Origin of the sequence: Campylobacter concisus (assembly GCF_902460675.1) — a bacterium.
GTDB classification, from domain to species: domain Bacteria; phylum Campylobacterota; class Campylobacteria; order Campylobacterales; family Campylobacteraceae; genus Campylobacter_A; species Campylobacter_A concisus_AJ.
In genome coordinates, this window is the sequence record NZ_CABPUQ010000001.1 from 93,492 (window position 1) to 208,834 (window position 115,343).

Annotated in this window: 114 protein-coding genes and 1 pseudogene (1 of these 115 only partly in view); 31 read left to right on the forward strand and 84 right to left on the reverse strand. The window is 39.0% G+C overall.

Going from position 1 to position 115,343, the window contains the following annotated elements:
- The first annotated feature begins 151 nt into the window (after positions 1-151).
- Both F3G88_RS10390 and F3G88_RS10395 read left to right on the forward strand, forming a co-directional pair.
- Entirely contained in the window at positions 152-316 is a 165-nt protein-coding gene (locus F3G88_RS10390) for a hypothetical protein (RefSeq protein ID WP_223228694.1), read from the forward strand.
- The gene (locus F3G88_RS10395; protein ID WP_223228695.1) at positions 280-501 is read left to right on the forward strand and encodes a hypothetical protein; all 222 of its coding nucleotides are present in this window, start codon (positions 280-282) and stop codon (positions 499-501) included. The genes F3G88_RS10390 and F3G88_RS10395 overlap by 37 nt, the downstream gene beginning before the upstream one ends.
- Before the next feature lie 192 nt (positions 502-693).
- Here the strand turns inward: F3G88_RS10395 and F3G88_RS00480 are convergent, their stop codons facing one another.
- The 23 genes from F3G88_RS00480 to F3G88_RS00590 all read right to left on the reverse strand — a co-directional run bounded on the left by F3G88_RS00480 (position 694) and on the right by F3G88_RS00590 (position 23,262).
- Positions 694-2,922, reverse strand: a complete 2,229-nt coding sequence (locus F3G88_RS00480; protein ID WP_149715099.1) for an MMPL family transporter — start codon at positions 2,920-2,922, stop codon at positions 694-696.
- Positions 2,919-3,437 (reverse strand): LolA family protein, encoded by a 519-nt coding sequence (locus F3G88_RS00485; RefSeq protein ID WP_149715100.1) that lies wholly within the window; start codon positions 3,435-3,437, stop codon positions 2,919-2,921. Before F3G88_RS00485 ends, F3G88_RS00480 begins: the two co-directional genes overlap by 4 nt.
- The gene (locus tag F3G88_RS00490; RefSeq protein ID WP_035142697.1) at positions 3,434-3,862 is read right to left on the reverse strand and encodes an acyl-CoA thioesterase; all 429 of its coding nucleotides are present in this window, start codon (positions 3,860-3,862) and stop codon (positions 3,434-3,436) included. The genes F3G88_RS00485 and F3G88_RS00490 overlap by 4 nt, the downstream gene beginning before the upstream one ends.
- Positions 3,859-5,469 (reverse strand): glycosyltransferase family 2 protein, encoded by a 1,611-nt coding sequence (locus tag F3G88_RS00495; RefSeq protein WP_149715101.1) that lies wholly within the window; start codon positions 5,467-5,469, stop codon positions 3,859-3,861. Before F3G88_RS00495 ends, F3G88_RS00490 begins: the two co-directional genes overlap by 4 nt.
- Positions 5,466-7,022 carry an AMP-binding protein gene (locus F3G88_RS00500; RefSeq protein ID WP_149715102.1) on the reverse strand — a complete coding sequence of 519 codons (1,557 nt, stop codon included), beginning with the start codon at positions 7,020-7,022 and terminating at the stop codon, positions 5,466-5,468. Before F3G88_RS00500 ends, F3G88_RS00495 begins: the two co-directional genes overlap by 4 nt.
- Complete coding sequence (locus F3G88_RS00505) at positions 7,012-7,557, reverse strand: COG4648 family protein (protein ID WP_149715103.1); 546 nt, start codon at positions 7,555-7,557, stop codon at positions 7,012-7,014. The genes F3G88_RS00500 and F3G88_RS00505 overlap by 11 nt, the downstream gene beginning before the upstream one ends.
- Positions 7,547-7,792 carry an acyl carrier protein gene (locus F3G88_RS00510; RefSeq protein ID WP_103573561.1) on the reverse strand — a complete coding sequence of 82 codons (246 nt, stop codon included), beginning with the start codon at positions 7,790-7,792 and terminating at the stop codon, positions 7,547-7,549. The genes F3G88_RS00505 and F3G88_RS00510 overlap by 11 nt, the downstream gene beginning before the upstream one ends.
- A 2-nt stretch (positions 7,793-7,794) precedes the next feature.
- Positions 7,795-8,052: a phosphopantetheine-binding protein gene (locus tag F3G88_RS00515; RefSeq protein WP_012140381.1), complete on the reverse strand. Its 258-nt coding sequence runs from the start codon at positions 8,050-8,052 to the stop codon at positions 7,795-7,797.
- A complete protein-coding gene (locus F3G88_RS00520) occupies positions 8,036-8,836 on the reverse strand; it encodes a lysophospholipid acyltransferase family protein (RefSeq protein WP_223228696.1) in 801 nt (266 codons plus the stop codon). The genes F3G88_RS00515 and F3G88_RS00520 overlap by 17 nt, the downstream gene beginning before the upstream one ends.
- On the reverse strand, positions 8,772-9,440 hold the full coding sequence (locus tag F3G88_RS00525; RefSeq protein ID WP_103569090.1) for a beta-ketoacyl synthase chain length factor: 669 nt from the start codon (positions 9,438-9,440) through the stop codon (positions 8,772-8,774). The genes F3G88_RS00520 and F3G88_RS00525 overlap by 65 nt, the downstream gene beginning before the upstream one ends.
- Positions 9,440-9,856, reverse strand: coding sequence for a hypothetical protein (locus tag F3G88_RS00530; RefSeq protein WP_021085308.1), 417 nt, complete (start codon positions 9,854-9,856; stop codon positions 9,440-9,442). Before F3G88_RS00530 ends, F3G88_RS00525 begins: the two co-directional genes overlap by 1 nt.
- Positions 9,857-9,868: 12 nt before the next feature.
- Positions 9,869-11,122, reverse strand: a complete 1,254-nt coding sequence (locus F3G88_RS00535) for a beta-ketoacyl-ACP synthase (protein WP_103573588.1) — start codon at positions 11,120-11,122, stop codon at positions 9,869-9,871.
- The gene (gene fabG / locus F3G88_RS00540) at positions 11,122-11,841 is read right to left on the reverse strand and encodes a 3-oxoacyl-ACP reductase FabG (protein ID WP_149715104.1); all 720 of its coding nucleotides are present in this window, start codon (positions 11,839-11,841) and stop codon (positions 11,122-11,124) included. The genes F3G88_RS00535 and fabG overlap by 1 nt, the downstream gene beginning before the upstream one ends.
- Positions 11,834-12,274, reverse strand: coding sequence for a hotdog family protein (locus F3G88_RS00545; protein WP_223228697.1), 441 nt, complete (start codon positions 12,272-12,274; stop codon positions 11,834-11,836). The genes fabG and F3G88_RS00545 overlap by 8 nt, the downstream gene beginning before the upstream one ends.
- Entirely contained in the window at positions 12,274-13,440 is a 1,167-nt protein-coding gene (locus F3G88_RS00550; protein WP_149715106.1) for a beta-ketoacyl synthase N-terminal-like domain-containing protein, read from the reverse strand. The genes F3G88_RS00545 and F3G88_RS00550 overlap by 1 nt, the downstream gene beginning before the upstream one ends.
- Positions 13,427-13,804 (reverse strand): hypothetical protein, encoded by a 378-nt coding sequence (locus F3G88_RS00555; protein WP_223228698.1) that lies wholly within the window; start codon positions 13,802-13,804, stop codon positions 13,427-13,429. The genes F3G88_RS00550 and F3G88_RS00555 overlap by 14 nt, the downstream gene beginning before the upstream one ends.
- A gap of 25 nt (positions 13,805-13,829) precedes the next feature.
- Complete coding sequence (locus F3G88_RS00560) at positions 13,830-14,351, reverse strand: 4'-phosphopantetheinyl transferase family protein (RefSeq protein ID WP_148787736.1); 522 nt, start codon at positions 14,349-14,351, stop codon at positions 13,830-13,832.
- On the reverse strand, positions 14,332-15,015 hold the full coding sequence (locus tag F3G88_RS00565) for an ABC transporter substrate-binding protein (RefSeq protein WP_148787735.1): 684 nt from the start codon (positions 15,013-15,015) through the stop codon (positions 14,332-14,334). The genes F3G88_RS00560 and F3G88_RS00565 overlap by 20 nt, the downstream gene beginning before the upstream one ends.
- A gap of 596 nt (positions 15,016-15,611) precedes the next feature.
- Complete coding sequence (locus F3G88_RS00570; protein WP_103571849.1) at positions 15,612-16,466, reverse strand: TPM domain-containing protein; 855 nt, start codon at positions 16,464-16,466, stop codon at positions 15,612-15,614.
- Positions 16,466-17,059 (reverse strand): LemA family protein, encoded by a 594-nt coding sequence (locus F3G88_RS00575; protein ID WP_149715107.1) that lies wholly within the window; start codon positions 17,057-17,059, stop codon positions 16,466-16,468. The genes F3G88_RS00570 and F3G88_RS00575 overlap by 1 nt, the downstream gene beginning before the upstream one ends.
- A 110-nt stretch (positions 17,060-17,169) precedes the next feature.
- The gene (locus F3G88_RS00580) at positions 17,170-22,191 is read right to left on the reverse strand and encodes a retention module-containing protein (RefSeq protein ID WP_149715108.1); all 5,022 of its coding nucleotides are present in this window, start codon (positions 22,189-22,191) and stop codon (positions 17,170-17,172) included.
- A gap of 294 nt (positions 22,192-22,485) precedes the next feature.
- A complete protein-coding gene (locus F3G88_RS00585) occupies positions 22,486-22,893 on the reverse strand; it encodes a hypothetical protein (protein ID WP_149715109.1) in 408 nt (135 codons plus the stop codon).
- Complete coding sequence (locus F3G88_RS00590) at positions 22,894-23,262, reverse strand: L-arabinose ABC transporter (protein WP_223228699.1); 369 nt, start codon at positions 23,260-23,262, stop codon at positions 22,894-22,896. It lies immediately after the preceding gene.
- An 84-nt stretch (positions 23,263-23,346) separates the two neighbouring features.
- On the opposite strand from F3G88_RS00590, the gene F3G88_RS00595 reads away from it, so the two are divergent.
- Entirely contained in the window at positions 23,347-23,868 is a 522-nt protein-coding gene (locus F3G88_RS00595; RefSeq protein WP_087582932.1) for an ATP/GTP-binding protein, read from the forward strand.
- A gap of 17 nt (positions 23,869-23,885) precedes the next feature.
- On the opposite strand, the gene F3G88_RS00600 is transcribed toward F3G88_RS00595, so the two are convergent.
- Positions 23,886-24,626, reverse strand: a complete 741-nt coding sequence (locus F3G88_RS00600) for an EI24 domain-containing protein (RefSeq protein WP_149715110.1) — start codon at positions 24,624-24,626, stop codon at positions 23,886-23,888.
- The gene (dut, locus tag F3G88_RS00605; RefSeq protein WP_021087434.1) at positions 24,623-25,318 is read right to left on the reverse strand and encodes a dUTPase; all 696 of its coding nucleotides are present in this window, start codon (positions 25,316-25,318) and stop codon (positions 24,623-24,625) included. The genes F3G88_RS00600 and dut overlap by 4 nt, the downstream gene beginning before the upstream one ends.
- A 129-nt stretch (positions 25,319-25,447) precedes the next feature.
- On the opposite strand from dut, the gene F3G88_RS00610 reads away from it, so the two are divergent.
- Entirely contained in the window at positions 25,448-25,636 is a 189-nt protein-coding gene (locus F3G88_RS00610) for a hypothetical protein (RefSeq protein WP_002940779.1), read from the forward strand.
- Here the strand turns inward: F3G88_RS00610 and F3G88_RS00615 are convergent.
- Positions 25,633-28,002, reverse strand: a complete 2,370-nt coding sequence (locus F3G88_RS00615; RefSeq protein WP_103574724.1) for a putative bifunctional diguanylate cyclase/phosphodiesterase — start codon at positions 28,000-28,002, stop codon at positions 25,633-25,635. The genes F3G88_RS00610 and F3G88_RS00615 overlap by 4 nt on opposite strands.
- A gap of 64 nt (positions 28,003-28,066) precedes the next feature.
- Between F3G88_RS00615 and F3G88_RS00620 the strand changes: the two genes are divergently transcribed.
- Entirely contained in the window at positions 28,067-28,606 is a 540-nt protein-coding gene (locus F3G88_RS00620) for a hypothetical protein (protein WP_103574723.1), read from the forward strand.
- A gap of 18 nt (positions 28,607-28,624) precedes the next feature.
- On the opposite strand, the gene F3G88_RS00625 is transcribed toward F3G88_RS00620, so the two are convergent.
- Both F3G88_RS00625 and ciaB read right to left on the reverse strand, forming a co-directional pair.
- Positions 28,625-30,985 (reverse strand): putative bifunctional diguanylate cyclase/phosphodiesterase, encoded by a 2,361-nt coding sequence (locus tag F3G88_RS00625; protein WP_149715111.1) that lies wholly within the window; start codon positions 30,983-30,985, stop codon positions 28,625-28,627.
- The gene (ciaB, locus tag F3G88_RS00630; RefSeq protein ID WP_149715112.1) at positions 30,978-32,822 is read right to left on the reverse strand and encodes an invasion protein CiaB; all 1,845 of its coding nucleotides are present in this window, start codon (positions 32,820-32,822) and stop codon (positions 30,978-30,980) included. The genes F3G88_RS00625 and ciaB overlap by 8 nt, the downstream gene beginning before the upstream one ends.
- Positions 32,823-32,911: 89 nt before the next feature.
- On the opposite strand from ciaB, the gene F3G88_RS00635 reads away from it, so the two are divergent.
- Together F3G88_RS00635 and F3G88_RS00640 are read left to right on the forward strand one after the other, a co-directional pair.
- Positions 32,912-33,325, forward strand: coding sequence for an acyl-CoA thioesterase (locus tag F3G88_RS00635; RefSeq protein ID WP_103570655.1), 414 nt, complete (start codon positions 32,912-32,914; stop codon positions 33,323-33,325).
- 150 nt (positions 33,326-33,475) lie between these two features.
- A complete protein-coding gene (locus F3G88_RS00640; RefSeq protein ID WP_103557879.1) occupies positions 33,476-34,114 on the forward strand; it encodes a Crp/Fnr family transcriptional regulator in 639 nt (212 codons plus the stop codon).
- Positions 34,115-34,116: 2 nt separating this feature from the next.
- Here F3G88_RS00640 and F3G88_RS00645 read toward each other — a convergent pair whose 3' ends face one another.
- The 8 genes from F3G88_RS00645 to F3G88_RS00680 form a co-directional block, all read right to left on the reverse strand.
- Entirely contained in the window at positions 34,117-35,223 is a 1,107-nt protein-coding gene (locus F3G88_RS00645; RefSeq protein WP_103573591.1) for an NnrS family protein, read from the reverse strand.
- A complete protein-coding gene (locus F3G88_RS00650) occupies positions 35,216-35,905 on the reverse strand; it encodes an ABC transporter ATP-binding protein (RefSeq protein ID WP_103573580.1) in 690 nt (229 codons plus the stop codon). Before F3G88_RS00650 ends, F3G88_RS00645 begins: the two co-directional genes overlap by 8 nt.
- Positions 35,905-36,702: an ABC transporter permease gene (locus F3G88_RS00655; RefSeq protein WP_103573581.1), complete on the reverse strand. Its 798-nt coding sequence runs from the start codon at positions 36,700-36,702 to the stop codon at positions 35,905-35,907. Before F3G88_RS00655 ends, F3G88_RS00650 begins: the two co-directional genes overlap by 1 nt.
- Positions 36,699-37,664, reverse strand: a complete 966-nt coding sequence (locus tag F3G88_RS00660) for an ABC transporter substrate-binding protein (protein ID WP_103573582.1) — start codon at positions 37,662-37,664, stop codon at positions 36,699-36,701. The genes F3G88_RS00655 and F3G88_RS00660 overlap by 4 nt, the downstream gene beginning before the upstream one ends.
- 11 nt (positions 37,665-37,675) lie before the next feature.
- Positions 37,676-39,529 (reverse strand): TonB-dependent receptor domain-containing protein, encoded by a 1,854-nt coding sequence (locus F3G88_RS00665; protein WP_103573583.1) that lies wholly within the window; start codon positions 39,527-39,529, stop codon positions 37,676-37,678.
- Between the two features lie 263 nt (positions 39,530-39,792).
- On the reverse strand, positions 39,793-40,260 hold the full coding sequence (locus tag F3G88_RS00670; protein ID WP_103573584.1) for a molybdate transport repressor: 468 nt from the start codon (positions 40,258-40,260) through the stop codon (positions 39,793-39,795).
- A gap of 10 nt (positions 40,261-40,270) precedes the next feature.
- Positions 40,271-40,705: a molybdopterin synthase catalytic subunit gene (locus F3G88_RS00675; protein WP_103573585.1), complete on the reverse strand. Its 435-nt coding sequence runs from the start codon at positions 40,703-40,705 to the stop codon at positions 40,271-40,273.
- A 1-nt stretch (position 40,706) separates the two neighbouring features.
- Positions 40,707-40,928 (reverse strand): MoaD/ThiS family protein, encoded by a 222-nt coding sequence (locus F3G88_RS00680; RefSeq protein ID WP_103573586.1) that lies wholly within the window; start codon positions 40,926-40,928, stop codon positions 40,707-40,709.
- Between the two features lie 84 nt (positions 40,929-41,012).
- Between F3G88_RS00680 and nspC the strand changes: the two genes are divergently transcribed.
- Positions 41,013-42,152, forward strand: a complete 1,140-nt coding sequence (nspC, locus tag F3G88_RS00685) for a carboxynorspermidine decarboxylase (protein ID WP_103573587.1) — start codon at positions 41,013-41,015, stop codon at positions 42,150-42,152.
- 323 nt (positions 42,153-42,475) lie between these two features.
- Here nspC and F3G88_RS00690 read toward each other — a convergent pair whose 3' ends face one another.
- Positions 42,476-43,072: a DJ-1/PfpI family protein gene (locus F3G88_RS00690; RefSeq protein ID WP_103573592.1), complete on the reverse strand. Its 597-nt coding sequence runs from the start codon at positions 43,070-43,072 to the stop codon at positions 42,476-42,478.
- Between the two features lie 400 nt (positions 43,073-43,472).
- Here F3G88_RS00690 and F3G88_RS00695 point away from each other — a divergent pair, with 400 nt between their 5' ends.
- The 10 genes from F3G88_RS00695 (at position 43,473) to F3G88_RS00740 (ending at position 54,781) form a co-directional block, all read left to right on the forward strand.
- Positions 43,473-44,420, forward strand: coding sequence for a formate dehydrogenase subunit gamma (locus F3G88_RS00695; RefSeq protein ID WP_103573795.1), 948 nt, complete (start codon positions 43,473-43,475; stop codon positions 44,418-44,420).
- A 146-nt stretch (positions 44,421-44,566) separates the two neighbouring features.
- Positions 44,567-45,169 carry a sulfurtransferase-like selenium metabolism protein YedF gene (gene yedF / locus F3G88_RS00700; RefSeq protein ID WP_103570650.1) on the forward strand — a complete coding sequence of 201 codons (603 nt, stop codon included), beginning with the start codon at positions 44,567-44,569 and terminating at the stop codon, positions 45,167-45,169.
- The gene (selD, locus tag F3G88_RS00705; RefSeq protein ID WP_149715113.1) at positions 45,166-46,188 is read left to right on the forward strand and encodes a selenide, water dikinase SelD; all 1,023 of its coding nucleotides are present in this window, start codon (positions 45,166-45,168) and stop codon (positions 46,186-46,188) included. Before yedF ends, selD begins: the two co-directional genes overlap by 4 nt.
- Before the next feature lie 110 nt (positions 46,189-46,298).
- Positions 46,299-46,928, forward strand: coding sequence for an NAD(P)H-dependent oxidoreductase (locus tag F3G88_RS00710; protein WP_149715114.1), 630 nt, complete (start codon positions 46,299-46,301; stop codon positions 46,926-46,928).
- A gap of 119 nt (positions 46,929-47,047) precedes the next feature.
- A complete protein-coding gene (locus F3G88_RS00715; protein WP_223228701.1) occupies positions 47,048-51,100 on the forward strand; it encodes a diguanylate cyclase domain-containing protein in 4,053 nt (1,350 codons plus the stop codon).
- Positions 51,093-51,953, forward strand: a complete 861-nt coding sequence (locus tag F3G88_RS00720; RefSeq protein ID WP_103573799.1) for an ATP phosphoribosyltransferase regulatory subunit — start codon at positions 51,093-51,095, stop codon at positions 51,951-51,953. The genes F3G88_RS00715 and F3G88_RS00720 overlap by 8 nt, the downstream gene beginning before the upstream one ends.
- A gap of 2 nt (positions 51,954-51,955) precedes the next feature.
- Positions 51,956-53,206, forward strand: a complete 1,251-nt coding sequence (locus tag F3G88_RS00725; protein WP_103573800.1) for an adenylosuccinate synthase — start codon at positions 51,956-51,958, stop codon at positions 53,204-53,206.
- Positions 53,203-53,625 (forward strand): flagellar export protein FliJ, encoded by a 423-nt coding sequence (locus F3G88_RS00730; protein WP_103573801.1) that lies wholly within the window; start codon positions 53,203-53,205, stop codon positions 53,623-53,625. Before F3G88_RS00725 ends, F3G88_RS00730 begins: the two co-directional genes overlap by 4 nt.
- The gene (locus tag F3G88_RS00735; RefSeq protein WP_103573802.1) at positions 53,625-54,188 is read left to right on the forward strand and encodes a MotE family protein; all 564 of its coding nucleotides are present in this window, start codon (positions 53,625-53,627) and stop codon (positions 54,186-54,188) included. The genes F3G88_RS00730 and F3G88_RS00735 overlap by 1 nt, the downstream gene beginning before the upstream one ends.
- Positions 54,189-54,280: 92 nt before the next feature.
- On the forward strand, positions 54,281-54,781 hold the full coding sequence (locus tag F3G88_RS00740) for an NAD(P)/FAD-dependent oxidoreductase (protein ID WP_149715116.1): 501 nt from the start codon (positions 54,281-54,283) through the stop codon (positions 54,779-54,781).
- Between the two features lie 50 nt (positions 54,782-54,831).
- Here F3G88_RS00740 and F3G88_RS00745 read toward each other — a convergent pair.
- The 7 genes and pseudogenes from F3G88_RS00745 to F3G88_RS00775 all read right to left on the reverse strand — a co-directional run.
- Positions 54,832-55,119 (reverse strand): annotated as a pseudogene (locus tag F3G88_RS00745) (hypothetical protein); the annotation flags it as partial.
- A 293-nt stretch (positions 55,120-55,412) separates the two neighbouring features.
- Positions 55,413-56,051, reverse strand: a complete 639-nt coding sequence (locus tag F3G88_RS00750) for an HAD family hydrolase (protein WP_103573803.1) — start codon at positions 56,049-56,051, stop codon at positions 55,413-55,415.
- A 72-nt stretch (positions 56,052-56,123) separates the two neighbouring features.
- Positions 56,124-57,137 carry an OmpA family protein gene (locus tag F3G88_RS00755; protein WP_103573804.1) on the reverse strand — a complete coding sequence of 338 codons (1,014 nt, stop codon included), beginning with the start codon at positions 57,135-57,137 and terminating at the stop codon, positions 56,124-56,126.
- 154 nt (positions 57,138-57,291) lie between these two features.
- Positions 57,292-57,681, reverse strand: coding sequence for a 30S ribosomal protein S9 (gene rpsI / locus F3G88_RS00760; RefSeq protein ID WP_002939337.1), 390 nt, complete (start codon positions 57,679-57,681; stop codon positions 57,292-57,294).
- Between the two features lie 2 nt (positions 57,682-57,683).
- Positions 57,684-58,112 carry a 50S ribosomal protein L13 gene (rplM, locus tag F3G88_RS00765; RefSeq protein WP_002939292.1) on the reverse strand — a complete coding sequence of 143 codons (429 nt, stop codon included), beginning with the start codon at positions 58,110-58,112 and terminating at the stop codon, positions 57,684-57,686.
- Between the two features lie 80 nt (positions 58,113-58,192).
- A complete protein-coding gene (locus tag F3G88_RS00770) occupies positions 58,193-61,012 on the reverse strand; it encodes a RecB-like helicase (protein WP_149715117.1) in 2,820 nt (939 codons plus the stop codon).
- The gene (locus tag F3G88_RS00775; RefSeq protein ID WP_149715118.1) at positions 61,009-63,354 is read right to left on the reverse strand and encodes a PD-(D/E)XK nuclease family protein; all 2,346 of its coding nucleotides are present in this window, start codon (positions 63,352-63,354) and stop codon (positions 61,009-61,011) included. Before F3G88_RS00775 ends, F3G88_RS00770 begins: the two co-directional genes overlap by 4 nt.
- A 150-nt stretch (positions 63,355-63,504) precedes the next feature.
- Here F3G88_RS00775 and F3G88_RS10400 point away from each other — a divergent pair, with 150 nt between their 5' ends.
- From F3G88_RS10400 to F3G88_RS10590, 3 genes are all read left to right on the forward strand, one after another.
- Positions 63,505-63,675: a hypothetical protein gene (locus F3G88_RS10400; protein ID WP_223228702.1), complete on the forward strand. Its 171-nt coding sequence runs from the start codon at positions 63,505-63,507 to the stop codon at positions 63,673-63,675.
- A gap of 78 nt (positions 63,676-63,753) precedes the next feature.
- Entirely contained in the window at positions 63,754-64,935 is a 1,182-nt protein-coding gene (gene nhaA / locus F3G88_RS00785) for a Na+/H+ antiporter NhaA (RefSeq protein ID WP_149715119.1), read from the forward strand.
- Between the two features lie 36 nt (positions 64,936-64,971).
- Positions 64,972-65,100 (forward strand): hypothetical protein, encoded by a 129-nt coding sequence (locus tag F3G88_RS10590; RefSeq protein ID WP_262367006.1) that lies wholly within the window; start codon positions 64,972-64,974, stop codon positions 65,098-65,100.
- Between the two features lie 81 nt (positions 65,101-65,181).
- On the opposite strand, the gene F3G88_RS00790 is transcribed toward F3G88_RS10590, so the two are convergent.
- The 24 genes from F3G88_RS00790 to F3G88_RS00905 all read right to left on the reverse strand — a co-directional run bounded on the left by F3G88_RS00790 (position 65,182) and on the right by F3G88_RS00905 (position 84,858).
- On the reverse strand, positions 65,182-65,652 hold the full coding sequence (locus F3G88_RS00790; protein ID WP_149715120.1) for a FixH family protein: 471 nt from the start codon (positions 65,650-65,652) through the stop codon (positions 65,182-65,184).
- Complete coding sequence (locus tag F3G88_RS00795) at positions 65,645-66,214, reverse strand: hypothetical protein (RefSeq protein WP_149715121.1); 570 nt, start codon at positions 66,212-66,214, stop codon at positions 65,645-65,647. Before F3G88_RS00795 ends, F3G88_RS00790 begins: the two co-directional genes overlap by 8 nt.
- 106 nt (positions 66,215-66,320) lie before the next feature.
- Positions 66,321-66,533 (reverse strand): DUF4006 family protein, encoded by a 213-nt coding sequence (locus tag F3G88_RS00800; protein WP_103643487.1) that lies wholly within the window; start codon positions 66,531-66,533, stop codon positions 66,321-66,323.
- On the reverse strand, positions 66,533-67,396 hold the full coding sequence (locus tag F3G88_RS00805) for a cbb3-type cytochrome c oxidase N-terminal domain-containing protein (protein WP_149715122.1): 864 nt from the start codon (positions 67,394-67,396) through the stop codon (positions 66,533-66,535). Before F3G88_RS00805 ends, F3G88_RS00800 begins: the two co-directional genes overlap by 1 nt.
- On the reverse strand, positions 67,384-67,596 hold the full coding sequence (locus F3G88_RS00810) for a cytochrome c oxidase, cbb3-type, CcoQ subunit (RefSeq protein WP_002939259.1): 213 nt from the start codon (positions 67,594-67,596) through the stop codon (positions 67,384-67,386). The genes F3G88_RS00805 and F3G88_RS00810 overlap by 13 nt, the downstream gene beginning before the upstream one ends.
- Positions 67,597-67,605: 9 nt before the next feature.
- On the reverse strand, positions 67,606-68,271 hold the full coding sequence (ccoO, locus tag F3G88_RS00815; protein WP_002939297.1) for a cytochrome-c oxidase, cbb3-type subunit II: 666 nt from the start codon (positions 68,269-68,271) through the stop codon (positions 67,606-67,608).
- Positions 68,271-69,761, reverse strand: a complete 1,491-nt coding sequence (gene ccoN, locus F3G88_RS00820) for a cytochrome-c oxidase, cbb3-type subunit I (protein ID WP_148788066.1) — start codon at positions 69,759-69,761, stop codon at positions 68,271-68,273. Before ccoN ends, ccoO begins: the two co-directional genes overlap by 1 nt.
- Positions 69,762-69,853: 92 nt before the next feature.
- A complete protein-coding gene (locus tag F3G88_RS00825) occupies positions 69,854-70,537 on the reverse strand; it encodes a response regulator transcription factor (protein ID WP_012001191.1) in 684 nt (227 codons plus the stop codon).
- Positions 70,530-71,270 (reverse strand): sensor histidine kinase, encoded by a 741-nt coding sequence (locus F3G88_RS00830; RefSeq protein WP_149715123.1) that lies wholly within the window; start codon positions 71,268-71,270, stop codon positions 70,530-70,532. Before F3G88_RS00830 ends, F3G88_RS00825 begins: the two co-directional genes overlap by 8 nt.
- The gene (locus F3G88_RS00835; protein ID WP_149715124.1) at positions 71,263-71,928 is read right to left on the reverse strand and encodes a sulfite exporter TauE/SafE family protein; all 666 of its coding nucleotides are present in this window, start codon (positions 71,926-71,928) and stop codon (positions 71,263-71,265) included. Before F3G88_RS00835 ends, F3G88_RS00830 begins: the two co-directional genes overlap by 8 nt.
- Positions 71,928-73,046: a glutamine-hydrolyzing carbamoyl-phosphate synthase small subunit gene (gene carA, locus F3G88_RS00840; protein WP_103573814.1), complete on the reverse strand. Its 1,119-nt coding sequence runs from the start codon at positions 73,044-73,046 to the stop codon at positions 71,928-71,930. The genes F3G88_RS00835 and carA overlap by 1 nt, the downstream gene beginning before the upstream one ends.
- Positions 73,046-73,597: a DUF507 family protein gene (locus tag F3G88_RS00845; RefSeq protein WP_012001188.1), complete on the reverse strand. Its 552-nt coding sequence runs from the start codon at positions 73,595-73,597 to the stop codon at positions 73,046-73,048. The genes carA and F3G88_RS00845 overlap by 1 nt, the downstream gene beginning before the upstream one ends.
- Before the next feature lie 49 nt (positions 73,598-73,646).
- Positions 73,647-74,087 carry a hypothetical protein gene (locus F3G88_RS00850; RefSeq protein WP_012001187.1) on the reverse strand — a complete coding sequence of 147 codons (441 nt, stop codon included), beginning with the start codon at positions 74,085-74,087 and terminating at the stop codon, positions 73,647-73,649.
- A gap of 249 nt (positions 74,088-74,336) precedes the next feature.
- Positions 74,337-75,197 carry a formate/nitrite transporter family protein gene (locus F3G88_RS00855; RefSeq protein ID WP_103567768.1) on the reverse strand — a complete coding sequence of 287 codons (861 nt, stop codon included), beginning with the start codon at positions 75,195-75,197 and terminating at the stop codon, positions 74,337-74,339.
- Between the two features lie 185 nt (positions 75,198-75,382).
- On the reverse strand, positions 75,383-75,829 hold the full coding sequence (locus F3G88_RS00860; protein ID WP_021087517.1) for a hydrogenase 3 maturation endopeptidase HyCI: 447 nt from the start codon (positions 75,827-75,829) through the stop codon (positions 75,383-75,385).
- Complete coding sequence (locus F3G88_RS00865) at positions 75,829-76,173, reverse strand: formate hydrogenlyase maturation HycH family protein (RefSeq protein ID WP_002939326.1); 345 nt, start codon at positions 76,171-76,173, stop codon at positions 75,829-75,831. The genes F3G88_RS00860 and F3G88_RS00865 overlap by 1 nt, the downstream gene beginning before the upstream one ends.
- On the reverse strand, positions 76,170-76,994 hold the full coding sequence (locus F3G88_RS00870) for an NADH-quinone oxidoreductase subunit B family protein (RefSeq protein WP_021087529.1): 825 nt from the start codon (positions 76,992-76,994) through the stop codon (positions 76,170-76,172). The genes F3G88_RS00865 and F3G88_RS00870 overlap by 4 nt, the downstream gene beginning before the upstream one ends.
- Positions 76,991-77,530, reverse strand: a complete 540-nt coding sequence (locus F3G88_RS00875; protein WP_103646020.1) for a formate hydrogenlyase complex iron-sulfur subunit — start codon at positions 77,528-77,530, stop codon at positions 76,991-76,993. The genes F3G88_RS00870 and F3G88_RS00875 overlap by 4 nt, the downstream gene beginning before the upstream one ends.
- Positions 77,527-79,263, reverse strand: a complete 1,737-nt coding sequence (locus tag F3G88_RS00880) for a hydrogenase large subunit (protein WP_009294856.1) — start codon at positions 79,261-79,263, stop codon at positions 77,527-77,529. Before F3G88_RS00880 ends, F3G88_RS00875 begins: the two co-directional genes overlap by 4 nt.
- The gene (locus tag F3G88_RS00885) at positions 79,260-80,741 is read right to left on the reverse strand and encodes a hydrogenase 4 subunit F (RefSeq protein WP_103574023.1); all 1,482 of its coding nucleotides are present in this window, start codon (positions 80,739-80,741) and stop codon (positions 79,260-79,262) included. Before F3G88_RS00885 ends, F3G88_RS00880 begins: the two co-directional genes overlap by 4 nt.
- Before the next feature lie 2 nt (positions 80,742-80,743).
- Positions 80,744-81,388 (reverse strand): hydrogenase 4 membrane subunit, encoded by a 645-nt coding sequence (hyfE, locus tag F3G88_RS00890; RefSeq protein ID WP_012001181.1) that lies wholly within the window; start codon positions 81,386-81,388, stop codon positions 80,744-80,746.
- 1 nt (position 81,389) lies between these two features.
- Entirely contained in the window at positions 81,390-82,310 is a 921-nt protein-coding gene (locus tag F3G88_RS00895) for a respiratory chain complex I subunit 1 family protein (protein WP_002939300.1), read from the reverse strand.
- A gap of 9 nt (positions 82,311-82,319) precedes the next feature.
- Positions 82,320-84,287, reverse strand: a complete 1,968-nt coding sequence (locus tag F3G88_RS00900; RefSeq protein WP_002939304.1) for a proton-conducting transporter transmembrane domain-containing protein — start codon at positions 84,285-84,287, stop codon at positions 82,320-82,322.
- A 1-nt stretch (position 84,288) separates the two neighbouring features.
- Positions 84,289-84,858, reverse strand: a complete 570-nt coding sequence (locus F3G88_RS00905) for a 4Fe-4S dicluster domain-containing protein (protein WP_009294859.1) — start codon at positions 84,856-84,858, stop codon at positions 84,289-84,291.
- 417 nt (positions 84,859-85,275) lie between these two features.
- Between F3G88_RS00905 and F3G88_RS00910 the strand changes: the two genes are divergently transcribed.
- Positions 85,276-86,361, forward strand: a complete 1,086-nt coding sequence (locus tag F3G88_RS00910; protein WP_149715125.1) for an MBL fold metallo-hydrolase — start codon at positions 85,276-85,278, stop codon at positions 86,359-86,361.
- A gap of 44 nt (positions 86,362-86,405) precedes the next feature.
- On the forward strand, positions 86,406-86,693 hold the full coding sequence (locus F3G88_RS00915) for a hypothetical protein (RefSeq protein ID WP_087581727.1): 288 nt from the start codon (positions 86,406-86,408) through the stop codon (positions 86,691-86,693).
- Between the two features lie 630 nt (positions 86,694-87,323).
- Here F3G88_RS00915 and crcB read toward each other — a convergent pair.
- The 6 genes from crcB to mnmG form a co-directional block, all read right to left on the reverse strand.
- Positions 87,324-87,677, reverse strand: a complete 354-nt coding sequence (gene crcB / locus F3G88_RS00920; protein ID WP_103574026.1) for a fluoride efflux transporter CrcB — start codon at positions 87,675-87,677, stop codon at positions 87,324-87,326.
- Positions 87,677-88,516, reverse strand: coding sequence for a biotin synthase (locus tag F3G88_RS00925; protein WP_103574027.1), 840 nt, complete (start codon positions 88,514-88,516; stop codon positions 87,677-87,679). The genes crcB and F3G88_RS00925 overlap by 1 nt, the downstream gene beginning before the upstream one ends.
- 348 nt (positions 88,517-88,864) lie before the next feature.
- Positions 88,865-89,905: a c-type cytochrome gene (locus F3G88_RS00930; protein ID WP_103574028.1), complete on the reverse strand. Its 1,041-nt coding sequence runs from the start codon at positions 89,903-89,905 to the stop codon at positions 88,865-88,867.
- Between the two features lie 2 nt (positions 89,906-89,907).
- Positions 89,908-91,152 carry a cytochrome b gene (locus F3G88_RS00935; protein ID WP_103650272.1) on the reverse strand — a complete coding sequence of 415 codons (1,245 nt, stop codon included), beginning with the start codon at positions 91,150-91,152 and terminating at the stop codon, positions 89,908-89,910.
- Positions 91,153-91,162: 10 nt separating this feature from the next.
- Positions 91,163-91,666 carry a ubiquinol-cytochrome c reductase iron-sulfur subunit gene (gene petA / locus F3G88_RS00940; RefSeq protein ID WP_103567972.1) on the reverse strand — a complete coding sequence of 168 codons (504 nt, stop codon included), beginning with the start codon at positions 91,664-91,666 and terminating at the stop codon, positions 91,163-91,165.
- Positions 91,667-92,028: 362 nt separating this feature from the next.
- A complete protein-coding gene (mnmG, locus tag F3G88_RS00945; protein WP_149715126.1) occupies positions 92,029-93,891 on the reverse strand; it encodes a tRNA uridine-5-carboxymethylaminomethyl(34) synthesis enzyme MnmG in 1,863 nt (620 codons plus the stop codon).
- A 171-nt stretch (positions 93,892-94,062) separates the two neighbouring features.
- Here mnmG and F3G88_RS00950 point away from each other — a divergent pair, with 171 nt between their 5' ends.
- The 6 genes from F3G88_RS00950 (at position 94,063) to F3G88_RS00975 (ending at position 101,385) form a co-directional block, all read left to right on the forward strand.
- Positions 94,063-97,515: an acyl-[ACP]--phospholipid O-acyltransferase gene (locus F3G88_RS00950; protein WP_149715127.1), complete on the forward strand. Its 3,453-nt coding sequence runs from the start codon at positions 94,063-94,065 to the stop codon at positions 97,513-97,515.
- 137 nt (positions 97,516-97,652) lie between these two features.
- Positions 97,653-98,432 carry an amino acid ABC transporter substrate-binding protein gene (locus tag F3G88_RS00955; RefSeq protein ID WP_103607754.1) on the forward strand — a complete coding sequence of 260 codons (780 nt, stop codon included), beginning with the start codon at positions 97,653-97,655 and terminating at the stop codon, positions 98,430-98,432.
- 9 nt (positions 98,433-98,441) lie between these two features.
- Positions 98,442-99,194: an amino acid ABC transporter substrate-binding protein gene (locus F3G88_RS00960; RefSeq protein WP_149715128.1), complete on the forward strand. Its 753-nt coding sequence runs from the start codon at positions 98,442-98,444 to the stop codon at positions 99,192-99,194.
- Positions 99,195-99,203: 9 nt separating this feature from the next.
- The gene (locus F3G88_RS00965; protein ID WP_149715129.1) at positions 99,204-99,956 is read left to right on the forward strand and encodes an amino acid ABC transporter substrate-binding protein; all 753 of its coding nucleotides are present in this window, start codon (positions 99,204-99,206) and stop codon (positions 99,954-99,956) included.
- Positions 99,957-99,979: 23 nt separating this feature from the next.
- On the forward strand, positions 99,980-100,648 hold the full coding sequence (locus F3G88_RS00970) for an amino acid ABC transporter permease (protein ID WP_103566155.1): 669 nt from the start codon (positions 99,980-99,982) through the stop codon (positions 100,646-100,648).
- On the forward strand, positions 100,648-101,385 hold the full coding sequence (locus F3G88_RS00975; protein ID WP_149715130.1) for an amino acid ABC transporter ATP-binding protein: 738 nt from the start codon (positions 100,648-100,650) through the stop codon (positions 101,383-101,385). Before F3G88_RS00970 ends, F3G88_RS00975 begins: the two co-directional genes overlap by 1 nt.
- Positions 101,386-101,413: 28 nt before the next feature.
- On the opposite strand, the gene fldA is transcribed toward F3G88_RS00975, so the two are convergent.
- From fldA to F3G88_RS00995, 4 genes are all read right to left on the reverse strand, one after another.
- Entirely contained in the window at positions 101,414-101,905 is a 492-nt protein-coding gene (gene fldA / locus F3G88_RS00980; RefSeq protein ID WP_103602289.1) for a flavodoxin FldA, read from the reverse strand.
- 11 nt (positions 101,906-101,916) lie between these two features.
- Positions 101,917-102,630: a hypothetical protein gene (locus tag F3G88_RS00985; RefSeq protein ID WP_021084525.1), complete on the reverse strand. Its 714-nt coding sequence runs from the start codon at positions 102,628-102,630 to the stop codon at positions 101,917-101,919.
- 3 nt (positions 102,631-102,633) lie between these two features.
- Positions 102,634-102,945 (reverse strand): DUF2325 domain-containing protein, encoded by a 312-nt coding sequence (locus F3G88_RS00990; RefSeq protein ID WP_002939277.1) that lies wholly within the window; start codon positions 102,943-102,945, stop codon positions 102,634-102,636.
- Between the two features lie 136 nt (positions 102,946-103,081).
- Positions 103,082-104,248 carry a sugar transporter gene (locus F3G88_RS00995; protein ID WP_149715131.1) on the reverse strand — a complete coding sequence of 389 codons (1,167 nt, stop codon included), beginning with the start codon at positions 104,246-104,248 and terminating at the stop codon, positions 103,082-103,084.
- 156 nt (positions 104,249-104,404) lie between these two features.
- Between F3G88_RS00995 and nifJ the strand changes: the two genes are divergently transcribed.
- Both nifJ and F3G88_RS01005 read left to right on the forward strand, forming a co-directional pair.
- Positions 104,405-107,983 (forward strand): pyruvate:ferredoxin (flavodoxin) oxidoreductase, encoded by a 3,579-nt coding sequence (gene nifJ, locus F3G88_RS01000; protein WP_149715132.1) that lies wholly within the window; start codon positions 104,405-104,407, stop codon positions 107,981-107,983.
- A 65-nt stretch (positions 107,984-108,048) separates the two neighbouring features.
- Positions 108,049-108,555 (forward strand): DNA-deoxyinosine glycosylase, encoded by a 507-nt coding sequence (locus F3G88_RS01005; RefSeq protein ID WP_103573846.1) that lies wholly within the window; start codon positions 108,049-108,051, stop codon positions 108,553-108,555.
- 63 nt (positions 108,556-108,618) lie between these two features.
- On the opposite strand, the gene F3G88_RS01010 is transcribed toward F3G88_RS01005, so the two are convergent.
- The 6 genes from F3G88_RS01010 to F3G88_RS01030 all read right to left on the reverse strand — a co-directional run.
- Positions 108,619-111,411 (reverse strand): hypothetical protein, encoded by a 2,793-nt coding sequence (locus F3G88_RS01010; protein WP_149715133.1) that lies wholly within the window; start codon positions 111,409-111,411, stop codon positions 108,619-108,621.
- Positions 111,411-112,622: a lysozyme inhibitor LprI family protein gene (locus tag F3G88_RS01015; protein WP_149715134.1), complete on the reverse strand. Its 1,212-nt coding sequence runs from the start codon at positions 112,620-112,622 to the stop codon at positions 111,411-111,413. Before F3G88_RS01015 ends, F3G88_RS01010 begins: the two co-directional genes overlap by 1 nt.
- On the reverse strand, positions 112,622-113,842 hold the full coding sequence (locus tag F3G88_RS01020; protein ID WP_149715135.1) for a lysozyme inhibitor LprI family protein: 1,221 nt from the start codon (positions 113,840-113,842) through the stop codon (positions 112,622-112,624). The genes F3G88_RS01015 and F3G88_RS01020 overlap by 1 nt, the downstream gene beginning before the upstream one ends.
- A gap of 236 nt (positions 113,843-114,078) precedes the next feature.
- Positions 114,079-114,201 carry a hypothetical protein gene (locus F3G88_RS10595; RefSeq protein ID WP_257784944.1) on the reverse strand — a complete coding sequence of 41 codons (123 nt, stop codon included), beginning with the start codon at positions 114,199-114,201 and terminating at the stop codon, positions 114,079-114,081.
- Positions 114,192-114,950: a hypothetical protein gene (locus tag F3G88_RS01025; protein WP_149715136.1), complete on the reverse strand. Its 759-nt coding sequence runs from the start codon at positions 114,948-114,950 to the stop codon at positions 114,192-114,194. Before F3G88_RS01025 ends, F3G88_RS10595 begins: the two co-directional genes overlap by 10 nt.
- Positions 114,951-115,024: 74 nt before the next feature.
- Positions 115,025-115,343: the end of a hypothetical protein gene (locus F3G88_RS01030; protein ID WP_149715137.1), read on the reverse strand. It continues 446 nt past the right edge of the window; only the last 319 of its 765 coding nucleotides appear in the window; the start codon falls outside the window, past its right edge; its stop codon occupies positions 115,025-115,027.

Sequence of the window (115,343 nt, forward strand, 5' to 3'; positions counted from 1 at the left end):
TTTTATCTTTCTAAAAATAGCACTAAATTTAACGGCGAAATTCATAACAAAGTATCAAGAATAAAAAGCCAAATTTAGGAGGCTAAAGATGTTTAAAAAGATATTGTTACTCGTCATTTCTTCGTTATTTGCATTTGACACTTAGTCACAGGTGGGTGAGATAAAAGCAAACAACTCGCCCTTTAGCTACGCTAGCATTGGTGCAGAGCCAAATTTTGGTAGATACGACAGCAAGCAAGTCGCCACAAAAGATAGGCAGAACTTGATAAATACGCCAAAATGGGCGGCTACGTCATCTATGTGGATGGGCTCATAGACCTTAGCAAAGGCAAGATCCCACAAAATGGCAATAGCGATGGGCTGGATAAATTTATAAGTGAGATTAGCGGTGGCGAGTTTAGCTCTTATGCCAAATTTATGCAGGCTTACGGTGCTTCATGTCGTGCAAATTTAGTAAGCTATAAATGCAACAAAGGCATAATTTTTGAAAGCGGCAAATAGACCTTTCTAAAAAAGGCAACACTTGTGAAAAGCTAACTAAGCCGACATTTGAGCCACCATATAAATTTGAACTCATTCAAGCCTCAAACGTCCAAAATGATGTATATAAAAACGCAGGCACAGGCAAACTAGCCGTTATAAAATACAACCAAAGCCCCGAGCTAGCTAAACGCTTGGGGCATAAAAACAAAGCTAAATTTTTATATTTTTACAAGATAAGACGCTAGCGCATAGCCCATATATCAGCACGCAAAGGCTAACACTTAGCCCAAAAACGCTAAGAGCGGCGGTCTGGCTAAATGAGAGTGTGAAAAACGAGATAAAACTCGTGATAAATGCGCAAAATATCCCATAAATTCGCTCTTTTGCGCTAAGGCTCTCATTTAGCGCAAATATCATATAATCAATCCCAACAGCACTTGCAAGTATGAGCCCAAAGACGCCAAAGATGCTTAAATTTACGCCGAAAATGGCAAAGATAAAGAGCGTAAGAAGCACGCCAAAGATGATGACGCCCATCACAAGCGCTGAGATAAGCGCACTAAAGTAAAACCACAGCAGCAAAAACGCGACCACAAGCGCTGCTATTTTTAGCTTTAGTGCAAGCTCTTTTGCCTGAGTTAGGCTCTCATTTAGCGAGCTAGCGAAATTTAGACTAAAAGCGTTGTGGCGCTCTAGTAGCTCATCACTTGCCGCCCCTTTTACAAAGCCACTCGCGTAAGCCACACTTGCATTTTCATCAAGCATAAATTTCTTAAAATCCTTCATAGATTTTAGAGCCAAAATTTCATTCGCGCTAAGCTCTTTTTCGCTCAAAACCTTTAAAATTTCACTTCGCACTTCATCTTTACTAAAGCCAAATTTCTCATAAATCGCGTAAATTTGCTCATCATCAAGCGCCTTTTTAAAGGCCTCTTTTAGCTCATTCTGCTCGCTTTTACTTAAAAACATATCGCTTAGCGAGCTCTCATCTTTTATCAAATTTCTCTTTTTTAGCTCATCTAAAAGGCTCTTTTCACCTCCCAAAATGTCACCTCTTGATCTTGTCACGATCATCGTGTTTTGGTTGTTGCCAGTTAGGCTTAAGATATAAGAAGAGTCCGCTAGCAGGCTCTTTGGCATATTTGAGTAGTCTTTTACGTTTTCGCTTTTTGATAAATTTTTAAGATCAAAACCAAGAAAAATAGCTAGCAAAATAAGTGAGATAGCTAGAAATTTAAGCCCCAAATGCCTTGCAGCCACGTCTGAGAGCTTACAAAATTTAGTTAAAAACGCATCAAAAACCTTTGATCTATAAAATTTCACCCCTTCAAAGACTAAAGGCATGAAAAAGTAGCTAGCTAAAAAGGCAGCAACTAGCGCAAATGCCGAAAATAGCGCCACTTCTTTAAGCAGCCTAAGATCAGAAAAAGTAAAAGCAAGATAGCCACTAAGCGTGATAAGTAGGCCTAGTAAGAAAATTTTTAGCATATTTTTTATGCTGCTAGCCCTGATCGCTTCGCCCTCGTTTTTGCTAAGCCAGTGCAAGACGTAGTCAAACATAAGGCCAATGAGGCTAGTGCTTATTAAAATAGTAAGGATATTTAGCTCATTTAGGCAGAGCAAAGTGCCTGCAAATGCCACACTAAAGCCAAATGCAGCGATAAATATCACATAAAAAATTCGTAAATTTCTAAAAGCAAGCATCAAAAATATAGCGGTTAGGCTAAGCGAAACCACGCTCATATAAAGGCTCTCGCTCTCGTTTTTTTGCTTTGAAAATGCCTGATAAAGCGCACTTGAGTGTACAAAAAGCTCGTTTTGCCCAACTTTTAGCGCATTTAGCTCGTTATAAAAATTTATTAGCCCCTCGCTCGAAGCTCCCTTTTTTAGCTCGCCTTTTAGCAAGAAAAAGCTCTTTTTGCCGTCCTTTACCTCAAGCATGAGATCTGCTAAATTTAAGCTCACATTGCCATTTTTTGCGCTAAAACCGCTACTTAGCGAGAAAAAATCATCATTTATATTTAAAAGTCTAAAGCTAAAGCTGTTAAAAATTTCCTCTGCGCGCTTTTTGAAAAAGGCGTTTTTGTCACTCTTTAAAAGCTCCAAATCACCCCTACTTAAAAGAGCGATCTTTGAGCGATTGATGTCACTTTTTATATCATTTAAATTTAAGTCGATGTTCGCCTCAAAGCTCTTAAAAAGCGAGCTTTTAAGCGCCAAGCTTTGCACGTTTTTGGCTAGCTCTTTAGAATTTACCAGTACCAAAAAATTTGACGCCATCTCATCTTGCACCTCTTTTAGCACCTTTGCCTCTTTGGCGTCTTTGAAATTTATCAGTGAAAAGATATCAGTTTGGACGTTTTTTAGGCTCGCAAGCGAATATCCAAGCGAGGCTAAAAAAACAAAGATAAAAGCCAAAATCGTGGCTAGTTTTTTCATTTTATACTAAACTCATTTAGTGTTTTATCGCCGCTTATCTCATCAAGCTCGATCTTTTTTACCGCCTCATCGCCACTTATCTTTATGGATTTAAAAATTTGTTTAAAGAGTAAATTTTTAGGGCTTAGCTCTATGCTCCACTCTTTTAGGCTGCCGCTTGTTTTTATATCAAATTCTTTCCTAAGCTCGCTCTCATCGAGGCTGATGATAGCAAGAAAGAGCTTCTCGTCAAAATTTGCGCTCGTCTTTTCAAGCTTGCCATTTTCGTTTTTAAAAATGCCATCTTTATTTATAAAAACCTTTGAAACTACAGGCTCAAGCGTATCCCAGTAAAGTCCGCCCTTTTCGAGCTTAAACTCACCCGTGCTTTTTATGCTTTTGTTAAAGCCAGCCAGGCTCTTGGTCTGCGTGAAATTTCCGCTTACGCCATCTGTTTTTACTATATTTTTAAGCTCGCCTAGCTCATAACCAAAGCAAGATATAAAAATGGCTAAAAAAAGAGCTATTTTTCTCATCTTTTCTCCTTTTCATTGTAGGCTTTAAGCGCCTTTTTTAGGGCTTCTGGCATCTCAAAGCAAGTTTGCAAACTCTTCATCTCGATGACGGCTTGCGCGGTATTTGCCTCGCTTAGTTTTTCGCCCTTTTCATTTTCTATAAGGTAGTGAAATTTCAAAAACGTTTCGCACTCGCTAAGTGTTGTCGTGACCTTTATGACGTCGTTAAAAAAGGCTGGGCGCACGTACTTTACGTCAAGCTTTACGATAGGAAAGGCGTAACCATCTTTTTTCATAGCGATGTAGTTGTATCCTAGCTTGTCAAGTAGCTCGCAACGCGCCATTTCTAGGTACTTGACGTAGTTGCCATGCCACATCACCTCCATGCTATCAACGTCAAAAAATGCCACTTTAAATGTGCTAACGTGTGAAATTTCCACTCTCATCTCCAAAAATCAAAAAAGTTAAACCACTGCGATGGGTTCTTGCACGCTCTTGCTTCAAGCTGCCTTACATAGCTTTGTACGTATGGCAGGACGCTTGCCTTGCGGTCTCTGCTAAGCTTTATCTCATCAGCGATATCACTTAGTTCAATGTCAAATTTATCGCCCTTTTTTATGCACCAAAGCGCGCTCATCTTTACTCCCAAAATGCCAGCTAACAAGTATGGGCCGTAGTTAAATTTAGCCTCCTTGCCAAGAAAGCTAAGCCTTATAAATTTATCTCCATTAAGTGGTGTCCTATCGCCCATTATGCCGATATTTACGCCATCTTCAACCGCCTCTTTTAGCTGCATCATCGCGGCTGTATCAAGCTTTTCAACGCTTATTAGTTTGATCTGGCCCTTGCTGATCTGCTCTAAAATTTTATAAAAATTCTCGCTACCCTTGCTATAAACCAAGATGATCATGCGAAAATTTGGTGATCTAAGTGAGAGTGCCTTGCAAATTTCTACATTACCAAGATGGCTTGTAAGCACGATCCTACCACGCTTTGAAGCTTCAAACTCATCTTTGATGCTGTTAAATTTACTAAGCTCTAGCTCGCTTTCAAGCACGCCATTTTGCCAGATGCGAAATTTATCACATATTGCTATGCCAAAGTCGTAAAAGTTACTAAAAACGCCAGTTGCCGGCTTTTTACCGCTAAATTTCTCTACGTTTAAAAGAAATTCTCTTATATTTTCTCTCTCAACTTTTGAAAAGAGATAGTAAAAGCAAACGACGATGATAACGATAGGTTTTATGAGAAATATAGGCAAATTTCTAGTTAAAAATAGACTAACTCTAAGAAAAAATTCGTTCGATCTCTCGCCCTTTTGCCACCATGCGTATTTTTGCCCTTTAAAGGCTTTGCCAAGCAAAAATGGCGCTAAAGTAAAAAAATATCTTGCGTGCATGAGGCTTATTAGCGCGTTATCTTTTAGCATTTTAAAGTGCGAAACGCCGCCAGCTTCGTAGCTCACTTTTAGCGCTATCCACTTTATCTCTACGCCAGATCTTATGGCATTTACCAAGATCTCCATGTCAAATTCCATCCTATTTGAGCTACTTTGGAGGGTCGCACTCTCAAGCTCTTTTAGTGGATAAATCCTAAAGCCACACATCGCGTCTTTGATGTCAAAATTTAAAGTGTTGATCTTAACCCAAAAATTTGTGATCTTTCTGCCATAAAACCTCGATTTTGGCGCGTCTTCGCCGTAAATTGGATCAGCCATAATTAGATCATTTGGATATCTTTTGCTAAGCTCCAAAAACTCCGCTACCAAGCTTATGTCGTGCTGAAAGTCAGCGTCAATCTGAAACGCGTGCGTGTAGCCGTTTTGCAAAGCGTGTCTAAAGCCGTCTTTTAGTGCAGCTCCCTTGCCGCCGTTTTGGGCTCTAGTTAAAATTTCTACACCAAATTCGCTCAAATTTAGCAAAGCTTTTTTTGAAGCTTCATCTGAGCCATCATCGACTATTAAAATGGGTAGATCATATCTCGCAAGCGCCTCACAAAGGGCTTTGATCTTTTCTGGATGGTTGTAAAATGGTATGAGAAAGAGCGTCTTCATAAGCCCAGCTTTATCCTGCCACCAGCACTTTTGGTGCCATTACAAAATATCTCAAAATATACCTTTTCATCTCTTTGCGAAATTTCTATGCAAAGTTCGTCATTTGGCCTTACAAATTTTAAAAATTTCAAATTCTCCACCACGCATTGATCGCCTATTTCTGCGCCAAGCTCTCTTGCAAATTTAAATACAAAATCAAGCTGCACAAAGCCAGGCAAAAGCGGTAAATTTGGAAAATGCTCCATAAAAATGCCAAGTGCTGGGCTAAGCTTTGTCTTAAATTTATAAACGCCTTCTTCGCTACTTTTATCCCAAGAAAGCTCCTCGTTTTTTTCTAAAAGAGCTTTAAAATTTGCCTTTAAAAATTTGCCCTGAGCGTTTTTGCAAAGCGAGCTAACGATCTTAAAATATCTAACACTATTTTTAAACTCAGGTCTTAAAAGCTCATTTAGCCTTGCTACGACGCCCTTTTTGCCACTATCTCTAAAGAGTCTCACACCCTCTTCGCTAAGCTCCAAAAGCGCAGCTAGACGCTTAAATTTAGGATGAGTGTCGCAGTAGCAGTCTTTTAAAAGGCCGCTTTCAAACATCTTATTTTCGATGCTTATTAGATTGACCCTTTTGTCATTTAGCTTAACGATCCTATCGATCCTGCCCTTTAGCGTGAGCCTGCTGCCATCTATCTGCGCCCAGTCGCTAGTTTGGAAAAACTCGCACCAAGGCGAGCTCACATTTAACGCCTCGTCCTCGCTAAGACCAGCCTTTACCTTGCTAAAAAGCAAGAGCTCATCGCCTAAATTTCTAGCAACTATGCCAGTTTCGGTGCTACCATAAATTTCAATTATCCTAGCGCTGCTTAAGCTTTCTATCTTTGCTCTTAGCTCGCTCTTTAGTGCAGATCCCGCGCAGATGATGTTTTTTAGCCCTGAAATTTCAGCCGCTCTTGGGCTAGAAACTAGCGTTTGAAGCAGGACTGGACTTGTTACGAAGGTTAAATTTGTAAGGTCTAGCTCAAAGATCGCCTCTGGATAGTTTAGCTCCTTGCTAACAGCCTTTGCGCCAGAGATGAGCGGCAAAAAGATCTTAAATGTAAGGCCAAACATGTGCTGGTGCGAGACGCTAGCAAAAAATTTATCCCTCTCGCCAAATCCAAGCTCATCTTTTAAAAATATCCCCTCATCTATCATCGCGCCAAGTTTTTTTGGGATATTTTTGCTATTTCCACTCGAGCCTGAAGTCTGGAGAAAAAATGTAGAATTTTGATCAAATTTTAGCTCTATGCTCTTGCTAAAGTCTAAAAAATCACCAAAATTTTCATCATTAATGACAAATTTATCCCTGCTATATATCGGCTTTGCAAGCAAGATAGGTTTTACACCGATAGCAAGTGCTCCAAAAAAGGCTGCGCAAAACTCAAAGCTCTGGCTTAAATAAATTTCTATCTCGCTTAAATTTTTCTCTTTTAAATTTGCCCCAAAAGTAGCTACGTACTCGTAAAGATCCTTGTTGATATCCACAAATTTAAACGCCTTTAGGCTCTTTTTAAAATCCATTTTCCCTCTTTAAAATAAAAATTTTACGATATAAAATTTCGCCAAAAAATAAAACTCCCATCAAGATATAAGATACAAATGAGCAGTAAATGCTCCAGTAAATTTTATCTTCAAACTGCGCCAAAACAAAGGCAAAAGCTGCGTTAAAAACGAAAAACCAGCACCAAATTTTAGTTAGCCCTCTTGTGTAGCTAACGACCTTTTCATCTATCTTTTTCTCTTTTAGCTTAGCAAGCCTAGTTATGACCGCCTCGCCCCTTAGGCTATAAAAAAATAACGCCAAAAAGCCAAGACTTACGATACTTGGATATAAAAGCGCTAAATTTACACTTCTAAAAATAGCACAAATGGCAAAAAATAGCCCAGCTGCTAAGCAAACCTGCCTTGTTTTAGCACTTTCAAAATAAGCCCTAGCCAGCCAAAGAGCGCATAGCACGCAAAAGATAAATGTTGCACCCTTTTGCCAAAAAAATAGCACCAAAGGATAGGCGATGCTTGCTAAAACTAGCGCTATTTTTACTATCTTATGCTTCAAATTTCTTTGCTACGGCTTTTACGATATCATCAAGCGTTTTTACGTTTTTAAAGTCCTCTGGCATCAGTCTATAACCAGTTTGGCGCTTGATGTAGTCAATCATATCAATAGCATCTATGCTATCTATCTGCAAGTCCTCATATATCCTAGTTTCAGGCTTTATCTTGCCCTCGTCGATCTCAAAAAGCTCGATCAAAGCCTTCTTTAAAATTTCAAAAATTTCTACTTCGCTCATCGTTATTTCCTATTTTCATAAATGTATTTTGCAAGAGAAGATACGCTAAAGAATATCTCTTTTAAATTTGCTGTTTTTGAGTCAAGCACGAGGCCATATTTTTTCTGCACAGCAAGCCCAAGCTCTAGTGCATCGACGCTGTCAAGGCCTAGCCCCTCACTAAAAAGTGGCGCATTCTCGTCGATATCGCTTGGCTTCATATCCTCTAAATTTAAGCTTGTAATGATCAGCTCTTTTATCTCATTAACTAGTTCTTTCACTAAATTCCTCCTTATAAATTTTACTTATCTCTTCGTGTAGTGCCCTCGCCCTTACGGGGCTTGGCCTATCTTTTAAAAACTCACCAACTTCAAATTTCTTTAGCTCTTTGAAGACATACTTTATCTTTTCATCTGGCGTTTTGTACCATGGCTCATTTTTTCTAAGGCTTCTTGGAGCCATATTTATACCCACGCAAAGCACGCTAGACGCGCCCTTTATGCCCATATACGCGGCCGCTTTATGAAAGATGATCTCCTCTTTCGTGCGTGTGCCCTCTGGGAAAATGAGCAAATTTTCGCCGCTTTTTAAAACATCTACGCTTTTTTGTAAAAATTCCTCGTTATTTGTGTTTGGTATGTAGTTGCACGCCCTAATTGCCGCAAATAAAAATATATTTTTGCCAAGCTCGCCCTTTACGATGCAGTTTATCCTTTTAAATTTTGAGACCAAAAAGACCACATCAAGCAGCGAAGGGTGGTTTGCGATGACTAAATTTGAACCGCCATTTAGCTTAGTAAGCTCAAATTTATAGTCCAGATACCCACAAATTTTAGTAACTTTTATAAAAAATCCCCAAGAAACTCTAACAAGATCTCGGCATAAATTTTGCATAAATTTAAATTTATTTAGCCCCAAAAGCACGACTGGCACTAGCAACATATCACCACTTATGCAAATAACCGCAAAAAAAGAAAATAAAAATCCAGCTCTTAAAATTTTAAGGCTCATAGCTAAAATTCCAAGACGCGAAATGACTGCTACTTTGCCACGTTTTTGCCTCATTTGGGTCAAAATTTACGATGAAGCTTTGCAGTAAATTTTCTGAAATTTCTTCTTCTTTTTCCACTCTTTTTAGAGTTAAAACTCTCTTATCTTTTGCCTTTGAGACGACAAGAGCTAGCATAAATGATGGCTTTTGCTCATCAAAATAGCTCTGCGATATCGACTCATGATAGGCAAGTATGAGCACCTTTTCATATCCGTCATTTAGCCTTAAAAACGCAGCTTGCAGCGCGTCTTCTACTGGGCTAAATGATGAGATGGCTAGAATTTCATTGTGATTTTTAGCTTCGATGCTAAGAAGCGACGAGATAGCGTTATGCACAGAGAGTGAAAACGATGTTGGCGATACTGGCTCAGCCTTTGCAAGAGCAGTTTCTAGCTCAAAACAGCGATTTATCTCGCCCTCATAAGAGCTAAAAATGACTGGCATGTCGATACTCTCAAAACTACTAAGCAGGCTAAAAGCGCACTTTGCGGCACTACTTAGCCTCCTTCTTTGCATGGGCGGGATCTTTGCTAGATCAAATTCTTTTTTATATCTAGCAAGATCCTCGCTGATCTCGCCATAAGCTATAGCGTCATAAAAATCAACTTGAAATTTCATTATTTCGCGATGTCGCCTCTTAGTGTGACGCCAGACATCAAAGAACCGCTGCCGCACTGAAACTGAGTCTTAGAGTTAAATGGCTGTTTTTTGTAATATCCAGTCAAATTTACAACCTTCGTGCCGCCCTCTTTCACCGCTCTTTCTTGAAATGACTTTAGAGCAGAGAGAAGTGCGATCTGGCAAGCCTCTTCGTCGCTTTTATTAAAGCCATTTGTCTTTTTGTTTGACGTTAGATCTCTTACGATCACCTTGCCAGTGTATCCTGTGCCAAAGCTGATGCTAATGTTTGGTAGCAAAAATTCTTTAGCCTTTGGGCCATTTAAGAAGTCTAGTGAGTGGTACTTCACGTCATCTCTAGCGCTAAGACTTGAGGCAAATGCCAAAACGGCAACTAATGAAACTAATCTTTTCATTTTCTATCCTTTTTAAAATTTGTTATCTACTCTTTTAAATATCAAAGATGTATTTACACCGCCAAATGCAAAGTTATTGCTCATCACAAAGTCCGTCTTTATCGGTGTTGGCTCCTTTAAGTAGTTTAGCTTTGCACACTCAGGGTCAGTTACGTTTAAATTTATAGTTGGGAAAAATAGCTCTTCTCTCATCATCATTATGCTAGCGATCGCCTCCAGCCCGCCACAAGCGCCAAGCGTGTGACCTAGATAGCTTTTAAGCGAGCTAATGGCGATGTCCTCTCCAAAAAGCTCGTTTGTAGCGATACTTTCAGCTATATCGCCATGTTTTGTAGCGGTCGCATGGGCATTTACGTAGCCTATGCTCTTTGGCTCTAGTTTTGCCGCGCGGAGTGCTAAGCTCATCGCCGCTTTCATAGTAGCGCTTTGTGGTCTAGTGATATGCGTGCCATCACACGTAGAGCCAAAGCCAACGACCTCAGCGTAAATTTTAGCTCCTCTTTTTAAGGCACTCTCTTCGCTTTCAAGCACTAAAAATCCAGCCCCCTCGCCAAGCACCAAGCCATCTCTATCTTTTTCAAACGGCGTTGGTGTCAAATTTGGCGTGCTGTTTTTCACACTTGTAGCGTAAAGTTTGTCAAAAACGTACGCCTCGCTCACACAAAGCTCCTCAGCCCCGCCAGCTAGCATCATATCTATGCTGCCATTTTTTATGCTCTCGTATGCGTAGCCAATGGCGTGTGAGCCGCTCGTACATGCCGAAGATGTAGGGATGATGCGCCCTTTTAGTGAGTAAAATAGTGCGATATTTGCCGCTGTGGTGTGAGGCATCATTTTTATGTAGGTATTTGCGTTAAAGCCACTATCCATGTCCAAAACTAGTTTTGCCATGTCAAGGATAGAGTCTGTGCTGCCAGTGCTTGAGCCACTAGCTACACCCATCCTGCCATCTTGCACGCTTGGGTCTAAATTTGCAGCCTGCAAGCCTTCGCCATTTAGCAAGCCAGCGTCTTTTAAAGCAAGTCCAGCCGCATGCACGCTATAACATGAGACCTTGCCAAGGCTTCTTAGCTGTTTTCTGTCCCACTCCTGCGGGTGTTTGTAGTCTATGATAGGTGCTGCCAGGCGCGTGTTTAGCTCCTTATAGCCCTCCCACTCGCTCATATATCTCACGGCGTTTTTGCCCTCAAGAAATTTAGCCCTCATCTCCTCCCAGCTGTTGCCAAAAGCACTGACTGCACCGATACCTGTGACAAATACACGCATTAGCAAAGTCCTCCATTTACGCCGATGACCTGCCTTGTGATGTAACTAGCCTCGTCACTTAGTAGAAATTTAACAAGTCCTGCCACCTCATCTACCTCGCCAGCTCTTTTTGCAGGTATGGCCTTTAGCACTTCGTCTAAGAAGTCGCTATTTAAAATTTCTTCGCTCATATCTGTCTTTATAAGCCCTGGTGCTACGCAGTTTACTGTTATGCCCCTGCTGGCAAGCTCGACTGCAAGGGCTTTGCTAGCTCCTATGATGCCTGCCTTGCTAGCTGAGTAATTCACCTGCCCTCTGTTGCCAATGACCCCTGAAACAGAGCTTAGTGTCACTATCCTAGCTGGCTTTCTAGCCCTTATCATGGGCATTAGCGCTGGTCTTAGGACGTTGTAAAAGCCATTTAAATTTATATCTATCACGTCAAACCACTCTTCGTCACTTAGCCCCACAAAGGTATTATCCCTTGTTATGCCAGCGTTTAAAACAACGCCGTAATAGACGCCATTTGCCTCCATGTCAGCCTCTATGGCCTCTTTTGCCGCAGCAGTGTCAGCCACGTCAAATGTAATAAATTTAGCCCCAAGCTCACTAGCCATCTTTAAAAGCTCATCGCTCTTGCTTCTTGCATGAAGCACCACTTCGTATTCATTAGCAAGGCGCCTAGCGATGCTAGCTCCTATACCTCTACTTGATCCAGTTATCAATACTCTCTTACTCACTAAGTGCCTTTTTTACAAATTCTTCATCAGGGCTCATCACGTTTAAAACCGCCCTTGCGCCAAGCTTGCCGTTTACAAAAAGCTCGCTGTCATAAACGCCAAATCCACTCTCATCTTGGATCGAGCACTTTGAAGCGATCACTATCTCATCGCCCACTTTAAAATATGGCCTAAAAATTTCAAATTTCCTACTTCCTAGTAAAAAGCCAAATATCGCCTTCTCGCCGCGCAGCTCACGCATCTTTGAGTCGTAGATGCCAAGGCTTTGAGCCATCATCTCTATCGCCTTTTGCGTCTGAAATTTCCCCTCTTCTAAAAATGGATTTTGCTCATTTATCACGCTTCTTACTTTTATGCTCTCGCAAGGGATAAATTCTAAAATTTCATCGATCAAGGTTATGGCGCTACTGTGCGGTAAATAATCACTTATCATTATCTCACTCTTTTAAATATTATCGCGGCATTATCTCCGCCAAAGGCAAAAGATAGCGACATCGCTGTTTTTACGTCAAATTTCGTGCCACTTTTTACTAAATTTATAGCCTCCAAGCTCTCATCATACTCGCCGTCATAAACGTGTGGTGGCAAGGTGCTATTTTCCTCCATGCAAAGCATAATGCAAATGGCGCTTTCTATTGCTCCAGCAGCCCCAAGCGTGTGACCGATCTGCGGCTTTAGCGTGCTTGCAAAGGTGGCGCCAAGCGTTAAATTTACAGCTTTTGCCTCCATTTTGTCATTTGCCTGCGTGCCGGTGCCATGCAAATTTACATAATCTATGCCGCTCATGCCAGCTCTTTTTAGCGCACCCTCTATGCAATTTACCGCCATTTTTGCGCTAAAATCTGGCTGCGTCATGTGAAAAGCATCGCAGTTTGAGGCCGAACCAGCAACTATAACGTCTGAAATTTCATCACGGCTTAGCAAAAATAGCCCAGCTCCCTCGCCTATGTTTATGCCCTCTCTATTTTTAGAAAAGGCCTGACTTGGGGCGCTACTTAGGATACTAAGTGAGTTAAAGCCATTTATCGTAAGCGTATTTAGGCTATCGACGCCGCCGCAAATGACCGCGTCACAAAGCTCGCTTTCAATGAGCCTTTTAGCCTCAATAACCGCTTTAACACCCGAGGTACACGCAGTCGATACGCAGTAGCTTGGACCGCTAAGCTCGTAAAAGTCACTCACAAACTCGGCCACGTTTGCAAGGCAGTTTCTGTTTATGCCAAACCTGCTTTTATCAAAAAATCCAGTCGCGATATAGCCTTTAAATGGCTCAAAATTCTCCTCAACACCGCTTGTTGTAGTGCCAAGAACGACGCCCACACGGCTTTTGCCATATTTTTTGATCGCTCTTTTTATCTCATCACCCAACTCTAGCATAGTGCTTAAAAGCAAGGCGTTGGTGCGAGTTTTGAAGTGCTCTTTAGTTTTGCTTGAAAAGCTAGGCAAAACGCCATTAAATTTACCCACCAAAAACTCATTTTGCGGGTGAAATTCAGAGCTTTTACTTAAAAATCTCTTGCCACTTAAAAGCGAGCTTAAATTTTCATCACTACTGCTACCTGCGGCGCTGATAATGGCTGGCTTGCTAACGTATATCAACGCTTTTTACCTCATAAATTTGATCATCTATCATAAATTTTTGCTCATTTTTTTCATCTTTTATCATCTCAAGCACCTTGATAAAAAGCTCGTTGTAGGCGCTATTTGGTGGCAAGAAGCCCAAATTTGCAAACGTGCCACCCTTTAAAACTCGCCTAGCTTCTGGCGCTCCAAGTGCGTTTACAAGGCTAAATTTATACTCATTCTCACTATTTTGCACATAGAGCATTAGTGGCCCTTTTGATGAACTAACCTCAAATGCCTTTAAGCTAAAATCCGCCAGCTTTGGCGCATCAAATTTCTTCGCACAGCCAAGAGCTAGAAGCGTTACCACAAGGATCATAGCTATCTTTTTTACAAGCACTTTTTGCCTTTTTAGTGTTCTAAAATCATAAAAATTTAACAATTATATCTTTGCAATGCTTAAATGCAAGGCAAATGATAAATAGATTATTAATAATCAAGTATCTTCTCTCCATCTCGTCAAATTTAACGCTAGCAAGATCACTAAAGGCTAAATTTTTGGCTTTTATCACAGCCTCTTTTGCGGTGTAAATTTCATAAAATTTTTGCATTTTATCTTTGGCGTTTGCGTAAATTTCGCTCTCTTTTTTGCTAAAGCAAAATTTGATCACACCGTCAAAATTTCGCTCCTTTAGCTCCTCCACATCAACGCCAACTTTTTCTTTTGAGATAGCCAAAACAGCAATATTTTCTTTGTGAGAGAGGCAAATTTTGCCTCGTTTTTTTGCTTTAAATTTTAAATATCTAGAGAGTTTGAATGAGTTTGAATTTACTAAATTTGGATATTTTTTTAGCTTTCTACGCTCTTTTCTAGAGAGCATTTTGGGGCTAAATTTCTCAGCCTCAAAGCCGACAAAAAGATAAATTTCACCCTTTTTTATAGGCATTTTCAACTCTTTTTTTATACTCTTTTGCACTTTCAAGCGCCTTACTAAACTCGCCACTAACCGCCCTTAAAGCGTCATCTTGAAGCTCACTCTCATCTTTAAACGATCTAATCCTTGGCGTAAAAGCGACCTCATCATCTCTAAAATCAGCCTCTTTTAGATCAAAATTTAAATTACTTATTTTTCTATTTAAGATATGCAAGGCGCATTTTCTTGGTCCAAAGATGAAATTTCGCTCATTTAAGGGCTTCAAGCTCCTTACCAAAATGCCGCCATAAAGCGCTGGCTCGCTCTTAAAAGAGATGTCAAAACCAAAATTGTGAAAGTAAATTTCGCCCGCTTCGCATGATCTTTTGTAGGTGTTTGCATCAAAGCAGGTGTAAATTTCAAGCTCACTAAATTTATACTCCGCGCCGCTTACAACGAGGATCTTGCTTTGCATCAGTTCACGCAAAAAGCCCTGAAATTTCGCGTCAAGATGCGCCTTAAAGCCCGCTATTTTAAGAAGCTCCTCTCTTTGGCTCTTGTCTAAACTTTTAAAACCATCTCGCCTAAGTGCTTGAAATTTTTCTTTATCAAAAGAACTTTGCTTTAAAAACTCACTAAGCATCGCCACTAGATCAAATTTAGCAAAATGGCTTTTAAGTAGCTCGCCTGATAGCATTTTTGCTCCTAATTTTTTGGCATATTTTAAGAAATTTAGCTTTTATATGCAAATGTCGAGTATAAAATGCACAAAATAATCCTTTGTTCTACAAAGAAAAATGTCAAATTTTAAAATTTCATGAACGAGTAATTTCGGCTCTAAAATTTGAGCTAAGCTGTAAGCGAAGCCAAATTTTAGTAGTCAATTCTTAGGGGTGAATGGAATTTTAAAATTTGCAAAATGGATTTTTAAAATTTAAAGCTTTATTTCTTTGTTAAGGGGGAAGAGGCTTGAATTACGCTCTGCTTGCAGTTGCGAGCTTGCGAAGCAAAAGAGCTCCCTTCCCCCTTAACAATCCCCTAACCCCGACGACGTTAGAGGGGCATGCTTTAGTGCTTCGCACCGCATGCGGTTTATCATCTGGCAAGTGTCAGGCAAATTTTAAAATTAGAGCTGGCATATCATGGCTCTAAATTTAGTAGTCTGCTAAGGCGAGTGAGTAAGATTTTAAAATTTGTAAAATTGCTTTATTAAATCAAGTAAGGTGTTAAGTAAATTTTAAACGAGTAATTTTGGCTCTAAAATTTGAGCTAAGCTGCAAGCGAAGGCAAATTTTACCAGCTGCCGCTAGCTCCGCCTCCGCCAAAACCACCGCCGCTGCCACTAAAGCCGCCTCCTCTGCCACTTGAGCGACCGCCACCATTTGAGCCTGAACTACCTCGTCTAAAGCCCATTGGCAAAGAGCCGCCTTGGCTATTTCTCTTAAAAACGTCTTTTAAAATAAAGAAAAATACCGCAAATATAAAGGCAAAAGCGCCAAAGATGATAAGGTAGTTTTGCACGCCAAATCCCTGCTCAAGCGCGGTTGATACAAGTCCAGCAAAACACGTGCTAAAGCCAGTTCGCATAAAAAATTTACCAAAAATCGCAGAGGCAAAACAAGAGAGCATGCCAGCAAAAAAGGCAAATACGCCAAAAGGCAAGTCGCTAAGGCTATTTTTGCTACTAAATTCCTCGCCGCTAGCTGCTTTTATGATCGCTAAAACGCCATCTTTCACGCCTTCGCTCATCTTGCCATTTTTAAACTCAGGTATCATCACACTATTTATGATCTGGCTTGCCACGGCGTCAGTTAGCACCCCTTCAAGTCCGTATCCAACCTCGATGCGGACCTTTTTCTCATTTGGAGCGACCACCAAAAGCACGCCGTTGTTATCTTCTTTTTGACCTAGTTTGTAGCCTCTAGCGATCTCAAGAGACAGCTCTTCAATGCTCCTGCTTTCAAGCGAATTTAAAGTCACTATGGCGATTTGCGTGGTGCTGTTTTGCTCGAAATTTTGTACTAAATTTAAAAGCTCATCTCTTTCGTTTTGTGAAAAGATATGAGCCTCATCGTTGATCTGCTCATTGAAATTTAGAGCAAAACAAAAGCAAAATGCAAAGAGCAAAAGAGCAAGAGCTTTTTTCATCACTTCTCAAACGAAACTTTTGGATTTTTCATATCTTCGCTGCTAACTTCGATGCCTTGCTTTGGCTTCATCTCTGGATGAAAGATGCTGGCTATAAATTTACCAGGAAAGCTTCTAAGAGCTACGTTATACTCTTTTACAGCCTCGATGTAGTCGCGTCTTGCTACGCTTATGCGGTTTTCTGTCCCTTCAAGCTGGCTTTGGAGTGAGAGGAAATTTTGATTTGCTTTTAGCTCTGGATAGCTCTCGCTTACTGCCATTAGCCTGCCAAGTGCGGAGCCTAGCTGACCTTGAGCTGCCATAAATTCTTTAACCTTCGTCTCGTCGCTAAGGCTGCTTGCGTCGATGCTTACTTGCATGCTCTTGCTTCTTGCGTTTGCCACGTCTTCAAAGACCTTTTGCTCGTGAGCTGCGTAGCCTTTTACGGTCTCAACTAAATTTGGCACGAGATCGGCTCTTCTTTTGTATTGATTTAGCACCTGAGACCACTTCTCGTTGGTGTTTTCATCAAGCACGACAAATGAATTTGCGTATTTGAAAGCGCCAAAAACAAGTGCGGCGATGACCACAACTATGGCTATTAAATTTTTCATATTTTCTCCTTTAAAAGGGGTGATATTAGTAAAATAAGGCTTAAAAAATGATGTAAATTTGAAGTTAGGTAAGTGAAGTGAGTGCTTAAAGGGCACTCACTTTTTGGGGATTATAGGTCAGTTTGGATCTTATCTTCAATGATGATATGTACTGTCTGACCATTTACAGTATCGTTGCTTGTATAGCCTTTTGAGCCAAAGTCAGCATTTACTGTTGAATCTTCATGCCACTTACCTTTTATATCTACCTTGCTAGTGCTATCGCCTCTTATCTTAAGGATAGTGTTGATGTTATCAGTCATAGCAAAGATATCTTTTGCGTCAAATTTGATCTCAGAGTTGCCTTTTAGCTCGATCCTCTCGATGCTCTCAACTTTTGTGTTAAGGTCAGTAACGCCGCTAAGATCTACGTAAGAAGTATCTCTAAAGACGATCGTATCAGATGTGCCCTCTCCACCTTTCATCACTTTGCTTGGATCATAATCCATCCTAAAGTCTTCAAGCTCTATGCGAAGCGTATCGCTATGAGTTTTATTTACAAGACCGCCTGGAGTTTGAAGCGTAGCATCTACTTTTAGATCATAAGCTGATCTTGCGTTGATGTCTAGTAGCTGCTCAAATACACCCTTGCTCATATCATCTGCTGTTAGCACATGATTTACTGTCTTTGTTTGAGCGTGATTGTCTGGATCAGTGTATTTGATCTCAACTGTATCGCCCGCTCTTGCATCATCGCTAACATAAATTTTAACTGGCGTTGTATCTTGAGTTTTGTTATTATCACCAAAGTTTTCATTGCCATATAGATGTCCATCTCTATTGCCGTCTTCGCTAAACTGCATACCTCTTATAGCGTCCATCTCGACTTTTGCATGATCTTCTGCGCTTACAGTAGTTGTTCCATCAGATAGAGTGACTTTTGCTTTTGTCTCTTGTCCTACCGCGATAGCTGCATCAAGCTCAAGTGGTTTGCCATTTTCAAGAGTGAATTTGCTGTGATCAGCTTGATTTTCTAGTACGATATTGCCAAGTGGATCTTTGCTAAAGACTTTAAAATCTTTCGTCACAGGTATTGTGCTACCAGCATTTGTGATCTCAACTTTTATACTATCGCCAGCTATTACGCTACCAGGGAGAGATACACTTACTTTTGAAGTATCGCTACTTGTCTCATCTCTTGTGATAGTGCCATTGTCGTTCGCGTCAGCTGCTATGCTTACACTTAGACCTTTGCTGCTTAGCTGCGCTAGTTTTGCCTCTGCGTCAGCATGTGCTGTTTGATCATCTTGAGTAGTTATAGTCGCATCTACCTTTGTTTTCTCACCTGGCTTCATAGGGACATTATCTACTTTGATAGTGTTGTTTTCTGTGATATTTTGTTCTGCTCCACTATTTATATCTGTAGCAGTGATTTTACCATCTGCTGTCTTAGTTATTTTAAATTCTCTACTTCCTGTGACACCAGTATTTGGATCAACATACTCAACCTTTACGTGATCGCCTGTTACAACATTGTAAGGCACTTTTACACTTACTGTTGTAGTTTTTAAGTTGTGATCTGATATAGCCTCATCTCTGCTTAGTTCGTTATTTCTATTGGCATTATCTTCGTTGAAAATTACGCTTAGCTCGCTATTGTTTATAGGCTCTAGTATCGCCTCTGCTGATTTAGGTGTGACATTAGGTATATCTACTTCAACCTTAGCAGGATTTGTAACACTTACAGCGATATGAGGTATCTTTAGTAGGTTGCCTGGTACTAAAGGCACATTGTTTCCAGCTGCATCTTCTATTGTTAGCACGTGGCTATTGTTGCTAGTTACTTTATATGTAGTTGGCACGCCATTTACTTTTACAGTAAATGTATCACCTGCATGTAGGTTACCACTTGGTAGAGATACAGTTGCAGATGTCTCTTTAACCTTACCATCTGAGTTTGCCTCATCTCTGCTTAGTTTGCCATTTCTATCTTTGTCCTCATCGATAAGTACATAGAAATTTGTACCACCATTACCATCAGCATCAAGTAAGATATCGCTACCAGCTTCTACCTTATCAACACCTGTTGCATCGCTAACTGTTGCACTTACCTTGCTTGTTTTATCTTCTTGTAACGGCACTGTATACTCAACAGCTTTATTGCCAACCACATTTAGATCATCTACTGTGATGTTGCCATGAGCGTCTTTGTGGATAGTGTGACTTGTAGTAGTTGGTGTGCCATTTTCTATGCTTGTAGTTATCTTTAACACGTCACCATCTACAACGTTGCTTGGTAACTTAATAGTAGCTGTAGTTGTATTTACTACATTGCCGTTGCTGTCTTTTGTAGCTTCATCTTTATTTAAAATTCCGTTAAAGTCTGCATCCTTATTAAATATAACAGTCATATCATCGTGAAGATTTTCAAGGGTAGCATGATTTGTCACTATGGTTTTTGCAAAACCTTTAGCATCTGTAAATGTTGCTTGAGCCTCTGTATTTTTACCTTCACCTATTACTATGCCTGGTACTGTGATTTTATTATCACTATCAGCTGTTATAGTATCAGTGCCATCTGTTAGAGTAATGCTATTGCCATTTCTTGTGATAGTAAATTCTTTTTGTAAAGTTGTGTTGCCATCAGCTTTAACCTCAAGTATCATCTTGTCACCAGTTATCACGTTATTTGGCACTTTTATTTTTAGATCAGTCTTATGAAGATCACTATCTTTCATGCTCTCATCTCTTGTGATAGATGTATTAGCATCAATATCTTCACCAAAGAAAATTCCAGAGTCATCAAGTTCTGTTACGCTTACACTATTTGTTCCAGTAGCACTTTGAACATCATCTTTATCGATGATAGTAGCTGAAATTTTAGTCTCAGCTCCTGTTAATGTTTCAACATGAGAAATTTTAAAGCCGTTGTCACTTACTGCTACATCATTGCCATGCTCATCTGTTATCTTAACGCCTGAAGCATCTTTATGAACATTAAATTTAAGCGTTCTATCTTTAGTTGTACCATCAAGTTGTGGCTCAGTGATCTTAACTTCGATCCTATCGCCATCTACTGCATTTTTAGGGATCTTGATAGTTGCAGTTGTATTAAATTCATCACCATCAGCAGCTGAAGCTTTTCTGCTCATAGTTTTTGAGTTATGCGCCTCATCAAAGATAACCTCAGGTGCTTTTACATGCTCTAAGCTAGCTGAAACTTCTGGCTCATTTATAGATGTATGTCTGCCTGGTGTCATATTTGTGATACTAGCTTTGATAGTAGTATCTTGTCCATTTCTTAGATCAAAGCCTGGTACTTCAAATGAGTATTGATTAAAGCTCTCTTTTATCAATGGGAAATTTTGTCCGCCATTGCCAACCTCTGTTATACTTGTTACCTCACCTTTATCATTCATATTTATAGTGAAATTTCTTGTATAAACGCCATTTGTAGGCTCATTTATAGTAAGTGTAACTATATCACCATTGTCTATTTTGTTTGGAAGTCTTATAAGAGCTGTTGTTTCATTTACTTCATGCTCATCCATGCTCTCTTGTCTTGAAATTTCATGAAGAGTATCTTGCTCTATAAATTTTATCTCCATGTTTCTGCCGATAGGTATTACATTATCTTTGTTAGACTCTGCACTCTTTGGTGTGCCATCTGCAGCTACGACATGAGCACTTGCATAGTTCCATACGTCAGGGAAGACTGGTAAAGATGTATTTACCTTATGGTTATCAACATCTGCTTGTGTAAGAGGCACTTCTGTTGTTGTATTTTGTTTAGTTAGTGGATCAGTGTAAGTTATGACAACTTTATCGCCTGCTACAACATCTTTTGGAAGTGTTACTTCAACAGTCGTGCTTCTAAAGTTACCATCTTTGCTATTTTCGAAGTCATCTATACCGCCATCGTTATCGCGGTCTTCAGTAAATGTTAAAGTTGGTCTTACATCTGGAGTAACATCATCAGTTGCTACATCGCTCTTCCAAGTGTTAGAGTTTGTACTATCAGTAACATAAGCATCTACTTTTGAAACTTTACCCTCAGCAACTGGCATATTATCTATCTTATAGCCATTATTGATTATATTTTGATCGATAGCAACTTCTCTATTTTCAGTAGTGCCATCTGGTTTTGTTAGTGTGATGTGAAGTTTATCTCCAGGGATAACATCACTTACTTTTATAAGTACTGGCGACTCATTTTGTTTGCTGTCATTGTTGTTTTCTGTATAAGTTAAAAATCTATCGTTATTTCTATCTTCTGTAAATTCAACGCTTACGCCTGATTTTGTAGGAGTTACGTGATCTTCACTACTACCACCAGTGTTACCTTGGAAATTTGTAACACTTGCTTCCACTTTTGAGTTTTTACCTGGTTCTACAGGTGCGTCTATAGGATAGCCATTAGTTATGATAGCTGGATTGATGGTTATGTTTGTTGTAGTTTCATTGCCATTTGGATAAGTTACAGTGACTTTTAGTATATCACCAGCTCTTACTGTGCCGTCATTTGGTACTGTGATAAGAACTTTAGATGTATTTATATTTGTATCATTTCCATGCTCTACTCTGCTTAAAGTGTGGTTGCCATTTATATCATTTATAAATTTAACAGTAGGTGCACCAGGGATTATATTAGTGTTTGCACCACTAGTACCATCATCATCGTTGCCATCATTATAGCCGCCTATTGGGCTATCGTATGAAGCAAAAGCTCTATTTGTATCAGTTAAATTTCTATAATTTTCATTGATGTTTGAGTAGTGACCACCCTCAGCAAATCTAGCTTCGCCAAGGCTAACGCCATCTCCACCACCAGCAGCAGCATTACCACCAGCAGCAGTCTCTTCAAGTTTTGTTAGATCGCCACCATTTAAAATAGCATTTTGTAAAGCGCTTATATCAGCTAAGCCCTCAGCGCCTATCGTATTTGGATTTAAAGAAAGTGTATCGCTACCTAGTACAGTTAGCTCTTTGCCGTTATTTGCAACGATAGTTACTTTGTCGGCTGCATCGCTAGTTTTGACACTCTCGCCCATATAAACGATGTCACCAACTTTTAGCTCTCTCTCGTTTCCGTTTTGATCAACTGCGACCGCCTTGCCACTTAGCGATTTTACTACACCCGCTTCTTTAGCCATAAAACTCTCCTTATATAATTTTTTCGGCGATTATATAATAAGAGTGAGGCTGGGGATATTAAGTAAAATTTGGGTAAATTTAAGTTTATTTTTAGTTATTTAATACTCTTTTATCACACTTTAATATTTTTAAAATTCCCCCTAAAAAAGGCAATTTGCATAACTTTTGTGTAAAAAATTTTAAAAAAAATTTTTATATGGTACATGTACCTTTCGTTTCATAAAAGCGTTATTCTGAATGCCTTAAGAAAGAGTATCTTTTAAGCTAACACGAAAATATTATGCGATTTTTAGCTACTTTTGCCAAAAAATTTTCTTGCCAAAGCCTAGAGTATTGCTCGTAAATTTAACCTTTTCAAGGCTTATAGACCAAATTTTTGGATCCATCGCTTTTGCATAAAAAAATCTTTTAAAGTAAATTTCTCGCTCGCTTACGCTAGCCTCTCTCATCGCCCCTTGAAACTGCACACCCTCTATCTTGCCAACGATCTTCGTATCAAGAGCGATGGTGCCAGCAACGAGCTTTGAGTTTTTTAAAAATTTGATATGTGAGCTCTCATCAGAGCTAGCTAGCAAAAGGCAAAAATTTAGCTCATCAAAGGCGTAAAATGCGCTAAAAGCGTAAGGCTGCCCCTCATCATCAATAGCGCAGACACTTGCAAGGTGCATCTTTTTTAGAAATTTAACTATCCTCTCATCCATCTAAATTCCCCTAAAAATGTCAAGAATGGTTTGAAATTTAAAGATGACTATGGCGATTATAAGCACCCAAAGCGTAAAAATAATGAGCTCTATTAAAGTAAATTTATCTTTTGCAACCCTTTTAAAAATGAGCATCGTTAAAAACGCCCCAAAAAAGCCACCAATTAGCGAAAAATAGTGGATCGCATTTACCTTTACAAAGCTTGGCAAAAGCCCTTTAAAAAATAGTGAAAACATTAAAATGGCAAGTAAATTTGCAAGTATCAAGTAGTAGCCAACGACTGGTAAAACTGGGAAAAGCCTAGCAAAAACGAAGCTTAAAACAGTGATAAGCATCAGCAAAAAAACCCTAGTCCCAAAACAACACATCGCCCATCCTTTTTTGACGCATTTTACAAAATTTTGCTTTATGAAATTAAAATTTTGCCGATTTAGCCTCAAAAGGATTTAAAAATGCAAACAAATTTTTACTCTCAAGGAAGCTACAACAACATGAGCTTTTCGATGAAAACTAGCTCAGGCGACGAGATAAGCTTTTCTATGTATGACAACAAAAATTTAGAGTTTTCAAGTCAAAAAAATGGCACTTCAAGCCAAAGAAGCTTAACTCTAACGCACGAATACGGCTATGAGTTTTTATATAAAGGCAACGGCATAGACGAGCAGGATATGAAAGAGATCGAAGAGGCGATGAAGCAAATTCGCCCACAAGTTGATGAGTTTATGAAAAATGTCAAAGAGGGCGACAAGATCGCAGGTAGCAGCCAAAGCATAAGTGAGCTTTCAAACAAGATCAAGCAGATGCTACCTGACGCAAAAGATCTGGATCACAAAAATTTCATAAATGATAATATGCTAAAGATGTTTGACGAACTTTTAGCTAAAAATGACGCTAATAAAAATCTACTAAGTGCGACAAAAAGGTTATTTGATACTTTGCTTGATGAGAGCAAAAAAGTATCTTACTACGCTTAAATTTAGAGCTTTTGGCTCTAAATTTTAACTAGCGCCTCTCTTTGATAAAAGAGGTGCGACAAGACTATCACAAAATAAAGCTGAAAAAATAATCCCACAAGCGGTACAAGCGAGATGAGATAAAATAAAAGTGTAAAAACTATAAATTTAACCCCACCGCCTTCAAGCAACGCTAGCTCAAATTTATCGCTATCAAGTGTGTTTGAGCCAACATCTATGAGTAAAAGTTTGTAGTAGATGTAAAAAAACGGCACGTTGATGATGAAAAAATTTAAAAACGGCACAAACAAAAGTGGCAGGCAAACGAGCAAGATCCCAAGAAATTTCATGATCTCAACCATCATCACCTTTAGCACTCTAGCCGTGCTAGCCTCGCTTTTAAGCACGTAGTTGTAGTGCCTTTTGTTTATCTCTTTAGCCACAACTGGCGTTAAAAAGCCAGCTACGATTAGGGCGATCACGATGCTAATGATGATCGTTAAAAAGGTGCTTAGAACGTAAAAAAGTATGCTAACTATCCACTTTGTAGCGCTAAAGCTTAAAATTTTAATAGCTATAAAAGATAGCGTTGAGTTTGTCTCCAAAAAGGCGAAATTCTCGTTTTTAGCGCCATCGCTTAAAAGGTCAAATATCTCGCCGCCTCCCCAAATCGTAAGCCACGCAAGGCTTGCTATGCTAAGAAAAAGCGGCAATATAGATAGCGTTATAAATTTGGCTGTAAAAAAGTCTTTAAAGCCAAGGCGAAGAAGATTTATCATTTTACCTTTTTGTACTCACGCTCAAGTGCGGCGTAAATTTCGTCTATCTTACTAACGCCATTTGATAAAATTTCGCTCATCACTTCGTTATCTTCGCGTCCATTCCAAATTTTCTTATAACTTCCCTCTTTGTAGCCGTTATTTTGGCGGAAGCGATTTAGCACGTTTTTAGCGATGTAGCACTCATAAAGCGAGTATAAATTTACGCCACATTTTAAAGACATTGAGAAATAAATTTTAAAGATATCAAAGATGTCATAGTCAAAGCCGCTACACTCATGTATAAGCATCTCAACATCGTTCATGATCTCGTAAATGCTCTCGTCTTCGACACTTAGTGGCTCTTTGCAAAAGTCGCTAAAACCGCTTGCTTGGCAAATATCCTCAGCCAAAGTTTCAACATCGCCAAGCTGTTTTGCCTTATAAATTTGTAGTGCTAGGCTCATTATAAAGTGCCAGATATCGACAACCTCGATGCGTAAATTTTGTTCATCAGTCTTGGCATCTATGCTCTTCCAGTGCTTCCACGCAAAGCTGTCGATAAGCTCGGCGCACTCCATATATATGCAGCGCCTCCAGCTTATGAGTTTATTTTTATTTGTATAGCCATTTTCCCAACCAAGCCCGTTTGTCTCGTCATTTAGGCTTTGTTGCATCTTTAACATCTCTAAAACAATAGTTCTTTCATCCATTTTTAAACCTTTTAAATTTTAAATGATTATAACAAAAAACAATTAATGCTTAAGCGACAAGCTTGACCCAAATCATCTTAATGCAAGCTTACAAGATGTAAAATCACCCAAAATTTCAAAGGAGAAAAAATGAGAGAGAAAGATCTAGTAGTTTGCAACGTTTGCGGACTAAAAAGCAGCGATGATAAAAATGCAGTTTTCATCCACGCTCACAAAAACGGCGAAGAGGTCGATATCTGCACAAGCTGTATCCCAAGCGTGATACATGGCTCAGGCATGGTCGTAAAATCAAACGAAGAGATAAAGGCTGAAATTTAAATATCAGCCACCATGTGAGAATTCTGCCTTAAAGAATTCTCAAACTCCTCCGCACTCATCGGACGAGATAAGAAATATCCTTGCATTTCATTACAATTAAGCTCTTTTAAAAGCTCTTTTATCTCGTGGCTTTCCACGCCTTTTGCTGTCACTTTTAGCTTCATTGATTTTGCTATATTTATGATAGCAGCGACTACTTGCATATCTTTTTTGTTGATCACTGACTGAGCAACAAAGTCATTTGCTATCTTTATGCGGTCGATCTTATACTTTCTGATATAGACAAATGACGTATATCCAGATCCAAAGTCATCTATACAAACATCTATGCTATTTTTCTCCAAAAGTGAGAAAATTTTATCAAGCGTCTCTTGGTCGTTTTTCCATATATCTTCGCTAAATTCAAGCTCAAACTGCTTTGGATTTAGGTGGTGCGAGTTTAAAGTTAGCATAAATTCATTTACAAATTTTTCAGATGTGCTTTGAATTTGCGCTACGTTTATGCTTATTTTTGGTACTTTTAGCTTTTTGTTTTGCCATCTTACGGCTTGTTCTACTGTTTTTGAGACAGAAAGCGTACAGATGTCGTTCAAGATGTCGCTATTTAAGCTAGCTATATCCATAAACTCGCCAGCTTCTTTTTGTCCATACTCTTTTGACTGCCATCTAAGTAGCGCTTCTACGCAGATGATCTTTAAATTTTTAATGTCATAAATCGGCTGAAAATATACCTCAAAATCCTCTTGTAAATTTGCTTTTTTAAGAGCTATCTCTATGTTTGAGCTTTGTTGTATTTCGCTATCTATCTCATTATTATAAACCATTGGGTTTTTGGCTGGATTTTGCTTAGCGTAGTACATCGCCATATCGGCTTTTTTGATGATATTTCTAGGATCACTGATGTTATCTCTTGTGACAACGTGGATACCAACGACACTCTTGATCGCAAAGTGATACTTATCTATTTGCAAAGGTTTTTCTATCGTATCTCTTAGCTCCATACCAAGCTTCATGCGTTTAGTGTGGCTATTTTCTTCCATTTTTGAAAGCACGATGAACTCATCAGCGCCGATCCTTGCGGTAACCTCTTGTCTGTTGCACGCTTCACGTATGCGCTTTGCTATCGCTTTTAAAATTTTATCGCCAACCTCATGTCCATAAGATGTATTTATATTTTTAAAGCGACTTATATTTATATAATAAACTGCGATCTCTTGCTTCTCGCCCAAAACACTACACATACCTTTTAGCTCATTTAGCAAAGAGTCTCTATTACCAAGAGAGGTTAGATAGTCTTTTTCAGATACGCCCTCTAAGCTTAAATTTATCATCTCAAGTTCGTTTGTCTTTAGGTGTTTCTCTTTGTTTTTAGCATCATGTAAATTTTGCTCTGCGTTATATATCTCTTCGCTTTGATCAAGCACTTTCATAAAATAGCTAATAACCGCTCCAGCTACAACAACAAAAATTATAAGCAGATCAACATAAGATGATAGGTCAGTTTTTATTAGTATTAGTGCAGCTGAGATAATAGGCACAAGCTTAGATGTTGTTTTTATGCCAACATCTGCTGCGCTTATACGCTTGTTATCACCCCTTAAGTAAAAAGCCCCGAGCATTAAGAGAAAAAATGGCACAAGGTAGATAGAGTGCAGAGTGAAATCATGCCCTTTGTTTATAAGCTCATTATAAAAAACATATAAATTTAATAGCGTAAAAATCGCACTTGCGATTATCAAGAAAAAGCCGCTATGTCTAATATAAAGATGGTTGCTATTAAAAATTTCACTAAGAGCGATGAATAAAATAGATAAATTTACAAAAATAGCAATGCTAGCAGCAAGCTCACTAGGGCTTTTAGGATGGATCAATATATTAAAATCACCCATATCTCCAACAATACAATAAGCAAGCGTGAAAACTAGCAAAAGCACATTAAAGCTATCGGCTAGAACTATGATCTTTTTATCGCTGGCTATAAATTTGACCACAAAAAATATACCAACAGCGGCTAGGAGTAAAAACATAGGGAGTAGATCGAAAAAATGAAGATAAGAAATTTGCTCTTTGCTTCTTAAAAGAAAGTCTTCATTGACACTTCTAATGGCATCAATAATAGTCCAAAGAAAGACTCCAAAGCATGCAGCAAGCCAGTGCATAGCTTTAAGCTTTGATCTATTCATAGAGATGTAGATACCAAAAACTACAAAAACAAAGCCCAAAAATATCAACAAATTTTCAAAAATTTTATAGTTTAAAATGCCGGCAAACTGAGAAAATATAAAAAGAGCTATAACGGCATAGAAAATTTGTTTTTGTCTTAGGATAAGTGACGAATTTGACGTAAAAAAAATGTTTCTCTCCATTGTTTATTCTATTTCAAACCTTATTTTTAGTTATAATTTTGCAAATTTTTCTTTAAGGTTAATCATGAAATGTAATATCGTCTTATCTGGAGAAAATTTAATAGACTACCAAGCATTTAATCTATTTTTCTCAAAAAAGGCTAGAAAACAGTATTTTATAAATGTTTTTATGATTTTTACGGAGGCCATTATAGCTGGATTTATCGCTGATATGCTTTTAAAAACCAAAATTTTTACCATTATTGGCACCATTTTTGCTATTTTTTGGATCATTTTTTATCCAATTTTTTTAAAAAATAGACGAAGAGCGGCGCTAAAAAGCTTAGAAATTTCAGACTTTAAAAAAGAGATGATCTTTGAAGTAAATGAGAAAAATTTGGCATTTTATGAAAATGAGCCAAAAGAAAATGAAATTTTTGACATAAAAGATGTAAGTGAAATTTACGAGCTTAAAAATATCTTTGTCATCTTTATAAATGAAAAAATCCATCTTGTCTTGCCAAAGAATAAAGAAACCTCAGAGCTAGTAAAAACACTTATAAAAGAGAGCAAAAAAGAGCTACTGCTTTTTGAAAATTTAGACTACAAAAGCGTTATTGGCTAAGCTTGTAAATTTACAAGCTTAGATGTGATCAAGCGTGCTTCTTATGAGCTCTTCAAAGTCTTTAGCGTTCATCGGCTTACCCCAGAAATAACCTTGTATCTCATCGCAGCCTAGCTCTCTTAAAATTTCAAGCTGAGTTTCATCTTCAACACCCTCAGCGATCGTCTTTAGCTCGATATTTTTAGCTAGAGTTATAACGCTTTTTACAACGTCTCTATCGATCTCATTTATAGCGATGTTATCAACTAGCTCTTTTGCGATCTTTAGCCTATCTAGTGGATACTTTTTGATGTAGTTCATCGATGAAAAGCCAGTGCCAAAGTCATCGATAGAGATGCTCATGCCCTTATCTGAAAATTTCTTTAAGACTGTTTGCATGATCTCTTCGGCATTGACGAGACTTGCCTCTGTAAGCTCGATATCAACGCACTTTGGATCCATGCCAAATTCTTCAACATAGCCAAAGATGTCCGATGCAAAATTTACATTATCAACCTGTTTTGGCGAGATGTTGATGCCTACTTTTAGGCTGATACCATACTTTTTGTTCCAGTAGCTCATCTGCCTTATGGCCTCTTTTGCCACCCATATTCCTATTGTATTTATAATTGAGCTTTGCTCGGCTACTGGGATAAATTTAGCCGGACTTACAAAGCCTTTTACCGGAGAGTTCCATCTTATAAGAGCTTCAGCACCTATTATCTTTTTACCATTTAGCAGATACTGCGGCTGGAAATTTAGGCTAAATTCCTCATCAAAATTCATAGAATTTAGCAAAATTTCTATGTAGTTTTTCTCCTGAATGATCTCTTTTATATCATCGTAAAAGACATATTTTGTATTAACATCTCTTTTTGCTGCATCAAGTGCCGCTCCAGCTTGCATGATGAGATCATCAGCTAAAATTTCACTTGTTTGCGTTGAGCTAACGCCAACCTTTGCTCCAAGAGCTATCTTATAATCGCCAACTGAGATTTGCTCGGCTATGATGTTTAGCAGATAGTATAAAAATTCTCTATAATGCCCCTCATTTTTTTGCTTTAAAACTATCATAAAGTCATCGCCGCCAAACCTTGAGACGATAGCGCCCTCTGGCAAGATCGCTTTTATATTTTTAGAAAATTTCAAAAGCACCTCATCGCCCACGTAGTGGCCGTATGAGTCATTTATAGCCTTAAAGTGGTTGATGTCGATGCAATAAATATCTATCTTTTCGCCAAGCGCTTTGGTCTTTATCATCTCTGATAGTTTGCTTAAAAATGACTGTCTATTTAAAAGCCCAGTGAGTGAGTCAAATTCGCTAAGCTGCCTTAAGCGCTCATTTTTCTCTTCAAGCTCTTTTAAGCTATCTTGGATCTCTTCGTCAAGTTGAGCGATGATATGCCTTTCAGATCTAGCTAAATCCCTCATAGCAACTGTGCTTGAGATACTATAAATTAGCGCTGCATAGGCTAGCAAAACCATAAGCAGAAAAACTATCCAAACAGAGTAAATTTTATCTGTATTAGCAGCTCCTAAAAAGAGTAAAGATACGATAAGCAGGGTGATAAATTTATATATAAGCACCCTTATATAGTCTTTTCTGTAACTTCTTATCTTGATATTTGCCTCGTTTTCCTTTAGGTGCAAGCAAGCTACAAATATAATAAAAAATGCAACTTTAAAGAAAAACTCATAATGAACATTTGTACCACCGTACGCCAAAAAGGCCTTTGATGAGTAGTATGAGTCGCAAATGCAAATGATAAGCAAGGCTAACAGATATAAAAGTATGCTAACTCTTTTATAGCTAAAAGCTGGTTTTTTTGATACAAAATTTAGTGAAAATGCGACAACAAAGACAAAGCAAAAGATAAAAATATCCATTATGATATATGAAAGGCTAGTCACAAATTCTTGATTAAGCGCTACTACTAAACTTTTATCAAAAACTACAAACCAAAAAAAACTAACCGTTATAAGCATCAAAGCAAGCGCATCTACCGCGACTTGTTGCCATATCACTCTTTTTAAAATCCTTGTAAAAAAGGCGACAAAAGAGACGATAAACATAAAAAATGGGATCAAATATAAAATTTGCATAAGCTCCGTACGAGAGATATTTCCGTGCATAAGAAGCGATCTATCATAAAGCAATAAAAGGATATCTGCTAACGCCCAGCTCGCTATAGCTAAAAATATATAGGTCCAGTATGAGTTTAAATTTCTACTACTTTTTAATAAAAAGAACAAAAATATGGCGATCACTACATCGGTACCGACTGATAAAGCCGTCAGATAAAACTGATCTCCCAGATAAATAGCAAAAAAATAAGCAATAATCAGGGCAAATATAAATAAAAAAGAGCCGTTGTGAAAATTTGTTATCCTATCAAGCACGGCTCTTCTCCGCTTCCTGGGCTAGCTTTTGCCACCTTTGCCACTCGCCGCTATCATCGACGTCGTTGCCGATAGCCTCGTACCTAGCGTAAAAATGCTCAACAAATTTCTTGCACTCTTCGTCTTTTGGCAGATAGCTTAGCTCATCTTTTTGGCAAAATTTCTCCAAAAACACACTCGCATCATCTTTTTTAGCGTATGTTTGAGCTAGATCGAAGTAATTTTGCAAGCAAATTTCTTTAAATTTAGCGTAAGCTTGCTCGCTCATATCCACGCTTAGTTTGCCGTCAAATTTAAGCACTCCAGCCCTAAAAAGCAAGCTAAGATGCATGAGCCCCTCGCAGTAATAAGCCCTCACCTCATCGACCTTTCGCCACGCTATAAGCCCAACCGCACGGGCTATCAGCTCATGAAAGACGGCCATTTTATACTCCGTCTCTTCGTGCAAGAAGAAATTTACTAGCCCGCCAGTCGTCGCCTTATACTCTTCTATAAATTTAAAGACGCCACTTTTATTCATGCTCATCTCAGTATCAAGTCCGATAAATAAAATGTGCCCAAACTCATGGCCGATCGTTGAAATTTCATATACTTTTTTCCAAATTTTTGGCTTTAAAAATAAAATTTCCCTACCAAAATCCAAAAATTCCTTGCTAAAAATTTCAGCCCCAAGCTTCATAAAAGGCTTTGCCTTTGCGCCCTCATAGACGTGATTTACAAAGGCAAAAATTTTCTTGCCACATTTTGCGCTCACACTCTCGTCATTTGGCACGACCTGGGCGCTAAAAAGCCCATTTAGCTCCGCTGCGTAATAGATCATCGGTACGCTTATATAAAGCTGCGTTCTAGCGATATTTTCGCTAACTGTCTTGTTTGTCTCGGCGTTATCAAATTTGATCTTTTCACAAACGCTTTCGTAAGTTTTTGTCACTTTTTCTTTAAATTTAAGCTCGTCAATGCCCTCGCTATCAACCAGCCTGATGTCCCACTCAAGTGCGACTGCGTGCGTGTAGGCATCCTCGTAGTACTCCAGCGGATGGCCTGGCTGAAGCGCTCCTTTTACCTCCATCCACGCTATCTCAGCCTCTTGCCAAGCGTTTATCACTTTAGCATTGTCCTCTTCACAAAAGGCATTTTGTAGCTTTTCAAGGTATTTTACGTAGGATTTTTGCTCGTCATTTTGAGCTAAATTTCTTAAAATTTCAAGGTTTTTTACAAATACTTTTTTAAGCTCTCTAACCTCATCTTTAAAGGCAAGCGCGTAAGGCAAAAAGTTAAATTTCTCGCCCTCTTTGCAAACTGCGCCATACGTTCTATCAGCTCTTACGCCATTACTATCACACTGAAACAAGCCGTTTTTAGTGATGAACTCATTTGCCTCGCCTAAATCTTTAAATTTAGCTTCAAACTCTTTATTTGTAGTGTCTATTATCTTTTCTTGCCATGAAATTTGCCACGCATTTAGACTAAGCCCAAGCTCGTGCATAGCCTCCACAAAAGCTTGATAAAACTGGTCTAAAATTTTCTCATCACGTGCTTTTTTTATAAGCCGGGCGTGCAGATTTTCATATAAATTTCTAACGTAGCCGTAGGTCAAATTTAGCACACGCTTTTGCTCGTCCTCACCTAAATTTAGCTTTTTTAGCTCATTTTGAAGTGGATCAACTTTAAGATCAACTATCCTTCTAGCAAGGGCTAGTTTTTGGCTCGGCGTGCCATCAAGGACACAAATATTCAGAGCATCAGTTATGATCTTGTCATCTAAATTTTTATAAATAGCATTTAGTTTGGATTTTTGCTCTTTTGTAAGTTCGTTTAGTCTTTTAAAATCATTCATCTTTTCATCCCTTAAAGTTGCAGGATTTTAGCATAAAGCCTTAAAATTTGCTACAATTTACCAAAAATTTAAAATCTAAAAGGCAAAAAATGGATATTTTAAAGGATTTTGGCGAGCCACGCATCAAGCAAGTGATGCTACCAAAAGATACAAACTCAGCTGGCAATATCTTTGGCGGCTGGATAATGAGTCAGATCGACCTTGCAGGTGCGCAGGCTGCTAGAGAAATTTCGCCTGAGCGAGTTGTGACGATTTCTATGAAAGAGATCATCTTTAAACAACCAGTCTTTGTTGGCGACGTGCTAAGCTGCTATGCAAAGATCATCGCAGTTGGCAAAACATCGATAACAACGCAGATAGAAGTGACTGCACTTAGGCTAAATGACGGCGGTTTTAGAGAGACTATACACGTCACAAGCGCCACCGCGACCTATGTTAGTGTGACAAAAGACGGGCACAAAAAACCGATAGATGAGAAGCTAAAAGAGCTTCATGGCTTTTAAAATTTGGTTGCAATTTATGCAGCCAAAACCCCCGAATTTATCACTATTTTTAAAAAAATTTGAAAAAAAGTAACATCAAAAAAGAGAAATTTCAACTTATTTAAATGCTTTATAAAGTAAAATCTGCCCTTACACTTTTTTGGGAGAAAGATGAAAAAATCACGCTTAGGGCTTTTACAAACGCATATTTTAGATATCTTAACACAAGATGAGCTGGAGAAATTTGAGTTTAAAGAGCTGCCAAAAACAAGCACGATCTACACCGAAGATATCGAGATAATTATCCTAAAAAACGGCTCAGCAAAGCTCTCATTTTTTGAAGATGGCGAGGAATTTATCCTTTATCATTTAGAAAAAAACAACATCGCCATACTTGATGACAACTGTGCATTTGAAGTGCTTGAAGATGCCCAAATTTACGTCATTAGACTAGATAATATCGGCGAAATTTTGCATAATCAAAAAGCTGCAAGCGAGATCCTAACAACCACACTAAACACCATCATCGTGCAGCGCCAGATCACAAAGTCGATACTTTTTGAGGACGCAAAGGGCAGAATTGCAAATTTCTTAATCGAGCTTGCAAATGAGCAAGATCTAAAACAAAATGGCTACCGATATGTATTTTTGCCATTTTCTCTAAAGGTGCTCTCAAGCTTTGTCGGTCTCAAGCGCCAAAGCGCCTCAACAGCCTTTAATGAGCTTATCAAAGACGACATCATCAGAAAGATCACACCGCACGAATTTCTCATCATCGACCACGAAAAACTTGAAAGTTATACCAATTAATATCATTCAGGGTCCTCAGAGAATTCATTATCTCTAAAAATTGCATAAAAATTTAAAAACCAAAAGACAAAAGCAAGTGCTATCAGGGTGGCTGGTAAATGAATATAAAATCCACTCCAAAAATATGCCAAAATGCCTCTACTAACGCCAGCTAAAATGACTAAAATAAAAGCAATTTTGCTAAGGCGTAAAAACTCAAGCTCTTGTCCGCTGTGACGAAGTCCAGCGATATTAAAAATAAGCATAACACTAAAAATAACGGCATTTACGGCTATTAAATGCATAAAATTTACTTCAAGACCTAGATTTAAAAGACCGCTTACTCCGATGCCTAAAAAACCAACCGCTAAAAATACTTGCATAAAGTAATAGTAAATCACAAAACTATGCCTCAAAAGTTGCTTATAGTGCCACTCTTTAAGCTTTGCAAGCACCGCACATCCACAAGCAATAGCTACATAGTAGGTGCCGATGCTTTTTTCAAAAAATATATTAAAAAGCAAAAACGCACAAGTCATGCAAATAGCGATATTTTTATAGATAAAATTTGGCACAAAAATAACCTCATCCATATCGTTTTCTCGCTTTAGCGCTTCTTTGCCAAGTACAACGCTAACGCGATATGAAATAAGCAAGATAGCGATGATATGAAGATAAATTTGCAAATTTAAAAATTTTTCGTTGTCGCTTATTAGATAGTAGATTTCAAAACCTAAAATACCAAACAAAAAGCCAAGTACGCCAAATTGATCAAGGTTTTTATCTCGCCAGATCATATACAGGCAAAGCATCACTAGATATGTCCAAAAAAGTGTAATAAAAAAATGTGCTAAAAATAAGCTAAAAAGTGCCGCTATAAAGCTAGTTGCAAAGAGTGAAAATAAAATGTAAGCGTGGGCTTTTAGTGAGGAGCTAAAATTCGTCCAGTCGGTTAGTCCAGTGAGTAAAAAACCAGCATAAGCAAGTGCTAGAAAAAGGTGTAAAAATATAAATTTATGCAAACTCACAAAATCAGTTGGTGTAAAAAATATAGCAGCTCCCAGCACAGCACAGGCAGCACTGGTAAGAAAAAATATCCTCATAGGATAAGTAAAAAAGTTGTTAATCATAATAAATTTGCCCTTTAAAATTTTCATCTATTGTTTTGCTGATAAATGTAAAATCACGGTCTTTAAAAGCCTCATCTAAAACAAGCTCTTTTTGTATGATCGCACCTTTATTTGCGAAAAAATAAATTCTATTTGACATCTTTACAGCCTCCATCCTGTCGTGTGTGACGAGTATTATGCTCATGCCCTCACTCACTCTTTGGCTAACGATATCGATCAAAATTTCTTTCATATCATAATCAAGCCCCGAAAATGGCTCATCCATTAAAAGCAGGTCAGGTTTTGTCACAACTGCTCTTACAAAAGCGACCCTTTGCCTCATACCGCCACTTAGTTCATTTGGGTATTTCAGCGCGTCTTTTTGACTAAGGCCGACTTTAGAAAAAAGCTTTAAAACGCTGTTTTGATCAGGTTTATCCATAACCAAAAGCACATTTTCAAGAGCATTTTTCCATGTAAGCAGACGATTTTCCTGAAAAAAATATGTCATTTTTTTAAATTTATTAAAAATTTCCCCTTTTCTAGGCTCATTTAGTCCGCTAATAAGCCGCAAAATGGTAGTTTTCCCACAGCCTGATGGTCCAAAAAGCGTCACCACTTCGCCTTTTTCTACCTTTAAATTAAAATTTCTTACGACCTTATCTCTTAAAATTTCATACTCTACATTTTTAAGCTCAAGCATCATCTTCTCCAAGGCATCAGGGCTATTTTTAAAGGCTCGATGATAAGGTACTCAAAAAGCATGATAAGAGTGATGCTTAAAAGAACATACGCCATTACCTCGGTTGTTTCAAGCATCGCCCTTGCATTTGCTATCTTTGCTCCCATTCCGTTATTTGCACCTAGTAGTTCGGCCATTATGACTATTTTTACACCCATTGCAACAGCTACGCTAACAGAGCTTATGATATAGCTCGTAAGATGCGGAATGTAGAGGTGTTTTATCTTTTTTAAAAAGCCTAAATGATAGGCATCAAACATCTCTTTTAGCTCTTCATCTACGCTACTCATAGCAACTGCCGAGCTTGCAAAAGTGAGTGGTAAAACGGTTATAAAAATAGTAAAAACAGTGCTAAAATTTCCAAATCCAAACCAAAAAATAGCAAGCACTATCCAAATAATTGGTGGCATCGATAAAAGCAAGGTAATAACAGGCTTTAAAAAGGCCGCAAAGCTTTTAAAGCTACCTGCTATTAGCCCTAAAAATATACCAAAAAATGTTGCCGTGCTAACCCCAACTAGTGATCTGCAAAGCGTTATATTTATCTCGCTATTTTTATAATCTTTTAAAATTTCACAGACTTTAAAAAATACATCTTTTGGCGAAGGGAGCAGGAGTGGGGAGCTAAACTCGCTTCCCACTTGCCAAATAGCCAGTATCAAAAAAACTACGGCAAATCCGCTAAATCCGCCCCAAAAATAATCAATCATTTTTAAAAAGGCTGAGCGATCTTTTTTGACGCCGTCGATTAGTATCATAAAAATAGACCTTTATCTGGCATCTTGCCGCCTAGAAATTTTGGATTAAACTGATAAATTTCTTCAAAAAATGCCATGATTTCACTTTGTAGTTCATTTGCTTTTGTCACTGTTAGATTTGCTTTGTCAAAGGCATTTGCAAGCGCTACTTCTGGAGCTGGCAAATAACTTGAGCCAATCTTTGCCGCACTTTGCTTATTTTCAAGAATCCAATCAAGAGCGTTCTTAAGATCGCTATGAAGCGTATCAAATAGATTTAAGCTCTTCTCATAAAAGCCTCTTTCTACGATAATGCCAGCCATTGGGATTATCGGTTTTGTATTAAAACTCTCGCCCCAAATTTTTGGAAAATCAACTGAGTAATGCACGCTAACGCCTGCTTTTTTACCACGCAAAATAGTCGCTTCACCAAGAGGTTGCGGGACTATTAAAATATCAAAATCTTTTTGTAAAAATAAAAGTAGAGCTTCAGGAGGTGTTGCTGTATAGGTGATATCTATCTTGCTAGCGTCTATGCCTCGCTTCTTGCAAAGTGCCCTTAGGACAAGATCAGGCATGTCACCTCGAAATGGCATGACTAGCTTTTTGCCTACAAAATCTTCTAAATTTTTGATCTTTTCATCCTTAACCATAGCGTTCATCACGCCAAGGGTCAGTAAATTTAACATCGCAAAATCAAGCCCTTGATTTCTTAAATTTGCAGCGACATTTGATGGTGACATCGTGACTTTAATATCCCCACTAGCTACGCCTGCACGAAGCTGATCTGGTGTTTTCCAGATATTTAGGCTTACATCATAAGTTTTATTTAACTCTCCTTGCAGTGCAGCAACTGCCATTATGACACTTGGGATCGCTGGCGCACCCCACATACTAAAGCTCTCTTTTGCAAATAAATTTGGTGCAAAAGCGCTAACGCCTAAAGCTGTGCTAAGTCCTAAAAATTTTCTTCTATCTAACATCTCTTTCTCCTTTAAAAACTGCTGTGAAAGCTAATGAAAAATGTCCTGCCAGGGGCATGAACGACTACCGGATCAAGTGCTGCTACGTGATCACCGCTAATAAATTCTGCATAATCTTTGTCAAATAAATTTGCAATGCCAAATCTTATGCCGACTTTGTTTTTAAACTCTACGCCGCCATAAAGATCGAGCAAGCCAAACCCCTTTGCGGCCTCTTTTTTGTCGATACCTAGACCATTTTGCTTGCTAAAATCGCCTCTAGTTTGCTTTGAAACTAGCCTTAGTGCAGTGCCAAGGTTGTAGCTACCAAAGCTTGCATAGTCTTTGTAGTCAAACGCAAAATTTGCCTCAAAAGGCCTTATTTGATAAAGTGGCCTGCCATCGGTTTTGTTTTGTCCGTAGTTGTAGTAAAGTGAGCTTTTTAATCCAAAGTGCCTTGCAAAGCTATATTCTGTATTGAAATTTACACTATAAAGCGTTGCGTCAACGTTTCTTGAGATGACAGCATTTTTGTTTAGTAGTGGCATGGCAGCTTTTGAGTGGCGTCTATCAAAAATGATTAAATTTTTAACGCTATCAGCGATGAAATGCCCGCTAAAGCTAAAAGCATCTTTATTTTGCAAAGAATTTAGGTATTCTTTATAAAACTGGCTACCAAATTTAAAGCCAAGAACTGCTCTATTGTGTCTCTCTAGCTCCAAATTCGGATTTGCGATCCAGCCATTATCGCCTGCACCATAAAGTGTATTAAAACGCTCCATATTACTTGGCAAGCGAGATAAACTCTCAAGTTTTGCGAAATAGCTATCCTTATCGTTTGGTGTAAATTTATATTTTAAACTTGCACTAAAAGCGTCTTTTTTGATCTTTTCACTTGCGTCTTCACCGTAAATTTGACGAATTAGCCCGCGAGTAGTGCTAATGGCTGGATTTGGTGCGAAATATTTAGTATCAAGCCCATTAAGCTTACTTCTTTGCTCTTCATATTTTAAGGCAAGAGAAGCTTCGTTTGCTTCATTAAATTTATAAGCAAGTGTGTCAAAAAGCATAAATTTATCATTTCTAACGTCAGCAAATCTGTATCCGTTAAATACCCAGTTACTGCCTTGCTTTATGTATCTTTTGCCACCATGTTTATCTTTTTCAAAGCCAGCACCTATTTGATTATGAAAGCTTGCGAAATCAACATCATATTTTAAATTTGTCTCAAGTACATCTCTTTTTATCTCAACTTTTACATTTGGAGTGGAATTTCTTAGATGAAAGTTATCAGCTTTTCGCTCAATCTTTTTTGCAGCAAGCTCAAAATTTAGCGTATTTGATAGATCTTCTTCGCCCAAGCGAATATTTAGCTTGCCGACTTTCCTAGTAGTTTTAAAAGCGTCCATCGCGTGCTCTGGCTGCTTATCTTTATCGATATTATCCCTTAAAAACGTAAGTCTAAGCTCACTAAGCTCATTTGGCACGAAACCTAAGATAGCGCTTTGGCCCTGCCTGTTGTAGCCATAGTCCCATTTTTTGCCACTTCCGTCTTTATAGCTATTTGCCTTGGTGAAATTTGCGTTTAAAATGGTATAAAAATTTGTGCCACGATATTTAAAAAGCGATGAGTTGTAAAAGCTTTTGCCATACATTCCAGCTGAGATATGAAACATATCCGCTGAGCTATCAAGTAAATTTGTCACAAATGGATATTCGCTTCTTTGAGTGCGGTCAAATTGATTTTCCACAAAGGCACTTTGCGCAACATTTGGCGTTATAATTGGCGGTGGCGCAAATTCTTTAACAGGCTTTATAGTGTCCAAATTTGCTTCATTTGCTAAAAGCAGTGACGAAAAAACTATTAGGCTTAAAACTTGCCTCATAAAAAACTCCTCTTATGATAATATAATTATGATTTTTCTTATCGAAATTGTAAATAAAAATCTCTTATAAGATATTGATATAAATCATCATATATTTTTATAAAAAATTATTGAATACAGAATTAATCAGCAGGTAAAAATAACATAATAAGGCAAAAATAATGTAAAAATTTTGCTATATATTTTGATAATTATTATATAAAAATTTAAACTATAAATAATTAGGTAAAAGACAAAAAAATTAATTAAAATTTTTTACCTAACTAAGCCCTATCTTTAAATTTAGCCAGCCTATCTCGAAGCTCTTTTGAAAGTGTAAATTGTGAAATCTCATATCTATCAAAAATGACGATCATATCATCACCAAGTGCCTGAACTAGCCCAAAACAAGCATCTCTATCTAGGCGATTTTTTCTAAATTTAACACTTAGCGCATCGACCTTTTTCTTATCGCCAAAGCTTTTAATAGCGATCTCATCGATATCTTTGAAGAAAAATTTGATATTTTTCGAGCCTTTTGTGATGACAAATCCATCATCATCTATCTTAAAAAAGTTGTTTTGTAAGATCTTTCTCACGCAAAAAAAGGTTGAAACGGCGCCAACGATGATGCCAAAAAGAGACGGCGTACCAAGACCAAGATAAAAGTAGCTAGCGACGCTAAAGACAAAGAGCCCAAGCCCAAAGGCAAGCGCCCAAAAAACATCTTTTTTACTCTCTTTTGTTGTCATTTTTGCCCTTTTATGCCAAAAGTCCGGCGCCATTTATCGCTTGGCTGCGCTCTTTGGCGTAAATTCTCTCGCCATTTATCACGTCGTATTTCCAGATCGGCGCATTTGCCTTAAAGTCCTCGACAAACTCGTTTATAAGCCTTAGCGCGACCTTTCTTTGAGGGCTTACTACACCTGCTATATAAGAGCTCGTATGCACGGGCACATCGCCTTTTGAGTGAGCAAATAGCACGTAGGCATTTTCTTTTTTGGCTCGTTCCTGCCAAGCATCTAGCCATTTTTTAAGGATCGGCTCATAGATATCAAAGCTAAGCGCCGAAATACCGCCCTCTTCTCTTACTATGCCTACAAAAGTGATGAGCGCGCCGCAGTTTTTATCCTTAAACCTATCATACCACTCGTTTGTGATGCTTTGAACGTCCAAGCTTCCATTATAAATTTGCATTTTAGCCTCCACAAACTGGTGGCAAGATAGAAATTTTATCGCCTGATTTAAGAGCGAAATTTATATCGCTTACGATCTCGTCATTTACAGCCACAGCGCAGATATTTAGCCACTTTTTAAGCTCTTCTTTCTCGCTTAAAGCAGCTTTTACCTCGCCTAAATTTTTTGCTTCTACTTTTATACTCTCAAGCCCAATAGGCCCAAGAAATTCGACCTCTACCACATTTTATCCTTTGAAATTTTTGCTGATTTTACTTAAAAATAAATTTAGATATACTTATTTGAAAATTTACAAAAGAGAAAGAAAATGAACGAAATTTTAAAAAGTATAAAAACCCCAGCCTACGTCTGCGAAGAGGCCAAAGTACGTAAAAATTTAGAGCTTTTAAAGTATGTCAAAGAGCAAAGCGGAGCTAAAATTTTAGTGGCACTTAAGGGTTTTGCATTTAGCGGAGTAATGGATATGGTGGGCTCATACCTTGACGGAGCGACTTGCAGTGGGCTTCATGAGGCCAAATTTGCAAGCGAATACGTAAAAGGCGAGATCCACACGTATAGCCCAGCCTTTAAAGATGAGGACTTTGATGAAATTTTAAAAATTTCAAAGCACATCACATTTAACTCCTTTGCGCAGTGGCAAAAATTTAAGGGTATTGCCCTGCAAAATGGCATCATCTGCGGCCTACGGGTCAATCCAGAGGTCTCGCTAGCGCCGACTGATAGCTACAATCCATGCGGCAAATTTAGCAGGCTTGGCATTACAAGGGCAAATTTTGAGCCTGAGCTTCTTGATGGCATCACTGGGCTTCATTTTCATGCGCTTTGCGAGGAGAGTGCGAGCAGCTTGCAGGTCGTGCTGGAGGCGTTTGAGGAGAAATTTGGCGAGTTTATACCAAAGATGAAGTGGATAAATATGGGCGGCGGTCACCACATCACGAGAGCTGGCTACGACGTGGAGCTGCTTATAAATATCATCAGACGCTTTCACGAGAAATACGGCGTAGAGGTCTATCTGGAGCCTGGCGAGGCTGTGGGCTGGCAGACTGGCTTTTTGATAAGTAGCGTGCTTGACATCGTGCATAACGAGAAAGATATCGCCATCCTTGACACCTCAGCCGAGGCGCACATGCCAGATACCGTGCTCATGCCCTACCGCCCAGCCGTTAGAGGCGAGAGTGAAAATGGCAAATTCGCTTATAGATTTGGCGGCAATACCTGCCTAGCTGGCGATATAGTGGGACTTGAAGCGGGCGATGCGGAGTATAAATTTGACAGCGAGCTAAAAATCGGCGACCGCGTCATATTTGAAGATCAAATTCACTACACGATCGTGAAAAATACGACATTTAACGGCATAAAACTGCCTGATCTGCTACTTTTAAAAGAAAATGGCGAGATAAAAATGATCCGCGAGCTAGACTACGAGGAGTATAGGCGCAGAAACTAGAATTTTGCTTTTTGAAGGTAAATTTGGCTTTTTAAATTTAAGTCAAATTTATCTACCCTGCAAATTTTGCCAAAATGCATTTGAACTGCCACCTAAATTTAAGCCTTAAACATTTTGGATTTGTATTTAACATGAAAAGATGGAATAAATTTAGTTTCTACAAATTTATCTTGGTGGCATTTTTGGTAAAGATATTTTTATTTTAAAATTTAAACTCGCCGAATTTGGCAAATTTCTAGCTAGTTCTGTGAGCCGCAAACTACTTTAAATTTAAAGCTACATCACTAAATTTAATTTACTAAAAACCGCAAACCGCTTTAAATTTAATACCCATAAATTTTGGCAAATTTATCTATCTTTGAGCTTTTTTGCCAGTTGTATTCAGTCTCGTTTGCGATATTTTGGGCTAGCTCCTTGCCAAAATGATCGCTGATAAAGCCAAGCGCCATATCCATGCCAGCAGCGACGCCCGAAGCTGTGTAAAACTTACCTGTTCTCACCCACCTAGCGCGCTCTTGCCATTTTACAGCCTTGCCGCAACTTTTTACCCACTCAAGCGATCTTTTATTTGAGGTAGCTTTTAGTCCGTCAAGCTCTCCAGTGCGAGCGATGAGAGCCGAGCCAGTGCATACACTTAGGCAAAATTTAGATGCCAAAACGCACTCTTTAAGTCTCAAAATAAACTCGCCATCATCTACAAGCGCCCTTGTGCCCTGACCTCCAGGGAGTAGCAAAACGCTCTCTTTTGGCATCTTGCTAAGCTTTTTTGTTTTTATAAGAAAGCCTTGCTTGCTTCTTTTCATACCACCATCAAACGAGACGTAGCTTATCTTCATCTCAGGCACCCTTGCTAAAAATTCGACCGGCCCCATGAGATCGAGCGTCTCGTAGTCATTAAAGATAAGAGCGTAAATGTCCATTACTTCGCCTTTTAATAGAGATCTAAAATGCTTTTGATATTTTAATTCAATTTTTAGAAAATATAAATTTAATAAGGTATTTTGAGCTAAAAGGCTAAATTTATAAAGCATTAGCTTTTTGATAAAAATATTCAAATTTATCTAGTACCATTTCCAAATTTGAGTTTAACCACGTTTTTAGGTGAAAAATTGAGATTTTTACTGCTCAAAATTTATATCAGAGTTTATCAAAATTAACAAAACTTAAATATTTTTTATAAAATTTTTAGTAATCTTTTTTGCTAAGGTTTGCTTGTGATTAGCTCTGATATAATAGCCACCAAAACGGCATAGCTATGTGATTTTAGCATATTTAACAAAAGCTTAAATCATTTAAGTTTTATGCAAATAAAGGAATAAAATGACGAGAATTCTTACTCTACTTTTTACATTGTCCGTTGCGGCAATGTCCATTGAAGGACCAACTGGCGTCAATCAATTTGACAGCACCATTTGGGCAGCACAGAGGATAGAAAATATCAAGCCTTATGAGCATGGCTGGGGCCCGATATTTACTTTTATACAAGGCAACGACTACTTCGCGATAGCTGCACTTTCTATCATTTTAGCTGTTATCGGCGCGTTCGTGCTACACTTCTTGATCATCGGACCAAAACACTTTAGTCACGATGGCAAAAAAGTATTTGCGTTTTCACTGATCGAACGTATAGCTCACGGCTTAGCTGCGATCTCTTGGATCATCTTAGTGCCAACTGGCATCATCATCATGTGGGGTGCAGAGCTTGGTGGTGGCACATTTGTGCGTTTCTGTAGATACTTGCACGATATAGCGACTATTATATTTGCTATTTCTGTGCTTCCTATGTTATTTGCTTGGACTATCAGAATGCTTCCAGCTGTTTATGACATCAGATGGATGATGATAGTTGGTGGTTATCTATCAAAGAAGAAAAAACCAGTCCCTGCTGGTAAATTTAACGCTGGTCAAAAGGCATGGTACTGGATCGCTATCCCTGGTGGTATCGTGATGATCATCACCGGTGCGATCATGTACTTTATGGATATTAAAGAGCCAGCAGTTGCTAGTTGGTTTGGTATCTCTCAAATCGATCTTTTAAGATATAGCGTAGTTATCCACAACTGCCTTGGCATCGTCTGTGCGGTATTTTTCCTAGTTCATATTTATATGGCTGCGATCGCTATACATGGCGCTATCTGGTCAATGGTCACTGGATACAAAGAAGAAGAAGAGGTTTATGTACTTCACCACTACTGGTATCAAGAGCTTGTTAAGGAAAACAAGATCCCAGTATCTGACTACGAAAAATCTTACACAAATTTAAAATAATCAACCTTGACCTTGCGACTTACGCAGGGTCAAACTCTCTTTTATAGCAAATTTCACAGCACAAATCCTTTTAAAAAATTAATATTTTTTAGCTATAATCCAAAATCAGTTTCAAGGTTTGAAATACTAATCACAAAGGAAAAACAATGACAAGAACAATTGATTGCAGAAATTTAGAGTGCCCAAAACCAGTCATCATGACTAAAAACGCGCTTGAGGGCCTAAACGAGGGAGAGAGCTTAGAGATCATCGTAAATGCCCTAGCTCCAAAAGAAAATATCTCAAGATTTTTAAAAAATCAAAATATAGAATTTAGCCTAGAAAGCAACGGCAATGAGACTAAAATTTTAGCCATCAAGGGCAAAAGCGCACTTGAGCTTACAAATTTTGACGAATTTGTCTGCGATATAACACCAAAAAACGAAAAAGTGCTCTATCTAAACGAAGAGCGCGCAGGTAGCGGCGAAGTTGGCATAAATTTGCTATCAAAATTTCTAGGCGCACTTCTTCAAGTAGAGAAAAAACCAAAGATAATCATCTGCGTAAATAACGCCGTTAAGATGACGACAAACCGCGCACATCCAAGCTTTAAGCCACTTAAAGATCTTGAAGCTGCTGGCGTTCAAATTTTAAGCTGCGGAAGCTGCTTGGAGGCTTATAAACTAGTGAGCGATCTTGCGGTTGGCGAAATTTCAAACGCTTATGAGATCATCGACATACTCTCAACTCACGAGCAAATCAAACTATGATCTATCACGACAAAAAGCTTACGCAGTTTGTTAGAGCCGCTGGCTGAGCTGCTAAGCTTGACCCGTCGGGTCTTCACAAAACGATTAGTAGTTTAAATTTATCTCATCCAAATTTGCTCTCAAGCATCGGCTCAAACGAAGACGCGAGCGTTTTTAAGCTCTCAGACGATCTTGCACTTGTTCAGACGCTTGACTTTATCACGCCAGTAGTCAATGACCCATTTATATATGGTCAGATCGCTGCTGCAAACAGCCTAAGCGACGTCTTTGCGATGGGTGGCGAGGTGATAAACGCTCTAAACATCGTGGGCTTTGATAGCTGCAACCTTGCGCCTGAAATTTTAGGCGAAATTTTACAAGGAGGAGCCGATAAAGTAAGAGAGTGTGGCGGCGTCATCGTTGGCGGACACACGATAGAGACGCAGCAGATGTATTATGGACTAAGTGCGACTGGCAAGGTAAATCCTAAAAAATTCTGGGCAAATAACACAGCAGAAGTTGGTAATGTCCTCATCCTCACAAAACCTCTTGGCAGCGGTATCTTAAGCACAGCAATCAAGGCTGATCTACTAAGCATGGAGCAAATAAATGAGGTCGCAAACATCATGGCTCAGCTAAATTTCTACGCTCTAAAAGCGCTAAGTGACATCAAGGTTTATGCTGCTACCGATGTGACTGGATTTGGATTTTTAGGGCATTTAAGCGAGATGTTAAACGACAAGATCAGCTTTAATGTCTTTGAAAAAGATGTGCCAGTGATCGCAAGCGCGAAAGAATTTGCCGACATGGGCATCATCCCAGAGGGAAGCTACAAAAACCGCGAATTTGCAAAGCATTTTGTGAGCAAAGAGGCTGATATCTTGCTTTACGATGCGCAAACTTCTGGCGGACTTTTGCTAGCTGTTAGAGAAAATGAGGCAAATTTAGCTCTATCACGCCTAAAAGAGGCTGGCTATGAGCACTCAGCCATCATCGCAGAAACGATCCAAAAAGGCGAGTTTGATATATTTTTAAACTAACTCTAGGCTAAATTTAGCCTAGTTTTCATGCACTAGATGATAAAATTTCTAAATTTCTTTTAATTTACCTAACCGCTTTATAATTTCAAAAACTTAACAAAGGAGATATGATGAACTATCTTGAAATTTTAAAATTTCGCCACGCTTGCAAAATTTTTGACGAGAGCAAAAAGATCGGCGCTGGCGAGTTTGACTTTATCCTAGAGGCTGGTAGACTAAGCCCAAGCTCGACTGGCCTTGAGCAGTGGGACTTTTTGGTCGTGCAAAACAAGGAGCTTAGAGAGAAGATCAAAGCCGTTTCGTGGAACCAGGCGCAGATCACCTCTTGCTCGCATTTAGTCGTCGTTTTAGCAAAGGTCAAAGAGATAAAATTTGGCAGCAGCTATGTGGATAAAATGATCGCTAGACGCGCAGGTAAAGATCCTGAGACGATCGCTGCGAGGCAGAAATTTTACAACGACTTTTTGCTGTCAAATTTCAAAAACGACGATGAGCTAACATTTCAGTGGTCGCACGAGCAGTGCATGATAGCTGCGACAAATATGATGAACGCAGCCGCAAGCCTTGGGATTGACAGCTGCCCGATCGAAGGCTTTGATAGACACGCTTTAAATGAAATTTTAGGCCTTGATGAGAGCGAGAAAAGAGTGGCTATCGTAGTGCCATTTGGCTACCGCCTAAACCCACAACCTGAAAAATACCGCAGACAAAGATCTGAAGTAGTTACTTGGATCTACTAACTCACGGGGCAAAACGCCCTGTGTCTATTTAAATTTAAACAAAAAGAGAATTTATAAGCTAAAAAAAGTAAATTTGCGTTAAAATCATGGCTAGTTTTAAAAAGCGAGGCTTAAATTTAATGCAAAAAAATAGCGCTAAACCAGTTTTGCAGATTTTTAAGAGGTTCTATGTAAAGATAGCACTACTTCTTTTTGCCTTCATCTTTCTTGCACTCTTTGTCATATTTGCTGGCATAAACGACATAAAATATGAAATTTCAACTCTAAATTTAATCACTAAAAACAATATCACCAACGCATTTTCAGATGTAAAAGATAACATCTCCACAAAGGCAAGACTCATTGCAAACGGTATAGAGCCGTTTTATGAAAATACTATTATAAGTAAATTCTACGCCGCTTTTTACGTGATAGCAAAAGATAACTCTTTGCTTTACGAGCGTAAATTTGACGGTGCTTTAGAGCTACACGACTACGATATCGCATGGTTTTCAGATATCAAAGAGGGCGAGTTTAGGCTCTCTGATAGATTTTACAAAAATAGACGCTTTAAAGATATCTACATAGCTTATGGGCTAAAAAATGGCAATAAAATTCTCGTTCAACTAAGTCAAAATTTTTTAAAAAACAGAGTTGATACAAGTTATAACAAAAATTTTGGCGCATACGTCTTTTTGGTTGATAAAGACGGCAACCTCTCAAGAGATGAGTTTTATAGGAAATTTATAAAAGAGGACTTTAATAAATACATCTCACAAGGTGGCGAGTTTAAAAGTGACAAGATCATTTTTATGCTAAAGGATATGAATTTTTACAAGATCAGCTACCTAGAAGAGCAAAAACTATTTGTCATAACAGGCTCTAGTAGGCAGCTTCAGATCTTTATCCAGCTAGTTCTAGTCGTGCTTTCGTTCTTCTGCTTTGTAGCATTTAGCATACTTTGGCTACGCGACAACTCATATATGAAAGACAAAATTCTCTCTGCATTTACCAGGATCACTCTTTTTGCGACAGATAAAAGCAAGCCAACTGATGAGGACTTTGACGTAAAAGAATTTATCTTACTAAATAACAGCATCAAAAAACTCTACGAAGATAGAGATAAAGCTTACGAGACGGCACAAAGCTACGAGAGTAGATTTGGCTATGTCTTTGAAAAGAGCTTTTTAAAGATCGTGGTCTTTGACGCTTATACTGGCGTCATCACGGACATTAGCAACGCTCTTTTAGAAAAACTAGGCTACAAAAAAGATGATGTAGCAGATCTAAATATAAAAGAACTTCTTGAAGATGAGTCTAAGAATTTAGCAGAAGATAGAAAAAATGCTATCAACAATAATCTATCATACGAGGCTAAGCTAAGGCGTAAAAATGGTGAAATCATCGATGTTTTAGTAACTCAAAGTAGCTTTGAGCTAGAAAACACAAGGCTAAATTTCATACTTATAAAGGATATCACCCAAGAAAAGATGACGCAAAAAAATAACGATATCATCAAAAGCTACGTCTTTTTATCGCCAAATGTTATCGCTATCGCTTCAGCAAAAGAGCCATTTTTGATCATCCAAAGCACAAACAATGTCGAGAGAATTTTTAATGTCCAAAGCCAAAGTCTCATAAATTTAGAAGATATCATCGCAAGCGAGGACTTTGATAGCTTTAAAGCTGCCGTGCTAGCAAGCAAAAAAGCCTTTTTGCAAGCAAGCTTTAAAAATGAAGAGCTAAATTTCATAGCAAATATGACAAACGCTTATGGCAAGAAAATTCCATTTAAGATAAAGGCTAAATTTATCGATGCAGACGAGCAAAAGGTCATCTACTCATTTACCGATCTTAGCGATATGTTAAAGCTTCAAGAGAGATTTGAAAAACAAAGCAAAGAGAGCAAGGCGCTGCTTTGGGCGAGTGAGGCAAATGTCTTTACTTGGGATAAAAGAAGCGACATGCTTAATATCTCAGACGAGCTAAGCAAGGTTCTTGGCACGCAAAGCACTCTAAATTTCGAGCAGGCAAAGTCGGTCTTTGTCGATGAATTTGATAGTTTTTATAGCTTTTTTGAGAGTATAAGAGACGCTCAAACATACATTAAAGATATCAAACTTTATAGCATAGATAAAGAAATTCTACACTTTAGGCTAAGAGCAAAAGCACTTGAATACGATGAATTTGGCGAAGTAAGCTTGATAAAAGGCACACTAAAAGACCTTAGCCTAGAAGATAGCTTCTTTGTCTGTCAAGACCTACTTGCAAAAATTTTCTCATTTAGCAAAGAAGAGGTCATCTTGCTTGATGAGGAGCTAAAGGTCATTGATGCAAATGACGCATTTTTTGAAAGTGCTGGCTCAAAAGATAGTGTATATCTAAAAGATATCACCTTTATAAAGCAAGGCTTAAGCGATATAAAGCACCAGATCATAGATACTATAAACAGCGCTGGCTCATGGAGTGGCAAGGTTTGGAGTGAAAATAATAAAAATAAGAGCAAGCTTGAAATCATAGAAATTTTACCACTCATCGATGCGAGCGAGAAAAGAACTGGTTACATCATGCTCGCAATGCTTGCAAATAACGAAGCTCAAAATGAGAAATATCTAGAATTTATCGCATATCACGATCCGCTCACAAAGCTACCAAATAGATTTTTACTCTACAACAAACTAAATTCTCTCATACAAAAAAATGAACAAAAAATAGCCGTCATCTACCTTGATATTGATGATTTTAAGGGCATAAACGACAACTTCGGCCACCAAATAGGCGATAAATTTTTAGTAGCTATCTCTGAAAAAATAGGCGCTATGTTTAATGGCAAAAATATCTTTGCAAGGATAGGCGGAGATGAGTTTGTAGGCGTTATAAACTACGAAAATTTAGGTGAAGTCTATGAGATAGCGCAAAATATGCTAAGGCTAGCTTCAGATGAAGTAAAGATAGATGAGCTAAAACTAAAAGCAAGCGCTAGCATCGGCATAGCATTGGCTGATAGTGAGCTTGGGGCTGATGATGTGCTACAAAGAGCCGACTGGGCGATGTATCAGGCGAAGATAAGTGGCAAAAACAGAAGCTATACATTTGATGCGAAAAAAGATGTCTATTTTAAGAGCCAGTACGAAGATGGCTCAAAAATTTTAAAAGCGCTTGACGCTGGAGAGATGTTTTTAGAATTTCAGCCAGAGATCAGCTTTAGCACGGGCGAGACTTTAAGTTTTGAAGCGCTTATTAGATGGAGAAAAGATGGCGAAATCATCTACCCAAGCGACTTTTTACCACTTATAAGGACAAGTAGTGCATCTAGCAATATCGCTTTATTTACGATAAAAGAGGCGCTTTTAGCTAGAAAAATGTGGCTAGAAAATGGCATAAGCGCAAAGGTTCGCGTAAATTTAAGCGTTAAAAAGCTCTTTACGCAGGAGTTTTGGCAGAAATTTAAAGCGATATTTGATGAGGATAAGAGCCTTGATCCAACTGGGCTTATCATCGACGTTATCGACGCTGCAACAGCTACAAATTTAGAAGTTTTAGAAATTTATGTTAGAAAGTATAAAGAGCTTGGCATAAACTTCTCGCTTGATGACTTTGCCTCATACTCAAGCTCGATCGAAGCTCTTGGCATGCTAAAGACAAACCGCTTTAATATAGACAATAAATTTTGCAAGCATATCTTTAACTCAAAAGAGGCGCTTGAGAGCATAAATATGATAAGGTTTGTGGCTGATAAATTTGGACTAAATACGACTATAAAAAATATCGATGATAAAAGAACACTTGAGTTTTTGCTTGGTCTTGGATTTGATAAATTTCAAGGCAACATTTTCTCATTAGCGCTTTTGGCAAAAGATGCAGCTTCATTTAAATTTGAAAGACCTAATCTACACATAAAAGACTATAAAAATAGTGAAAATTTCGAGCTTTTCAAAGGCTTAGTCGTGCTAAAAGAGCTTGCAAATGAAGTGATAGCAAATTTAAATCAAGACGACAAACTAGCACAAAGCCTAAAGCAAAAAATAGAAGATGAGATAAAAAATATAGGTAAATATAATCAAGAAATTTCTATAAATTTAAGCAAACTAGCAAGCAGTAGTGATAGCGGCGAACTCTATAATCTAGCCGTATCCATCATCAAAGAGTGCGATATAAATTTAGGTTTTAGTAAGGAGATAAGAGTTGAGTGATGTAAATGTTTATGAGCACGAGATCCCAAACGGAAGTAAACTTTACTTTGCAAAAAGTGCAAAACTAAAGAGAAAAATCGAGCAAAAAGCGAGTGAAATTTTAGAAAATGAAGGTTTTAGCGAGATCGTAACGCCGTTTTTTTCGTATCATCAACATCTAAGCGTGGATGCAACAAATCTTCTTCGCTTTAGCGACAGTCTAAATCACGAGATAAGCCTAAGGGCTGATAGCACGGTTGATACCGTTAGGATCGTGCTTAGAAGGATTAAAGCAAATGAGCCAAAGAGGTGGTTTTACATCCAGCCAGTCTTTCGCTATCCAAGCCAAGAAATTTATCAAATAGGCGCTGAGCTTATCGGCGAAAACGACATTTTAAAAAGTATAAATATCGTAGCAAAGCTCTTTAATGAGCTTGAGATCGGCGCTTGTTTGCAGCTTAGCAACATGCAAATCCCAAAGATAATTTGCGAAATTTTAAACTTAGAGATAGAAATTTTTGAAAATTCATGGCTAGAAAAGATCTTGGCCCAAAACGTGCCGTGGCTTAGCAAACTAGCCCTTTTAAAGGACGCTAAAGAGCTTGATGAGATAGTAAGTTTAGTCCCTGATAAGCTAAAAGAGGCGCTAAGAAATTTACAAAGTGTAGCCAAATCACTAGAATATAAAAATTTAAGAATAGTTCCGCTATATTACTCAAAAATGAGATATTATGATAGTTTATTTTTTAGATTTTTAAAAGATAATGCCATCTTAGCAAGTGGCGGAAACTATGAAATAGACGGGATTTCAAGCAGCGGGTTCGCTGTTTATACTGATGCATTGATAGAAGAAAAAATTAATTTAAGGAAGTAAGAATGAGAAAGGCTGATTTAGTAGTTGGTGTTCAATGGGGTGATGAGGGCAAAGGCAAGATAGTTGATATGCTAGGACTAAACTATGACATGATTTGTCGCTCTCAAGGTGGCCACAACGCTGGTCATACGATATGGGTCGATGGCGTAAGATACGCACTTCACCTTGTCCCAAGCGGAATTTTGCACAAAAATATCATAAATATCATCGGCAACGGCGTCGTTGTCTCTCCAGAGGTGCTCATCACTGAGATGGCGCAATTTGACAACTTAGAGGGCAGACTTTATATAAGTGACAAAGCACACTTAAATTTAAGCTACCACAGCCAAGTCGATCAAGCAAAAGAGCGCTTAAAAGGTGAAAAAGCGATCGGAACGACTGGCAAAGGCATCGGACCAACATACGCAGACAAGATAAGCAGAAGCGGCCACAGAGTTGGCGAGCTACTTGAGCCAGAGCGCTTATGCGATGCTTTGATGCATGATTTTGAAACAAACAAATGCGTATTTGACGCACTTGGCGTAAAGATACCTGAAGAAAATGAGCTACTTGAAGAGCTAAAAAGATATAAAGAGGTACTTGCTCCATTTATCGCAAACACTACAAATTTAGTTTGGAAAGCGCTTGATGAAGATAAAAAAGTCCTACTTGAAGGCGCTCAGGGCACACTTTTAGACATAGATCACGGCACATACCCTTATGTAACTAGCTCAAATACCATAAGCGCTGGCGCTTGCACTGGTCTTGGACTAAATCCAAAAGAAATAGGCGAAGTTATAGGCGTTATAAAAGCCTATACAACACGCGTTGGCCACGGACCTTTCCCAACTGAAGACAAGGGCACAAATGGCGATAAGATGTGCGAGATAGGTAAAGAATTTGGCACAACAACAGGCCGCCGCAGACGTTGTGGCTGGTTTGACGCAGTAAGCGTAAAATACGCTTCAAGGCTTGATGGCGTCGATACTTATGCACTTATGAAGCTTGATGTGCTTGATGGCTTTGAAGTGGTAAAAATTTGCAAAGCATATCAATATAACGGCGAAACTATCGACTACGTACCAACAGATCTTGAAAATGCAACGCCTATTTACGAGGAGCTTGCAGGCTGGGACAGTGTAAAAGGCATCAGCCGATATGAAGACCTGCCAGCAAACGCAAGAGCATATATCGAGCGTATCGAGGAGCTAACTGGCGTGAAGGTCGGCTATATCTCAACAAGCCCTGAAAGAAGCGATACGATCATTAGATGAAAAGTAAATTTACCTCCGTCGTCCGCGTCAAAAAGCAGGAGATGGATAAGGTAGAGGCTAAGCTTGTCGTTGCTAGGCTAAATGTAAGAAGTGCCGAAGAAAAAATAGCACTCTTAAGGGCCAAGCTCAACGAGTTTAGCCTACCAAAAAGTGGCAACATAGGCGAGCTAAGAGAGAATTTAGAGCTCATAAATATAGCAAGAGCTGAGCTAAACGCGTGCAAAGAGAGCTTAGAAATGGCAAAAAAAGAGGTCTTGCACTACGAGCACAAATATAAAAATGCAAATTTAGAGTACGAAAAGATGAAATATCTAGAAAAAGAAGAATTTAAAAAAGAGATAAAACGCATACAAAAGGCTGAAGCGCTGGCTCTTGATGAGTTTGCAGTTATGAAATTTGCAGCCAAAAGCGAGGCGTGATGAGAGCAGTTTTACTCTTTTTTATAGTTATAAATTTTGCATTTTGCTTTGAAGTGCCGGTTGATTGCACTCAGATCTTTGAAGCTAGAAAAGAGGAAATTTCAAAGGAGCTTGAGGTCATCGACGAGCAGCGCCAAGCCCTAGAGGTCTTTCGAGCAAGCTCAGCTGCAGCTTATGAAGAAAACAACAAAAAGCTCGCCAAAAAAGAGGCTGATCTAAATGCGACGATGAAAGTGATCGAGCAAAAACGCAAAGAGATCGACGAAGTAGTCGCTAAAAATGAGAAAATTTTAAAAGAGCTTCGCACGATGACTACCGATAAAGTCAATGAATCCTACGCCAAAATGAAAGATGGCGCAGCAGCCGAAGTGCTCTCGCAAATGCCAAGATCAAACGCAGCCACCATACTTTATGCCCTTGATGCCAAAAAGATCTCAACCATAATGGCAAAAATGGATCCAAAGGTTGCTTCTGAAGTGACAGCCCTACTTCAAAAAGGCCCTCCATTTATCGACGAAAAAGGTGATATGCCAGCCCCAGCTGGAAGTATAAATATGCAGTAAATTTAACTTACTGCTACTCTATAAAAGCCAAATTTAACTAATAAATTTAACCTATTTGCTCACCCTTTCTCAAATTTTTACCCCCGCTCTTGTTGTATAAATTTAGCGGCGATCTGCTTTTTACACACAGGGGCATAAGCGGTCCAGCGATACTAAATGCTTCACTCTTTTGGCAAAAGGGTCGAATTTGCATAAATTTTTTGCCTAAATTTAGTAAGAAAAATTTAGTAAATGGTAAAAAGCAGCTTAGCTCGGTTTTGCCTTTGCCAAAGAGATTTGTGCTGGAGTTTTTCAGAAATTTTGGTTTAAAAGATAGAGCATTTTATGAGTTTAGCGACGATGAAAAGAGCATCATAAAAAGGCTTTTTGCCTATGAATTTGCTCCAGCTGGGACATTTGGCTTTGAAAGGGCTGAAGTTACAAAAGGTGGCGTAAAGACTAATTTTTTAGATGAAAATTTAGAGAGCAAAAGCGTAAAAGGACTTTATTTTATAGGTGAAGTTTTAGATATCACCGGTATGCTTGGCGGATACAACTTGCATCTAGCCTTTGCAAGTGCTCTAAAGGTGGCTAGTGCTTTAAAAAATAGCTAAAAATCAGAGTGAAATTTAGCTAGTGGCAGCCAAAACTGCCACTAAATTTACTATCTCTCGCTTAGATACTCTTGTAGGCTTTTTACCTCGAGTGCTTTGCCAGTTTGAACTGTGCTTAGCGACTTGGCAGCTGCAAGTGCTGCGCGGATCGTTGTAAAATATGGAATTTTAAATCTAAGTACATTTTGGCGTATCTTTTTGCCGTCATCCACGCTTGATTTTGTATCACTTGTATTTATAACAAGCGCAATATCGCCGTTTTTAAGCCTATCTTCGACGTTTGGTCTGCCCTCGCTTATCTTATAGACAAACTCAGCCTCCACGCCAGCTTCGCTTAAGTGCGATATCTATAAATTCCTGATCTTTTTCAATGCCTACAAAATCTCTATTTAGTAAATTCTAATACAAGCATTTTAATTGCATATTTTGTTAGCAAATTTACCAAAAAACAAATAAAATGCAGAATTTACTAAAAGTAAGGATTGCCTAGATCAACGATCATATAAAAATAGCTACATATATTTTTTTGATCTATTTAGATCGTTTTATAATAAGTTAAAATCAAGAAAATTTATGAATAACATTGCATTAAAATAGTATCAGGCTCAGGAGCTTTAATAAATTTTCACTATCAAGTTTCTTTGATAAAGCTGACAGCCTCATGTGGATTTGCAAATATATGCTCGCTAAACTGCCTTAAATCAGACTCTTTACCATATCCGCACGTAAGGCCAACGTCCGTTATAAGAGCAGCTTTGGCGGCCTTTAAATCCATGATGGTATCGCCAATCATAAAGGCATTATCTTTTTCTTTTTCTAGTCTCTTCAAAGCTAAATTTATAGGTTCTGGATCTGGTTTTGGATTTACTACATCATCTCGTCCGACAACTGTTTTTATAAATTTCATAACACCTAAATGCTCTAACAAAATGATAGAAAATTTTGACGTCTTTGTCGTAACAACACCAACATCAGCAAACATGCTAGCTTCTTTTAAAGCATCCATAGCATGCGGTAAAAGCACAGTCTCATCTAAATAGATCTTCTCGTAGCAAGCTTTATACTCTTTTACATATTTACCTATTAAATTCTTTTTGGCACCAAGTTTTTCAAACATTATTTCAAGCGGATATCCTACTAGAGATTTTAGTGCATCATGATCAGGCTCTTTCTTGTCGTGAGCTAAAAACGCCGCATCAAAACCTTTTAAAATAGCAGAAGTAGAATCTATAAGTGTGCCGTCTAAGTCAAAAAGTATAGTTTTTTTCATGATAATCTCCGCAGAAATAAAAAAGGGCTCAGCCGAAGCCAAGCCCTAAAGAAGTAATTTTAAATAATAAAATTATTTATTGAAAGTAGCTTCAACACGTCTGTTTTGAGCGCGACCTTCTTTAGTTTTGTTTGTAGCGATTGGTTTAAGTTCGCCGTAACCAACTGTAGAAATTTTAGCTTTTTCTACGCCGTAACCAGCAAGAACCTCAGCCACTGCTTTTGCTCTTTTCTCAGATAGTTTTTGGTTGTAAGCTTCTGCACCTACGCTATCAGTGTGACCAGCAAGTACAACTTTATAATCTGGGTGTTCGCCCATAAAGTCAGCTACTTTTTTGATCTCAGCTGCATATTTTGGTCCAACTTTGTAGCTATCAAATGCGAAGTTAACATCTAGATCTCTAAGAACGATAACTTTCTCGCATCCTCTTTCGTCAACAACTACACCAGCTGGAGTGTTAGGGCATTGATCGATATCGTTTGGCACGCCATCGTTGTCATCATCAAGAACTGGTGCTGGAGCTGCTGCCGCTGCTACTGGAGCTGCTGCTACAACTGGAGCTGCTTTTGAATCAAGACCGATGCCAAAGCCTAGTGAATAGAATAGGTTGTGATCAGCGTGCTCAAATTTGATAGCGTCTCTTGCCTCTGCTTTAAGAGCAAATCTATCAGTAACTTGGTATCTTAAACCAAGACCATATTGACCAAAGCCACCATCTTCATTTTTAACAAAGATAGCTGGAACATCTTCATAACCAGCACCGATTAAACCATATAGGCTAACTGGTCCAAAGTCAACGATATTTTTTACAAGGTTTGCGTGGTATCTAAGAGCTCTACCCTCTCTTACAACGTTACCTGTTCTCTCTTTAATTTTTTGAGTGTAATCAACACCAAGCTCAACTTGATCAAAGAAGAAATCTTCAAGGTTTCTAGCCGCTCTAATACCAACAAAGTTGTGGTCTTTTACACGTAGATTTCCTTCTGGATGAACACCACCGATAGTTGGAGTGATCTCATAGTTGTATGCTGCGTTAGACGCAAAAACCGCTGTTGCGGCAACCATAGCTAAAGCAATCTTTTTCATAATAGAATTCCTTTCAAATAGGGATTTTTAATGTTGACTATAATTTTACCTAAATAAAAATAAATCAACTTTAAATTATAACCAAATTCTTAATGTAAATCTGAAATTTACATAACCTAAATTTTGCAAATGCAAAAGCACTTGCAAAAGACCATTAACGTTTAGAGAATTGTGGGCTTCTTCTAGCCTTTCTTCTACCAAATTTCTTACGTTCAACAACACGAGAATCTCTAGTTAGCAAGCCTTTTGGTTTAAGAGCTGCTCTAAAATCAGCATCCATGTCAGCTAAAGCACGTGAAATGCCGTGTCTTAAAGCCTCAGCTTGTGCTGAATAACCGCCACCTAAAGTTGTAGCTACCACGTCTATTAAACTCTCTTGTTTTGTTACTAAAAGTGGTTGAATAACTTTAAGCTTGATAGCCTCGTGACCGCCAAGCCAAGTGTTAAGATCCATACCATTTACTACGATTTTACCGCTTCCAGACTTTATCCAAACCTTTGCTACGGCAGTTTTTCTTTTACCAGTTGCATAAACTTTTGCCATAATTATTTTCCTTCTTTTTTAGCTATTTGTGCCGTATGAGGATGCTCACTGCCAGCATAAACTTTTAGTTTTTTTATCATCTCTCTTCCAAGTTTTGTCTTTGGAAGCATGCCACGAACAGCTAGCTTGAAAAGTTTTTCTGGCTTATTTGCTATCAAATCGCCGAATTTCTCGCTCTTTACGCTGCCAAAATATCCTGAGTGTCTGTGATAAAGTTTATCTTCAGCTTTGTTATTACCAGTAAATTCTACTTTAGAAGCATTTATGATGATAACATAGTCGCCACAATCTACGTTTGGCGTGAAGCATGGTTTGTTTTTGCCACGAAGTATAGTTGCTACCTCAGTTAGCAATCTACCAAAGCGCTTACCAGCTGCATCAACTACGATCCAGTCTCGCTTAACTTCGTTTGGCTTTGTTATTTTTGTCATTTTCTTACCTTTGCCAAGTTAATTTTTGAGTTGTGATTGTATTTAAACAATGCTTTAATAAAGCTTAAATTAAGTAGCGTTTAAACTTCAATATATGAAATTTTGCCTTCAAGTGCATAGAAGATGACGGCGATTATACTATGTTTTTCATAAAATTTAGCGAGCGCATCTTTATACTCTTTTACCTGTTTTTTGTTCTCTTCTATATTTTTATCTGTCGTTTTATAATCAATCACGCAAATTTCACGATCATTAAAGCAAAAAAGATCCATCTGTTTTAGCTCATTTTTTACTTTAAATGGCTGCTCTTTATAAATTTCTTTGTCTTTTATGCACTCTATAAATTTTGGCTCACTTATAAGCATTTTTGCCCTAGAAAAGGCATCTTCAAGTGCTTTAAGCGGCAAAAATTTATGAAATTTATTTAGCATCAAATTTTTAGCTTTTTCTAGTGAAATTTCATCAAATTTCTCGCTCATCTCAAGTAGATAGTGAAACGCCAGGCCAAAATATATCGCGCTTAAATTTTTACCACTCGTCTTTTGCTCTTTTGCCTCAACCTCTTGCTTCTCTATCTTTAAAATTTCAGGCATTTTCTCATCTTTTTTTGCCTCTTTTTGCTCGCTCTTGCTAGGTAAAATTTTGCCAAAGCTAAACTCCTTTAGATCAAGATAGTCGTTTGCCTCGCTCTTGTCGCTTCTTGTGTAAAACGAGAAAAAGCTTGGGCTATTTCCGCTTGGGACGGCTTGTTTGATGATTATGAGCGACTTTGTTGCCCTTGTGAAAGCGACGTAAATTTTATTGATATTTTCTTGCTTTTCAAGCTCTTTCATCTGCTCCAAAACGCTTGCATAGTCGCTATCAAAATTCTCTCTGCCTGAAATTTTACTCTTTACGATCCACTCGCCCTTTTCGCTGTATTCGGTTATGAAATTTGAGTCATCACCCCTACCCTTGCCCATCATGTCGCAAACTATGACGTGAGCGAATTCTAGCCCCTTTGACTTATGCACGGTCATAACTCTCACGCCGTCGCTACTTTTTGGACTGATTTTAGAGCTAAAGTTTTCAAGGTTAAATATAAAATCACTTAAATTTTTATACCCCGCGCTTAGCTCAAACAGCCTCAAGATATCAACGTCTGCCATGCTTATGCCTAAATTTTTAGCTAAGTAAAATAGGCTATTTGTAGCGCTCTCTTCAGGCTTTATATTTAGTTTTTTGACATTTGCATTTACTAGCGCTTTTACATTTTTCTCATAAATTTCTTCTTTAAATAGGCAAAATTTCGCATACTCGATGATCGCAGCGATAAGTGGCGTTCTTTTTAGCTCCAAAGTGCCTTCATTGACGCTTTTTATCCCTTCACTGCTAAGCACTTCTGAAATGAGACTAATGTCGCTATTTTTCCAGCAAAGCACGGTTATCTCGCTTGCATTTACGCCAGCTTTTAAAAGCTCACTTGCTTGCGAAACGACCGCACCTGCGATATCTTCATCGCTTAGCACACGCAAGTAGCCGTAGTCGTCTTTTTCTACTTCAAAGTATGCACACTCACCGCTTACCTCGTAGCTTAGCGTCTCATCTTTTTTGGCTGGCTCTTGCGGCTCAAAACTAAGCCCATATCTATGATAAATTTCTTCAAAAACGGCGTTATTAAATTTCACCAAAGCCTTTAAACTACGGTAGTTGCTTGGCAAATTTTCTATATCTATCTGGCTAAAATCATCTCCAAGCTTGTCAAAAAGCTCTTTTTTGCCGCCTCTAAATTTATAGATACTCTGCTTCGTATCGCCGACATAAAAGAAGCTTCCAAGCCCGTTTTGTCCGTATCCAGAGACGATTTCAGCGATGAGCGGCAAGATGATCTCGTACTGGATCACGTTTGTATCTTGAAACTCATCGACTAAGAGGTGATTTATCCTACCATCAAGCCTAAAATAAAGCGCCTCTTTGTCCAGGCTTTGCACCAAAAGCTTAAAAACCAGCTTGTTTATATCAGCAAAACTTAGCGCATTTATCTCCTTGTTTAGCTCCAAATTTGAAGCCTTATAAAGCTTTAATAGCTTACTAAAGCCACTTAGCCTATACTTTTCGACTTCTAAAATGTAGTTTTTAGCAGCTTCTTTTAGCTCACAAAAAAGCCTATCAAGCTCAGGGGTGTAAATTTTGCTAAAAGTGCGGTAGTCTAGGCTCTGCCTAGCAAAAACCTTACTCTTAAATAGCTCAAATAAATTCTGCTCGCCAAATGTCTTTTTAGCCACATCGCTAGCGCCATTTTGCAAGGCTATATGCTCATTTAACGCCTTTTGCGCCGCCCTTACCTTGCTATCATCTGGATAGCTTGCGCCACTATCTTTTAGCTCGCCGCCAAAGCTCTCATAAAATTTCGCCAAAGTCTGCGAAAAGCTAGCCTCCTTTTGGCTTGAGATGATCATCATTAAGGCTAGCTCGCTAAGAAGCTTTTTATCCTTGCTCGCCTCTTTTACAAATTTTTTCCACGCCAGATCTTGCAAGCTATCTTGCACGCTGTAATCAGGGCTAAGCCCTAAATTTTGGCTAAATTTCTTTAGTATCCCAGAGAAAAACGCATCAAATGTATAAATTTTTAGCTCACTTTGCAAAAAGACGCCAAGCCTCTCATCTCGCCTTTTTATCGCCTCATCTTGGCTTATATCAAGCTCCGCGCACACCGCTTCAAGCTCGCCTTTTTTGTTTTGCAAGTCCAAAAAAGTGGCGATTATGCGCTCTTTCATCTCGTTTGCTGCTTTTTTTGTAAAAGTTAGAGCGACGATCTCGTTTATATTTTCACCTCGAAGCACCAAAGCGATGTAGCGAACGCTTAGTGCAAAGGTTTTACCGCTTCCAGCGCTTGCTTTTAGGGCTAAAAAATTTTTCATAACTCTCTCCTGCAAAGTGTAGCGTATTCGCAAAATGTGCAAGCACCGCTCTTTCTCTCAAAATTTATCTTGGTTTTGTTTATGCATTTTAGCTTTTCTATCTCGCCGTTTAGATCCTCTACGCTTTTTTTCGAGCTAACTAAGCTAGGCTCGTTTTTTAGGGCATAGTAAGCACTTCGCACCTCTCCGCCGTAAAGCGCCTCGTAAAAGGCAAGCTGGAGCGAATTTACATTTGCCTCGCCCGTTTTATAATCAAGTATAAGCACGTCGCCGCTTGCGTCCGCATCGATCCTATCGATAAATCCCTTTATCTGCACGCCGCAAAACTCGCTTTGCACCTCTTTTTCGCACTCAAGCACCCTAAAACCAGCCCTTAAACGCTCGTTTTCATAAATTTCAAACTCTTTAAATTTATGCTTCCAAATTTCAAACTCAAGTGGCGTAAGATTTTGCTTTGCTAGCATCTCTTTAAAAACGGCTAGATCAAAGGTGTTATTTTGCTTATAAAATTCACTCGTGTAATACTCAAAAAGTGCGCTATGAACGCTATTTCCTTGTTTTGTGCCAAGCTCTTTTGATACGCCTTTTGCAGGCTTTATGCCAGCTATCTTTGTGTAGTAGTATTTTCTTGGGCAGGTTAGAAATAAATTTAGCGTCGAAAACGAGAGTGGGTTTGTGAAAAAATCATGTTCTAAAATAACCTCATCGTCACTTAAATTTAAGCTCGCCTCTCCCTTTAAAAATAGCTTTAAATAGGTCTCATCGCTAAATTTCTCATCTTTTATCGTTTTGAAATTTTTTAAAAATCTTGAAGGTATGCTCTCTTCATTTACACAGCAACTTATCGCCACTTTTTTGGCGTTATTTATGAGGCTTTCGTAGTAAAATCTCTGCAAATTTTCACGCTCTACATAGCTTATAAGCCCCGCTTTTTGCCTCACTTTTGAGTTTAAAAACATCTCATTTGCGCTTCTTGCGGGGATGAAGTTGTCATTAAAATCAACTATGATAACGCCATCAAATTTCATCCCGCGGCTCTCTAGCATGCCCATGACGCTGATCCTTCCGCCACCCACGTCGTCGATGCTTAGGCGCGAGATATTTAGCAAAAAAATTTCACTTAGCTGCTTTAGGCTAAAGCTAAAATACCTGCATAAATTCTCCATCCTAAAAAGCTCAAGTGCGAGCTTCTCTTCGCATCTTGGCTCATTTTCAAGTACCAAAAGCTCATCTATTAGCTCTTTGAATTTGCTAAATTCACACGCCTCAAAATAACTAGCCCTAAATTTCTCAAAAAGCTGCTCGCTCACGCCAAATTCGCTTAAAATAAAGCCAAGCTCCTCGTAGCTCTCACACTTGCTTTGATCAAAAACTGGGCTTGCCTCTTCGTTGATCGCTCTTGTGATGTAGTAAAGCGCTTCGTAAAATTTTGTATTTTTAAAGCTCTCGCCCATGGCGTAGTTAAAAATTTTAGCGCTATCATGAAGCCTTAAAATCTCGCTAAAGCCCTCATCTGGCAAGATGACAGCGATGTTTTCAGGCTTTATGCCATCAAGCACAAACTCGCTCGCCTTTGCCATAGCATAGGCGCACTGCAAGCTTCTTGTAGCGAAATTTCTTACTAAAACTGGCTCAAATTTTGTGATATTTTCTAAGCAGACTAGCTCGTTTGTATTTAAATTTAGCTCATATTTTTTATAGTTTTCAAACTCGCTAATGGCTGAGATTTGCCTTATCTTTTCGATTAGTTTTTTATTAAAAACGCTAGTTTGAAAGATGATCTTTAGCGTTGTTAGTTTTGAAATTTTTTCTAAAATTTCCCACTCAAACTCACTTAAAATGCCATCAATGTGAAGTGAAATTTCACTAAAACTTCTTATGTAAGCTTCATTTATGGAGTAAATTTTTGGCAGGGTTATATCATCATAAAGATCCTCTTTATCAAGCAAGCTCTCATACTCTTTTAAAACCGCTTCAAGTATGCTTAAATGCTCCTCAAAATCAGCGTAAATGTCGTTAAATTTAATATCAGCAATGCTCTTTTTGCTGATAGCTAGCTCTTTAAAAAATGAAAAAAGGTAGTCGTTATTTTTCAAAAACTCAAAAAACTCAGTTGGGATTTTAAGCACCGAGTTTGCCTCTTTGACGCTGGCACAGGCTCTGTTCATAAGCACCAAAGCGTAGGTGCTATCGCATTCAAAGCGGCCATTTACAAAAACGGCCTTTTTATAAAACTCTGCGATGCTTAGACTTTTTGGGATTAGCTCGTCATTAAAACCAGCGTTAAATTCCCTGATCTTACGCGAGTTTGTAAAGACGAAAAGTTGATTTAGATTGTGCATTTTTCTCTCTTAAATTTTTAAAAAATGATAGCCAAAAGCTGATAAAAGAGCGCTTTTTCTCACTTAAGCTAAGCTTTGAAAATTTTTCTAAATTCATTAAAAATTTAAGCCTTAAAGTGCTGGGGGCTACAATTTCAAAAAGGAGCAAAAATGCATAAAGAGTTAAACAGATCTGGCTTTTACTACGGCTTTCCTGTCCTACTTGCCACTACAAAAGATCAAAAAGGGCGAGATGATACCGAGCACCCCCAGCGGCACGCGAATGCGGCATGGCAAATTTTAGCGACGCGTCTACTAAATTTACCTTTAAATTTGACTTGATTATAGCCAAATTCGCCCGAATTTTATGCGAGCGTAAAAATACGTTATAATCGCCAAAATTTATAAAAAGGAAGCAAAATGGGCGGAATAAAAGAGTTTTTAAAACACGAAGCCAGCGGCGGGATTTTGCTGATGATCGCTACGGTCGCGGCGCTACTGTGTCAAAATACGTTTTTGAGCGATTTTTACAACGAATTTTTAAAGACCAAATTTACCGTGAGCTTCGGCGAATACGGACTAAGCAAACCCCTGATCTTGTGGGTAAACGACGGATTGATGGCGGTATTTTTCTTTCTCATCGGACTCGAGCTAAAGCGCGAGGTTTTGGAGGGCGAGCTAAAAAATCCGTCGCAAATCGCGCTGCCTGCCATCGGCGCGGCAGGCGGCCTGATAGTGCCCGCGGTTATCTTCTATCTTTTTACGAAACACGACTCCTTCGCGCTTGGCGGCTGGGCGATACCGACGGCGACGGATATCGCGTTTGCTCTGGGGATTTTGAGCCTACTTGGGCCTCGCGTACCGACTAGTTTAAAAATTTTCCTCATGACGCTAGCGATCGTCGACGACCTTTGCGCGATCGTGATTATCGCGCTATTTTACACGAGCGAGCTTAGTGCCCAAATGCTTGCGGTAGCTGGCGTTTGCCTAGCCGCGCTTTTCGCACTAAACAGACTCGGCGTAAAGAGCAAGGCAGCCTATCTAATCGTAGGCGCGGTGATGTGGGTAGCAGTGCTAAAATCAGGCGTTCACGCCACGCTTGCGGGCGTCGTGGCGGCCTTTTTCATACCGCTTAGCTTTAAAGACGAGCCTGGCAAATCTATGCTAAAAAGTATCGAGCACGACCTGCACGGCTGGGTGGCGTTTGGCGTGCTGCCGATATTTGCCTTCGTAAACGCAGGCATCTCGTTGCGAGGCGTCGGACTGGACGAGATTTTGTCTCCGATCGCGCTAGGCACGGCGCTGGGGCTTTTCATCGGCAAGCAAGTCGGGGTATTTTCTTTTAGCTTTTTAGCGATCAAATTTAAGCTAGCCAAGCTACCCGAGGGGTCAAATTTCATCCAGCTTTACGGCATCGCGGTACTTTGCGGCGTAGGATTTACGATGAGCCTTTTCATTAACAGCCTAGCCTACAACGACACGGACGCCTTTGCCTACGCCGACAAGCTTGCTATCTTGCTAGGTTCGGTAGTTTCGGGCGCCGCCGGGTTTATATTGCTTAAATTTAGCGCCAAAAACCAAAGCGCGCGCATAAAAGAGTGATTTTGCATCGTTACTTGCAAAATAGTTGGCATCTTTGTGGATGAAAATTTGTTAAAAGATGAAAAGATAGATACTAAAAAATACTCGCCTCTAATCTATAAATTTAAAGAATACGTCACAACTGGCAAGCGTTTGGGATTAAATTTTGGTTTTAAAGAGGTTTAATCTGGCGTTTTGGCTGGCTAGAAAGCGAAAATTTAAATTTGATTTTGACCTTGACTAAAAACTTTTGGATGCAAATTTAGCCTATCTTGTAGCGTTAAAATCAAATTTATAATATCTCGTATCTTGCTTGTCGCTTAGCCTTAAAAGTAGCTGCCACCTGCCCTCTTTTAGGCCAACACTCTCGCTTACAAGCTCATTTTCTTGCCATGAAGCATTTAGTGTTTTATTATCTTTGTTTGTTTGTGGGCGAGTTAGTAAAATTTCATAGCTAAGGCTTGAAATTTCGCCATTTTTTGGCGTTAGGAGAAATTTAAACTTACCCTGCAAGCCTTTAAATTCTGGCTCAAATTTAAGGCCAAATTTCTCATCAAATCTCGCCTCGCTCTCTTTTATAAATGTGATGTTTTCATCGACACTTTGGTGACTTTGCATATAAGCGCTATCCATCTCGACTGGGTTGTTGATCGCAACAACGATGGTTGCGGCGCAAGCTAGGATGATAGCTACTATACTAAGCACGATGCCATAAGGCCAAAAGCTCTTTTTAGCCATTTTTTACCTTTTTATAAAAGATGATGAGCACGAAAAATGCTATCAAGCCGTAGATGAAAATTCGCAAGAAATTTAAGGTCGTCTTGTTTGAGCTGCCGATGCCGCTTTCTAGCTTTAAATTTAAGCTCTCAGCGATCTGCTCGGCTATATCAGCGTAGCCGTTTAAGATAGCGGCGTTATAGACGTCTTTGCCGTTTTTTGAGACCAAAATGGGGATAATGGTGCCTGATTCTGGATTTACACTTAGAATTTGCTCCTTGTTAAAGAGCTTTGAAGTGTTTGTATCGCTAAAAATTTCAACCTTTTGTTTATCTTTTATGAGCACTAAAAATACAAAAGGCGAGCTTAAATTTTGCTCTTTAAAAAGCGCGTCTAGCTCGCCATCTTTATATACGCCAACTACTAAATTTATGCCGCTTTTTTGATAAAGCTCGTCTCCTATCTCATTTAGTTTTTGGCTCACTTTTTGGCTTAAAATTCCATCATCATTGATAACAAAATTTGCACCCCAAGCCAAATTTTGCCACAGCAAAATGATAAAAATGAGTGCAAATTTCTTCAAATTTAACCTACAAATAGGTGATTTGGCGTAAGTACTGACCAGGCACAAATGGCGCCTGCGACGACTATTAGCAGGATAATGGCTTTTTCTATTATGCCTAGCATCACTACTCCTTTACAATGACGTGTTGAGCGTTATCTACGCTCTTCATCTCGATGCTAGCTGCATCTTTTAGTGAGTAAGGCTTGGTTGCGACCTCTTTTTGCAAGCCGATGCCAACGTATGTAAGCACCGCTAGGATAGAGAGCAAAAGCACCACCGCTATTAAAAACCCGCTAATGCCATTTAAGGCAAAGATGTTTCTATTTTTATTTTCCATTATTCACCCTTTGATAGCGATATGACGTACTCGCCAACTGCTTTTTGCTGGATCTCGTTTAGCCTGCCATCATTAAATTTAGGCATAGTGCCGATCGCTCCTTTTTTGCCACGATTTAGTACCTCAGCCACAAAGCTAGCCGAGCCATATTTGCTAAGATCGACCGACATACCCTCCATGCCCTTGCCATCTTCGCCGTGGCACGACGCACATGCAGCATAAAGCTCTTTGCCAGTTGCTACTAAATTTTCATTTTTTGTGCTTTTTATAGCGCTTATCTCTTTAGCCACGTAAGCTGCGATCGCCTTTGCGCCATCAGCGTCAGCTAAACCTGCTGGCATCTCACCCATTGGATAATCAAGCCCTTTTGAGCCATTTAGTATAGTCTCGACTATACCTTTTTCGCTGCCCCAAATTTGTAAATTTGCAGCCTTGCCGCCTATGCCATCGCCTGTGATGCCGTGACATGCTGAGCACTGCACGAGATAGATGCTCTCGCCCATAGCGTGAAGCGTCTCTTTGCTTGGGTTTGCATACTCTTTTTCAAATTTAGCGTTTGCCTCTTTAACCTCTTTGTTATACTCGCCGATTTGTGAGTAAGAATTTAGTGGGTAGCCTAGCAAATAGTACCAGATCGCCCAAACTAGCGCTAGCAAAAAGACAACCGCCCAGCCAAGTGGGACAGGGTTTTTGTATTCTCCTATGCCGTCCCAGTTGTGCTCGCTAAGCTCAACGCTCTCATCTTTTTTAACCTTCATCTGCCCCACGTACCTGCCAGCTACAACGATGGTAAGCACGATGATTAGAGCCGCTCCTATAAGAGCTAGTAAATTTACATTATCTTCTAAATTTAGCCATTGCATACGCTCTCCTTTGTAGCCTTACGCTCTAAAATTTCGCCACCGATCTCATCGTTAAGCGCTAGTTTTGAGTATTTCTCATAGTTTCTTCTACCAGTTTTTTCGCTCTTATAAAGATGAAAAAAGTAAGCGTACAAAGTGATCGCCAAAAATGCTGTCAAGAAAAAATAGCCATAAGCTTGAAACTCTCTAATGTTCTCCATCTTGTGCTCCTACTTTAGGCTATTTAGATAAGCGATCAGTGCTACGATCTGGCGAATTTCACCTTTTTCAAATGCACTTTTTACCTGCTCATCTTTCATATTTTCAACGATAGCTGCAGCCTCAGCCTTGACATTAGCATTTGTCTGCTCTAGCGTGCCAAGTGCTGGCATATCTTTTTCGTCATAAGGCGTGTTAAAGACCTTTTTAACCGTTAGCGCTTCAGCGTAAGCAGTCTCTATGTCAGCATTTTTCTTAAATAAAAATGGATATGCTGGCATGATCGAGCCTGGCACTACTGAGGCTGGATTTAGCATGTGATTTTCATGCCAGTCAGTCGTTCTATAGTTGCCCACACGCATAAGATCTGGACCTGTTCTTTTTGAGCCCCAAAGGTGCGGACGATCATAGGCAAATTCGCCGCTTAGCGAGTACATGCCGTATCTATCAGTCTCAGCCTTAAACGGACGGATCATTTGTGAGTGGCAAGTGTTGCAGCCATTTTGCATATAGATGTTTTTGCCAGCTAGCTCCAAAACGGTGTAAGGCTTTGTGCCCTCAAGCGGTCTAGCTCTGTTTGCAAAGTCTGGTAAAATTTCAACTATGCCAGCGTAAGCTATGACTATAAAGACGCAAACTGCAAAAAAGAATGGATTTTTTTCTAACCAAGCAAACATCACATCACCTCCGCGCTAGCTTTTGCTCCGCCACCCATAGGCGAAGCGCTTTTTGGCTCTGCTAAGATAGCTTTAGCAGAAGTTGATTTGTAGATGTTATAAGCAAACATCAAGAAGCCAACTAGATAAAGAAGTCCGCCAATAGCCCTTATATAGTAGTATGGGATAAGCACAACTACCGTATCTATAAACGAGTAGAGTAAATTTCCATAGCTATCAGTCGCTCTCCACATCATGCCTTGTGTGATACCAGCGATCCACATAGATGCAAAGTATAAGACGATACCTGTTGTTTGTATCCAAAACTGAGCTTCCATTAGCGACTTTGAGTAAATTTCACGCTTAAACACGCGCGGTGTCATGTGATAAAGTGCCGCCATGATCATAAAGCCAACCCATCCAAGAGCGCCGTCGTGAACGTGTCCTGGTACCCAGTCAGTAAAGTGCGCTAGGGCATTTACAGACTTGATAGAAAGTATCGGGCCTTCAAGTGTCGAAAACATATAAAATGTCGAAGCTAGAACCATAAATTTAATAAGCGGACTCTCTCTAAGCTGCGCCCACTCGCCCTTCATCGTAAGAAGGATGTTTATCGCTGAACCCCATGAAGGCAGGATCAAAACAATAGAAAAGACTGAACCCATAGTCTGCATCCAATCAGGCGTAGCAGAGTAAATGAGGTGGTGTCCGCCAGCCCAAAGGTAGATAAACATCAGACCCCAAAATGAAAATAGAGATAGTTTATATGAAAATATCGGCTGACCGCTCTCTTTTGGTAAGAAATAATAAATTTGAGCGATGATAGCCACTGTAAAGACGAATGCAACTGCGTTGTGGCCGTACCACCACTGAACCAAGGCGTCGTTTGAGCCAGCATACATAGATACAGAGTGTAACCATGAGCCATATCCTGTAACAAGTCTTGTTGGAACTTCCATATTGTTAAATAGATATAGCATCGCAACGCCTAAAAATGTAGCGATATAGTACCAAACTGAGATGTAAAGTGTCTTTTCGCGGCGGATACCGATGAGGCCAAATATACTAACGCCCCAAAGCACCCAAACCAAGACCACTGCGATATCTAGTGGCCACTCAAGCTCAGCGTACTCCTTAGCTGTGCTCTCGCCCATAAAAAGCGTAACAACAGCTAAAATCATAACAAGCATATATAGCCAAAAGTGAAGCTTGCCGATAAACATCAAAAATGGCGACTCGCTCATCGAGACCTTTAAAACACGCTGTCCGATGTAGTACCAAGTGGCAAAGATGCCTGAGAGCATGAAGCCAAAGATGATGCCATTAGTATGAAGAGGACGCAACCTCCCAAACGCCGAATATTCGCCGGCAATGTAGTTAAGCTCTGGACAGGCCATTTGAAAAGCTATAACTACGCCAACAACCATGCCTATGATACCAAATAGTATCGTGGCAAACATAAATAGCTTTGCTACACTATAATCATAGTGTAGTAGCTGAGATGGTCGCATAAAATATCCTCCTAGTTAAATTTATATTAATGATTCGTTATTTTAAAGTATAAGAACTATAAAAAAACTTAATTAATATAAATTCTCATTAACTAGGAAAGTCTTCTGTCTATTTTGTAACCAAGTCCTGGGACATTTTTTATAAAGTTGTTACCAACTTTATCTCTAACACGCTTAACAAAGGTTCTGATAGCTGCTTCTGTAACGCTCTCGCCAACCCAAACGACGCTTTTGATCTCATCATGAAGCACGAGCGTACCAAGTCTTTTTATCAAAAGTGAGATAAATGCAAGCTCTTTTTTAGTAAGTGAAATTTCAACGCCATCTCTGATAAGAACGCGCTTGATCTTATTAAAGCTATATCCGTTTGCAACTTGGATGATGTTTGCAGTTTCTATCTTGCTTTTTGCGACATTTTCTATCGTTTTTAAAAGATCATCTGCCATGATAGGTTTTATAAGATACTTATCAACGCCAACATCGATAGCCTTTAATAAAGTCTCTTTTTCGCTATGCGCACTTAGGACGATGACAGGTGTGTCTTTAGAAATTTCCTTGATATATCTTGTCATATCAAGTCCATCACTAATTGGCATAAATACATCTGTAATTACCATATTTGGGTTGTATTTTTTAAATTTTTTCAAACCTTCATCACCATTTTGAGCAGTAAAAACTTTCTCAAAATTGTCACTTAGCACATCGTGCATGATCTTTTTGCTGTCGCTATCATCTTCGACAAGCAAAACCGTTAGGTTCTTTAAAATTTTATTCATCTATCTCTCCTTTGTGTGGTAACTTTATTAAAAAACAGGCTCCATTATCGCTGTTGCCCGCTGTTATTTCTGCGTTAAATTGATCGATTATTTGCTTTGACATATAAAGTCCTAAGCCAGTGCCTTTGGTATCTTCTTTGGTGGTAAAATATGGCTTAAATATCTCATCTATCACATTTTTATCTATGCCACCACCGTTATCTTCTACGCTTAGGTAAGCAAATTTTTCGTCATTATCAATCTTTATTTTTATATTTTTTTCTTCTATCTTTTTTAAATTCAGTGCGTCTTTTGCATTGTTTAGTAAATTTATAATGACTTGCATAAGTCTGTTTTTGTGACCATAAATTTTAGAATCGCCTAGCACTTCAAGCTCTATACGAATGCCATCTTTTTTCATCACGCCTTTTACGATCTGTATCGATGCTCTAGCTGCATCTGCTAGACCAAATTCTTGCGAAAGTGTGTTTGGGTTTAAAAACGAGCTAAACTCATCAGTAGTTTCTGACATATACTTTATGATCTGCATAGCCCTCTCATAAGAGCCAATAAATTCGCCATCTTCGCTGCCTGTAAGCTTTTTCATCTTGTATAAAACTAAGCATAGCTCATTTAGCGGCTGCTTCCACTGGTGAGTTATATTTGCCATCATCTCGCCCATTATCGCAAGTTTAGCAATCCTCATACCCTCGCTACTTGATAGAAAATTTTCATCTAAATTTAAACTAGGCATTTGCTCTATATCCTAAAAATGATAGATAAAGTCCGTTTAAGATCATTATGCAAGCTGAGAGCTTAAACATGATCTCTTTAAATTTCTCTCTTAGCAAACCAAAAACAAAGCTAGCTAACAGCATCGCTGGTAAGGTGCAAAGCCCAAAAATAAGCATTATTAGTGACGCATCGGCTGCATTTGCGCTTAAAATTCCAAGCGCTAAAAAATAATAGACCACTCCACAAGGCAAAAGCCCATTTAAAAAGCCAAGTAGCAAGAAATTTGCTAAATTTCTCTTTTGCACACTTGTTTTTGCCATTTTTACTATAAATTTAAGTGCTTTTTCGCTCTCTATAAATTTTAAAAGCTCGCCCCTAAAAAGCAATGCGATGCCAATAAATGCGATCACTAGGCCAACTATAAAAAATATAACACCTCTTGCTTGCACACCAAAACTAATGGCTGCTCCAAAAGCGCCAAACAGTGCTCCCAAAGCCACATAAGCAAAGACTCTAGCTAGGTTATAAAGCGTGCTTAGCATTAAAATTTTACTCTTACTTTTGCCTTTAAAAAATAGAGCTTGCAAGCCCAAAAACCCGCTACACATGCCAACACAATGACTAAAGCTGCTCATAAAAGCAACCGCGATGATCGTGTAGAGGCTTATATCTTGCATTATAAAATTTCTAAAAACTGCTTAAATATATATTTGCTCTCGTTAGGACCACTGCTTGCTTCTGGGTGATGTTGCACCGAGAAGATCGGATAGTCCTTGTATCTTACACCCTCGATCGTGTTGTCAAACAAATTTCTATGTGTCACAACCGCTACTTCAGCGATGCTCTCTGGTACGTTGTAGTTGTGATTTTGCGTTGTTATCTCGATCGCTTTTGTCTCTAAATTTAAGACTGGATGATTTGCTCCGTGCTGACCAAATTTAAGTTTATATGTCTCGTATCCAAAGGCATTTGAAAGTAGCTGATGGCCAAGGCAGATGCCAAATATCGGGATCCTGGCCTCTATCATCTTCTTAATCTCGGCGATCTCAGCCTTTAAATTCTTTGGCTCGCCTGGACCATTTGATAAAAATACCCCGTTTATCTCGCCATTTTTAAATTTCTCTATCAAAACCTCAGCCTTGGTATCGTGTGGTACGACGATAACCTCAAGGCCAGTTTCGCATAGCTCATTTAGGATATTTCTCTTTACACCAAAGTCAAAAACAGCTATCTTTTTGCCGATACTTTTTAGCGGTTTATATGATTTTAAATTTCTATCCCAAGCACCTTTTTTATGCTCGTACTCGTCCATTGCGCTCACTGTTTTTACATAGTTTATATTTTCTATGCGTCCGCTACTTTCGAGCCTGCGTTTTAGCTCGTCTTTGTCGCTTATCTGCGTTGAGATGTATGCCATTAAAGCGCCTTCATCACGTAGCATCTTTGTTAGATATCTAGTATCTACGTCATAAACGCCAAATTTGCCCTGCTCTTCGAAAAATTTGCCTAAAGACTTTTGCGAGCGGTAGTTTGACGGGGTTTCGTTGTAGCTTCTCATTATTACGCCACTTGCGTGAATTCTAAGGCTCTCCATATCATCTTCGTTTATGCCAACGATGCCGATCTCTGGCATAGTAAAGACGATAAACTGACCAGCATAGCTTGGATCGCTCATGATCTCCTCATAGCCAGTCATAGAGGTATTAAAAACGAGCTCGCCTGCACACTCGCCGTGAGCACCAAAGGCCTTTGCCTCTAAAAAAACGCCGTTTTCAATATAGATATAAGCTTTCATTAAAGCATTCCTCTTTTTTTAAGCTCATCTTGATATAAACGCTCAAAAATCAGGTCGTATTCATCAGTTCCTGGGATCAGTTTGCGTTTGTAGTTTTGCATCATCTCATAGACGCTATCTTCTATCTTCTCATAGCTCTTTAGATACTCATCTATCGAGCCATATATCACGTTTTTTACGCGGTTTTCAGATACGCTATAATCAACCAACCCGCTCTTCCAAATAGTCTCAAGTATCTTGTGAGCGACATTGCTAAATCTATCTTCATGAGTTAAAATGACGTCAAATTCACCAGCAAGTTTCTTTTTAACGAGCCAAAACATATTTTTGCGGTCTATTTGCATCGTTTGCATCTCGTCCTCGTTTTTCTCTAAAAGCTCATTTACTCGCTCGTCTAGCGCTCTTTCTTTTTGAACGTCGGTAGTTAAAATTTCACTTGCTTTTGCTACGATTGGCTCAATACCTTTGTTTAACTTTACAAAACCACAGTTTAAAAGATCTATTGCTATTTTATGTGAGACATAAGGTACGTGTGGAAGTTTTATACGCATTTTAAACCTTTAAATTTTTATGCCATTGTAACTAAATAAAGGTAAAACTTTACTTTGAAATTTTAACGACTTTATCATTGTCACTTCTTAGAAAATAAATTTCTCTTCGTCCGTCATAAAGGACTTTGCCGCTTGTTTTTTGCTCGTTTTGTAAATTTGAAGATAGATCCATCTCAAGTGGCTTACTCATAAAATAAGCCTCGCCCAAGCTTCGTCCAAAATCAGGATACCAACTAAGTGCGCAAAGCACGAGCAAGAGCAGATAAAAGGCTCTAAAAATTTTTCTAAATGGCGCATAAAAGAAACAATATCCAAATATAAAAAACACAGGTAAAAGCCACAAAAAAGGCACATTATCGACAAAAATCACATTGAAATACTCATTTATGCCATAAAATGAAAAGTAGTTGTTGTAAATTCCAACAAATAGCGTAAAAATAGGAGCAAGAACAAATATAATGCCAGTAAAAAATGCATTGAAAAATTTCATAGACTCTCCTTTTTTTCGTGGGATTATATTAAATTTTAGCTTTATTATTGCTCTAAATTTATTAGCCAAGATGTTTTAAACTCCAAAATGTCACAAATTTTCAAATAAGGGGGAGTTAAAACGATAAATTTAAGATGAGTGTGACATTTTTTAGATAAAAAATAAGAGATTTTTTTGAAACTTTTAAGGTAAGAAAGAGAGAAATTTAAAATTTAGCCTTTGCCATAAAAGCAAAGACTAAAATGGATTTTAAGCTTTTTTCTTCATATCAAATTTATTAGCCATGAAGCCAACAAGACCAACAAAGAAAAGACCACCGCAGATGTTACCAAGTGTAACTGGAAGCAAGTTTTTGCTTAAGAAATTTGTCCAGTTGATGACATCTAGTTTATCAGCTGTAGTGTGAAGTAAAGCTGCTGCAGCGTTGATGTCGCCACCGCTTGCTGCTATGTAGTGAGCTTTAGAGATGATAGCTTCAGTGATGATAAACATATTTGCAACGCAGTGTTCCATTGAGCAAGCAACGAATGCGCCGATCATCCACATAATGGCAAAGAATTTACCAGATAGGTTGCTCTCGCTTGTCGCAGTCCAGATAGACATACAAACAAAGACGTTACAAAAGATACCACGAAGAAATAGCTCATGAAATGGTGCTGTGATCTTGCCAATAGCTGCTGGTACAAAGTGTTGCAAGATGTAGCCGTCGTATTTTAGTGGCAAACCAGAGTAGTAGTACATATAAGCGATCAATGCGCCACCAACGAAGTTAAATATCCAAACAATTACCCAGTAGCTTATGGTTTTGCCAAGTGGCAATTTGCCATCATATGCACTAACACCGCTTAAAACAGAGCTAGTAAATAGGTGACCACCATAAAATACAACCATCATGAGGCCGCAGCTAAATGTGATACCACCGATGAAGTTTGAAAGACCGATAGACTGTTTTTCAGCCATACCAACTGTTGAGTGAGCCCAAAAAATATCACCCATTGCAATAGCAGCTCCAGCCATAATAGCAAGGAATATAATGCTTACAAGTGGCGTATGAGCTTTATGCTCCATAGAACTTGACACCGCTTGAGCGGTTTCTGCCGGATTTAACATCACGTCTCCTTTTTATTTGACCTTCTTTGATCTATAACAAATATAAAGCAAAGAAGTAGTGCCAAAGATAGACATTTTAGCGTCAAAATTTAATGTTTAAAAATTAGTTTTACACTAAATTTCAAATCCAAAATGATCAAATTTATCTTTAGCAAACCCCAGATTAAATTTAGCTCTTACTAAATTTAACCAACTAAATTTTTATCAATCTCTACAATTCTTAAAAAAGCTTTTCTGGCACTTTTTTTAGCCTGCTCGCTTAGCCCCTCCTCAAAATCAAGGACATTTTCAAGCAAGACACTAATGCCAAGAAAAAGCGTCTTTGGACAAATTTTACGCAAATAACTTAAAAGCACCGGTGTTGGGAGGTTGTGGGTTGAGTAGATGTAGTCTCTATCGTCACTTAGGTCAAAAAACTCTATCTTATCCTCATCAAAGCCGCTCATCGCATCGACTACTATCAAAATGTCAGGCGCAAATTCTCTAATAGCTGAAAATTCGTTCTCAGGCACATCTTGCCCAAAAAAGACCTTCCACTCTTTTAGCTCAGTTTCTACGATGCGGCCGACTTCATTGCCAACATCATCGTCGCCACGCATAGGATTACCGATGCAAAGGATGGCCTTTTTCATCAAAAGTCCTTCCTAAGCACGATATATCCCTCTTTTAAATTTGCCAAAATTTCTTTAAGCTTACACTCACAAAGCTGTGGCAAGAGTCTAGCGATATGCTCAGCAAAAATTTCAACTTCAAAATACTTGCTTAAATTTCCGATCTTAAATTTCACATATTCGCCAGAATTTTTGATCATCTCGTCAAATTCCTCATCGCTTAGCTCTAAGATCTTCTCACTAAAATCAATCGTACCAACGCCGTGTCCCACGCAAGTGGAGAAAATTTTTATCTCCTTTAGCTCGCGTGGAAGCTTTTCGTTGTCGTCCATATGCCTTTTTGTAAGCTTATAAACTTGTATCATCTTTTACTCCAAACCTCACTATCAACATCAATCGCAAAATTTTTACCAGCTTTTGCATATTTTAGATAGACATCGTTGTGTAAAAGTGCCATACACTCAGCATATCTAGGATCATCTTCTTTTTTGATAGCTGCTATAACCGCTTCACGTGCAAGCTCTGGGTTGTGGATATCACTTGAGCCCTTGATAGCGTCCATATATTTTTCAAATAGTGTTCTACCAAAGATATAACTCATCAGCCTTTTACTTTCGGCATGCAAGTCACGTTCAAACAAGATATCGCCCATTACTGACTTTTTAACTGGAGGAGGCGTAGTGCTATCATTTTCGTAGCTTTTTTTGTGTAGCTTTTGATCAATGATGCCAAGAGCCATACCTAGACCATAAATAACACTTGCTGGGTGTGGAGGGCAGCCTGGGATATAGACATCAACTGGTATGATCTTATCTATACCGCCCCAAACGCTGTAAGCGTCGTGGAAAATTCCACCAGTACTTCCACAAGCACCAAAAGCAACTACGATCTTAGGATCTGGAGCTGCTTCATAAGCACGAAGTAGTGGGTAGTACATCTGTCTTGTGACTGGTCCTGAGCAAAGCAAGATATCAGCGTGTCTTGGGTTTGCTACAAGCTTAAAGCCAAAGCGCTCTGGGTCCCACATCGGAGTGATAGCAGCGAAAATTTCGATCTCACAACCGTTGCAGCTTCCGCAGTCGATCCTATAAACACTAAAGCTTCTTTTGATATTTTTTAAATGCTCTAGCTTTGCAGTTAGGTCATTTGCTGTTTTTATGTCCTCTGGGACTTGATATAGACTCATTTTATAGCCTCCTCAACGCCTTTTGTTAGCCTCTCAGCAGATTGATTTTTCTTGCACTCTGGGCAGATGAAAAGATACTCTTTTGCCTCTTCAAGTCTGCCTGGGAGTAAATTTGCTGTGCCAAGCTTTTCAAGGGTGAAATTTATAAGCCTTTTTGGCGTAAATGGCTTGCCGCAGCATTTGCAAGTTTGCATCTCAAGCTCGCCTCTTTGGATAAGAGCGCTCTTGTCAAATTTAACCGCAAGCTCAAAGCTATCGCTAAGTCTTACGGCTCCAGTTGGGCAAACCTCATCGCAGCGACCGCAGAATATGCAGCGACCACAGTCAAACTGCCAAACAAGCCTTGTTTGCTCATCGTTCATCTTAAGCTCTATTGCGTTACTAGGGCAAGCGACACCGCAAGCTGCACAACCTACACAAAGATCGTATGTATAGTCTGGCTGACCGCGGAAATTCTCAGGCACAATATATGGCTCAAATGGATAGGCGTATGTCGCCTTTCCATATTTTTCTGTGATGTCAAATAACTTCATCATCTTAAATCCTTCTTACTAACCCCGCCATCTTGACAGAATTTTTTAAGGTCTTTTTCTGTTAAAATTTTACTTTTTTTAGTCCTTACATCAACCAAAGTAACACGCTCGGTGCATGAGTAGCAAGGGTCAAGTGAGCAAACGATAAGTGCAGCGTCACTTATATTGTTTCCTCTAAATTGATACCTTAGGCTTGGCCAGTTGTTATATGTCGCAGCCCTACATCTCCAGCGATATACTTTTTGAGCGCTACCTTGCATGATCCAGTGGACGTTCTCACCACGTGGTGCTTCGTCGTGACCAAGTGCGAAATTCTCAGGCTTGATCATAGTCACAGGATCGATCATAATCGGAGTTTGAGGCATCATCTCAAAGCATTGGCGGATGATGTGGATAGAGCTTTTTAGCTCTTTATATCTAACCATCTCACGAGCAAAAACGTCGCAACCATGCTCAACTGCTACTTCAAATTCTATCTGTTTGAAGAAGTCGTATGGATGATCGTAGCGGTTATCACGTTTAAAGCCAGAGCCTCTCATATTTGGACCAACTGGGCTAAAGTCACGTGCTATTTGGCGGTCTAGGATACCTACACCTTTCCAGCGTCCGATTTGGCGTTTATCTTCCAAAACTGCATCCCAAATTTCTGAAATTTGAATGTCAAGTTTGTTGATGATCTCTAAGCCTTTTTTGATCTCATGGTTTGTCATATCACGTCTTAAGCCACCCATAACAACGTTGCCGTATGTTTTACGTCCGCCAGTTACAAGTTGAGCTAGCTCCATAGAGTACTCACGAACCCTAAAGATATGCATAAAAGCATTGTAGTTACCAGTAACCTCACAAGCTAGACCGATATTTAAAAGGTGGCTGTGAAGACGCTCGATCTCAAGACAGATGACGCGTATAGCTTGAGCTCTTAGTGGGATTTCAAGCTTTATAGCTTTTTCTGCTGCTTCTATACAAGCTATAGCGTGAGCATAACCGCAAATTCCGCAAACACGCTCTGCAAGATAGCCCATTTGATCATAGTTCATTCTGTTTTCAGCTAGCTTCTCCATACCGCGGTGTTGATAAAACAAGCGGTAGTCAGCGTCGATGATCTCATCGCCGTCGCAGAAAAGTCTAAAGTGACCTGGCTCATCAGATGTAACGTGTAGTGGTCCAAGTGGCACATCGACTACTGCGTCACCTGTTGGGAATAAAAACTCCGCATCAGGCTCATCTCTGTGATCTACTGGATCAGGGCGGTAGCGGTAGTCCATAGCATCTTTTCTAAGTGGATGAAGTCCATCTGGCCAGTCATCACTTAAAACTAGACGTCTTTTATCAGGTAGTCCCTCGGCTACTAGGCCAAACATATCATAAGCTTCTCTTTCATACCAGACACAAGCTGGTACAAGTGGAGTAACTGATGGAAATGTCGGATCGCTTCCTGGGATAAGGGTTTTAACTGTGATAAAGCACTTATCCTCAGCTGCAAAGTCATCGGCCTCAGTCATCTTGCTACCTTCCATTGAGATAGCATAGTAAAGCGCATAGCAGCCATTTATCTGGCGCTCGTCGTTTGGTATCATAGTGCTTATAAAGCCACCGATATCATAATAAAGTGTCTTAACAGCTAGTGGAAGATCGTTTCTATCAACCAAAACTGTGATCTGATCGTCTGCTTGACGAGTTACTTCTAAAATTTTTACCTTTGTTTTTAGGATTTCAACAAATTTATCGCCTCTCATTTTAAAGCTCCCATCATTATATTAACACCGTTATTTACTAGCGTATAAAAACTATCTACTTTCCATACACCAAAGATTATGATAAGGACACAAAGTGCTATAAGAGGTAAATTTTCAAACAAACTCATCTCTTTATTATGAACAACCACACCTTTTGGCTCGCCAAAGCTTGCCATATTAAAGTGCGCAAAGTCAGCTATGAAAATAACTGCAAGTGCAATAGCAAATAGCGCAACTGCGATATATTGACCACTTGTGATAGCTCCAACGAAGACGTTATATTCGCTAACAAATATAGCAAATGCTGGAACACCAACTAGTGAGCATACAGCTGCACCAAACAAAATAGTTGTAATAGGTGCGATCTTAATCATGCCACCCATCTTACTCATATCTTTGTGACCGTAAATTCTTGCTATATTGCCTGTTGTGCAGAAAGCCAAAGCTTTTGTAAAGCTGTGAGCTAAGCAGTGGAATATCGCTGCAAATAGACCAAATTTACCGCCAACACCAAGTGCAAATGCGATAACACCCATGTGAACGATTGAGTGGTATGCAAACATTCTTTTTACGTTGTGTTGTCTTATTAGGAAAAATCCTGCTACAAAAAGTGTGATGGTTCCTGATACGATCATTATACCTTCAACAAAGCTAAATCCAACTGCTTGAGCTGCGATAGCGTAGTATCTTAAAAGTGCAAGCATCGCACATTTTAAAAGTACACCTGATAGCAATGCTGAGATAGGTGCTGGACCTTCAGCGTGAACGTCTGGCAACCAAGTGTGAGTTGGAGCAAGACCAGCTTTTGTACCAAAACCAATTAGTGCAAATACAAAGATAAGTTTTGCTGCATCTGGATTTAGATTTTTAGCATTTTCCATTATGCTTGAAAACTGCATAGAAGCCTCACCATCTCCTAAAGTGCTATATGTAGCTGAGTATAGAAGAACGGTTGCATAAAGAGCAAATGCTAGACCAATTGAGCAAAGAACGATGTATTTATAACCACTCTCTGTTGATTTTTGATCTTTGTGGATAGCAACCAAAAATACAGAAGCTAGTGTAGTAGCCTCGATAGCTGCCCACATAAACGCAACATTGTTGCAAATAACACTTAAAGTCATTGTAAAGATAAATACATGGCTTAGTGCGTAGTATTTTTTAAGATCGCTTAAATGAATGTGTCCATCTTCAAGTTCCCATCTCATATAGTGGATAGAGTAGAAATTTACTATAAATCCAGTTACGGCGATAAGCACTAAGAAAACACAGCCTAAGCTATCTAAGAATAAAAATTTATCAAAACTATAAAAAGTTCCGCCACTTAAAACTTTAAGAACATTGTTAAGTAAAGCCACTGATGTCGCAGCAGAAAACAAGACATGAAGTCCACTAAGTACTGCATAGTTTTTAGGACTTAAAAACAAGATCAAAGCACCAAGGAGCGGTATGATAAGTATTAAAGCTAAACTATCCATCTCTAACCCCTTAAATTTGAAGCTTTAGAAGTATCTAAGCTATCATAAGCTTTATAAAATCTAATCGCTAGAACGCTCATGATAATAACAGCAAATATCGCATCTGTTAAAATTCCAAGCTCAACTAGCTCATGTGAGTTGTAAGCCATTAGAGCAAGGCTTAGGTGGATACCATTTTCAAACAAGCAGTAAGCTAGAATTTGTTTTATAAATGAGTTTCTTAACATAAAGCCAAAAATTCCCATCATAAAGACTGTTCCAGCAGCGATTAACATAATCTCTTCTTTGATAAGAGAGAATTTTAAAAATATAGGGTGGATACTCATTGAAAGAGCTAGAGAAAATCCCATAGCAATAACAGGGCTTACAAAAAATCCACCAACTGGCTCATCTTCGCTAACTACGCCAAGTTTTTTGATAAGCCAGAACAAAATTCCTGGCACGAAAAGAACTTTGGTAAAAAACGCAACGATCGCCCAAGTTTTTAGCTGCTCAGCGTTAAATTTCTCAGATAGCAAGAAAAATATACTAACTAAAAGTAGCGTCTCTATCGCATAAGCGATGATTGAGAGTTTCAAGCTTCTAAGGCCAAAAACCGCAAGCGAAGTTACGATCATGCAAATGGCTAAAATATCTAGTGTTTGCATCTCACGCTCCTACTACATAAAGTGTTAGTGCAACAAACGAAATGGCAAGTGCACCAAGAGCATTTTTGCGTAAAGATGAAGTCATTTTAAAGCGTGGTCCAAAGTTGTCTATAAATACAGCTGCGACGTAAAATACTCCAGTTTTTATCACAAAAACGATAATAGCTAAGAAAGGATTGCTAAAATTCCATGGCTCAAATATGCTTAGGAAAAGTCCTATCATAGCAAACTGTTTTAATATAAGTGATGCTTGAACTAAGCCAAGGTCGCTACCAGCGTACTCACCAAGAACACCCTCTTGAAGCTCTTGTTCTGCTTCAGCTAAGTCAAATGGCTTTCTACCAGTCTCAACATACATACACCACAAAAATGCGATAGAAGCAACGGCAAAACTTGGAATTTGATATCCGATAACGCCAGTTCTTACCATCTCTTGGATCTCAACTAAATTTGATGTTTTAGCTGCAAGCATAACTACGATTAAGCACATAATCATAACTGGCTCAACATAAACACCAAGCATTTGCTCCCTGCCGCCGCCTGTTGCCGCAAATGGGTTGCCGCTATCCATTGAAGCTGCACCAAATACAAATCTAAGTAGCGCACCAAGATAGAGGATAACAAATATATCTGAATATGCTCCAAATACAGTGTCTTTGCTATAAGTGATAGGTATAGCAGCTAGCACTGCAGCTGAAGTTGCAAAAAGGAAAAATGGAGCCCATCTAAATACCCAGTGTGAGCACTCAGGGACGGTTCTTCCTCTTCTAAAAAGCTTTATAATGTCGCGATATGTTTGAAAGAAATCGCTACCTTGTTTTGATTGAAGTTTAGCTCTAAGTTTTCTTGCCATACCATCAAACAAAGGAGCTACCAAAACGATAACGACTACTTGAAATATCATTAAAAGTATAGTTTGCATTTTCGTCTCCTAAACTAAAAAGTAGCCCACAGCAAGTATGACACAAAGATATAGCAAGATATAAAGTGCATATACATTTGTATAACCACTTTGAACGATACCTAGCTTATCAGCAAATTTCACACACCATTTAATGACTGGTTCATAAAACATTCCCCACCAAATATCTTTAGGATGGTTGTGATACTCAACCGCGTCAAAATAATTTCTAGTAACTACTTTTTTATCAGCTCTAAATAGCCATTGCATAATCTTTCTAAGGTCGCCAGTGAATGGACCACCTGTCATTTGCATACGTGAGCTATATTTAAAGCCACAAGCCCAAGGATCAGTTTCGCGTGGTTTATCTCTGTTTGCTTTCATAACAGCAAGGATGATAAATGGCAAAATCATGGTCGCACATAGGACCAAAGCGATAAGTGGAGTTGAGATCATACTACCCATAGGTGAAGTTACGTTTATAGCACCAAGGCTAGCTTTATAGTCGCTTATAGCGATAGAATTTACAGCTTGCATGATGTAATCAACTATGTAGTTTGCGCCAAGACCAAAGCCAACGCAGCCTATCATTAGGATGATCATACCAAGAACCATTCCTATCGGACTCTCTTTAGCATTTTCCCAAATTTTTTGATCTCTTGGAGTACCTGCAAAGATAACAGCGTAAAGTTTAAGGTGCATACCAACCAAAACGCCTGTTAGCGCAAGAGCTACAACACCAAGTGTAAATGCATATCTAACTAATGTTCCTTCTCCCATAGCACCTTGAAGCATACCTTGATATGTAAACCACTCTGAAACAAAGCCATTTACTGGAGGTAAAGCTGCGATACCCATGATACCTATAAACATACCAAGGCTTGTCCATGGCATCTTTTTAGCAAGACCACCAAGGATGTCCATATTTTGTGTATGAGTAGCGTGGATGACTGAACCAGCGCAAAGGAAAAGCAGACCTTTAAATATAGCGTGATTGACTACGTGGTAGCAACCTGCTAGAAAACCTACTGCTGCAAGTGTTAAATTTCCAGCTGCAACACCGTAAATGCCAGTACCAAGACCTAGCAAGATAATGCCTATGTTCTCAACTGAGTGGTAAGCAAGCAAAGCTTTGAAGTCGTGTTGGCAAAGAGCGTATAAAACACCAAATAGTGAGCTAGCTGCACCAAGAGCGAGTATTGTAAGACCAAAATATGTGCTAAGTGGTAGGTAAAGTGTAAATTTAACTAGTGTAAATAGAGCAACTTTAATCATAACGCCTGACATAAGGGCTGAAACGTTTGATGGTGCTGCTGGGTGAGCTTGTGGAAGCCAAACGTGGAATGGCCACATACCAGCCTTACTACCAAAGCCGACCAAGAATAGTACAAATACAGCAGCAGAAGCGCCAAATGGCATCTTAACACCCATAAATGCGCTAAATTCAAAGCTTCCTGCATAGTAAGCTGTGATAAGCAAGCCACAGGTTATACAAAATGCACCGATTTGTGCGATGCCAAGATATACCATAACCGCTTTAAGTGTATTTTTACCGTCATTGACGATGATAAGAAATGATGATACAAGAGTCATGAGCTCCCATAAAACAACAAAGCAAAATACATTATCAGCACTGATTACTAGAAGCATTGAAAGGATGAATGTGTTAAACAAACATGCAAACACACCAACATTTGCTTTTTTTATGTACTCTTCTGCATAGCTCATACCATAAACACTACTTGCAAATCCGATGAAAACAACGACAAAGCTGAAGAAATTTCCAAGTGGATTTAGTGCAAATTTTGGCGAATACAAAAAGCCATCCATAAGAGCAAAGCTATCACTTACTCCCATATTTGCAACGAAGTGACACATCGCATAAAAGCAGCTTATAGCACTTAGTCCAAAACCAACTTTAACAGCGGCTTTTGGAGCGCAGTAGAGCAAGATACTAACGACGGCACTTACAAGAAATAGCATATAAACCGTAGTCATCTTATGCTCCTTGTCCGTTTAAAATTTTAGTAGCAAATTTATTCGCTGCATCGTAGTCTATCCTCTTGCCAAGCTTATGTTTGCCCTCTTCTGGATCTACCATTATAAGAGCGCTTGTTGGGCATACATCAACGCAAGCTGGTCCATTTTCACGGCCAAAGCACATATCACATTTTACTGCGATGTTTTTTGCGCCTGATTGTGACTCTACTTCAAGATAGTATTTTGGCTCGACAGCGTAATTTACTGAAGGCATAAGCTCTGCACTTGAGCTTATCGCACCATAAGGGCAAGCGATCGTGCACATCTTGCAACCTATACAAATTTCCTCGTGAAGTTCGATGCAATTATCGTTAAATCGCAACGCTCCAGTTGGACATACATTTGCGCAAGGGCCATCGTCGCATTGTCTGCACTGAGTCGGCATAACACCGCTAGCTTCTCTTAAGACGCTTAGCCTTGCACGTGATAGTTTGCCGCGTTCATAAGCACTTTTAAAACATGCAGCCATACAGGTCGCACATCCTATGCAGCGTTTAGAATCGGCAATCACAAATTTATGTTTTTTCATAAATTCCTCCTAAAAAACAAGGCAAGACCGCCCTGCTCACTAATAGAGTGATTGTTAATCACATGAATAGAGATAGTTAAATTTTTATTTAACATCTCAAACGCTCCTTCCTGAAATTTTTGAAACAATTCTATAACTTCTGGCGATTAAATTCCGTCAGCTATCTGACAAATTTTGTATTTTTGAAATTAAATTTTTATTTTATATTAGTTTAAGATATGCTTGTAAATATCGATAATATAGTGGTATTAATCAAAAAATGTTAATATTTCATAACAAACATTTAGTAAAAAGAGTAATATTATCTCATTTAAGTTTAAATTTAAAAATTAGTTTTTTAAGCTTGGGTTAATTAAATGAAACTGAAATTTAAAAATCTAAAATATAATCTCACTTTTAAATTTAAAAGGTCGTTTTATGGAATTTCTTATTTTTATAGTTTTGCTCATTTTTGCAATTTTTACATTTATGAAATTTGCCCCTGTTTTTGGTGGCAGACCAGACGCCAAAAGTCAAAAACTCATAGATGCTTCGCCAAATTTTAATGGCAAAGTTTTTGTAAATTTAGAGCCAACGATCGATCTAGTAAAGAAAAGTCCGCAAGCATCTATGCTAAATTTTACCATCCAAGCGCTCTTTCCACCAAAGGGCAAGCTGCCAAAGCGCCCTTTGCCAAATTTAAAATTTAACGCAAATGCCTTAAAAAACGGCGAGTTTATCTGGCTTGGGCACGTTAGCCTCATCTGCAAGCTTGATGGCAAAACCATCATCACAGACCCCGTTTTGCACCGAGCATTCCCTCTCCCAGTTGGCGGCAAGCCCTTTGCCTACAAGCACGCCATCACCGTTAGCGACTACCCAGACGTGATCGATATCGCCCTTATCTCGCACGACCACTACGACCATCTTGATCATAAAACGATCCTTGAGCTAAAGGATAGGATAGCCAAATTTCTAGTGCCATTTGGCGTCAAGGCTCACCTCGTAAAATGGGGCGTGGATGAAGGCAAAATTTACGAATTTGACTGGTTTAACAAGCAAAAAATAGAAAATTTAAACTTCACTTTTTGCCCCTCAAGGCACTTTAGCGGGCGCACATTTAAAAGAAACACCACGCTTTGGGGCGGCTGGGCGGTAGAGGAGGCTGGCTTTAGCTTTTATTTTAGTGGCGATGGCGGATATGGCAAGCATTTTAAGATGATAAATGAAAAATTTGGCGGTTTTGATCTAGTTTTTATAGAAAATGGCGCTTACAGCGATGGCTGGCCTTACGTGCATATGAAGCCAGAAGAGTCAGCGCAAGCGCTAAAAGATCTTGGTGCAAGGCTTGGCGTGCCAGTGCATTGGGGTAAATTTGATCTTTCTTATCACGCTTGGGATGAGCCGATCAAGCGTTTTGAAAAGGCTGCTACAAAACTTGAGCTAAACTACGCAACGCCGATGATCGGAGAGGTTTTCACCGTGCAAAATCCACCTAGAAAAAAGTGGTGGGGTGAAATTTAGGAATAAAATTTGCTCTAAATTTTAAAATCCAAAAGGAAGTGCAGATGAAAATTTCTGAAAATTTATCAAATTTAAAAAACGCCATCGACAAGGCAGCGAAAAACGACCTTGATGCAAGCGCTACTGGAAGCTTTTTGCAAAATTTAGAAAAAGCAAACAAAGAGACAGAGAAGATCTACGAAAAGCTTGAAAAAGAGCTAAAGAGCGACGCGCAGATGTTTAAGCAGTTTGACTTCATGCAGATGATGACAAAGCTTCAATACGGCAACCTAAAATCAAGCGAGCGAGAAGAGCTGATAAATAAAATGAGCAAGATCGCCAAAGAAATTTAGCTTTTTAGCGCGACTTTACGGCGAGCCAAATTTGGCTATTTTGCGTAAATTTATGTGGTTTTTGCTGAGTAAATTTGCCAAAAAATGTAAATTTACTCACTTAGCAACTGTTAATATCCTCACATTTGCCACATCTTTTGCCAAATACCTGTTGCACACTAGGTATGCAAGAGAGCATCGGTATATCACATGCGCAAAATTCAAGCAAATTTCTCAAATGTTTTTAGCTTCTAAATTTAAAGCTAGTCAATAAATAAAGGCAAATTTTAAAATTTCATGAGCGAGTAATTTCGGCTCTAAAATTTGAGCTAAGCAATAAGCAAAGCCAAATTTTAGTAGTCAATTCTTGGGGGTGAATGGAATTTTAAAATTTGCTTTGAGATATAAATTTATCAAAATGGAGGCAAGGGACTTGAATTTCGCTTCGCGGGCTCGCAACTGCAGGGCAGACACGAAGTCCGTCCCTTTATCTCCCTTTAGATCCCACGTCTGCTCGCAGTTACGAGACAAAGCCCGAGTAAAAACCCCTCGCACGTTAGAGGTGCATGCGATAGCACTGGCGCACTGCATGCGGTTAAAAAATCTAGCAAAATTTAAATTTATAAACAGCTCTGTTAAATTTGCAAGCTCTCACAAATTTTTACCAAGCAAAATACCAAGATAGCTTGCGAGCAGGCAAAGGACTAGGCTAAAAAATATATTTAAAAAGCCCTTTGCGAGTTCGCCTTCTAGTAAAAATTTAACGCTATCAAGGCTAAAGCTTGAAAATGTGGTAAAGCCGCCAAGTATACCAACGACCAAGAAAACCCTCGCGCTTTGGCTTAAATTTAGACAAAATAAAACGCCGATAATAAAGCTACCAAGCACATTTACGCCAAGTGTTGCGAGCGGAAAGTGGCTAAATTTAAGTAGTTCGCCAGCTAAAAACCTAGCCCCAGCTCCGATAAAGCCTCCAAGCCCCGCAAAAAGCAAATTTACAAGCATTAGTGGCAGATGCTTGCGAAGCTAAAACCGCGCTTTGTAAGCTCCTCGATGTCCCTGCTTGCTTTCTCGCCCTTTGCGGTGAGGTAGTCGCCTATCACAATCGCATCGGCGCCATTTTCAAAGATCTCATACTGCCTATCGCCCAAAATTTTCTCCCTGCCGCCAGCTATCATGACCCTAGTTTCTGGCAGTGCGCTTTTGGTCTCACGCACGATTTTTAGGGCTTCATCCACACTAAGTGGCGCTAGATCAAGGCGCAGGGCGTCACTTTTTATGAAAAAATTTATAGGCGACGAAAACGGCTCAAGCTCTTTTAGGCTAGCTCTAAAGCTCACCCTCTCAGCCTCGCTTTCGCCAACGCCGTAAATGCCGCCGGTGCAAAGCATTAGCCCAGCCCTTTTTGCGTCTAAATTTGTCTGAAATCTCTCGTCCCAAGAGTGCGTTGTGCAGATTTTGGGGAAATATTCGCGGCTTGTTTCAAGGTTGTGGTTGTAGCTAAAAACGCCAGCATTTTTGAGCTCACAAAGCTGCTCGTAAGTCGCCATGCCGTTACATGCGATGAGCATCAAATTTGGCACTTCTTTGCTCACAGCTCTTGCTAAAGATGCGATGTAGTCGGTCTTTTTGTCATTTAGCCTGGCGCCACTTGTGACTAAACAAAAGCCAAGAGCGTGGTTTTTATAAGCCATTTTGGCCTCGTCCACCACCTGCTGCACGCTTTTTTCTTTAAATTTCGTGATATCAGCGCCAGTTTTGGCACTTTGCGTGCAATAAGCGCAGTCCTCAGCGCAGTTTCCCTGCGTGACGGAGCATATCGCACAAAGCATGATTGTTTTCATTTTTGATCCTTTTTTGGGGCGTATTATAGCTTTGGTAGGTTTAAAATTTAAGCATGATCGTCTTGAATTTACGAAAAACAGGCAAATTTTAAAATTAGAGCTGGCATATCACGGCTCTAAATTTAGTGCTAAACGTAGTGTAACCTAAATTTAGTAGTCTGCTAAGGCGAGTGAGTAAAGTTTTAAAATTTGCAGAATTGCTTTGTTAAATTAGATAGGTGTCAAGTAAATTTTAAAATTTGTAAAGATAGCTTGATTAAATTTGTAAAAGAATAAATTTAAAGATATACCTATTTATATATGTAAATTTACTAGAAAGAATTTAAGAGCCAAAAAGGCTCTTAAATTTTAGTGGAGTTCGCTCCAGACTTTGCGTTTCCAAAGCCAAGCGAAAATTCCTAAGATAAAGAAGTAGATCATCACGTAAATACCAGTGCTCTCACGCTCAGCCTTTTTGCTGTCACCTACTTTTTGGATGTAAGATACTATGTCGTCTTCAGCGGCTTTGTTTAAGCCAACTCTAGGCATCGCAGTGCCTGGAAGCATCTTTTGAGTATCGTTTATAAATTTATGCAAGTAGTCTGCACCTTTTGAGCGGATCATCATAGATAGATCAGGTGGGTTTGAACCCATATAAGCTGCGAGGCTTACTTTGTTGCCAAGAGTATATTTTTTATCATACTTTATATCGTGGCATCTTTGACATGCATCAGCGAAAACCTTTTCTTCAGTGATCTTGCTCTTTGCATCTGCGTCAGCTGATACCTTTTTAAGGTAAGCAACTATGTCAGCAACCTCAGCGTTCATATCGCCGCCAGCACCCATAAATGCAGTCATCGGATAAGGATGCTCGTCGTTAAATTTATGAGATAGTTTTACAGCCATAGTTGGATTTTTGATGAGTGCAGCTAAAAATCTCTCGTCATAAATTTTACCAGCTGTACTAAGATCTGGTGGCACTACGCCAAAGCTTTGGCTAGCTGTCTCAGCGTCCATACTAGCTGGCATGCCGGCTGCTTCGATGCCGTGGCATCCTGTACATCCAGCTGCTCCAAATGTCTCAGCACCTTTTGTTGCGTCGCCCTTTGCAAGGTCGATTGAATTTATATCAGCCCAAAAAGCTGTATAGTCATCAAGAATTTTTTGTGCCGTCTCAACATCTTTTGTAGCTGCATCGATGCTAGCTTTGTTGCCGCTAGCTTTTGCAGCCTCAAGCGCCTCTTTTTTCTGCTCTAAAAAGTGTTTAGCGTAGTCAGTATCTTCTTTTGAGAAGTTATACTCAGCATTTGCAGTGTGCGGATGAAGCTTTGTGTGAGCGTAAGGCTCGATACCCCAGTATAAAATACCTGAAAGGATAACAACGATGGCAAAAATTTTAAGCTCTTTCATGATTAGCCCCTTTTTCTTTCAAGTATTGTGATAACTGGAAGTGCGATTATAAATAGCACTAAAAATAGTAGTGACGCATAAAATCCTATCCAGTCGTTGATACCGCCTGTTGGAAGCTTGCCATATATAGATAAAACGATAAGGTCAATGACCAATATCCAAAACCATACGAAAAATAGCGGTCTTTTGTGAGCTGGTGCCACAAGGTCGCTTCTATCAAAGAGTGGTATAAGCATAAATGCCACGCCAGCAAAGGCAAATGCGATAAGACCGATGTTATAAGCTGAAATTCCTGCTATATCAAAGAAGAAGCCACGTAAAATTTCATATTGCCACAAGAAATACCACTCTGGATAGATGTGTGGTGGAGTTTTTAGTGGATTTGCTGGCTCAAAGTTGATAGGATCCATCGCAAAGCCAAAGTGATAGCAAACGAGATACATAACAAATATCATAAAAAATGATACATACATGAAGTCTTTTGCCAAAAATCCTGGCCAAAATGGTATAACTTTAGCTTTTGCTCTATCACCGTGTAGATAGACCTCAGCCTCTACGTCAAAGTCGATATCTTCGCTTGTTAGGTTATTTACGTGTGGAACTCTTAGTGAGTAGAAGTGGATAACCAAAACAACGATAGTTACAAGTGGTAGCAAGCAGACGTGAAGCATAAAAAATCTTGTAAGTGTCGAGTCGCCAACTGCATAATCGCCCCTGATCCACTCAACCAAAGCATCGCCGATAACTGGCACACCACCAAAGAGCTGAGTGATAACAGTAGCCGCCCAGTAGCTCATTTGGCCCCATGGGAGCATGTAGCCGCTAAATGCCTCTGCTGAAAAACAGATAAATAGCACCATACCACTTACCCAAATGACCTCTCTGCCTCTTTTGTATGAGCCATAGTAAAGTCCAGTAAGCAAGTGAATATACATGATAAGAAATATAGTCGAAGCTGAAATCGCGTGGATATGACGCCAAAGCCAGCCGTATTCAACCTCTTGCATGATAGTGTAATTTACGCTATCAAAGGCTAAATGTATGTCTGGTTTGTAATACATCATAAGCAAAAAGCCAGTGATGATCAAAAGCAAGAAAAGTGTCGTTAGGATAACGCCCATCGCCCAAAGGAAATTTATATTTTTTGGGATCCAGTATTCGCTAACTAGAACCTTCATCAGTTTTGTAAAAGCTAGGCGCTGATCAAGCCAGTCAATAACACCAGTTGATTTATGAGATAAAGACATCACTAACCTCCTAAGCTTTAGCTACTAATTTTTCATATTCTGGGCTTGTTTCGCCTAGAACTAGCTTGGTTCCATCTATCTTAAATGGTGGGATATCAAGCGGTCTTGGTGGAGGTCCGTATGTCTGTATGCCATCGACGTTAAATTCGCCGCCATGACAGGCACAGACAAAAATTTGCTTGCTAGACTTGTACTCAGGGATACATCCTAGGTGTGTGCAAAGTCCGATAAGAACTACATATCTCGCATCTCCAACGACAACATCTCTCTTGTCGTTTTTAGCCATATCTGGACTTTTTTTGAGGATAAAAATAGGCTTTTTACGCCACTCAACCTGTCTCATCTCGCCATCTTTGATCGGACTTAGATCGACGGTTGTAAAACCAGCAGCTTTTACGCTGGGGAGCGGATCCCAGGTCTTTTTCATGGCAACTAGTGACATCGCGCCACCGACAGCTGCCACTGCACCAAACGCAAGGCCGATAAAGCTTCGTCTTTCTTGCTTTACTGACATTAATTTCCTTTCTATAAATAAAATTTAAACGATTATACTCTCAAAAAATTAAAAAACTATAATCTCACAATATAGTTTGTAAAAATAAAGTGAATTTAAGCTTTTTTTACACCAAAATTTGAGACAAATTTATCTAAAAATGCCTATATATCGTAACTTTAAGCTTTTTATAAAAGATAAATTTGACTTAATACCCAAACGTTAAGATAAAAAAATTTTCTATTTTAGCTCTCGTAAAATAGAAATTTTAATAATAAAATTTATTAAACTTAAAAAATTATAAATAGCAACTATTAAAAATGAGCAACTTTGTTTTAAATTTTAAACGCCAGTTAAATTTTAAAACCATAAAAGGCTTAAATTTAAGCCTTTTTCTCGCTCATCTTTATGTAGATATGCAAAATGTCAATCGCTGCTGGCGTGATACCCGAAATTTCACTCGCCGCAAAGAGCGTTGGCGGGGCAAATTTCTCAAGCTTTTCTACCACTTCGTTGCTAAGTCCGCTTATGCTTCTAAAGTCGAAATTTTCAGGGATTTTTACATCCATCATATCTTTCATTTTTTCGATCTGATTTTTTTGCTCGCCGATGTAGTGCTGATACTTGCACTCGGTTAAAATTTGATCCATGCTTGCATCATCAAGTGTGGCAAATCTCTCATCAAGCTTTCTTAGTTTTTCAGCCGTAAAGCTCTTGCGTGCAACTATCTTTTGAAGGCTCACGTTTTGGCTGATCGGCTCTTCATTAAGACTTGCTAAAAGCTCTAAATTTGCCTTGCTTGGCGTGATCTGAGTCTCGTTTAAAAACTCCAGCCCCTCTTTTAAATTTTTTCTTATATTTTCTATCTTTTTAAAAGTCTCATCATCAAGCAGCCCAAGCTCATGACCATATCCGCCAAGCCTTAAAATGGCATTTTCCTCACGCAAAAGCAAGCGGTACTCCGCCCTACTCGTAAACATCCTATATGGCTCTTTTGTCCCTTTTGTCACAAGGTCATCGATCAAAACGCCGATATACGCCTCATCACGGCGCAAAATGAGCGGCTCTTTGTTATCCAGTGAAAGCGCTGCGTTTATACCAGCCATTAGCCCCTGAGCGCCGGCCTCCTCATATCCAGTCGTGCCGTTTATCTGTCCAGCCAGATAAAGCCCTTTTACCTTTTTAGTCTCCAAGCTATGTTTTAGCTGTGTTGGCTCGACGTAGTCGTATTCAATGGCGTATCCGTGCCTTACGATTTTGGCGTTTTCAAAACCCTTTACAGAGCGGAGCATCTGCACTTGCACCTCATAAGGCAGGCTCGTAGAAAAGCCGTTTATGTAGTATTCTGTCGCTTCAAGGGTCTGAGGCTCGATGAAAAGGTGGTGTCTGTCGCGGTCACCAAAGCGGTTTATCTTATCCTCGATACTTGGGCAATACCTTGGTCCTATGCCCTCGATCTGACCTGTAAAAAGCGGCGCTTTGTCAAAATTTGAGCGGATTATCTCATGGGTGGTTTCGTTTGTATAGGCGATGTAGCATGGCAGCTGCGTTGGGGAGAAATTTTTAGTTCTAAAGCTAAATGCAACTGGTTTTGCGTCGCCATCTTGCTTCTCTAAAATTTCAAAATTTATCGTTTTTGCGTCAATCCTTGGGCATGTTCCAGTCTTTAGCCTGCCTAAATTTAGCCCAAGCTCTCTTAGGCTAGAGCTTAGATCCTTTGCGCTTAGCTCGCCTACACGGCCAGCTTCAAGTTTGTTAAATCCAACGTGGATTAGCCCGTTTAAAAATGTGCCAGTGGTGATTATCACTTTTTTTGCGTTATATGTGTTGTTTAGGTGGGTTTTAACGCCCGCTACTTCGCCATTTTTGCTTAAAATTTCAGTAGCGATCTCTTGAGAAATTTCTAAATTTGGAGTGTTTAAAAGCAAATTTCTCATATAAATGCGGTATCTATCCATATCGATCTGAGCGCGGCTACCACGTACTGCTGGGCCTTTGCTCTCATTTAGCACACGAAACTGGATACCAACAGCGTCCGTTGTAAGCCCCATTTGACCGCCAAGCGCGTCGATCTCTTTTACAAGATGACCTTTTGCAAGGCCTCCAATGGCTGGATTACAGCTTGCAGCGCCTATTTGCTCGGCTAATATTGTGATAAGTAGAGTTTTTTTGCCCATTCTAGCAGCCGCAAGACTTGCCTCAATGCCAGCATGTCCGCCGCCAACGACGATGATTTCATAATTCATGATAAATTTTTCCTTGTTTTTTGTTAGGCGGATTTTATCAAAAAGCATATAAAATTTAAATTTTTTCAAAGAAATTTCGCCACAAATTTATGGCTAGAGTTTTTTATTAATGATATTTTAAATATTTTGCTGTTAGATTTACAAAATTTTAAATCCAAAAAGGCTTTATTCATGAGGAATTTACTAAAAGTCACTGGCTTTTTGCCCTACCTAGCGATCGCATTTTTAAACGCAAGTGTCGATCTAGCACACAAAATAACCATCCAAAACGTCCTTTTAAAGACCTACTCAGGCGACACGCTTTTCATCCTAACAGCCGTTATAAATGCGATGATATTGCTTCCATTTATATTTTTATTTTCGCCTTCAAGCTTTATAAATGACAAATTTGCAAAGACAAAGGTTATTAGAATTTGCGCCGTCTTTGGCGTTGTTATCAGCGTTGCGGTGCTTATTAGTTACCTTTTGGGTGCCTTTGGCGTTGCATTTTCGCTCACGCTCATTTTGGCTGCTCAAAGTGCGATCTACTCGCCTGCAAAATATGGCATCATCAAAGCACTTGTCGGCACTGAGCGACTTGGCACAGCAAACGGCGTCATCCAAGCACTAACCATCGTAGCGATACTTGTTAGCTCATTTTTATTTTCATTTATATTTGAAAATTTATACATCCAAGGCGAAAACTCAGAAGAAATTTTAAAAAGCGTCTATCCTATCGGCATCTTTTTAGTCGTATTTAGCGCGCTTGAAGTATTTTTTGCTTACAAGCTACCTTATATCAGCGAAACAAACGAACAATGCGGAGAATTTGAGCTTAAAAGATACATCAGCCTTAGCTACTTAAGAGAGAATTTAAAAGAGGTAAGATCAGATAAAAATATCTGGCTAAGCATCGCTGGGCTAAGCATATTTTGGGGAATTTCTCAGATCATCATAGCAGCTTTTCCAGCTCACTACAAGGCAGTTTTTAACGACGACAGCTCTCTAGCAGTGCAGGCGATCCTTGCAGTAAGTGCCATAGGCATCGCATTTGGCTCATACGTGGCTGGCTCTATGTCAAAGCTTCACATCGAGCTTGGCATCGTGCCGATGGGCGCTATTGGTATATTTTTCTCACTATTATTTTTCGCATTTGGCTCAAGTATCGGCGTAGTGAGCCTTAGCTCATTTGCGTTTGGCTTTTTTGGAGGCATATTTATAGTGCCACTAAATGCGATGATCCAGTACTTCGCCCCGCAAAAGAGCACCGGCAAGATAATGGCGGCAAACAACTTCTTGCAAAACGTCTCAATGCTGCTATTTCTAGCCATTGGCATAGGCTTAGTATATTTTGAAATTTCAACCACTGGGCTCTTTGTCTTTACAGCGCTTGTTTGCTTGATCGGCAGTTTTTACGCCATTTTACAGCTTCCACACCTTTTTACAAGGCTACTTTTATTGCCATTTTTAAAGACAAAGTACCGCTTTTTCGTTGAAGGGCTTCAAAATTTACCGCAAAGTGGTGGCGCGCTGCTTCTTGGTAATCACATCAGCTGGATCGACTGGCTCGTGCTGCAAGCTGCAAGCCCAAGGGGCATAAGATTTGTCATGTATAGAACGATCTATAACAAATGGTATCTAAAGCAAATTTTTAAATTTTTTAAGGTGATCCCGATAGGCGCAGGGGCAAGTAAAGAGTCGATCGAGCTTGTGCGTGAGTGCCTAAAAAATGGCGAAGTGGTCGCACTTTTCCCAGAGGGGCACATCAGCTACAACGGTCAGATAAATGAATTTCAAAAGGGCTTTGAGCTTATCATCAGAGATCTAGAAGAAATTTGCATCGTGCCATTTTATCTTCGTGGCCTTTGGGGATCTAGCTTTTCAAGAGCTAGTAAATTTTATAAAGACCTCACTTCTAAAAACGGCAGACGCGACATCATCGTCGCCTTTGGCAAGCCAATAACTACATTTATAAACGCTGCAAAGATGAAGCAAAAGGTACTTGAGCTTAGCTTTTCATCGTGGGAGAGCTTCATCTCAAGGCAAAAACCACTAACAAGCGAGTGGCTAAACAACGCAAAAGAGAATAAATTTAAAGAGTGCGTGAGCGACAGCACTGGGCTAAATTTAAGCAACTTGAAATTTATAACAGCCGTTTTAGTCTTTATCAAAATTTTTAAACGCGAGCTAAAAGATGAGATAAATATAGGCATCTTGCTGCCTAGCTCAAGCATCGCAGCCATCGTAAATATGGCGCTTCTTGCGATGGGCAAAGTGAGCGTAAATTTAAACTACACGCTAAATGAGACCTCGCTAAATCACGCCCTAAGAAAGGCAAATATAAACACGGTGATTACATCTAGTAAATTTCTTGAAAAGCTCGCACTTAAGGGCTTTGATCTAAAAGATGCGATGAGTGGCAGGGCAAAATTTGCAGAAGATCTCTCAGCTAGCGTCTCAAAAAAAGAGAAATTTTTAGCGCTTTTAACTGCGTTTTTTGCACCAGCTTGGCTTATTAAGCTTTGCTATTTTAAGCGTGTAAGCTTAGAGGATACGGCTACCATTTTATTTAGTAGCGGCAGCGAGGGCGAGCCAAAAGGTATCGAGCTAAGCCATAAAAATTTACTTGCAAACATCAAGCAAATAAGCGAACTTCTAAATTTCAAAAAAGATGACGTGATCTTAAATTCACTCCCTGTTTTTCACTCATTTGGCCTAACAGTCACCACACTTATGCCACTTTGCGAGGGGATAAAAATGGTGAGCGTGCCTGACCCAACAGACGGAGCGACTATCGGCAAAATGGCCGCAAGACACAGCGCTAGCATCATCTTTGGCACCTCGACGTTTTTTAGGCTCTACACCAGAAACAAAAAGCTTCATCCGCTGATGTTTCAAAGTGCAAGAATGGTCGTAGCTGGGGCTGAAAAGCTAAAACCTGAGATAAAAGACGAGTTTAGGCTCAAATTTGGCATAGAAATTTATGAAGGATATGGCGCTACCGAAACGGCGCCGGTGGCGGCTGTAAATATGCCAAATATCCTAGAAAAAGAGAGCCTAAAAGAGCTTACATTTAATAGACCTGGCAGCGTTGGCATGCCTCTGCCTGGCACTATCATAAAGATAATCGACCCAGAAACGCTTGAAGAGCTAGAAACTGGCACAGACGGGCTCATCGTTATCGGCGGCTCGCAGGTGATGAAGGGCTATCTAAACGACGAAGCCAAAACAAGCGACGTCATCACGCACATTGACGGCGTCAGATACTATAAAACCGGCGATAAAGGCCACATAGACGAAAACGGCTTTGTATTTATCGTCGATAGATACTCAAGATTTGCTAAAATTGGCGGCGAGATGATAAGCCTTGGAAGCGTCGAAGAAGAGCTTGCAAAAGTGCTTGGGGGCGATGTTGTTTTTAGCAGTGCAAATGTGCCAGATAGTAAAAAGGGCGAAGCGATCGCACTTTTAGTTAAGAGCGGCACAGAGCCTGAGAATATCGAGCAAATTTTAAAAGAGAGCAACCTAGCTCCGATCATGACACCAAGCTATATATTCATCGTTGATGATATACCAACGCTTGCAAGCGGCAAGGTTGATTTTAAGGGCGTTAAAGCTCTAGCGGTCTCACTTTTAGAGGGGTGAGGCGCCGCCCTTTTATTTTTGTGATAAAATAGCGCCAAAATATCACATAGGTCGCAGTTGCGACTGACATTTGCATAAATCTTAAAATTTTTTTTGCAAATTCCATTATTGATTTTATTTTTTATAAGGAGTTTTGTATGAAATTTTCTAGTGCTTTTAAATTTGGTGCAACCTTCGTAGTTGCCTGCTTGTTCTCTTTAAATTCTGCCTTGGCAAATTCCTACGAGCAGATCAAGAAAGATGGCGTCATAAGGATAGCGACCGAAGGTGTTTATTCGCCATTTTCATTTCACAATGAAAAAGATGAGTTAATGGGCTATGACGTAGAGATAGCAAGAGCTGTGGCTAAAAAACTAGGCGTAAAGCCAAAATTTATCGAAGCTTCATGGGATGCGATGCTTGCGGCATTTGACGCTGGCAAGGCTGACGTGGTATTTAACCAAGTTAGCATAACCGATGAGCGAAAGAAAAAGTATGACTACAGCGTGCCATATATGCTCTCTTATTCAGCCATCGTCGTACATAAAGACAATAACGACATCAAAAGCTTTGCTGATCTAAAAGGTAAAAGAAGCGTGCATTCAGTAAATAGCATGTGGATACCAACCGTTGAAAAGTATGGCGCTAAGCTAGTTGTGGCCGATAGCTTGAGCGATCAGATAAATTTGATCATCACAAAAAGAGCCGATGATACGATAGATGATGCGGTGATGTTTTATGACTACATCAAGCAACATCCAAATGCCCCTATAAAGATCATCGAAGCTGGTGATGAGCCTATGTATACGGCTGCGATTGTTAAAAAAGGTAACAAAGAGCTACTAAATAAGATAAATAATGCCCTAAATGAGCTTAGCAAAGAAGGAGTTTTAAGCGAAATTTCGCTTAAATACTTCGGCAAAGACATTTCTAAATAAGGAGAATCAATGAATTTTAAGCCCATTTTTGGCTTTATCGCAGGTGCTTTTTTAGCTTTAAATTTAAATGCTTCAACTATCAAAAAAGGCGAGCTTATAGTTGCAACTGAAGGCACTTACTCACCTTACTCATTTTATGACGAAAAGGGCGAGCTAGTAGGATATGACGTAGATATTGCAAGAGCTGTAGCAAAGAAGCTAAATTTAAAGATAGAGTTTCTAACAGCCCCTTGGGACGCGATGCTAGCAGCATTTGACGCTGGCAAAGCGGATGTGGTGTTTAATCAAGTTAGCATAAACGAAGATAGAAAGAAAAAGTATGACATGAGCGTGCCTTACACCATGCCATATCCTGTAATAGTCGTGCATAAAGACAATAACGACATCAAAAGTTTTGCTGATCTAAAGGGCAAAAAAAGCGTGCACTCTGCAACTAGCAACTGGGCAGCGATAGCTGAGAAAAATGGCGCAACAGTGGTCGTGGCTGATGGCTTTAGCAAAGGTGTGGAGCTTATCATCTCAAGAAGAGCTGATGATACGATAAATGACAACGTCACATTTTTTGACTACATCAAACAACGCCCAAATGCACCGCTCAAGATCGCATACACTAGCAACGAGCCGATGCCAACAGCTGCACTTCTTAAAAAGGGTAACACCGAGCTACTAGAAGCTATAAACAAAGCGCTTGATGAGCTAAAAGCCGAGGGCAAGATAAGCGAAATTTCAATGAAATATTTTGGAAAAGATATTTCAAAATAAAGGATCAAAATGAAATTTACAAATTTATTAAAAGTAGTAGCAGTGCTTGCAATGGCTCTAAATTTGCAAGCAAAAACTATAAAAGATGGCGTGCTAACAGTAGCAACAGAAGGCACTTACGCTCCTTTTACATTTTATAATGACAAAAATGAGTTAGCGGGATACGACGTAGATATCGCAAGAGCAGTAGCGCAAAAGCTAAATTTAAAAGTTGAGTTTCTAACAGCTCCATGGGACGCGATGCTTGCAGCATTTGACGCTGGCAAGGCTGACGTTGTGTTTAATCAAGTTAGTATAACTGATGAGAGAAAGAAAAAGTATGCTTTTTCAGTGCCTTATACTGTGACATTTGGCACTATCATCACTAGAAAAGACAATAACGATATAAAAAGTTTTGCTGATCTAAAAGGCAAAAAAGATGCCGACTCAGCAACTAGCAACTGGGCGAAAGTAGCCGTAAAATACGGTGCTGAGCACGTCGTAACAGATAGTTTTGCTAAAAGTATGGAGCTTCTTATATCAAGACGTGTAGATGCCGTTGTAAGAGATAACATCGTATTTTACGACTTCATAAAAGAGCGTCCAAACGCACCTGTGAAGATAGCTGCCTCACTTGATGAAAAAGACTACACAGCAGCAGCTGTTAAGAAAGACAACGCCGAACTTGCAGAGCAAATTTCAAATGCACTAAATGAACTTTCAAAAGAAGGAAAACTAGAAGCCATCTCAAAAAGCTACTTTGGCAAAGACGTCTCAAAATAAATTTATAAACCAACAAGGCAAAAATGGAAAATTTAGATAGAGTGATCGAGCTTGTTTCAAGCTCGACGCTACCGATGATCATCGCACTTTTAAAAGTGACGATCCCACTTACTTTGCTCTCGTTTTCGCTAGGGCTTGTCATCGCCATTATCACAGCAGTAGCGAGGCTTTCAAATATAAAAATTTTAAAATTTATATTTGCCACCTATGTTTGGATATTTCGTGGCACGCCGCTTCTTGTGCAGCTTTTTATTGTATTTTACGGGCTTCCTAGTCTCGGCGTCACGCTTGATACTTGGAGTGCGGCGACTATCGCATTTAGCCTAAACGTGGGCGCTTATGCGTCTGAGTCTGTAAGGGCTGCCATACTTTCTGTGCCAAAAGGTCAGTGGGAGGCGGCCACATCGCTTGGCATGACGCACTATCAAATTTTAAAGCGTATCATCGCGCCTCAAGCAGTGAGGATCTCACTCCCTCCGCTTTCAAACACATTTATAGGCCTTGTTAAAGACACTTCACTGGCAGCTTCTATAACGATGGTAGATATGTTTATGGTCGCTCAAAGGATCGCAGCAAGGACCTTTGAGCCGCTCATCCTCTACATCCTAGCAGCACTCATCTATTTAGTGGTTTGCACACTTTTAACCTATCTTCAATCAAGGCTTGAAAAAGCTGTCTCAAGGTATGTCTAATGGCTATAAATTTTAAAAATATAAGCAAATCTTACGGCGATCATTTGGTGCTAGATAACATAAATACAAGCTTTAAAGAGGGGCAAACAACCGTGATAGTTGGCTCATCTGGTTGTGGCAAATCAACGCTTCTTAGGTGCATAAATTTACTTGAGATCCCACAAAGTGGCACTTTAGAGTTAGATGGTAGGAGTGTAAATTTTAAAGAGAAGCTTAGCTCAAAAGAGCTTTTAGAAATTCGCAAAAAAACAGGCATGGTCTTTCAAAGCTTCAACCTCTTCCCGCACCTAACAGCGCTTCAAAATGTCACCGAAGCTCCAATCTACGTTCAAAAAAAGGATAAAAACGAGGCGATAAAAGAGGCAAAAGAGCTTTTAGCTAAAGTGGGGCTTAGTCACAAAGAAGATACCTATCCAAACAGGCTCTCAGGCGGACAAGCGCAGCGTGTAGCCATCGCTAGAGCACTAGCTGTAAATCCGTACTTTTTACTACTTGACGAGCCTACAAGTGCGCTAGATCCAGAGCTAGAGGCTGAAGTTTTAAAGGTCATCTTATCTCTTGCAAAAGAGAAAAAGTCCATGATCATCGTCACTCATAATATGAATTTTGCTAGAAAGATAGCTGATAGAATTTTGTTTTTAGATAAAGGTGTGATCGCGTTTGATGGCTTGGTAGATGAGTTTTTTAACAGCCAAAATGAGAGGATAAAAAACTTCATCTCGGCTATGGATATATAAATTTAGCTAGAAGATCTAGCTAAATTTATTATGCAAAGTATGGTTTTATCTGCTCGATCCAAGCTGAAATTCTACCCTCAGTCTTGTCACTTTGGTTATCAGCATCAAGCGCTAGACCTACAAATTTACCGCCTCTTACAGCATCAGAGCCATCAAATGTATATCCGTCAGTGCTAACTTCACCAACTACCTTTGCACCTGCTTTTACGACCTCATCGTAAAGCTTTGCCATGCCGTTACAGTACTCATCAGAGTAGCTCTCGCTATCGCCCATGCCAAAAACAGCGACCGTTTTACCGCTTAAATTTAACGCTTTAAAATCAAACGCATCCCAGTCATCTTGAAGATCACCGCTACCCCAAGTCGATGTGCCAAGGATGAGCTTATCAAAGCTATTTATCTTTGCCCCGTCCACGTCAGAGACGTTTAAAAGCTCGTTTTCAAGTCCCAAGCCCTCGCTTATAAGTTTTGCTGCATCTTCGGTATTTCCCATGCTGCTTCCATAAACTATACCTATCATTTCTATCCTTTTTAAAAAATTTTACTAATAATCGTATAAGGCACGAGCTTTATGCACCCTCTTGCAAAGCAGTGCCTAACCTCAACGTGCCGCCTAAATTCCTCATTTCTAGGGCAAACGATATAGACCATCTCGCACTCGTGACCAAGCGCGCAAACGGCTGCATCGATGTCGTCATTTAAATTTCTCATATCATCAAAGCTCACCCTTTTAAAGCTTGGCATGACGCTGAGTAAATTTTTGCCATCTTTTTTGACCGAGATGACGCCGCCGTTTAGCACGACCTCTTTGTCCTGATGGCGGAGGCGTATTTTATCATAAACAAACTGGCAAAACATCTGCGCTGCGTCAATGAAAAACTCAAATTCCCCGCTTCTATAAAGCATCTTTATCATCTTTGCAGCTGCCATCTTTGGCTCTTTTGCTAAAAATTTCAACACCTTAAAATCATTTTGCAAGTAAGCATTTATAACGACGTTTGAAGGTATGCAAAAGCTGTCAACTGGTTTGAAATTTAAAAATTTATCACGCAGTAAGAAATTTATCCTAGCCTCAAAAATGTCTTTGAAATTTAGAAATTTAGCGTAAGAAAGCGGGATCTTTAGCTCGCTTTCAACGCCAACATTATAAAGTGCGATGAAAATTTTCGCACGCGAAAGCTTGTCAAGCTTTGCAAAAATACTTGGAGTTATTTCGCCAATATCTGATAAAAACCCGAACTTCATCGATTATTCTTTGCATCCAAATTCCTTATCTAGGCCAAAGACCTTACAATACTCGCAAAATACGCAACTAACGCTTCTTTTTGCACAAACGATAGGGATATTTCTCTTTTTTGCTTGAGTTTTAATGGTCTTCATCGTGTTGTGGTTTAAAAAGCTAGTTAGCATCACCACGCACTCGGTATCTTGTGGGATCGGCTTGCGATTTACGCGGTTTTCGTTTCTAGCGTCCCAGTGCTCTATCTTCTCAGCTCCCAAATCATGCAAAACAGCCTTAATAGGCGTGATCTCATCTGCTCCGATAACTAAAACTGACATAACAAGCTCCTAAAATTTATTCGTTTTCTGATAACGATTATAAAAAAGCTTAGCTAAAATTATTCTTAGTTATGATATTTATTATCACTTATTTGTAGAAATTTGTAACGCTTTTGGTTTTTTAAAAAGGCTAAATTTAATTAGCCTTTTTAAATTTAACCGTTGCAACGAGAAAGATGACAAGTCCAGTCGCTGCAAAAATGCTACCAACGTTGCCGATATTTTGCTCGCCAAGATGAACTATCGTTTGATGACCTATTAGCGCGCCAGCTCCTATGCCGATATTATAAATGGCTGAATATATCGCCATCGCAGCGTCTGTGGCGTTTGAGGCTAAGTTTAACACCTTTATCTGAAAGCTCATATTTATCCCAGCTATGCCAAGCCCCCAGATAAAGGCAAGCGCAAGCATCAAGCTCTCATTTGTAGCGATGAAATTTAACGTCAGCAAGCAGGCTAAAATGATCGCTATTGAGATAGCTGTAAAGGCATTTGGTATGAGCTTATAAAATTTAGAGAAAAGCACGCTTGCTACGATACCGGCTACGCCAAACAAAAGCAAAAATATGGTGATAAATTTACCATCAAAGCCGCTTATGTCTTTAGCAAATGGTTCAATGTAGCTATAAGTGCTAAAATGCGCGCTGATAACGATAGCAGTTAGCAAAAATATAACCATCAAAAAGCCATTTCTTGCAAGCTCCGGCAAGCTCTTTAATGAACCTGAGTTTTTGCTAGGTAAAAGCGGCAAAATTTTATATAGCCAAGCGCCAACGCCCACAGCAAAGATCCCTATGAGCCCAAATGTAACGCGCCAGCCCAAGGCATCGCCTAAAATCCTACCAAGTGGCAAGCCAAGTATCATCGCCATCGATGTGCCAAGTGCTAAAAGTCCCAGAGCTTGCGAGCTTTTATTGATAGGTGCCACCCTAACGGCAAGCGAGGCGGTGATCGACCAAAATATGGCGTGTGAGATGGCTATTAGTACGCGAGCTATAACTAAAACAGTAAAATTCCAAGCAACAGCGCAAAGTGCGTGAGAAGCGACAAAAATGATAAAAACCTTTAAAAGTAGCGACCTTCGCTCTAAATTTGCAGTTAGCAACATAAAAGGTAGAGAGAGTATCGTCACACTCCACGCATATATCGTGATGATGAGTCCAGTATCAGCCGTACTCATGCCAAAATCCTTTGCTATGTCGCTTAAAAGAGGCACTGGCACAAACTCAGTTGTATTAAATATAAAAGCTGCAAAAGCTAGCGCGATAACCCTTAGATAGGCTATTTTATGAATATTTATCAAAATTTCATCCTTTTTACTTTGCCCCTACAATATTAAAATTTGACTTACATCTTAGTTATTTATAAATTTTAATTTTTTAATGATAGAGATTAATGACAAATTTTGGATTTTTCTTTTATAATAAAGCCATTTTTAAGATAATTTTAAGGCGGAAATATGTCAAAAATAATGAAAACTATGGACGGAAACGAGGCCGCAGCTTACGCGTCATACGCATTTACCGAAGTAGCTGGAATTTACCCTATCACTCCTAGCTCGCCTATGGCTGACTACACTGACCTTTGGGCAGCACAGGGCAAGAAAAATTTATTTGGTATGCCAGTAAAAGTAGTCGAGATGCAAAGCGAGGGCGGCGCAGCTGGCACGGTGCATGGCTCGCTACAAGTTGGCGCCCTAACTACGACCTACACAGCTTCTCAAGGCCTACTTTTAAAAATTCCAAATATGTATAAAATAGCAGGTCAGCTCCTCCCTGGTGTCATCCATGTCTCAGCTCGCTCGCTCGCGGCGCAGGCACTTTCAATATTTGGCGATCACCAAGATATCTACGCCTGTCGCCAAACTGGCTTTGCTATGCTAGCAAGCGGCTCAGTACAAGAGGTGATGGACATCGCTGGCGTGGCGCATTTAGCGGCGATCAAGGGCCGTGTACCCTTTTTACACTTCTTTGATGGCTTTAGAACGAGCCATGAAATTCAAAAAGTAGAAGTGATGGACTACGCGCACTTTGATAGACTTCTTGACCGCGAAGCCTTGCAGAAATTTAGAGACGAAGCGCTAAATCCAGAGAGCCCAAAAACAAGAGGCACAGCGCAAAATGACGATATCTACTTTCAAACAAGAGAGCTAAGCAACCGCTTTTATGACGCAGTGCCAGACATCGTGGCAAACTACCTAGCTGAAATTTCAAAGATCACTGGCAGGGACTACAAGCCGTTTAACTACTACGGCGACCCTGAGGCTACGCGCGTCATCGTAGCTATGGGCTCAGTGACGCAAACTCTTGAAGAGGTCGTTGATTATCTAAACGCAAAAGGCGAAAAGGTGGGCATCATCAAGGTGCATTTGTACCGCCCATTTAGCACGAAGTATCTCTTTGACGTGATGCCAAAGAGCGTGAAAAAAATAGCCGTTCTTGACCGCACAAAAGAGCCTGGCAGCCTTGGTGAGCCGCTATATCTTGATATAAAAGCTGCATTTTACGGCCAAAAGGACGCCCCGATCATAGTTGGCGGCAGATACGGCCTAAGCTCAAAGGACGTCGATCCTGCGCAAATGCTAGCTGTGTTTGAAAATTTAAACCAAAGCGAGCCAAAAGATGGCTTTACAGTTGGTATTGTAGATGACGTCACTTTTACGTCGTTGCCAACTGGAGAGAAAATTTCACTAAGCGATGAGAGCGTTAAAGAGTGCTTATTTTACGGCCTTGGAGCTGACGGCACCGTGGGCGCAAACAAAAACTCTATTAAGATCATCGGCGATAAGACTGATCTTTACGCACAGGCATATTTTGCCTACGATAGTAAAAAATCAGGCGGCTACACGCGCTCGCACCTTCGCTTTGGCAAAAAGCCAATCCGCTCGACATATCTCGTCTCAAACCCGCACTTTGTAGCCTGCTCAGTCGCAGCATATCTTGAAATTTACGACGTGATTGATGGCATCAGAGAAAACGGCACATTTTTACTAAACTCTATCTGGAACGCAGAGCAGACCATAGCGAAGTTACCAAATAAAGTTAAGAAAATTTTAGCTAGCAAAAATATAAATTTCTACATCATAAACGCAACAAAGCTAGCACACGACATCGGCCTTAAAAACCGCACAAATACCATAATGCAGTCGGCATTTTTCAAGCTTGCCAACATCATACCATTTGAAGATGCGCAAAAATATATGAAAGAGTACGCGCACAAAGCCTACGCTAAAAAAGGCGAGGCGATCGTGCAGATGAACTACAACGCTATCGACGTTGGCGCAAATGGGCTCATAAAAGTGCCAGTCGATCCTGCGTGGGCAATTTTAACAGACGATGAGCAAAAAGATGAAAAATATATCGGCAACAGCTTCATCGAAAACGTCGTAAAACCGATAAATGCGGCCAGAGGCGATAGCCTACCAGTCTCTGCCTTTATAGGCTACGAAGACGGACACTTTGAAGCTGGCACGACGGCTTATGAGAAGCGCGGCGTTGGCGTCATGGTGCCAAAATGGATCGAGCAAAACTGCATCCAGTGTAACCAGTGCGCATTTGTCTGCCCGCACGCTGTAATCAGGCCATTTTTGATAGACGAAAACGAGCTTAGCGCAGCCCCACAAGGCGTAAAAGAGCACAACCTAGAAGCAAAAGGCAAAGAGCTTAAAGGGCTAAAATATAAAATCCAAGTAAGCCCGCTAGACTGCACCGGCTGCGAGCTGTGCGCGCAAAACTGCCCAAGCAAAGAAAAATCGCTCGTCATGGTGCCGCTTGAAGAAGAGCTAGGCAAAAACGAGCAAGAAAATGCTGATTATCTATTTAAAAAGGTCGCTTACAAAGACGATCTCATGAACAAAGAGAGCGTTAAGGGCGTTGGCTTTGCTAAGCCGCTCTTTGAATTCCACGGCGCTTGCCCGGGATGCGGCGAAACTCCGTATATCACGCTTATTACAAGGCTCTTTGGAGAGCGCATGATCGTGGCAAACGCGACTGGTTGTAGCTCAATATATGGCGGCTCTGCCCCATCTACTCCGTACACCACAAATGACGAAGGCAAGGGCGTTGCGTGGGCAAATTCGCTATTTGAAGATAACGCTGAGTTTGGCATGGGTATGAACGTAGCGATGGAGACCATGCGCCACCGCATCGAAGATATCATGAGAAACAACATAGATAGCGTGCCAAACGCACTTTCAGCGCTTTACAACGACTGGATAAATTTCAAAAATGATGGCGTTAAAACGCAAGAGATCACGAAAAATTTATTGCCTATTTTAGAGCAAAATTTAAACGCGCCAGGCGTTAAAGAAATTTTAGAGCTTAAGAAATTTCTCGTCAAGAAGTCGCAATGGATCATCGGCGGCGACGGCTGGGCGTATGACATCGGCTTTGGCGGACTTGACCACGTGCTAGCAAGCGGCGAGAACGTAAATGTACTAGTGCTTGATACCGAAGTTTATTCAAACACTGGTGGCCAAAGCTCAAAATCAAGCCGCGCAGGCTCGATAGCGCAATTTACAGCTAGCGGCAAGCCAGCTCAGAAAAAGGACCTTGGCTACATCGCGATGACTTACGGCAACATTTTCGTGGCCCAAATCAACTCAAACGCGAGTCAAGCAAACGTGATAAAAGCGATCGCAGCGGCCGAAGCGTATGATGGCCCAAGCCTCATCATCGCCTACTCTCCGTGCATCGCTCACGGCATCAAAGGCGGCTTATCGCAGTCAGGCGGCCAAGGCGAGCTCGCTACAAAATGCGGATACTGGCCGACATACCTATACGATCCGCGCCTTTTAAAAGAGGGACAAAATCCGCTCAAAATCACCTCAAAAGAGCCAGACTGGTCGCTTTATGAAGAGTTTTTGCTAAACGAGGTTCGCTACAACTCGCTTAAAAAGACCAACCCTGAGCACGCAGACGAGCTACTAGCTAAAAACAAGGCCGACGCACAAAGACGCTACCGCCAGCTAAAACGCCTTAGCCTAGCAGACTTTAGCGACGAAATAGAGAGCAGCGAAGCTGCGCAAAGTGCTGAGTAAATTTAAATTTCTCTTGCCAAATTTAAACGGCAAGAGAAAATTTCATTAAATTTAAAAGGTAAAATATGAGCCATACACACCCTTTTAAGCCAATCTTTGATAAAAACTCTAAAATTTTAATCCTAGGCTCATTTCCATCTGTCATCTCTCGTAAATTTGGCTTTTATTATACAAATCCGCAAAACCGCTTTTGGCGGGTGTTAGCTGCGATTTTAAACGCTGCTGTGCCAGAAAGCACGGATGAAAAGATAAAATTTCTACTTTCTCCTCACATCGCTATCTACGACGCGGCGATCTCGTGCGAGATAGAGGGCTCAAGCGACGCTAAGATGAGCAAGATCATACCTGTAAATTTAGAGCCGATTTTTAGCGGCGCGCGCATAGCACAGGTATTCGCAAACGGCGGTAAGGCTTATGAAATTTGTAAAAAATACTTAGAAGATGAGATCATAAAAGCGACAAAAAACGAGGTGATAAAACTACCATCAACCAGCCCTGCAAATGCTAAATTTAGCCTTGAAAAGCTCAAATGCGAATGGAAAGTAGTAGCAAATACATTAAGAGATAGCTAAAATTTAGCTAATTTGCTTGTCTGTTATTACAAATGCCAAAATATAAAACTAGAATATCGCTCCCTACTCAACCTCTAGCTTAACCTCTTTGCTATCTAGTCCAACTCTTTGTTTTACTTCGTTAAATTTTTGGATAAATCTGTTTTTATTCTCACTATTTATCAAATTTATTCCGCTTTTTATAGATGATGCTCTTTGTATATTGCTATCTATTGCATAAATTTTACATGGCTCTATATATGATCTATCTTTACCATCTATGCTTTGGTAGCATGCTACACTTAGCTTATCATCTTCATATATATCTATATCACCACTGCTTAAATTTGAGCTTATATAGTACGTTCCTTTAGGCATATGCTCTACTTTCTCATCTTTGCTCTCTTTATCAAAGATACCGCCAGACAAGCTTGTATCAAAGCACATAGTGGCATCAGTATGCCCAAACTCATATATACAAAGCTTGCCATTAGAGTATTTTAAATAGATAGGTGCTTTTATATCTACTCTAATATGCGTCTTTCCAAAATTAGTATTAAACGCAGGTGATTTTAGATAGGCAAAAAACATTATGATATGGTTGCCATGATTTAGCTTCTTTAGTAGCTCTTTATCTTTTATATCATCTTTTGGACTAAAAGTGATCTTTTTACCTTTAAATTTCTCTTCGCTTAAATTTATCGCCCCTGCTACCTTATCTACCATAACCTCACTATTATATTTATCCTCTCTTATCACCTTATAAGCCCAGCTTATCTCTTTGTAGTCATCATCTCCCTTATTTGGTAGATAAACAGCCTCTAAATTTAAAGTATCCTTTATGCTTAGATTTGTAGCGTCACTACTTTCTAAGGTATTTAACCTTATCTCAGTTATATTTTTTTGATAAATGACCGTAGATACTTTGATATCAAACTCAGCACCTCCATCTTTTTTATCTTTACTAGCCAAAGTTACAACAGCGGTGTCTTCTTTAGCATGTATCTCGCCAGTGTCATACCTTTTGCTTAGATCAAATGTGGCTATGATAAATTTTGAAGTCTTTTTAAAGCCTGTAGAGTTTTTGTCTAAATTTATATTTATTCTAAATTTAGCCGTATATGAGTTTTTAGAGCTACTATTACTATCTGCGTCTTTATCATCGTTTTTCTTTAGGTAGTAAGAGGGATAGACCCTTTTATCTTCACCATTATGAAGATACACCTCTTTTATATCGGAGCTTTTACCCTCTTCATCCTCTATGATCAGATCACTCACTACTAGGTTGAAATTTCCTTCATTTTTTGTAGAGATACTATCAGTAGCGTCTGGTAGCCTTAGCTTTATATCAAACATGCTTGAAGCCTTGTCGCTTCTTATGCTATAGCTGTTTTCTTTAGCAAAATTTAAGAGATTAAAGTTCATTTTTTCAAAGAAGTTAAGAGTTATTACATTGCCGCTATTAAAGGCATATCCCTCATCTTGTGATATGAAAATTCCATTAGCATTTTTATATATGATAGTCTCACCATTTGTAGAAGGCTTTATAAAGCTTATCTCTTCATCTCTTGAGTTTTTATTAGGCTCTCTTACATCTTGCTTATAGTTCATAAGCACTATCTCACTCTCATTGCTATTTCCATCTGGGTTTAAATTTGAACAATCAAGCGATGTATTATCTGCTAAGACGATAGTAAAGGTTGTATTTTTTGGTTGGATAGGCATTACAGGAAGGGCTGAAGCTGTTGGATATATAAGCAAGATATCTCTCTTAGCTTCAGGTTTAAACTCACCATTTTCTGCTCTTATCTTTAAAAGTTTATTTATCCTTGAGATATTATGACTATTATCATCCTTTGTGGTGATCACATAGATATCTTCTAGCTTAAAGGTCTTTGAGGTGACATTTTTTAAAAGGGCGTTTATCTTATCTGCAAAAAATTGCAAGATAGTGTTGTATTTTCTGTAGTGTTTATTAAAGTTAGTAGCGTTTTTTGGTGTTGCTAAATACTCTGGGATAGTTCTATTGCCTTTAAATTCCTTAGTGGTCTCATAGGCTATAGCGTTTTGTAGATAGGTTATAGATGGCTCATCTTTCTCTTTTATCTTTGCCACATTTAAAAGAGAGAATAGATCCAAACACTCTTCAAAGGATATTGCGTTTATGCTTATGTTTGCCAACTCATTTCTTTTAACCCTTCCGTTATTGTCCGCATCTTCAAAGAGTCCAAATTCGTTTGACTCTGCAAATCTACGCTTAGCTATACCTATCTCATTATCTGCATTACTCTTATATCTTATCTCATACCAAGCTCCAAAGCGATTTCTAGCTCTTAAGTGAGCTTTTAGGCCACTTCCTACAAGGCTTGGATTATTATATGTCATACTCATTAAAGCTATATATTCTCTGCTACCTATACTATCTTTATCTATTTTACTCTCTTGTGGGCTTATAGAAGTATAAGCTAGTTTTTTATTTAGACCATCTCTAAAATTTTCAATCACCTCTGGCAATATATCACCGATTTGTTTATCATCTAGCTTAAATTCGCCAAATTTCGTGCTCTTTTTATCTTCTGCTTTTATGCCATCAAGATACTCTGATACCTTAGATCTTAGATTTTCATTAGTTTTTACCACTACTCCATTAATGGTATTAAGTAACCCAGTAAATTCTTCTTCACTCATCTTAGGATCAGAATATTTTTTATCACAAACTTCTTTTAGTATCTCTTTTAAAGTTACATTAAAACCGCAACCTATAGTGGCTATTTTATTAGTATCATAATATAGTTCATATATAAAATCTTCAGCATCTTTTAATGTATCTCTTAGTTCATCTTTAAAATTAGTAGCATTTCTCTCATTAATTGGCATTAAAACTCCTTAAACTGATCAAGATACTCTCTTATAAGCTTAGTATCATTTCTATCTTTAAACCTGCTTTGGATAGGCATTCTGCATATAAGATTATTAGCATATTCTCCTGTAAAAACCCTAAAGAAAAATTTATCAGCAACTATAAGAATAGGCCAATCAGAAGAGTTGCTTGAGAGAAAATGTTCTCCGAATTTCTCTTTTGATTTTTCCCAGCCTAAATTTGAAGCATATAGTATTCTTACCATTCCATCAGAAAGTATATTTGCATCATAGCTTTTATCGGTACTATATATTACGCTACTAAAATCATCTGTATCATTTTTTATTGTCTTTTTAAAAACCTCTGTTGAAAAGCTATCATCCTTTTTATAGTCTAAGCCTCTTCTTTTAAACTCTTCTTCGGTCTCTTCTATCTCTTTAAATTTAAGTCCAAATTTTAGTTTTTGACCATCTCTTATATAATCCCCATTTAAAAAATCCTCGAACTGTCCATTTAATGTTACACAATAAGGCTTATATGTTTTACTTCTTAGATCATATATATCTTTTTCTTCTCCGCCTATACCTACACACATGATGTAACTTCCAACTGGAGCTCCATCAAGTTGTGTGTAGTAATAATTTTTAGTGGTATTTAATTCCCTCGCTGCGATGTCTTTGCCAAGAGCATTAATGATAAATTTCTCATAAAACTCTTTATCTTCTCCATAAGGTGGGTTATCTTTATTTACAGGCTTTGGGGAGTCCATCCAGAATTTTTGAGTAAAGTAGTTATAGCATAGATCATTTGTGCTATTTTTATCGTTTATTGAAAAACCTGTTCTTCTGTTATAGCTTGGAACTACAGATTGTATCCTATTATAATATTCATTAAGGACACACCTTCTAAATTCTTCTTTATCTTTTTCTGTGTTGCAATACCTATCTCTATGCTTAACCCACTCAATCTGACTTTGTTTTAGCTTTTCTAAATATGGCTTTATCTCCTCTTTGGCCTCTTCATTCATATAAGCAAGGTCATATTTACCCATCATTAGATCATAAGCTTTTTGCATATCTCTATCAAGTATTGAGAGAACTTCGTCAGAACATACTAGCTTTTCTACTCTTGTTTTAGCTTTAGAACAATCAAAGCTAGGCTGGATACGATCGCTTGAGTAAAGATGTGAAGTAAATAACAACAAAGATATAACTATAATTTTTTTCATTAAAACTCCTTAAACTGATTAAGATACTCTCTTATAAGCTTAGTATCATTTCTATCTTTAAACCTGCTTTGGATAGGCATTCTACAAACTAGATAATTTCCATATTTACTCATATAGACCCTAAAGAAGAATTTATCAGCAACTATAAAAGCTGGTGAATCAGAATAACCATTAGAATATTTATATACTCCGAATTTCTCTTTTGATTTTTCCCACTCTAAATTTGAAGCGTATAGTATTCTTACCATTCCGTCTGAAAGTATATTTGCATCATAGCTTTTATCATTAGTATTATATATTGCATTGCTAAAACGACCAAAACCATTTTTCATAACTTTTTTATAAACCTCTGTTGAAAAGTTATCATCCTTTTCATAGTCTAGACCTCTCTTTTTAAACTCCTCCTTGGTCTCTTCTACCTCTTTAAATTTAAGTCCAGATTCTGGTTTTTTCCCAGGCTTTATATACTCACCATTTAAAAAATCCTCGAACTGCATACTAGAATTTGTGCAATAAGGCTTATATGTTTTACTTCTTAGATCGTATATCTCTTTTTCTTCTCCACCTATACCTACACACATGATATTACTTCCAACTGGAGCACCGTCAAGCTGTGTATAGTAGTAGTTCTTGGTGGTGTTTAGCTCTCTTTTTGCAACATCATCATCAAGAGCATCTATTAGAAATTTCTCATAAAACTCTTTATCTTCTCCATAAGGGGGGTTATCTTTATTCACAGGCTTTGGGGAGTCCATCCAGAATTTTTGAGTAAAGTAGTTATAGCATAGATCATTTGTGCTATTTTTATCATTTATTGAAAAACCTGTTCTCCAGTCGTAACTTGGCACTATAGATTCTATTCTATAAACATATCTACTAAAGACACAGCTATTAAATTCTTTTTCATCTTTTTTTGTGTTGCAATACTTATCTCTATACTTAACCCAGTCGATCTGACTTTGTTTTAGCTTTTCTAAATATGGTTTTATCTCCTCTTTAGCCTCTTCATTCATATAAGCAAGGTCATATTTGCCCATCATTAGATCATAGGCTTTTTGCATATCTCTATCTACTCTTGATATGTCTTCATCAGAACATACTAGTTTTTCTACTCTTGTTTTAGCTTTAGAACAATCAAAACTAGGCTGGATTTTTTCACTTGAGTAGAGGTTTGATGTGGTTAGTAGTGTGAATATAAAAATAAGTTTTAAATTTTTCATTAGAGTTCCTTTTATGATAATAAAATCTTGTTATTGTATCTTTTATGGGATTTATTAATCATAATTTAAAAGCGTATTTTAACGCAAATCATCTACTATTTCGTATTTGTCGTTACATTTTTTATAATTCGTTAAATGGCTTAGCTCCAGCTTGTATCTAACTTTCCATGCAAACAAGGATTTGTTGAGCCCGTCCTATAAATTTAAATTCTATCTTTCTAAATATTTATGGCCACTTATGGTCTATATCCACATACTGCGCCATCTTTTTCATGGTCTTGACATATATATTCTTTTTCTGCACAAGCTGTAAAAACAAATGCCAACAAAGCAAACATGATTAATTTTTTTATTTCCATTTTATCTCCTTTGATTTTGTATTAAACAATAGCCCATGCTGACGCATCTTTTGTCTATCCATATTGATTTTTATATTAGAAAAAATTTCTTCCGCATCTTGCCTAAATTGTCTTGTTATTTTATTTAACTTTTCTTTTTCTGAGAGGGTGCTTTTTTTAAATGCCTCACTTGATAAGTTAAAACTATATTCAGATCTTATACGAAGCACCTTTGGCACACCATTGGCACCATAAAAGCTACAATATGTCTCATACTCTTGCGTCTGAATTATGCCATCACCCTTGTTTTGATGATTATATTTTTTATTTAGTTCTTTAGAAAAGCTTCTACATTTTATACCATCTATGATATTGACAAAAGCCCTATCATAATACTGTCCAAATGTTTCATTTTCATATTTTATATCTGGATTATTAGTATTTAGCTCAAAAGAATTTATATTTTCCAAGTCAAGATACTTTTCCCCATCGAATGTATCTATCTTATCTATTTCAAGATAAAATATCTCAACTATCTCCCCGATGATACGGCGCTGCAACACTGTAAAATCATCATTTTTGTCTAAACCCTCAAATAAGACACCTCTATTTATCGGCGCCTTTACTGAAAATGTTTTATTTGAGCTATAAAGTGTAGTGTTTGCATCCATTTTTATATAGTCGCGATCATATATATCACTTTTATATGTATTATCAAAACTACATCCTGTTATGAAAGCTATTAATAATGAAATTATTAGTATCTTCACCTTACTACACTCCTTTATGTATAGCCACTATTTTTATCAAATTCTTTGCATATAGTTTGCAGTTGTAATTTTATCTAAAACTGAACCCTATATGGTTTATCAAACAAAAGCCCCTCTTTTCTCATCTTTTCTCTATCCATGCCAAGCTTTATGGTAGAAAATATTGCTTGTATGTCTTGCCTAAATATATTGTGTATATCATTTAAGACTTCCTGCTCTGTTTTGTTGCTATCTGTAAAAGCTTTTGATTTGCGATTAAAACTATATTCATATTGTAGTCTAACCATATTTGTTGGTTTTTTAATGTTTTTTGGCTGATAAAATGAACAATATGTATCATAGTATTGTGTATAAGTCTTTTCACCATCTATTACATTTTGATAAATCTGTCTC

Coding starts and splice junctions, on each gene's coding strand:
- F3G88_RS00915 (WP_087581727.1), top strand. CDS start 86,406: ATGAAAATTTCTGAAAATTTATCAAATTTAAAAAACGCCATCGACAAG.
- F3G88_RS00545 (WP_223228697.1), bottom strand. CDS start 12,274: ATGATAAGTGATTATTTACCGCACAGTAGCGCCATAACCTTGATCGAT.
- fldA (WP_103602289.1), bottom strand. CDS start 101,905: ATGATAGGTATAGTTTATGGAAGCAGCATGGGAAATACCGAAGATGCA.
- F3G88_RS00695 (WP_103573795.1), top strand. CDS start 43,473: ATGACGAGAATTCTTACTCTACTTTTTACATTGTCCGTTGCGGCAATG.
- F3G88_RS00530 (WP_021085308.1), bottom strand. CDS start 9,856: ATGAAAAGATTAGTTTCATTAGTTGCCGTTTTGGCATTTGCCTCAAGT.
- F3G88_RS00810 (WP_002939259.1), bottom strand. CDS start 67,596: ATGGAGAACATTAGAGAGTTTCAAGCTTATGGCTATTTTTTCTTGACA.
- F3G88_RS00645 (WP_103573591.1), bottom strand. CDS start 35,223: ATGATTAACAACTTTTTTACTTATCCTATGAGGATATTTTTTCTTACC.
- F3G88_RS00950 (WP_149715127.1), top strand. CDS start 94,063: ATGAGGAATTTACTAAAAGTCACTGGCTTTTTGCCCTACCTAGCGATC.
- F3G88_RS00615 (WP_103574724.1), bottom strand. CDS start 28,002: ATGGAGAGAAACATTTTTTTTACGTCAAATTCGTCACTTATCCTAAGA.
- F3G88_RS00985 (WP_021084525.1), bottom strand. CDS start 102,630: ATGAAGTTCGGGTTTTTATCAGATATTGGCGAAATAACTCCAAGTATT.
- F3G88_RS00610 (WP_002940779.1), top strand. CDS start 25,448: ATGAGAGAGAAAGATCTAGTAGTTTGCAACGTTTGCGGACTAAAAAGC.
- carA (WP_103573814.1), bottom strand. CDS start 73,046: ATGAAAGCTTATATCTATATTGAAAACGGCGTTTTTTTAGAGGCAAAG.
- F3G88_RS00690 (WP_103573592.1), bottom strand. CDS start 43,072: ATGGACATTTACGCTCTTATCTTTAATGACTACGAGACGCTCGATCTC.
- F3G88_RS00525 (WP_103569090.1), bottom strand. CDS start 9,440: ATGAAATTTCAAGTTGATTTTTATGACGCTATAGCTTATGGCGAGATC.
- F3G88_RS00725 (WP_103573800.1), top strand. CDS start 51,956: ATGAGAAAGGCTGATTTAGTAGTTGGTGTTCAATGGGGTGATGAGGGC.
- F3G88_RS00930 (WP_103574028.1), bottom strand. CDS start 89,905: ATGAAAGAGCTTAAAATTTTTGCCATCGTTGTTATCCTTTCAGGTATT.
- F3G88_RS00600 (WP_149715110.1), bottom strand. CDS start 24,626: ATGATAAATCTTCTTCGCCTTGGCTTTAAAGACTTTTTTACAGCCAAA.
- F3G88_RS00590 (WP_223228699.1), bottom strand. CDS start 23,262: ATGTGTTGTTTTGGGACTAGGGTTTTTTTGCTGATGCTTATCACTGTT.
- F3G88_RS10595 (WP_257784944.1), bottom strand. CDS start 114,201: ATGGAAATAAAAAAATTAATCATGTTTGCTTTGTTGGCATTTGTTTTT.
- F3G88_RS00500 (WP_149715102.1), bottom strand. CDS start 7,022: ATGGATTTTAAAAAGAGCCTAAAGGCGTTTAAATTTGTGGATATCAAC.
- F3G88_RS00560 (WP_148787736.1), bottom strand. CDS start 14,351: ATGCCTATAAAAAAGGGTGAAATTTATCTTTTTGTCGGCTTTGAGGCT.
- F3G88_RS00655 (WP_103573581.1), bottom strand. CDS start 36,702: ATGATACTAATCGACGGCGTCAAAAAAGATCGCTCAGCCTTTTTAAAA.
- F3G88_RS00640 (WP_103557879.1), top strand. CDS start 33,476: ATGAAAAAATCACGCTTAGGGCTTTTACAAACGCATATTTTAGATATC.
- F3G88_RS00935 (WP_103650272.1), bottom strand. CDS start 91,152: ATGTCTTTATCTCATAAATCAACTGGTGTTATTGACTGGCTTGATCAG.
- F3G88_RS00585 (WP_149715109.1), bottom strand. CDS start 22,893: ATGGATGAGAGGATAGTTAAATTTCTAAAAAAGATGCACCTTGCAAGT.
- F3G88_RS00535 (WP_103573588.1), bottom strand. CDS start 11,122: ATGCGTGTATTTGTCACAGGTATCGGTGCAGTCAGTGCTTTTGGCAAC.
- F3G88_RS00900 (WP_002939304.1), bottom strand. CDS start 84,287: ATGACTACGGTTTATATGCTATTTCTTGTAAGTGCCGTCGTTAGTATC.
- F3G88_RS00595 (WP_087582932.1), top strand. CDS start 23,347: ATGCAAACAAATTTTTACTCTCAAGGAAGCTACAACAACATGAGCTTT.
- F3G88_RS00880 (WP_009294856.1), bottom strand. CDS start 79,263: ATGAGAGGCGATAAATTTGTTGAAATCCTAAAAACAAAGGTAAAAATT.
- F3G88_RS00735 (WP_103573802.1), top strand. CDS start 53,625: ATGAGAGCAGTTTTACTCTTTTTTATAGTTATAAATTTTGCATTTTGC.
- F3G88_RS00855 (WP_103567768.1), bottom strand. CDS start 75,197: ATGTTAAATCCGGCAGAAACCGCTCAAGCGGTGTCAAGTTCTATGGAG.
- F3G88_RS00960 (WP_149715128.1), top strand. CDS start 98,442: ATGAATTTTAAGCCCATTTTTGGCTTTATCGCAGGTGCTTTTTTAGCT.
- F3G88_RS00730 (WP_103573801.1), top strand. CDS start 53,203: ATGAAAAGTAAATTTACCTCCGTCGTCCGCGTCAAAAAGCAGGAGATG.
- F3G88_RS00790 (WP_149715120.1), bottom strand. CDS start 65,652: ATGGCTAAAAAGAGCTTTTGGCCTTATGGCATCGTGCTTAGTATAGTA.
- F3G88_RS10395 (WP_223228695.1), top strand. CDS start 280: ATGGGCGGCTACGTCATCTATGTGGATGGGCTCATAGACCTTAGCAAA.
- F3G88_RS00635 (WP_103570655.1), top strand. CDS start 32,912: ATGGATATTTTAAAGGATTTTGGCGAGCCACGCATCAAGCAAGTGATG.
- F3G88_RS00970 (WP_103566155.1), top strand. CDS start 99,980: ATGGAAAATTTAGATAGAGTGATCGAGCTTGTTTCAAGCTCGACGCTA.
- F3G88_RS00495 (WP_149715101.1), bottom strand. CDS start 5,469: ATGAAGACGCTCTTTCTCATACCATTTTACAACCATCCAGAAAAGATC.
- F3G88_RS00570 (WP_103571849.1), bottom strand. CDS start 16,466: ATGAAAAAAGCTCTTGCTCTTTTGCTCTTTGCATTTTGCTTTTGTTTT.
- petA (WP_103567972.1), bottom strand. CDS start 91,666: ATGTCAGTAAAGCAAGAAAGACGAAGCTTTATCGGCCTTGCGTTTGGT.
- nifJ (WP_149715132.1), top strand. CDS start 104,405: ATGTCAAAAATAATGAAAACTATGGACGGAAACGAGGCCGCAGCTTAC.
- F3G88_RS00825 (WP_012001191.1), bottom strand. CDS start 70,537: ATGAATAAAATTTTAAAGAACCTAACGGTTTTGCTTGTCGAAGATGAT.
- F3G88_RS00850 (WP_012001187.1), bottom strand. CDS start 74,087: ATGAAATTTTTCAATGCATTTTTTACTGGCATTATATTTGTTCTTGCT.
- F3G88_RS00520 (WP_223228696.1), bottom strand. CDS start 8,836: ATGAGGCAAAAACGTGGCAAAGTAGCAGTCATTTCGCGTCTTGGAATT.
- F3G88_RS00870 (WP_021087529.1), bottom strand. CDS start 76,994: ATGAGTCTATATCAAGTCCCAGAGGACATAAAAACAGCAAATGACCTA.
- F3G88_RS01005 (WP_103573846.1), top strand. CDS start 108,049: ATGAGCCATACACACCCTTTTAAGCCAATCTTTGATAAAAACTCTAAA.
- F3G88_RS00800 (WP_103643487.1), bottom strand. CDS start 66,533: ATGGAAAATAAAAATAGAAACATCTTTGCCTTAAATGGCATTAGCGGG.
- F3G88_RS00775 (WP_149715118.1), bottom strand. CDS start 63,354: ATGCACAATCTAAATCAACTTTTCGTCTTTACAAACTCGCGTAAGATC.
- F3G88_RS10400 (WP_223228702.1), top strand. CDS start 63,505: ATGCATAAAGAGTTAAACAGATCTGGCTTTTACTACGGCTTTCCTGTC.
- F3G88_RS00975 (WP_149715130.1), top strand. CDS start 100,648: ATGGCTATAAATTTTAAAAATATAAGCAAATCTTACGGCGATCATTTG.
- nspC (WP_103573587.1), top strand. CDS start 41,013: ATGAACGAAATTTTAAAAAGTATAAAAACCCCAGCCTACGTCTGCGAA.
- F3G88_RS00830 (WP_149715123.1), bottom strand. CDS start 71,270: ATGCCTAGTTTAAATTTAGATGAAAATTTTCTATCAAGTAGCGAGGGT.
- F3G88_RS00670 (WP_103573584.1), bottom strand. CDS start 40,260: ATGACAACAAAAGAGAGTAAAAAAGATGTTTTTTGGGCGCTTGCCTTT.
- F3G88_RS00510 (WP_103573561.1), bottom strand. CDS start 7,792: ATGAGCGAAGTAGAAATTTTTGAAATTTTAAAGAAGGCTTTGATCGAG.
- F3G88_RS00990 (WP_002939277.1), bottom strand. CDS start 102,945: ATGTCAGTTTTAGTTATCGGAGCAGATGAGATCACGCCTATTAAGGCT.
- ccoO (WP_002939297.1), bottom strand. CDS start 68,271: ATGTTTGCTTGGTTAGAAAAAAATCCATTCTTTTTTGCAGTTTGCGTC.
- hyfE (WP_012001181.1), bottom strand. CDS start 81,388: ATGCAAACACTAGATATTTTAGCCATTTGCATGATCGTAACTTCGCTT.
- F3G88_RS00660 (WP_103573582.1), bottom strand. CDS start 37,664: ATGTTAGATAGAAGAAAATTTTTAGGACTTAGCACAGCTTTAGGCGTT.
- F3G88_RS00580 (WP_149715108.1), bottom strand. CDS start 22,191: ATGGCTAAAGAAGCGGGTGTAGTAAAATCGCTAAGTGGCAAGGCGGTC.
- dut (WP_021087434.1), bottom strand. CDS start 25,318: ATGGATGAAAGAACTATTGTTTTAGAGATGTTAAAGATGCAACAAAGC.
- F3G88_RS00715 (WP_223228701.1), top strand. CDS start 47,048: ATGCAAAAAAATAGCGCTAAACCAGTTTTGCAGATTTTTAAGAGGTTC.
- nhaA (WP_149715119.1), top strand. CDS start 63,754: ATGGGCGGAATAAAAGAGTTTTTAAAACACGAAGCCAGCGGCGGGATT.
- F3G88_RS01010 (WP_149715133.1), bottom strand. CDS start 111,411: ATGCCAATTAATGAGAGAAATGCTACTAATTTTAAAGATGAACTAAGA.
- F3G88_RS00490 (WP_035142697.1), bottom strand. CDS start 3,862: ATGAGAGTGGAAATTTCACACGTTAGCACATTTAAAGTGGCATTTTTT.
- F3G88_RS00650 (WP_103573580.1), bottom strand. CDS start 35,905: ATGCTTGAGCTTAAAAATGTAGAGTATGAAATTTTAAGAGATAAGGTC.
- crcB (WP_103574026.1), bottom strand. CDS start 87,677: ATGCTTGTAAATTTGCTTTTTGCGGGGCTTGGAGGCTTTATCGGAGCT.
- F3G88_RS00485 (WP_149715100.1), bottom strand. CDS start 3,437: ATGAGAAAAATAGCTCTTTTTTTAGCCATTTTTATATCTTGCTTTGGT.
- F3G88_RS00770 (WP_149715117.1), bottom strand. CDS start 61,012: ATGAAAAATTTTTTAGCCCTAAAAGCAAGCGCTGGAAGCGGTAAAACC.
- F3G88_RS00565 (WP_148787735.1), bottom strand. CDS start 15,015: ATGCTATCAGGCGAGCTACTTAAAAGCCATTTTGCTAAATTTGATCTA.
- F3G88_RS01015 (WP_149715134.1), bottom strand. CDS start 112,622: ATGAAAAAAATTATAGTTATATCTTTGTTGTTATTTACTTCACATCTT.
- F3G88_RS00480 (WP_149715099.1), bottom strand. CDS start 2,922: ATGAAAAAACTAGCCACGATTTTGGCTTTTATCTTTGTTTTTTTAGCC.
- F3G88_RS00905 (WP_009294859.1), bottom strand. CDS start 84,858: ATGAAAAAACATAAATTTGTGATTGCCGATTCTAAACGCTGCATAGGA.
- F3G88_RS00805 (WP_149715122.1), bottom strand. CDS start 67,396: ATGCAATGGCTAAATTTAGAAGATAATGTAAATTTACTAGCTCTTATA.
- F3G88_RS00965 (WP_149715129.1), top strand. CDS start 99,204: ATGAAATTTACAAATTTATTAAAAGTAGTAGCAGTGCTTGCAATGGCT.
- F3G88_RS00865 (WP_002939326.1), bottom strand. CDS start 76,173: ATGATACAAGTTTATAAGCTTACAAAAAGGCATATGGACGACAACGAA.
- F3G88_RS00835 (WP_149715124.1), bottom strand. CDS start 71,928: ATGCAAGATATAAGCCTCTACACGATCATCGCGGTTGCTTTTATGAGC.
- yedF (WP_103570650.1), top strand. CDS start 44,567: ATGACAAGAACAATTGATTGCAGAAATTTAGAGTGCCCAAAACCAGTC.
- F3G88_RS00755 (WP_103573804.1), bottom strand. CDS start 57,137: ATGAAAAAGATTGCTTTAGCTATGGTTGCCGCAACAGCGGTTTTTGCG.
- F3G88_RS01020 (WP_149715135.1), bottom strand. CDS start 113,842: ATGAAAAATTTAAAACTTATTTTTATATTCACACTACTAACCACATCA.
- F3G88_RS00845 (WP_012001188.1), bottom strand. CDS start 73,597: ATGCGTATAAAACTTCCACACGTACCTTATGTCTCACATAAAATAGCA.
- rpsI (WP_002939337.1), bottom strand. CDS start 57,681: ATGGCAAAAGTTTATGCAACTGGTAAAAGAAAAACTGCCGTAGCAAAG.
- F3G88_RS00710 (WP_149715114.1), top strand. CDS start 46,299: ATGAACTATCTTGAAATTTTAAAATTTCGCCACGCTTGCAAAATTTTT.
- F3G88_RS00955 (WP_103607754.1), top strand. CDS start 97,653: ATGAAATTTTCTAGTGCTTTTAAATTTGGTGCAACCTTCGTAGTTGCC.
- rplM (WP_002939292.1), bottom strand. CDS start 58,112: ATGACAAAAATAACAAAGCCAAACGAAGTTAAGCGAGACTGGATCGTA.
- F3G88_RS00895 (WP_002939300.1), bottom strand. CDS start 82,310: ATGCAAACTATACTTTTAATGATATTTCAAGTAGTCGTTATCGTTTTG.
- F3G88_RS00750 (WP_103573803.1), bottom strand. CDS start 56,051: ATGAAAAAAACTATACTTTTTGACTTAGACGGCACACTTATAGATTCT.
- mnmG (WP_149715126.1), bottom strand. CDS start 93,891: ATGAATTATGAAATCATCGTCGTTGGCGGCGGACATGCTGGCATTGAG.
- F3G88_RS00925 (WP_103574027.1), bottom strand. CDS start 88,516: ATGAAAACAATCATGCTTTGTGCGATATGCTCCGTCACGCAGGGAAAC.
- F3G88_RS00675 (WP_103573585.1), bottom strand. CDS start 40,705: ATGCAAATTTATAATGGAAGCTTGGACGTTCAAAGCATCACAAACGAG.
- F3G88_RS00665 (WP_103573583.1), bottom strand. CDS start 39,529: ATGAGGCAAGTTTTAAGCCTAATAGTTTTTTCGTCACTGCTTTTAGCA.
- F3G88_RS00620 (WP_103574723.1), top strand. CDS start 28,067: ATGAAATGTAATATCGTCTTATCTGGAGAAAATTTAATAGACTACCAA.
- F3G88_RS00885 (WP_103574023.1), bottom strand. CDS start 80,741: ATGGATAGTTTAGCTTTAATACTTATCATACCGCTCCTTGGTGCTTTG.
- ccoN (WP_148788066.1), bottom strand. CDS start 69,761: ATGCGACCATCTCAGCTACTACACTATGATTATAGTGTAGCAAAGCTA.
- F3G88_RS00875 (WP_103646020.1), bottom strand. CDS start 77,530: ATGATGAAGTTATTTGACATCACAGAAAAATATGGAAAGGCGACATAC.
- F3G88_RS00575 (WP_149715107.1), bottom strand. CDS start 17,059: ATGAAAAATTTAATAGCCATAGTTGTGGTCATCGCCGCACTTGTTTTT.
- ciaB (WP_149715112.1), bottom strand. CDS start 32,822: ATGAATGATTTTAAAAGACTAAACGAACTTACAAAAGAGCAAAAATCC.
- F3G88_RS00860 (WP_021087517.1), bottom strand. CDS start 75,829: ATGAAAAAGGCCATCCTTTGCATCGGTAATCCTATGCGTGGCGACGAT.
- F3G88_RS00910 (WP_149715125.1), top strand. CDS start 85,276: ATGGAATTTCTTATTTTTATAGTTTTGCTCATTTTTGCAATTTTTACA.